The sequence below is a fragment of the Faecalibacterium faecis genome (assembly GCF_040096475.1).
In the GTDB taxonomy this organism is placed as follows: domain Bacteria; phylum Bacillota; class Clostridia; order Oscillospirales; family Ruminococcaceae; genus Faecalibacterium; species Faecalibacterium taiwanense.
In genome coordinates this window covers 57,440-172,782 of sequence record NZ_JBBMEP010000001.1, presented here as the reverse complement: position 1 = coordinate 172,782, position 115,343 = coordinate 57,440, and the positions used below count along the sequence as shown (strand labels likewise).

Annotated in this window: 96 protein-coding genes, 1 other RNA gene and 1 pseudogene (2 of these 98 running past the window's edge); 10 read left to right on the top strand and 88 right to left on the bottom strand. The window is 58.1% G+C overall.

From position 1 onward, the window contains the following. The 14 genes from pknB to WMO17_RS00700 form a co-directional block, all read right to left on the bottom strand. Positions 1-98 carry the beginning of a Stk1 family PASTA domain-containing Ser/Thr kinase gene (gene pknB, locus WMO17_RS00765; protein WP_349137276.1) on the bottom strand. It extends 1,801 nt beyond the left edge of the window, so 98 of the gene's 1,899 nt are visible here — the first part of the coding sequence; it begins with the start codon at positions 96-98; the stop codon falls past the left edge of the window. Next, positions 98-838: a Stp1/IreP family PP2C-type Ser/Thr phosphatase gene (locus WMO17_RS00760; RefSeq protein ID WP_120079537.1), complete on the bottom strand. Its 741-nt coding sequence runs from the start codon at positions 836-838 to the stop codon at positions 98-100. The genes pknB and WMO17_RS00760 overlap by 1 nt, the downstream gene beginning before the upstream one ends. Before the next feature lie 19 nt (positions 839-857). Continuing rightward, positions 858-1,898: a dual-specificity RNA methyltransferase RlmN gene (rlmN, locus tag WMO17_RS00755; RefSeq protein WP_349137275.1), complete on the bottom strand. Its 1,041-nt coding sequence runs from the start codon at positions 1,896-1,898 to the stop codon at positions 858-860. Positions 1,899-1,937: 39 nt separating this feature from the next. After that, complete coding sequence (rsmB, locus tag WMO17_RS00750) at positions 1,938-3,272, bottom strand: 16S rRNA (cytosine(967)-C(5))-methyltransferase RsmB (RefSeq protein WP_207698235.1); 1,335 nt, start codon at positions 3,270-3,272, stop codon at positions 1,938-1,940. Continuing rightward, positions 3,272-4,192: a methionyl-tRNA formyltransferase gene (fmt, locus tag WMO17_RS00745; RefSeq protein WP_005940255.1), complete on the bottom strand. Its 921-nt coding sequence runs from the start codon at positions 4,190-4,192 to the stop codon at positions 3,272-3,274. The genes rsmB and fmt overlap by 1 nt, the downstream gene beginning before the upstream one ends. Then, positions 4,192-4,728 (bottom strand): peptide deformylase, encoded by a 537-nt coding sequence (gene def / locus WMO17_RS00740; protein WP_097774854.1) that lies wholly within the window; start codon positions 4,726-4,728, stop codon positions 4,192-4,194. Before def ends, fmt begins: the two co-directional genes overlap by 1 nt. Before the next feature lie 16 nt (positions 4,729-4,744). Further along, positions 4,745-7,003, bottom strand: coding sequence for a replication restart helicase PriA (priA, locus tag WMO17_RS00735; RefSeq protein WP_097774853.1), 2,259 nt, complete (start codon positions 7,001-7,003; stop codon positions 4,745-4,747). A 21-nt stretch (positions 7,004-7,024) separates the two neighbouring features. Next, entirely contained in the window at positions 7,025-7,597 is a 573-nt protein-coding gene (gene gmk, locus WMO17_RS00730; RefSeq protein WP_005940248.1) for a guanylate kinase, read from the bottom strand. Next, the gene (locus WMO17_RS00725; protein ID WP_097777947.1) at positions 7,584-7,865 is read right to left on the bottom strand and encodes a DUF370 domain-containing protein; all 282 of its coding nucleotides are present in this window, start codon (positions 7,863-7,865) and stop codon (positions 7,584-7,586) included. The genes gmk and WMO17_RS00725 overlap by 14 nt, the downstream gene beginning before the upstream one ends. A gap of 22 nt (positions 7,866-7,887) precedes the next feature. Then, the gene (locus WMO17_RS00720; protein ID WP_349137274.1) at positions 7,888-8,766 is read right to left on the bottom strand and encodes a YicC/YloC family endoribonuclease; all 879 of its coding nucleotides are present in this window, start codon (positions 8,764-8,766) and stop codon (positions 7,888-7,890) included. A gap of 231 nt (positions 8,767-8,997) precedes the next feature. After that, positions 8,998-9,339, bottom strand: a complete 342-nt coding sequence (locus tag WMO17_RS00715) for a transposase family protein (protein WP_118528073.1) — start codon at positions 9,337-9,339, stop codon at positions 8,998-9,000. A gap of 184 nt (positions 9,340-9,523) precedes the next feature. Next, positions 9,524-10,927 (bottom strand): oxaloacetate decarboxylase subunit alpha, encoded by a 1,404-nt coding sequence (locus tag WMO17_RS00710; protein WP_005940236.1) that lies wholly within the window; start codon positions 10,925-10,927, stop codon positions 9,524-9,526. A 16-nt stretch (positions 10,928-10,943) separates the two neighbouring features. Beyond that, positions 10,944-11,324 carry a biotin/lipoyl-containing protein gene (locus WMO17_RS00705; RefSeq protein WP_005940233.1) on the bottom strand — a complete coding sequence of 127 codons (381 nt, stop codon included), beginning with the start codon at positions 11,322-11,324 and terminating at the stop codon, positions 10,944-10,946. 49 nt (positions 11,325-11,373) lie between these two features. After that, the gene (locus WMO17_RS00700; RefSeq protein ID WP_349137273.1) at positions 11,374-12,693 is read right to left on the bottom strand and encodes a carboxyl transferase domain-containing protein; all 1,320 of its coding nucleotides are present in this window, start codon (positions 12,691-12,693) and stop codon (positions 11,374-11,376) included. 366 nt (positions 12,694-13,059) lie between these two features. Here WMO17_RS00700 and WMO17_RS00695 point away from each other — a divergent pair, with 366 nt between their 5' ends. Continuing rightward, positions 13,060-15,015, top strand: a complete 1,956-nt coding sequence (locus WMO17_RS00695) for a glycerophosphodiester phosphodiesterase family protein (protein WP_349137272.1) — start codon at positions 13,060-13,062, stop codon at positions 15,013-15,015. Between the two features lie 185 nt (positions 15,016-15,200). Here the strand turns inward: WMO17_RS00695 and WMO17_RS00690 are convergent, their stop codons facing one another. The 23 genes and pseudogenes from WMO17_RS00690 to coaD all read right to left on the bottom strand — a co-directional run bounded on the left by WMO17_RS00690 (position 15,201) and on the right by coaD (position 45,252). After that, complete coding sequence (locus tag WMO17_RS00690; protein WP_349137271.1) at positions 15,201-15,866, bottom strand: hypothetical protein; 666 nt, start codon at positions 15,864-15,866, stop codon at positions 15,201-15,203. 264 nt (positions 15,867-16,130) lie between these two features. After that, the gene (locus WMO17_RS00685) at positions 16,131-16,688 is read right to left on the bottom strand and encodes a TetR/AcrR family transcriptional regulator (RefSeq protein ID WP_097781913.1); all 558 of its coding nucleotides are present in this window, start codon (positions 16,686-16,688) and stop codon (positions 16,131-16,133) included. Between the two features lie 410 nt (positions 16,689-17,098). Next, on the bottom strand, positions 17,099-18,649 hold the full coding sequence (guaA, locus tag WMO17_RS00680) for a glutamine-hydrolyzing GMP synthase (protein ID WP_044953447.1): 1,551 nt from the start codon (positions 18,647-18,649) through the stop codon (positions 17,099-17,101). 102 nt (positions 18,650-18,751) lie between these two features. Next, positions 18,752-18,874 (bottom strand): annotated as a pseudogene (locus WMO17_RS00675) (GyrI-like domain-containing protein); the annotation flags it as partial. A gap of 110 nt (positions 18,875-18,984) precedes the next feature. Then, a complete protein-coding gene (gene tuf / locus WMO17_RS00670; protein WP_005940209.1) occupies positions 18,985-20,190 on the bottom strand; it encodes an elongation factor Tu in 1,206 nt (401 codons plus the stop codon). Between the two features lie 175 nt (positions 20,191-20,365). After that, the gene (gene fusA / locus WMO17_RS00665) at positions 20,366-22,492 is read right to left on the bottom strand and encodes an elongation factor G (protein ID WP_097774838.1); all 2,127 of its coding nucleotides are present in this window, start codon (positions 22,490-22,492) and stop codon (positions 20,366-20,368) included. A 24-nt stretch (positions 22,493-22,516) separates the two neighbouring features. Continuing rightward, positions 22,517-22,987: a 30S ribosomal protein S7 gene (gene rpsG / locus WMO17_RS00660; RefSeq protein ID WP_005930552.1), complete on the bottom strand. Its 471-nt coding sequence runs from the start codon at positions 22,985-22,987 to the stop codon at positions 22,517-22,519. A gap of 161 nt (positions 22,988-23,148) precedes the next feature. Beyond that, positions 23,149-23,577: a 30S ribosomal protein S12 gene (rpsL, locus tag WMO17_RS00655; protein WP_005940205.1), complete on the bottom strand. Its 429-nt coding sequence runs from the start codon at positions 23,575-23,577 to the stop codon at positions 23,149-23,151. A gap of 288 nt (positions 23,578-23,865) precedes the next feature. After that, positions 23,866-27,438, bottom strand: a complete 3,573-nt coding sequence (gene rpoC, locus WMO17_RS00650) for a DNA-directed RNA polymerase subunit beta' (RefSeq protein ID WP_349137270.1) — start codon at positions 27,436-27,438, stop codon at positions 23,866-23,868. Between the two features lie 128 nt (positions 27,439-27,566). Next, positions 27,567-31,409 (bottom strand): DNA-directed RNA polymerase subunit beta, encoded by a 3,843-nt coding sequence (rpoB, locus tag WMO17_RS00645; RefSeq protein ID WP_349137269.1) that lies wholly within the window; start codon positions 31,407-31,409, stop codon positions 27,567-27,569. Positions 31,410-31,460: 51 nt separating this feature from the next. Next, entirely contained in the window at positions 31,461-31,679 is a 219-nt protein-coding gene (locus WMO17_RS00640; RefSeq protein ID WP_165852548.1) for a hypothetical protein, read from the bottom strand. 275 nt (positions 31,680-31,954) lie between these two features. Next, positions 31,955-33,034 carry an RNA polymerase sigma factor RpoD gene (rpoD, locus tag WMO17_RS00635; RefSeq protein WP_349137268.1) on the bottom strand — a complete coding sequence of 360 codons (1,080 nt, stop codon included), beginning with the start codon at positions 33,032-33,034 and terminating at the stop codon, positions 31,955-31,957. Between the two features lie 50 nt (positions 33,035-33,084). Next, positions 33,085-34,860, bottom strand: a complete 1,776-nt coding sequence (dnaG, locus tag WMO17_RS00630; RefSeq protein WP_005940187.1) for a DNA primase — start codon at positions 34,858-34,860, stop codon at positions 33,085-33,087. Positions 34,861-34,885: 25 nt separating this feature from the next. Beyond that, entirely contained in the window at positions 34,886-35,884 is a 999-nt protein-coding gene (locus WMO17_RS00625) for a deoxyguanosinetriphosphate triphosphohydrolase (RefSeq protein WP_294648420.1), read from the bottom strand. 167 nt (positions 35,885-36,051) lie between these two features. Beyond that, entirely contained in the window at positions 36,052-36,672 is a 621-nt protein-coding gene (locus tag WMO17_RS00620; protein ID WP_120019711.1) for an IMPACT family protein, read from the bottom strand. A gap of 195 nt (positions 36,673-36,867) precedes the next feature. Beyond that, entirely contained in the window at positions 36,868-37,806 is a 939-nt protein-coding gene (locus WMO17_RS00615) for a CAP domain-containing protein (RefSeq protein WP_349137267.1), read from the bottom strand. Between the two features lie 611 nt (positions 37,807-38,417). Beyond that, positions 38,418-39,512, bottom strand: coding sequence for an acryloyl-CoA reductase electron transfer subunit beta (gene acrA / locus WMO17_RS00610; protein ID WP_349137266.1), 1,095 nt, complete (start codon positions 39,510-39,512; stop codon positions 38,418-38,420). A 21-nt stretch (positions 39,513-39,533) separates the two neighbouring features. Then, the gene (gene acrB, locus WMO17_RS00605; protein WP_005940175.1) at positions 39,534-40,328 is read right to left on the bottom strand and encodes an acryloyl-CoA reductase electron transfer subunit gamma; all 795 of its coding nucleotides are present in this window, start codon (positions 40,326-40,328) and stop codon (positions 39,534-39,536) included. 17 nt (positions 40,329-40,345) lie between these two features. Next, positions 40,346-41,521: an acyl-CoA dehydrogenase family protein gene (locus WMO17_RS00600; protein ID WP_005940174.1), complete on the bottom strand. Its 1,176-nt coding sequence runs from the start codon at positions 41,519-41,521 to the stop codon at positions 40,346-40,348. A 104-nt stretch (positions 41,522-41,625) separates the two neighbouring features. After that, a complete protein-coding gene (locus WMO17_RS00595) occupies positions 41,626-42,498 on the bottom strand; it encodes a 3-hydroxyacyl-CoA dehydrogenase family protein (RefSeq protein WP_005940172.1) in 873 nt (290 codons plus the stop codon). A gap of 42 nt (positions 42,499-42,540) precedes the next feature. Next, complete coding sequence (locus WMO17_RS00590) at positions 42,541-43,326, bottom strand: enoyl-CoA hydratase-related protein (protein ID WP_097774828.1); 786 nt, start codon at positions 43,324-43,326, stop codon at positions 42,541-42,543. A gap of 122 nt (positions 43,327-43,448) precedes the next feature. Further along, positions 43,449-44,666: an acetyl-CoA C-acetyltransferase gene (locus WMO17_RS00585; protein ID WP_097774827.1), complete on the bottom strand. Its 1,218-nt coding sequence runs from the start codon at positions 44,664-44,666 to the stop codon at positions 43,449-43,451. Positions 44,667-44,745: 79 nt separating this feature from the next. Next, positions 44,746-45,252: a pantetheine-phosphate adenylyltransferase gene (gene coaD, locus WMO17_RS00580; protein WP_044953444.1), complete on the bottom strand. Its 507-nt coding sequence runs from the start codon at positions 45,250-45,252 to the stop codon at positions 44,746-44,748. A gap of 513 nt (positions 45,253-45,765) precedes the next feature. On the opposite strand from coaD, the gene WMO17_RS00575 reads away from it, so the two are divergent. Next, a complete protein-coding gene (locus WMO17_RS00575) occupies positions 45,766-47,112 on the top strand; it encodes a butyryl-CoA:acetate CoA-transferase (protein ID WP_097774826.1) in 1,347 nt (448 codons plus the stop codon). 48 nt (positions 47,113-47,160) lie between these two features. Beyond that, the gene (locus tag WMO17_RS00570) at positions 47,161-48,426 is read left to right on the top strand and encodes an AI-2E family transporter (protein ID WP_349137265.1); all 1,266 of its coding nucleotides are present in this window, start codon (positions 47,161-47,163) and stop codon (positions 48,424-48,426) included. 368 nt (positions 48,427-48,794) lie between these two features. Here the strand turns inward: WMO17_RS00570 and glmS are convergent, their stop codons facing one another. The 25 genes from glmS to WMO17_RS00445 all read right to left on the bottom strand — a co-directional run bounded on the left by glmS (position 48,795) and on the right by WMO17_RS00445 (position 74,368). Then, complete coding sequence (gene glmS / locus WMO17_RS00565; protein ID WP_349137264.1) at positions 48,795-50,615, bottom strand: glutamine--fructose-6-phosphate transaminase (isomerizing); 1,821 nt, start codon at positions 50,613-50,615, stop codon at positions 48,795-48,797. 301 nt (positions 50,616-50,916) lie between these two features. After that, positions 50,917-51,474: a hypothetical protein gene (locus tag WMO17_RS00560; protein WP_005940152.1), complete on the bottom strand. Its 558-nt coding sequence runs from the start codon at positions 51,472-51,474 to the stop codon at positions 50,917-50,919. After that, positions 51,471-52,340, bottom strand: coding sequence for a DUF5685 family protein (locus WMO17_RS00555; RefSeq protein ID WP_120120106.1), 870 nt, complete (start codon positions 52,338-52,340; stop codon positions 51,471-51,473). The genes WMO17_RS00560 and WMO17_RS00555 overlap by 4 nt, the downstream gene beginning before the upstream one ends. A gap of 269 nt (positions 52,341-52,609) precedes the next feature. Continuing rightward, on the bottom strand, positions 52,610-53,815 hold the full coding sequence (locus tag WMO17_RS00550; protein WP_005940143.1) for a THUMP domain-containing class I SAM-dependent RNA methyltransferase: 1,206 nt from the start codon (positions 53,813-53,815) through the stop codon (positions 52,610-52,612). 105 nt (positions 53,816-53,920) lie between these two features. Next, entirely contained in the window at positions 53,921-54,490 is a 570-nt protein-coding gene (locus tag WMO17_RS00545) for a S1 RNA-binding domain-containing protein (RefSeq protein ID WP_005940140.1), read from the bottom strand. Between the two features lie 39 nt (positions 54,491-54,529). Then, entirely contained in the window at positions 54,530-54,835 is a 306-nt protein-coding gene (locus WMO17_RS00540) for a septum formation initiator family protein (protein WP_005940137.1), read from the bottom strand. Positions 54,836-54,865: 30 nt separating this feature from the next. Then, a complete protein-coding gene (locus WMO17_RS00535; protein WP_349137263.1) occupies positions 54,866-55,306 on the bottom strand; it encodes a hypothetical protein in 441 nt (146 codons plus the stop codon). Next, positions 55,303-55,587, bottom strand: a complete 285-nt coding sequence (locus WMO17_RS00530) for a YabP/YqfC family sporulation protein (protein ID WP_120019701.1) — start codon at positions 55,585-55,587, stop codon at positions 55,303-55,305. Before WMO17_RS00530 ends, WMO17_RS00535 begins: the two co-directional genes overlap by 4 nt. Before the next feature lie 48 nt (positions 55,588-55,635). Next, on the bottom strand, positions 55,636-55,893 hold the full coding sequence (locus tag WMO17_RS00525; protein WP_005940129.1) for an RNA-binding S4 domain-containing protein: 258 nt from the start codon (positions 55,891-55,893) through the stop codon (positions 55,636-55,638). Between the two features lie 70 nt (positions 55,894-55,963). Continuing rightward, complete coding sequence (locus WMO17_RS00520) at positions 55,964-56,233, bottom strand: HU family DNA-binding protein (RefSeq protein WP_005940126.1); 270 nt, start codon at positions 56,231-56,233, stop codon at positions 55,964-55,966. 54 nt (positions 56,234-56,287) lie between these two features. Beyond that, positions 56,288-56,998 carry a MazG family protein gene (locus WMO17_RS00515; RefSeq protein ID WP_044953479.1) on the bottom strand — a complete coding sequence of 237 codons (711 nt, stop codon included), beginning with the start codon at positions 56,996-56,998 and terminating at the stop codon, positions 56,288-56,290. 161 nt (positions 56,999-57,159) lie between these two features. Next, complete coding sequence (locus tag WMO17_RS00510) at positions 57,160-57,567, bottom strand: zinc ribbon domain-containing protein (RefSeq protein ID WP_005940120.1); 408 nt, start codon at positions 57,565-57,567, stop codon at positions 57,160-57,162. 169 nt (positions 57,568-57,736) lie between these two features. Continuing rightward, on the bottom strand, positions 57,737-58,699 hold the full coding sequence (locus WMO17_RS00505) for a uridine kinase family protein (protein ID WP_097774819.1): 963 nt from the start codon (positions 58,697-58,699) through the stop codon (positions 57,737-57,739). Continuing rightward, positions 58,665-60,134, bottom strand: a complete 1,470-nt coding sequence (gene hemZ, locus WMO17_RS00500) for a coproporphyrinogen dehydrogenase HemZ (protein WP_349137262.1) — start codon at positions 60,132-60,134, stop codon at positions 58,665-58,667. Before hemZ ends, WMO17_RS00505 begins: the two co-directional genes overlap by 35 nt. Before the next feature lie 12 nt (positions 60,135-60,146). After that, a complete protein-coding gene (locus WMO17_RS00495) occupies positions 60,147-60,764 on the bottom strand; it encodes an MBL fold metallo-hydrolase (RefSeq protein ID WP_005940114.1) in 618 nt (205 codons plus the stop codon). Positions 60,765-60,769: 5 nt separating this feature from the next. After that, positions 60,770-61,231, bottom strand: coding sequence for a D-aminoacyl-tRNA deacylase (gene dtd / locus WMO17_RS00490; protein WP_005940113.1), 462 nt, complete (start codon positions 61,229-61,231; stop codon positions 60,770-60,772). A 3-nt stretch (positions 61,232-61,234) separates the two neighbouring features. Then, positions 61,235-63,574, bottom strand: coding sequence for a RelA/SpoT family protein (locus tag WMO17_RS00485; protein ID WP_349137261.1), 2,340 nt, complete (start codon positions 63,572-63,574; stop codon positions 61,235-61,237). Position 63,575: 1 nt separating this feature from the next. Continuing rightward, positions 63,576-65,708, bottom strand: a complete 2,133-nt coding sequence (gene recJ / locus WMO17_RS00480; protein ID WP_349137260.1) for a single-stranded-DNA-specific exonuclease RecJ — start codon at positions 65,706-65,708, stop codon at positions 63,576-63,578. Continuing rightward, on the bottom strand, positions 65,705-67,057 hold the full coding sequence (locus WMO17_RS00475) for a 5-bromo-4-chloroindolyl phosphate hydrolysis family protein (protein WP_349137259.1): 1,353 nt from the start codon (positions 67,055-67,057) through the stop codon (positions 65,705-65,707). Before WMO17_RS00475 ends, recJ begins: the two co-directional genes overlap by 4 nt. A 10-nt stretch (positions 67,058-67,067) precedes the next feature. Continuing rightward, a complete protein-coding gene (locus tag WMO17_RS00470; RefSeq protein WP_349137258.1) occupies positions 67,068-68,663 on the bottom strand; it encodes an NAD(P)/FAD-dependent oxidoreductase in 1,596 nt (531 codons plus the stop codon). Positions 68,664-68,686: 23 nt separating this feature from the next. Beyond that, positions 68,687-69,991, bottom strand: coding sequence for a CdaR family protein (locus tag WMO17_RS00465; protein ID WP_097774813.1), 1,305 nt, complete (start codon positions 69,989-69,991; stop codon positions 68,687-68,689). Next, positions 69,988-70,887, bottom strand: coding sequence for a diadenylate cyclase CdaA (cdaA, locus tag WMO17_RS00460; protein WP_005940107.1), 900 nt, complete (start codon positions 70,885-70,887; stop codon positions 69,988-69,990). The genes WMO17_RS00465 and cdaA overlap by 4 nt, the downstream gene beginning before the upstream one ends. Positions 70,888-70,903: 16 nt before the next feature. After that, entirely contained in the window at positions 70,904-72,079 is a 1,176-nt protein-coding gene (ispF, locus tag WMO17_RS00455) for a 2-C-methyl-D-erythritol 2,4-cyclodiphosphate synthase (protein WP_349137257.1), read from the bottom strand. Positions 72,080-72,206: 127 nt separating this feature from the next. Beyond that, on the bottom strand, positions 72,207-73,889 hold the full coding sequence (locus WMO17_RS00450; RefSeq protein WP_005940102.1) for a phospho-sugar mutase: 1,683 nt from the start codon (positions 73,887-73,889) through the stop codon (positions 72,207-72,209). A 122-nt stretch (positions 73,890-74,011) separates the two neighbouring features. Beyond that, a complete protein-coding gene (locus tag WMO17_RS00445) occupies positions 74,012-74,368 on the bottom strand; it encodes a hypothetical protein (protein ID WP_349137256.1) in 357 nt (118 codons plus the stop codon). Positions 74,369-74,528: 160 nt separating this feature from the next. On the opposite strand from WMO17_RS00445, the gene WMO17_RS00440 reads away from it, so the two are divergent. Next, positions 74,529-76,067, top strand: coding sequence for a YifB family Mg chelatase-like AAA ATPase (locus tag WMO17_RS00440; RefSeq protein ID WP_349137255.1), 1,539 nt, complete (start codon positions 74,529-74,531; stop codon positions 76,065-76,067). Positions 76,068-76,215: 148 nt separating this feature from the next. On the opposite strand, the gene WMO17_RS00435 is transcribed toward WMO17_RS00440, so the two are convergent. The 11 genes from WMO17_RS00435 to WMO17_RS00385 all read right to left on the bottom strand — a co-directional run bounded on the left by WMO17_RS00435 (position 76,216) and on the right by WMO17_RS00385 (position 90,368). After that, complete coding sequence (locus WMO17_RS00435) at positions 76,216-77,655, bottom strand: TrkH family potassium uptake protein (protein ID WP_120079498.1); 1,440 nt, start codon at positions 77,653-77,655, stop codon at positions 76,216-76,218. A 12-nt stretch (positions 77,656-77,667) separates the two neighbouring features. Continuing rightward, positions 77,668-79,038, bottom strand: a complete 1,371-nt coding sequence (gene trkA / locus WMO17_RS00430) for a Trk system potassium transporter TrkA (protein ID WP_005940088.1) — start codon at positions 79,036-79,038, stop codon at positions 77,668-77,670. 168 nt (positions 79,039-79,206) lie between these two features. After that, positions 79,207-80,526: a thymidine phosphorylase gene (locus WMO17_RS00425; protein ID WP_349137254.1), complete on the bottom strand. Its 1,320-nt coding sequence runs from the start codon at positions 80,524-80,526 to the stop codon at positions 79,207-79,209. 171 nt (positions 80,527-80,697) lie between these two features. Further along, positions 80,698-81,615 carry an ABC transporter permease gene (locus tag WMO17_RS00420; protein ID WP_223387850.1) on the bottom strand — a complete coding sequence of 306 codons (918 nt, stop codon included), beginning with the start codon at positions 81,613-81,615 and terminating at the stop codon, positions 80,698-80,700. 1 nt (position 81,616) lies between these two features. Continuing rightward, the gene (locus WMO17_RS00415; RefSeq protein ID WP_005940077.1) at positions 81,617-82,786 is read right to left on the bottom strand and encodes an ABC transporter permease; all 1,170 of its coding nucleotides are present in this window, start codon (positions 82,784-82,786) and stop codon (positions 81,617-81,619) included. Between the two features lie 3 nt (positions 82,787-82,789). Beyond that, positions 82,790-84,304 (bottom strand): ABC transporter ATP-binding protein, encoded by a 1,515-nt coding sequence (locus WMO17_RS00410; protein ID WP_044953477.1) that lies wholly within the window; start codon positions 84,302-84,304, stop codon positions 82,790-82,792. Positions 84,305-84,599: 295 nt separating this feature from the next. Next, positions 84,600-85,775, bottom strand: coding sequence for a BMP family lipoprotein (locus WMO17_RS00405; protein WP_005940071.1), 1,176 nt, complete (start codon positions 85,773-85,775; stop codon positions 84,600-84,602). A 273-nt stretch (positions 85,776-86,048) separates the two neighbouring features. Beyond that, on the bottom strand, positions 86,049-86,495 hold the full coding sequence (locus WMO17_RS00400; protein ID WP_005940064.1) for a cytidine deaminase: 447 nt from the start codon (positions 86,493-86,495) through the stop codon (positions 86,049-86,051). Positions 86,496-86,585: 90 nt separating this feature from the next. Beyond that, positions 86,586-87,305, bottom strand: a complete 720-nt coding sequence (deoD, locus tag WMO17_RS00395) for a purine-nucleoside phosphorylase (RefSeq protein ID WP_005940061.1) — start codon at positions 87,303-87,305, stop codon at positions 86,586-86,588. 78 nt (positions 87,306-87,383) lie between these two features. Further along, positions 87,384-89,267, bottom strand: a complete 1,884-nt coding sequence (locus WMO17_RS00390; protein ID WP_243139181.1) for a M23 family metallopeptidase — start codon at positions 89,265-89,267, stop codon at positions 87,384-87,386. A gap of 174 nt (positions 89,268-89,441) precedes the next feature. Further along, positions 89,442-90,368 carry an RluA family pseudouridine synthase gene (locus WMO17_RS00385; protein ID WP_349137253.1) on the bottom strand — a complete coding sequence of 309 codons (927 nt, stop codon included), beginning with the start codon at positions 90,366-90,368 and terminating at the stop codon, positions 89,442-89,444. Between the two features lie 110 nt (positions 90,369-90,478). Between WMO17_RS00385 and rnpB the strand changes: the two genes are divergently transcribed. From rnpB to WMO17_RS00365, 4 genes are all read left to right on the top strand, one after another. Further along, positions 90,479-90,816, top strand: an RNA gene (gene rnpB / locus WMO17_RS00380) — RNase P RNA component class A. A gap of 216 nt (positions 90,817-91,032) precedes the next feature. After that, a complete protein-coding gene (locus WMO17_RS00375) occupies positions 91,033-92,958 on the top strand; it encodes an NAD(+) synthase (RefSeq protein ID WP_349137252.1) in 1,926 nt (641 codons plus the stop codon). A 3-nt stretch (positions 92,959-92,961) separates the two neighbouring features. Beyond that, positions 92,962-93,315, top strand: coding sequence for a NusG domain II-containing protein (locus tag WMO17_RS00370; protein WP_005940047.1), 354 nt, complete (start codon positions 92,962-92,964; stop codon positions 93,313-93,315). A gap of 19 nt (positions 93,316-93,334) precedes the next feature. Continuing rightward, positions 93,335-95,044, top strand: coding sequence for an LCP family protein (locus WMO17_RS00365; RefSeq protein ID WP_349137251.1), 1,710 nt, complete (start codon positions 93,335-93,337; stop codon positions 95,042-95,044). Between the two features lie 186 nt (positions 95,045-95,230). Here WMO17_RS00365 and WMO17_RS00360 read toward each other — a convergent pair whose 3' ends face one another. Continuing rightward, on the bottom strand, positions 95,231-96,409 hold the full coding sequence (locus WMO17_RS00360; RefSeq protein WP_097774800.1) for a phosphopentomutase: 1,179 nt from the start codon (positions 96,407-96,409) through the stop codon (positions 95,231-95,233). 54 nt (positions 96,410-96,463) lie between these two features. Continuing rightward, on the bottom strand, positions 96,464-96,742 hold the full coding sequence (locus WMO17_RS00355) for a hypothetical protein (RefSeq protein ID WP_349137250.1): 279 nt from the start codon (positions 96,740-96,742) through the stop codon (positions 96,464-96,466). A 105-nt stretch (positions 96,743-96,847) separates the two neighbouring features. Here WMO17_RS00355 and pyk point away from each other — a divergent pair, with 105 nt between their 5' ends. Together pyk and WMO17_RS00345 are read left to right on the top strand one after the other, a co-directional pair. Further along, positions 96,848-98,602 (top strand): pyruvate kinase, encoded by a 1,755-nt coding sequence (gene pyk / locus WMO17_RS00350; protein ID WP_349137249.1) that lies wholly within the window; start codon positions 96,848-96,850, stop codon positions 98,600-98,602. 16 nt (positions 98,603-98,618) lie between these two features. Beyond that, the gene (locus tag WMO17_RS00345; RefSeq protein ID WP_005940027.1) at positions 98,619-99,071 is read left to right on the top strand and encodes an S-ribosylhomocysteine lyase; all 453 of its coding nucleotides are present in this window, start codon (positions 98,619-98,621) and stop codon (positions 99,069-99,071) included. A 77-nt stretch (positions 99,072-99,148) separates the two neighbouring features. Here WMO17_RS00345 and WMO17_RS00340 read toward each other — a convergent pair whose 3' ends face one another. From WMO17_RS00340 to WMO17_RS00280, 13 genes are all read right to left on the bottom strand, one after another. Next, positions 99,149-99,925, bottom strand: coding sequence for a copper homeostasis protein CutC (locus tag WMO17_RS00340; protein ID WP_349137248.1), 777 nt, complete (start codon positions 99,923-99,925; stop codon positions 99,149-99,151). Between the two features lie 139 nt (positions 99,926-100,064). Next, positions 100,065-100,931 (bottom strand): HAD family hydrolase, encoded by an 867-nt coding sequence (locus WMO17_RS00335; RefSeq protein ID WP_349137247.1) that lies wholly within the window; start codon positions 100,929-100,931, stop codon positions 100,065-100,067. After that, entirely contained in the window at positions 100,931-101,920 is a 990-nt protein-coding gene (locus tag WMO17_RS00330) for a LacI family DNA-binding transcriptional regulator (RefSeq protein ID WP_097781943.1), read from the bottom strand. The genes WMO17_RS00335 and WMO17_RS00330 overlap by 1 nt, the downstream gene beginning before the upstream one ends. Before the next feature lie 182 nt (positions 101,921-102,102). Next, positions 102,103-102,903, bottom strand: coding sequence for a hypothetical protein (locus WMO17_RS00325; protein ID WP_165852546.1), 801 nt, complete (start codon positions 102,901-102,903; stop codon positions 102,103-102,105). 70 nt (positions 102,904-102,973) lie between these two features. Continuing rightward, positions 102,974-104,008: a hypothetical protein gene (locus WMO17_RS00320; RefSeq protein WP_097774794.1), complete on the bottom strand. Its 1,035-nt coding sequence runs from the start codon at positions 104,006-104,008 to the stop codon at positions 102,974-102,976. 29 nt (positions 104,009-104,037) lie between these two features. After that, positions 104,038-106,209 (bottom strand): ATP-dependent zinc metalloprotease FtsH, encoded by a 2,172-nt coding sequence (gene ftsH, locus WMO17_RS00315; RefSeq protein WP_349137246.1) that lies wholly within the window; start codon positions 106,207-106,209, stop codon positions 104,038-104,040. A 33-nt stretch (positions 106,210-106,242) separates the two neighbouring features. Further along, positions 106,243-106,791, bottom strand: coding sequence for a hypoxanthine phosphoribosyltransferase (gene hpt, locus WMO17_RS00310; RefSeq protein WP_005940003.1), 549 nt, complete (start codon positions 106,789-106,791; stop codon positions 106,243-106,245). Beyond that, entirely contained in the window at positions 106,788-108,245 is a 1,458-nt protein-coding gene (tilS, locus tag WMO17_RS00305; RefSeq protein ID WP_349137245.1) for a tRNA lysidine(34) synthetase TilS, read from the bottom strand. Before tilS ends, hpt begins: the two co-directional genes overlap by 4 nt. After that, the gene (gene dnaB / locus WMO17_RS00300; protein ID WP_005939997.1) at positions 108,245-109,645 is read right to left on the bottom strand and encodes a replicative DNA helicase; all 1,401 of its coding nucleotides are present in this window, start codon (positions 109,643-109,645) and stop codon (positions 108,245-108,247) included. The genes tilS and dnaB overlap by 1 nt, the downstream gene beginning before the upstream one ends. A gap of 80 nt (positions 109,646-109,725) precedes the next feature. Beyond that, complete coding sequence (rplI, locus tag WMO17_RS00295) at positions 109,726-110,181, bottom strand: 50S ribosomal protein L9 (protein WP_349137244.1); 456 nt, start codon at positions 110,179-110,181, stop codon at positions 109,726-109,728. A 503-nt stretch (positions 110,182-110,684) separates the two neighbouring features. Then, positions 110,685-111,788, bottom strand: a complete 1,104-nt coding sequence (glf, locus tag WMO17_RS00290) for a UDP-galactopyranose mutase (RefSeq protein ID WP_349137243.1) — start codon at positions 111,786-111,788, stop codon at positions 110,685-110,687. Between the two features lie 23 nt (positions 111,789-111,811). Beyond that, complete coding sequence (locus WMO17_RS00285) at positions 111,812-113,791, bottom strand: DHH family phosphoesterase (RefSeq protein ID WP_349137242.1); 1,980 nt, start codon at positions 113,789-113,791, stop codon at positions 111,812-111,814. A 46-nt stretch (positions 113,792-113,837) separates the two neighbouring features. Then, on the bottom strand, positions 113,838-115,343 hold the 3' portion of the coding sequence (locus tag WMO17_RS00280) for a ribonuclease J (protein WP_097774789.1). The gene runs 321 nt beyond the window's last position; 1,506 of the gene's 1,827 nt are visible here — the last part of the coding sequence; its start codon lies beyond the right edge, outside the window; the stop codon is at positions 113,838-113,840.

The window sequence follows — 115,343 nt, the reverse complement described above, 5'->3', positions numbered from 1 at the left end:
AGCATGACCGCCTTGTAGACGTTTGCCATGCCGCCGGAACCGATCAGCTCCCGCACCTCATACAGGCCGTCCAGCTTTTTGCCGATCAGGTTGTCCATCAGCGCACCTCCTCCACACACAGCAGCAGCGCGGTGATGTTATCCGGGCCGCCGTTCTCGTTGGCCGTGCGGATCAGAAGGTCCGGCAGGTCGTAGAACCTGCCGGTGCGCAGCAGCTGTTCCAGCTGTTCTCTGGGCACGGCATTGGTCAGGCCGTCCGAGCACAGCAGCAGGATATCCCCTTTCTGCAGCGGTGCGGTAGTGAACTCCGAGTCCAGCCGGTAGTCCACGCCCAGCGCCTTGGTGATGATGTTCTTCTGAGGGTGGTGCTCGGCTTCCTCCACGGTAATGGTGCCGCAGTCCACCAGCTCCTGCACATAGGAGTGGTCGTGGGTGAGCTGGGCAAGCCTGCCGTCCCGGTACAGGTACGCCCGCGAGTCGCCTGCATGACACAGGAACACCTTGCCGCCGCGCACCAGTGCGCACACAGCCGTGGTGCCCATGCCCGCCAGCGATTCCTCACGCAGGGCCTTCTGGAACACAAAGCGGTTGGCGCTGAGCAGGCTCTTTTTCAAAAAGGTCTCCTCTTCGCCGGGCAGGCACTTGGAAGCATACTGCTCCTGAAAGCAGCGCTCGATCACATCGCACGCGCTCTGGCTGGCTTCCCTGCCGCCGCGTGCACCGCCCATGCCGTCGCATACCAGCAGCCATGCGGCATCGCCGGGCAGTTCTCCTGCGCGATAATCGTCCTGATTATCCTGCCGGACCCTGCCGACATCCGTTTTTCCTGCAAGTTTCATAGGCTTCTCCCTTTAATATTTACGCTTTCCCGTTCATTTCGTCACGGCGCAGCTGGCCGCATGCGGCGCTGATCTCGCTGCCAAGGCGGCGGCGCACCGTAGCGTTCACACCAAGGCTCTCCAGCTTCTGCTGGAAGCGGTGCACGTTGGCTGCATCGGTGGCCGAGTACGGGCTGCCGTCCACCGGGTTGATGGGGATCAGGTTCACATGGGCACCCATGCCCCGGATCAGGTTTGCCAGCTGTCTGGCGCAGGCATCGGAATCATTGACACCGCGCACCATGGAATATTCAAAGCTCACGCGGCGGCCGGTGGTATCCTGATAGCGGCGCACGGCCTGCATCAGCACTTCCACGGGATAGGCATCGTTCACCGGCATCATGCCGCTGCGAATTTCATTGTTGGGTGCGTGCAGCGACACCGAGAGGGTCAGCTGCAGCTTTTTCTCGGCCAGCTGGTCGATCTTGGGCACCAGACCGCAGGTAGAAAGGCTGATGTTGCGCATCCCGATGTTCACGCCCTCGGGCGAGGTGATGTTCTCCAGAAACTTCATCACTTCGTCAAAGTTATCCAGCGGTTCGCCAATGCCCATGAGCACGATGTGGGAAATGCGCTCCCCGATATCCTTCTGGGCGGTATAGATCTCAGAGCAGATCTCGCCTGCTTCCAGATTTCGCACGCGGCCTGCCTGCGTAGAGGCACAGAAGCGGCAGCCCATGCGGCAGCCCACCTGCGTGGACACACACACCGTGTTGCCGTAGTGGTAGCGCATCACGACGGTCTCGATGCAGTTGCCGTCTGCCATGCGCAGCAGATATTTTACCGTGCCGTCCTTTGCTTCCTGCCTGCGCTCGATCTTGGGCGCGGCAATGTAGAAGCTTTCTTCCAGCTTTGCCAGCAGGGTCTTGGGCTGGTCGGTCATGGCAGAAAACTCGGTGACCAGCTTCTGGTGCACCCAGTGGAAGATCTGCTTTGCCCGGAAGCCCGGCTGACCCATCGCTTTCAGTTCGGCGGTCAGCTCTGCCAGCGTAAAGGAAGAGATACAGCGTTTTTGTTCCATTGTGTTCTCCTATTGTTTTTTACGAACAAGCCACCTGTTTCATTGCAGCTTTTCCCCGTTTTTCTGCATGGCGCACAGGAAAAAACCGTCCATGCCGGTACGGGTGGGCACCGAAAGCGCGCCGTGCTCCCCTGCCGTCATCCCCGCGGGCAGCGCTGCGGCAGGCTCCACCACCGTAAACTCCGGGTGGCGGGCCAGAAATGCCGCGATCTGCTGCTGGTTTTCTGCCGGGTCGATGGTGCAGGTGGAGTACACCAGCCTGCCGCCCGCTTTCAGCAGCTGTGCCGCCGTATCGAGGATGGCCGACTGCGTGGCCAATAATTCAGCTTCGCGGGCCGGTTCCAGCTTTTTGTAGCGCAGATCCGGCTTTTTTGCCAGAATGCCAAGGCCGCTGCAGGGCACATCCGCTAAAATGCGGTCGGCCTGCGGCAGGGCCGGGTTCAGCTTTGTGGCATCGTTGCACAGGGCTTCCACATTAGTCAAGCCCATGCGCTGCACTGCCGTGCGGATCAGGCCCACGCGGTTCTCGGCGGCATCGCAGCTGTAGAGCCTGCCGGTGCTGTGCATCTGCTCGGCCAGCAGGATGGTCTTGCCGCCGGGCGCGGCGCACAGGTCGATGACTGTTTCTCCGGGCTGTGCGTCCACGCAGAGCGCCGCCAGCTGGCTGGCCTGCCCTTCCACATGGAAGTACCCCTGCCGGAACAGCTCATTTTCCGCCGGGCTGCCCTCGAAGCGGGCCAGCACACTGCCGGGCACAATGCCCCGCTTTGCTTCCTTTGCGCCGGAAGCCAGCAGCTTTGCACAAAGCTCATCGGCGCTGCCTTTCAGCGGGTTCGCCCGCAGGCTGGTCATGCCGCCGTCGGCCTTGTAGGTAAGGATATCCAGTGCCTCGTCCGGGTAGTTTTTGTGCAGAAATTCCGCCACATCCCGCCCGGCAGAGCCAAGCACCATGAGCCGCTCCACTTCGTTTTTGAAGCTTGCGGTGCTCAGGTCGTAGCTGCACGCCTTGCGCAGCACGGCGTTGACCAGACCGGATGCGCTGGATTTTTTGAAGGCACGGGTCAGCTTGACGGCCTCGTTCACCGCAGCGGACACCGGCACCTGCATATAGCGGGCCTGCGCCAGCGCCGCGCGCAATATTTCGCGCACCGGTGCATCCAGCTTGGCAAGGCCCTTGGGCAGGAACTGGCACAGGATGTAGTCCAGTGTGCCCCGGTGTTCCAGCACCGTGTAAAAGATGGCGCTGGCAAAAGCTTTATCGCGGCCTTCCAGCTGCTGGCGCTTGAGTTCGGCATCCAGAACAAGGTTGGAAAAGCCATCCTGCTCCTGCCGCACCAGCGCCGCCACTGCCGCCGCGCGGGGATTCGCCGCCATCAGAGGATATCCCCCGTTTTCAGGCGCTGACCGGCCGCAAAGGCGGTGCCGTCCATGGGCTTTTTGCCTTCCGGCACCACATTCAGCAGCTGGACGGCCCCCTCACCGCAAGCCACCGTGAGCGGCTTTGTGGCCAGCACGGTGCCGGGCGCTTCGCCGTGAGCTTCCACGGCACGGCACTCCATCACCTTGAGCTTTTTGCCGCCGGAGGTGACGAACCATGCACCGGGCCACGGGTTCATGCCGCGCACCCAGTTGTGGATGTGGGCAGCCGATTCGGTCAGGCGGAACTCTGCCATCTCCTTGTTCAGCATAGGCGCAAGGCAGGCGTTCTCATGATCCTGCGGCTGGGGTTTCAGCGTTCCGGCGGCGATGGCGGGCACCACCTCGCACAGCACACGGGCACCCACGGCAGTCACGCGGTCAAACAGCTGGCCGCTGGTCTCCTCCGGGTCAATGGCGATCTTCTCGCAGCAGAGCACATCGCCGGTGTCAAGGCCCTCGTCCATCTGCATGATGGAAACGCCGGTCTCGGCATCGCCGTTCAGCACGGCCCACTGCACCGGGGCGCTGCCGCGGTACTTGGGCAGCAGGGAGACATGCAGGTTGATGCAGCCGTACTTCGGCGCTTCCAGCACAGACTTCGGCAGGATGCAGCCATAAGCCACCACCACGATCAGCTCCGGGGCCAGTGCGCGGATGTTCTCGTCCTCGCTGCCGTCCCGCAGGGTGCGGGGCTGGAACACCGGCGTGCCGTGGGCAAGGGCCACTTCCTTGACCGGGGGTGCGGTAAGCACCTGCTTGCGGCCAACCGGCTTGTCCCGCCGGGTGTACACCGCGCAGATGTCATGCCCGGCGGCATACAGGGCTTTGAGGCACTCTGCGGCAATATCCGGCGTGCCCATGAACAAAATGCGCATTACTTGTTTCCTTTCGCTTCGCGGGCAGCTTTTTTGCCCTCTTCGGTATCCTCATAGAAATACTCGCTGGACTGCATGATGGTAATGCCGTCCAGATGGTCGTTCTCGTGCTGGATGCAGCGGCCCAGCAGATTCTCAGCTTCCAGCTCGAACCACTCACCGTGGCGGTCCTGTGCGCGCACCTTGACCGCGGCGGGGCGGGTCACAGCGCCGTTGTGGCCCGGGAAGGACAGACAGCCCTCGTAGGCGGTCTCCTCTTCCTCAGATACAGCCAGGATCTCCGGGTTCACAAAGTCGATAAACTTGTACTCGTAGTTTTCGGGAATTTCTTCCGGGGCATCGGTGGTGTCCCACACCACGAACAGACGGCGCAGCATGCCCACCTGCGGGCCGGCCAGACCCACGCCGTCGGCGGCGATCATGGTCTCGTGCATGTCGTCCAGCAGGGTAGCCAGACGGTCATCAAAGGTGGTGACGGGGCGGCAGACCTTGTTCAGGATGGGATCGCCCTCTTTTACAATGTTACGGATAGCCATTTATGGTACCTCCAAATCAGATGTCACCGTCCGAGTGCAGGTCCACCGCAACGGTGGCCTTGGACGGAAGTTTTTCCTGTTCGTATCTTTCCAGTGTGCTGCGCACGAGGTCGCGGAAGCGGCGGTCGTTGCGGCACTTGATGGTAAGCTTATAGCGATAAGTGTCGTTGATTTTTTCAATACTGCCGGGCGTGGGGCCAAGCACCCGCAGCGGCAGGTCCGGCTGTTTTGCCGCCTGCTGGCCCAGCAGGGCCGCAAAGCGCGCCGCCGCCCGTGCCACCTCAATCTCCTTTGCGCCTGCAAAGCCAATGACGCACAGCCCGCAGAAGGGCGGGTACAGGCCCAGCTTGCGATATGCAATTTCCTGCTCAAAAAAGGCATCGTAGTCCTGCGCGGCGGCAAGGTTCAGCACCGGGTTATCGGGGTCGGTGGTCTGGATGATGGCAAAGCCGGGGTCTCTGGCCCGGCCGCTGCGGCCCACCACCTGCGTGATGAGGCTGAACACGTTCTCATACGCGCGGAAGCCCTGCGCAAACAGCAGCGAGTCGATGCCCAGCACGCCCACAAGGGTCACATCCTCAAAATCCAGTCCCTTGGCCACCATCTGGGTGCCCACCATGATGTCATATTCGTGGTTTGCAAACCTTGCCAGCAGCTTTTCGTGGGCATCCTTTGCGGCAGTGGAATCCTGATCCATGCGCAGCACCCGCGCATCCGGGAACAGCTTTGCCAGCTCTTCCTCGGCTTTCTGGGTGCCGAAGCCCCGGTACTGCAGCTTGCCGCCGCAGGCGGGGCACACAGTGGGCGGTTCCATCTGGCTGCCGCAGTAGTGGCACAATACCTTGTGCGCCGCTTTGTGGTACACCATCGGCACGCTGCATTTTGTGCACTTGAGCACCTCGCGGCAGTCCTCGCACTGGGCCATGGTCTGGTAGCCCCGGCGGTTCAGCAGCAAAATGGTCTGCTTGCCTGCATCCAGATTGCGGCGGATGGCATCTTCCAGCGACAGACTGATCTCCCGCGGGTTGCCTGCCGCCAGCTCTGCGCGCATATCCACGATCTGCACCGTGGGCAGCGGGTTGCCGCCGTAGCGCTGGGTCAGCCGCACCAGCTGGGTGCGGCCATGCTGGGCCGCGTAAAAGCTCTCGGTGCTGGGGGTGGCGCTTGCCAGCAGAAGCAATGCATCGTTTTCCGCCGCGCGCTGCCGGGCCACCTCGTGGGCAGAATAGCGGGGCGCGGATTCCGAGCGGTAGGTGTGCTCCTGCTCCTCATCGATGATGATGAGCCCGATGTTCTCCAGCGGCGAAAAGATGGCGCTGCGGGTACCCACCACGATGTCTGCGCCGCCGTCCTGGATCATCTGCCACTGCAAAAGGCGTTCGGTGTGGTTGAGGGCAGAGTGCTGCACCGCCACCCGGCGGCCAAACTGACTCTTGAGCCGCAGGATCATCTGCGGGGTCAGGCTGATCTCCGGCACCAGCACCAGCGCACGCCTGCCCTGCTCCAGACAGCGGGCAATGAGCTTTAAAAACACCAGCGTCTTGCCGCTGCCGGTCACGCCGTAGAGCAGCGCCGAGTGGGGTGCATCGTCTTCCAGCTTTGGCAGCAGAGCATCGTAAGCCGCCTGCTGCTCCTGCGTGAGGGTGATCGGCTCGTTTTTCAGCGGAATGGACGAATACAGGTCGATGGATTTATTCACCTTGCTGCATTCCAGCACGCCTTTGGCGCACAGGTTATCCAGCACGGCACGGCTGATGCCCTTGTCTTCCAGTTCGTTCAGGGTGCGCGGCCCGCCGCCCAGCAGCGCCACTGCCGCCAATTGCTTGGCTGTCGGCTTCGGCTTTGGCGGCAGCCCACCCACAAGGCGGTAGGAGTTCTCGGTGTGGCGGGTGAGCTGCTTTTGCAGCACCGGCGTTACACCGTCCGCCGCCACGGCAGGCTTGTACTGTGCACCATAGGGAATGACCGCCTTGACCGCTTCATAATAGGTGCAGAAGGTGCGTTCCTTCAGAAAATGCACCAGCCGCAGCAGTTCCGGGGTCAGGCAGGCGGATGCCGGGGCCACGTCGAAAAGATATTTCAGCTTCGCGCTTTCCGGTTCGGCATCGCAGGCCAGCACCACGCCCATGCGGGCGCGGCTGCCACGGCCAAAGGGCACCAGCACCATGCTGCCAAGTTTTACCGCATTCTGCTGATCCGGCATGACGGCATAGGTATAAAGCTTATCAAAGTGGAAGGTCGCATTGCTGACGGCAACGCCTACCGTTTTGGGCATTCGTCCAGCTCCTTCAAAATGTTATTCTGCGGCACCAATGCGCTGGCAGATGGCCTGATACAGTGCATCGGCGCAGGTATCGACCTGGTCGTTGACCAGCTTCAGGGTGAATTTATCCTGCTGGGCCAGCTCCTGCCGGGCGGTGGCAAGACGTTCCTGAATGCTGTCCTCGGTCTCGGTGCCGCGGCCCCGCAGACGGCGCTCCAGTTCCTCCACCGACGGCGGCAGCAGGAACACGGTGGTTGCGCCGGGGAACATGCGGCGGATGTTCGCTGCGCCGTGCACATCGATGACCAGAACGACCACCTTCCGGGCTGCAAGGCGCTTGTCCACTTCCTCGCGCAGGGTACCGTAGTAGTTGCCGTTGTAGAAGTTGTGCTCCACCACCTGATCGTTCTCGATCAGCTGCTGGAACTGCTCCCGGGTGCGGTAATAATAATCCACGCCCTCCTGCTCACCGGGACGCGGTGCGCGGGTGGTGGCGGAAACAGTCTTTTCGATCTCCGGGTGTGCTTCGCGCAGTGCCTTCACCACGCTGTCCTTGCCGGTACCGGCCGCGCCGGAGACCACAAACAAATATTTATCGTTCGCCATGGGTCTGTTCCTCCTCTGTTGGTGTTTTGCCCTCCTGCCCTGCCGCACGGTTGGCCACCGTTTCCGGCTGAAGCGCCGAGAGCACCACATGATCGGAGTCCATGATAAGCACTGCACGGGTGCTGCGGCCATAGGATGCATCGATCAGCATTCCGCGCTCCCGCGCTTCCTTTACAAGGCGCTTGACCGGGGCGGAATCCGGGCTGACCACTGCCACCACACGGCCTGCACTGACCATATTGCCAAACCCGATGTTGATGAGCTTCATAAACCCCTCCGAATTTTCTGTATCACTCCAGATTCTGGATCTGTTCGCGGATCTTTTCGATCTCCGCCTTCATATCCACCACGATGCGGGTGATATCCAGATCCTGACACTTGGAGCCGATGGTATTGGTCTCGCGGTTCAGCTCCTGCGTCAAAAAGTCCAACTTGCGGCCCACCGGCTCGTCCAGCTTGAGGATATCGCGGTACTGCGCAATGTGGCTGCGCAGGCGCACCGTTTCTTCATCCACAGCGGTCTTATCGCCAAAAATAGCGGCCTCGGTCAGCACGCGGGCATCGTCGATATCGCGGTCCTCCAGAATGACCTTGAGCTTCTCGTACAGGCGGTTGGTGTAGGCTTCCACGCGGCCTGCGCTCAAAGTCTCCACCCTGCCCACGCACTCCTCGAGGAAGTTCAGACGGTTTTCCACGTCTGCCTTCATCTTGGCACCCTCGGCGGCGCGCATCTCCACAAAGCGGTCCAGCGCCTGTGCGGTAACGGCAGAAACATCTTCCCACAGCTGTTCCTCGTCCACATCCGCGTGGCGGGTGGTGAGCACATCCGGGAAGCGGGTCAGCACGCTCGCAGAGATATCGTTCTTGACACCCAGCTGTTCCGAAATATCCCGCATGGCCTGCTGGTAGCTGCGTGCCAGCTCCATGTTGACGGCCACCACCGTATCGGCAGCGTCCACATTCTGCACGGTCATGCTCAGCTCCACCTTGCCGCGGGAAATGCGCTCGTTGAGCTGCTTTTTCAGGCGGCTGTCCAGATAGCTGCAGGTGCGCGGGATGCGCGAAGAATACTCAAAGTAGCGGGAATTCACGCTGCGCAGCTCCACCGTGATCTCACGGCCATTGCGCACAGCAGTCCCCCGGCCAAAGCCGGTCATGCTTAAGATCATAACGCTCTCCTGTTCTTACATTTTCAGTGTTTCAGCTTACAAGTTTCGGTATACGTATCCGCCTTTGGGTACACAAACCCATGTTACGATACATATAGTCTCATTTTACTATTCTTCGGCCCAAAATTCAAGGTGCACTGTTGCGTGCCGCCGCCAAAACCGGCCGCAATACACGGTGCAAAGCAAAAAAGCTCTGATACAAAATCTTCCGATCCTGTATCAGAGCCTGTTTCAGTTGGTTTTATATACGCAGGTCACGCTGTTCTGCAGCAGATTTGCGTTCAGCAGTGCGCGCTCCACCCAGTGGATATTGTCCGCAATGGTATCGCGGGAGACACCGTATTCTGCCGCAATGTTCTCCATGCTGCGGTACTCGCGGCGGTAGAGCAAAGTCAGCACCAGCTTATCCTGCATTGTGATCTTGGTAAAATGCGGCCTGCGCCGGTGCTCCTTGCAATAAGCCGCATTCAGTGCTTCCAGCATCTGGGCAAATTCCTTCCGGGTGATGCCGAAGGTAAATTCATAATCCTGCTCTGTAAATTCCGCAAGGCGCTGTACCGTGATGCTTCTCATGCAGATCACCTCTTCTTTTTCCGGGGATGCCCGGGTGTCGGCTGCATCCATTTTGATTCATTATAAAATGGATGGATTTTCATGTCAATGAGCCGCCGCCCATTTTTGGGGCCAGATCCGATGCAAAACACAAAAGGAGCCTCCCGCCGCAAAAGCGGGAAGCTCCTGAATCCGTTATGAAAGATCAGACGGGATGAGACTGATTGGTGTAGTCCACATGGTCGCCGTCCACGCCCTGCTTCTTGGCATTGCGCTTTTCAAAGAACTTGGGTGCCACCTGCGGGAACATTGCGTAGGTCAGCACATCCTCTTCCTGCGTTGCCCACTTGGCAGCTTCTGCCTTCAGCTTGTCCATCTCAGGAGCCAGAGTATCAGCAAAGCGGCAGGTAATGGGCTGCTCGTCGCCCAGGATCTTCTTGGTGAACTCGGGCTTGATGGGAGCGGGAGTCTTGCCGTAATCACCGTGGACCAGACCCTTGAACTCCTTGGTGACCATCTTGTAGCGCTCGCCCAGGATCACATTGAACACAGCCTGCGTACCAACGATCTGGCTGGTGGGGGTGACCAGCGGCGGATAGCCTGCATCCTCGCGGACGCGGGGGATTTCTGCCAGCACTTCGTCCAGCTTATCTTCCTTGCCGGCATCCTTCAGCTGTTTGAGCATGTTGGAGAACATGCCGCCCGGCACCTGATACAGCAGGGTGTTTGCATCCACGCCGAGGCTCTTCGGGCTGATCTGGCCGTTGGCAATGTACTTCTCGCGCAGCTTTGCAAAGTATGCGCGCACAACGTTCAGCTGCTTCAGATCCAGACCGGTGTCGTAATCGGTGCCCTGCAGGGCAGCGACCAGACTCTCGGTGGGCATGTGGCTGGTGCCCAGGCTCAGGGGGCTCATGGCGGTATCGATGATGTCGGCACCTGCCTCGATGCCCTTCAGGATGGACATGGAAGCCAGACCTGCGGTGTAGTGGCTGTGGATGTCAACAGGGATGCTGACGGTCTCCTTCAGCTTCTTCACCAGATCGTAGCAGGTATAGGGGGTCAGCAGACCGGCCATATCCTTGATGCAGATGGAGTTTGCGCCCATCTCCTCCAGGGTCTTGGCATAGGCTGCAAAGTACTCGTTGTTGTGCACGGGGCTGAGGGTGTAGCTGATGCAGCCCTGCACATGAGCGCCTTCCTTGTTGGCTGCCTTGATGGCGGTCTGCAGGTTGCGCGGATCGTTCAGTGCATCGAAAATACGGATCACGTCGATGCCGTTTGCAACAGACTTCTGCACAAAGTACTCAACGGCATCGTCTGCGTAGGGGCGGTAGCCCAGCATGTTCTGGCCGCGGAACAGCATCTGCAGCTTCTGGTGGGGCAGCTCCTTGCGCAGGATGCGCAGGCGCTCCCACGGGTCTTCGTCCAGAAAGCGGATGCAGCTGTCGAACGTAGCGCCGCCCCAGCATTCCACGGAGAAGTAGTTGATCTTATCCATTTCCGGCAGGATGGGACGCATCTCATCCATGGTCATGCGGGTGGCCAGCAGAGACTGGTGGGCATCGCGCAGGACGACCTCAGTAACCTTGATCGGCTTTTTGGCCATGATTGTCACCTCTCCCTTAGTTCATGGAAACCAGAACGTCACCGGAGTTGACGGTGTCGCCCTTGTTGACGTTGATGGAAGCCACAGTGCCATCCTGCGGAGCAACGATCTCGTTCTCCATCTTCATGGCCTCCAGGATCACCAGCACGTCGCCAGCCTTCACGGATGCACCGGCCTTGACCTTGACATCCAGAATGTTGCCGGGCATGGGAGCCTTGACGGCAACGGCACCAGCAGCGCCTGCAGCAGCCTTGGGAGCAGCAGCGGGAGCCGGAGCAGCCTTAGGAGCAGCGGGTGCGGCAGGAGCTGCAGCAGCAACCGGAGCAGCACCAGCGGCAGTCTCCTCCACGGAGACGCTGTAAGCAACGCCATTGACGGTAATATTGTAGTACTTCATGGAAGGATCCTCCAAATCAAAATCGTATCAAAAAGATTTATACAGACGATTACAGAGCCATGTTGCCGTGCTTCTTGGGCAGGCGGGCAGCACGCTTGGTGCTCAGCAGTTCCAGTGCGGCAACAACGCTTGCACGCACATTGGCTGCATCGCAGGTCAGGTCAGCAGCGCCGCAGGCAACTGCATTTGCTGCGCTGCACACCTCGGCGGTGTAAGCAGCAGCCTTTGCGTTGGTGGCTGCAATGATGTTGTCGGAAGCATCGATCTCTTCCTTGTACAGGACGCTGACCGCTGCGCTGGGTTCCAGTGCGCTGACGGTGCAGCCAGCCACGGCAATGCGCAGATCGGCAGCAGCCAGAGCGGTGTAAACAGGGCCGACGGCCTTGCCAGCCAGCACAGCCACCTTTGCGGTGGTAGCGTCGGCATAGGTAGCAGCCAGACGGGCAGCCTCACGGATGCCGCCTGCAATGTCATCGGTCGCGCTGGGCACAAAGCCCTCGGTATCCACAATGGTGATCACCGGCACGCTGAAGGCATCGCACAGGCGCACAAAGCGGGAAGCCTTGGCCACGCAGTTGTGGCACAGGGTCTTGCCGGTGGCCACAACGCCCACGGCGTTGCCGCCCACGGTGGCAAATGCGGTGTAAACAGACTTGCCAAAGCCTGCATACAGCTCCACAGCGCTGTCCTTATCGACCACGGCAGCAGCAGCCTTTGCAGGCTCTGCACCGGCAGCCAGAGCAGCAGTGGGCTGCTCGAACTCAAAGATCGCAGGGCCGGTCAGGTTGTTGGCCGGCAGCAGGCCCACGATGTGAGCAGCCTTCTCGGCAGCTTCCTCAGCAGTGGGTGCCACAATGGCGGCCACGCCAGCCTTTGCAGCGGCGGCTGCGGTGCCGGCATCGGCCACCTTGTCGCCCTTGGCAGCAGAGGTGAACGGAGCGGTGAAGAACAGCTCTGCGCCCTCAGCCATGATGCAGACATCTGCATTGGTAGCGCTCAGTGCGCTGGTGCCGCCGCAGACACCCAGAACAACAGCCACCTGCGGGATCACGCCGGAAACCTTTGCGATCTGCGCATTCAGCTTTGCGCTGGCGGTCAGCACGTCCAGACCCTCAGCCAGCTTTGCGCCAACGGAGTTGTAGAAGGTGACGACCGGGCAGCCAGTCTGAGCTGCCATCTCCAGAACCTTGATGTTCTTTTCAACATCCTTTACGGTAACAGCTTCGCCGTTCTGGTAAACAGCGTAAGCCTGCTGACCTGCCGCATAGCCGCAGGCAGCGCTCACTGCACCGTCAGCAAACAGTGCAGTGTATTCCCCGTCATCAAAAAACTTGGCGAGGATTTCTCCCTTATTGATCTTTGAAGCCATGGTAAGACCTCCTGGTTGTCTGTGTGAGCTTTCAAAATTAGTTTTATTATACTGAATTTTCCATAAAAATGCAAGAGATTCTATAAAAGTCCATGCGAATCAACATCTGTCGCGCAGAGTTCTACAATTTTTTAACGAGTCATCGTTCCTCCGCTTTCTCGCCTTTTTTCGGGCATTTTGCACCGCACACTCAGCTGCCAAAAAATCTCTTTTAATTTTGTGGATTCTGTCTGCCCCTGCTGCATTTTATTTTATAAGAAGTTATGTTACACTATATTTAATATGTAAATTTTTTTCGCAGAACAGCCCGCCGGGAAGCTTCGGGGCGGGTCATTTTGCAGAATATAAAAGGAAGGCCATGTCAAATTGAAAGATCTGCTCACTTCACTCCGCGCCTCCAACGAAACCTACAACTCCATGAAGCACTCCGCCCGGGCTATCATCCGCCGCGCCGAGATCCCCCTGCTCGCGGTCATCGTCCTGTATAAGGCTGCAACGAACCTGCTGTTCGTCCCCCTGATGCAGCAGCTCTGGTCGCTCACGCTGCGGTTCGCACCCATGCACTACCTGAGCAACAACAACGCTTCCGATATCTTTTCCTCCCCCGCGATCATCCTGTGCATCACGCTCATTGCTATCCTGACCGCGTTCTGGGCGCTGTATGAGTTTTCCGTCCTGCTGCATGGGCTGGATCTTGCCCGCAAGGGCGAAACGATCCGCCTGCCTGCCCTGCTGCGCACCTCTCTTGCAGATATCCGCCACGCATTCCTGCCGCAGAACTGGCTCGTTCTGGTCTACAGTGCCGTGCTGATCCCGTTCACCAATTTTTTCCTCGCCTATAACTATATCACGCAGCTTGCCGTGCCGGAATACATCATGGGTGTCATCCAGGCAAACAGCCAGTATTACCTGCTCTATCTGGCTGCCGGTGCTGCCCTGCTGTTCCTCTGTGTCAGCTGGGTGCTGGTGCTGCCGCTGTTCGTGCTGGAGCGCAAAAGCCTGTGGCAGTCGGTAAAGGAAAGCTTTTGCTGCATCCGCAGGCGCGTCTTCCGTGCTTTTCTTTTGCTGCTGCGCTGGAACCTCTCGGTCGTCCTGCGTTCCCTGCTGCTGACGGCAGCGGTTGCCGTGCCGCTGTACGGCATCATCATCGCGGTCGGGCTGCAGAGCACACAGGCCATGTTTGCACTGTCCCGCGCGGCGCTGGCCATTGAGATGCCTTTCTTCCAGTTCCTGATCGACTGCGCCATCACCATGGCGCAGTGCACGATCCTCGCCATGCTGCACTGCCGCCTGCGGGAGTCTCTCCCCTCTGAGCCGGAGCCGGTCCAGAGCGGAAAGTATCACCGTTCCACCGGCAGGCTGCTTCTGGGTGCATCGGTTGCGGGTGCTACTCTGCTCACCTTTGCGCTGGCATTCTGTTACCTTGCCCTGCCCAGAGACGACGAGTTGCTCTCCATGCTGGGCGGCGTTGCGCCGGTAGTCACCGCGCACCGCGGCTACTCCGCTGCCGCACCGGAAAACACCCTGCCCGCTTTCCAGCTGGCCATCGATCAGGGTTGCGAGTGGGCCGAGCTGGATGTGCAGATGACCAGGGACGGCGTGGTCATGGTGACCCACGATACCAGCCTGCGCCGCTGCACCGGCCGCAACGAGAACATCTACGACCTGACCTATCACGAGGTTCGCAAGCTGGATGCCGGGCGCTGGTTCGGCCAGAAGTACACTGGTGCCAAAGTTCCCACACTGGAAGAAGTGCTGGACCTGTGCAAAGGTAAGATCCAGCTGAACATTGAGATCAAGCCCAATGCCGCCACCCCGGAGCTGGAAGCGGAAACCATCCGCATCATCCGCGAAAAAGGCTTTGCGCAGGACTGCACCATCACCTCGCAGAGTTATGAAACCCTCTGCAAGGTCAAGGAGCTGGCACCGGAGATCCGGACCGGCTATATCCTTGCACTGGGCGTGGGCAGTTATTACGATCTGCCTGCCGCAGATTTCTTCAGCGTACAGTCCACCTTTATCACCTCCGGTATGGTGCAGCAGATCCATAAGCGCAGCAAGACGATCTCCGCATGGACCGTCAACCGCGAAGAGGATGCCAGCGAACTGCTGAGCATCGGCGTGGACGACCTGATCACCGATAAGCCGGATATGATCCAGCAGCTGCTGAGCGAGGATGCCGACCTTGACAACAGCCTCGTCCTCCTGCGCGACTTCATCCGCGACCTGTTCGCTCCGTCCGATGTCGATGAACCCACTCCTGAGGAAGAAACCATCGAAGAAGCCATCGAGGACCCGGACGAATTGCTGGATGCATCGTAATCGCGGCAACCATCAAGTATTCTGTTAAACTAGCCGTACACACATAAAAAGCCCCCTGCCAGTTCATCACCGGCAGGGGACTTACAAGTTTACCTGATCCAGTTTTATCAAGTAAGATCATTCCAATTCGGTAAGCTTGGATCTTTACGAAGCAATTTATTTCATAAATCGGTACTGTGAACAAATCACTTACATTCCTTCTTCATAGCAGAATAACCGATGAGAACGGTCCACACATAGGCGCAGGTCTTGGGGATCATCAGCATACCAATCATGGGGACGGTATTGGCCCAAAGAACAACGGGAATGTAGAACCCGAAGCTCAGCACGATGGTCATCCACATCCAGCGAAAAGCCGAGTCGTCATGCTCCTTGGCACTGCGGTAGAACAACACGATGATCAGCAGGCCCATCAGTGCAAAAGGAATGTTACGGTAAATGCCCCAGGACAGCGGGGATTCGGCGCTCAGCCACTGGTTCTGCGGCATCATGCACAGGATGACACGCACGGCAGCCAGACCGTAGACGGCGGCAGTCAGGCCATTGTTGCCCTTGACCCGGTAGCGCTCACGCCAGACATAGTACAGCAGCACATAAAAGACAGTCATTGTCACAGAGGTGATCCACTTACCCAGACCCAGAGGAACGGTAAAGTTTTCAAAGCCCGTGGTGCATAGAGCCAGAGCACGGGGAATCAGATGGAACGAGTCGCCGGCACCCAGAACGACAGCCATCAGACCGAACAGCTTGAACTGGTGGTTGCCCTTGCAGCCACAAATCATCAGGATACCGATGGTGATGACGGATACCAGATACACAGCATCAAAAACAGTTTCTACGATTGCTTGCATAGTTGATTGCTCCTTGTTGATAGATTAAATTGATTGTAACACTGCATTTTTTGCAGGGCCGACTTAGTTTTTACGGTCATCAAGGGCTTGCTCGGCAAAGTTGCATCCAAAGCGCAGGATGTTGAAGCTTGCATTCCTCCACACAAGACAGGCGAGCAGCAACAGGATATTGCGATGAACTTTCCTATGAGTGTCTCCCTTGAGTGAACAGTGTTCATTTTGGACATTATAAAATTCCCACAGCAGTGTGGGAAGAAAATGCGGTCAATATAAGGTTCTGCGCACGATTTCCAGCACAGCGGCAGGGTCGTAGTCCTGCCGCAGCAAGGCAGACAGCATCAGCGAAAATAGAACATCGGCAAATTTTTCAACGGTGAATTGCGCGTTAAAAGCGTCCGGACGGATTTTGGTATCCTGTTGCAGCACCGTACACAGACCATTTAAGATATGGTGCCAGATTTGCTGCATGTGCCGTTTGCCATCGGCCTTGTCCTCCTGCATAAAGCCGAGAGAGTGCAGTGTGAAGAATCCAGGATACTGCTCACAGCCGTAGGCCATGCGCTCGTACATCCATTTGACACAGGTCTGCACATCCTGAAATACAGCCTCGTCCTGCGGGCGGTGGAAAATTTCGCACCAGACGCTCTCGACCGTGGCGCTGATAAGCTCAGCCTTGGAGTCATAATAGTTGTAGATCGAGCCGACCGAGACCCCGCATGCCGAGGCGACAGAACGGATACTGACCGCCGCCCAGCCCTTTTCCCGGATAAGCTCACGGCTGTTTTTTAAGATATCTTCCTTGGAGGTTACGATTGTATTCATATGGTCACCCTCAATATGAACAATGTTCATTTTTATTATACTGCCCGTTCCCACTTTGTCAAGAGGATTTCATAAAAGGTTTATATTTTGCGGATTAAGACATTGAATGCAAACTTACAAAAATCATAAAAGGAGTATATGTATGATGCCACCTTACTGTCGATTCAGTATCATCTATTTTCGATAATGTCAGGGCATTTTCTTAATGTCAATAATGTCAAAAAGCCCCGGAAAGAAACGTAAACTCGTAACTTTCCGGGGCTTTCAAATTATTCTCAAATGTTAAACCGAACCAGTAATCCGGGTGGCTCCACAATGAAGTTTTCCGCGGCTTAGTGTCAAACTAATGTCACAGAGCAAATTTTTAGCAAATTTTATTTGATGCTACGTTAAAATTTTGCTTCATTCCATTATTCGAGCTCAATGGTTGCCGGCGGCTTACCGGTGCAATCATAGAACACGCGGTTCACATGCTTGACCTCATTGACGATGCGGCTGGTGACAGTGCCCAGAACATCCCAGGGCATATTATAGCTCTCTGCAGTCATGAAGTCGGTGGTGGTCACAGCACGCAGGGCCACAGCGTAATCATAGGTGCGCTCGTCGCCCATGACGCCCACACTGTGCATGTTGGTCAAGGCTGCATAGTACTGGCTGATTTCCTTATCCAGACCCGCCTTTGCGATCTCCTCACGCCAGATCGCATCGGCATCCTGCACGATTGCCACCTTCTCCGGGGTCACTTCGCCGATGATGCGGATGCCAAGGCCCGGGCCGGGGAACGGCTGACGGCTGACCAGATATTCGGGCAGACCCAGCTCACGGCCGGCCTGACGCACCTCGTCTTTGAACAGGTTGCGCAGCGGCTCCACCAACTCCTTGAAGTCCACGGTGTCGGGCAGACCGCCGACGTTGTGGTGGCTCTTGATAACAGTGGACTCACCGCCCAGACCGCTCTCAACGACATCCGGGTAAATGGTACCCTGTGCCAGGAAATCCACCTTGCCGATCTTCTTGGCCTGCTCTTCAAACACACGGATGAACTCTTCGCCGATGATCTTGCGCTTGCGCTCCGGCTCGGTGACACCAGCCAGCTTTGCAAAGTAGCGTTCGCGGGCATCCACACAGATAAAGTTGATATCAAAGCCGTTGGCATTGCCCGGGCCGAATACAGAGCAGACCTCTTCCTTCTCGTTCTTACGCAGCAGACCGTGATCCACAAACACGCAGGTCAGCTGCTTGCCGATAGCCTTAGCCAGCATAGCTGCCAGAACGGAGGAATCCACGCCGCCGGACAAGGCGCACAGCACCTTGCCATCGCCGATGCGCTCACGCAGGGCCTTGACGTTGTTCTCCACAAAGGAGTCCATCTTCCAGTCGCCGGTGCAGCCGCAGACGTTGTACACGAAGTTGCGCAGCATCTTCTTGCCTTCCGCAGTGTGCAGCACTTCCGGATGGAACTGGACCGCGTACAGGCCCTTCTCAGCGTTCTCTGCCGCAGCTACCGGGCAGTTGACCGTGTGAGCAGTGATTTTAAAGCCGGGCGCTGCCTGCTCAATATAGTCGTTGTGGCTCATCCAGCAAATGGTGGAGGGCTGCACATCGGTGAACATCTTGCTGTTCGTGTCCACGAACACCTCAGTCTTGCCGTACTCGCGCTCCGGTGCGCGGCAAACATGGCCGCCCAGCAGATGCATCATCAGCTGGCTGCCGTAGCAGATGCCCAGCACAGGCACACCCCAGTTGAAGATCTCAGGGTCGATCGTGGGGGAATCCTCCAGATAAACGCTGTTGGGGCCACCGGTAAAGATGATACCCTTGGGGTTCTTTGCCTTGATAACCGACAGATCGGTTTTATAGGAATAGATTTCACAGTAGACATTGTTCTCGCGGACGCGGCGCGCGATCAGCTGATTGTACTGGCCGCCAAAGTCCAGCACGATGACAGTTTCATGCTGCATGAAGTTCTCTCCTCCCTTATCCATTCAATGTGTTTCTACAGATAAAATCAGTATAGCACATCTGCCAAATAAAAGCGACATCATTTGTGAATTTTCCTGTTTTTATTTTTCACGTATGGGATGCCGCAACACCGTTTTCAGTGTTCCCGGTGCAGCGCGGCGAGGATCACTCAGATAAATTTCGTGGTGGAAGCGTGTCTCTGAAAAATCCGGCATACACCCCTGCCCTTACAGACAGAGGATCTAAAACAAAAAGAGACCTTCCCACTCTCCGGAATGGGAAGGTCTCTCGTAAGTTTAACCTTTAGCCTTAGGAAAGGCGCGAAGGGTCAAAATCACTCAATGATCTTGCCAACAACGCCAGAACCAACGGTACGGCCACCCTCACGGATAGCGAAACGCAGGCCCTCTTCCATAGCAACAGGGGTCAGCAGCTCAACGTGCATCATGACGTTATCGCCGGGCATGCACATCTCAGTGCCTTCGGGCAGAGTGATGATACCGGTCACGTCGGTGGTGCGGAAGTAGAACTGAGGACGATAGTTGGAGAAGAACGGGGTGTGACGGCCGCCTTCGTCCTTGGTCAGAACGTACACCTGAGACTCGAAAGTCTTGTGGGGGTGCACAGAACCGGGCTTAGCCAGAACCTGACCACGCTCGATCTGGGTACGATCAACACCACGCAGCAGAGCGCCGATGTTATCGCCAGCCTCAGCGAAGTCCAGAGACTTACGGAACATCTCCAGACCGGTGATGGTGGTGCTCAGACGATCGGGCTTGATGCCGACGATCTCCATAGCATCGCCAACCTTAGCAATACCACGCTCAACACGACCGGTTGCAACAGTACCACGGCCAGAAATGGTCATGACATCCTCGATGGGCATCAGGAAGGGCTTGTCTTCCTCACGATCGGGGTTGGGGATATAGGTGTCAACAGCGTCCATCAGCTCCTTGATGCAAGCATACTCGGGAGCATTGGGATCAGTGGAGGTAGACTCCAGAGCCTTCAGAGCGGAACCACGAATGATCGGGGTGTCGTCGCCGGGGAAGTCGTACTCGGTCAGCAGCTCACGGATCTCCATCTCGACCAGATCCAGCAGCTCTTCGTCGTCGACCATATCGCACTTGTTCATGAACACGACGATATAGGGCACGCCGACCTGACGAGCCAGCAGGATGTGCTCACGGGTCTGGGGCATGGGACCATCGGTAGCAGCAACGACCAGAATAGCGCCGTCCATCTGAGCAGCACCAGTGATCATGTTCTTAACGTAGTCAGCATGGCCCGGGCAGTCAACGTGAGCGTAGTGACGAGCGTCGGTCTGATACTCAACGTGAGCGGAGTTGATCGTGATACCACGAGCACGCTCCTCAGGAGCCTTATCGATGTTGGCATAATCCATGAAGTCTGCGTCGCCCTTCAGAGCCAGGTACTTGGTGATAGCGGCGGTCAGAGTGGTCTTGCCGTGGTCAACGTGACCGATGGTGCCGATGTTCACATGCGGCTTAGAACGGTCGAACTTTGCCTTTTCAGCCATTGGAATATCCTCCCTTAATTTAGGTTTTGATATTTGGTTACAACAACCCTGCAAGATGCAGACATTGCATTGCAAGGCTATTCTACTAAATTTGCCCTGTAAAATCAAGTGCTTTTACAGGAAATTTTGCCGAGGTTACACTACCCCGGCAAAATTCACTTTAAATTTAAGGCGATCAGCCCTTGGTGCGGCCAGCAATGATCTGGTCAGCAATGTTCTTGGGCACCGGCTCGTAGTGAGACGGCTCCATGACATACTGGCCACGGCCCTGAGTCTTGGAACGCAGGTCGGTAGCATAGCCGAACATCTGAGCCAGAGGCACAAATGCATTGACGCGCTGAGTACCAGCCATAGCTTCCATGCCCTGGATCTGACCACGGCGTGCATTCAGGTCGCCGATAACATCGCCCAGATACTCATCGGGAACGATAACTGCAACCTTCATGATAGGCTCAGTGATGATAGGATCAGCCTTGCGCATAGCATCCTTGAACGCCATAGAACCAGCAATGGAGAAGGCCATTTCAGAGGAGTCGACCTCATGATAAGAACCATCCCACAGGGTAACCTTGACATCAACGACAGGATAGCCAGCCAGAACACCGGACTTCATAGCACCCTGGATACCGTTGTCGATAGCCGGGATGTATTCCTTCGGGATGGCACCGCCAACGATGGCGTTGACGAACTCGTAACCCTTGCCGGGCTCGTTGGGCTCGATCTTGATCTTAACATGACCGTACTGGCCCTTACCACCGGACTGACGTGCGTACTTGGTCTCCTGGTTGGCCTCTTTGCGGATGGTCTCACGGTAAGCAACCTGAGGTGCACCCACGTTTGCTTCAACCTTGAACTCACGCAGCAGACGGTCAACGATGATCTCCAGGTGCAGCTCGCCCATACCGGCGATGATGGTCTGACCGGTCTCTTCGTCAGTGTAGGTCTTGAAGGTCGGATCCTCTTCGGCCAGCTTTGCCAGCGCGATGCCCATCTTCTCGTTGCCGGCCTTGGTCTTAGGCTCGATGGCAACGCGGATAACAGGCTCGGGGAACTTCATGGACTCCAGAATGATGGGATGATTCTCATCACACAGAGTGTCACCGGTAGTGGTGTTCTTCAGACCGACAACAGCAGCGATATCACCTGCGTAGCAGCAGTCGATATCCTTGCGGTGGTTAGAATGCATCTGCAGGATGCGGCCCATACGCTCCTTGCTGTCCTTCACGGAGTTGTAGACAGTGGTACCTGCCTCAACCTTACCGGAGTAAACACGGAAGTATGCCAGCTTACCAACGAACGGGTCGGTAGCGATCTTGAAGGCCAGAGCTGCGAAGGGAGCGTCGTCAGAAGACGGACGGGTCTCCTCTTCCTCAGTCTCGGGATTCACGCCCTTGATGTCAGGGACATCGGTAGGAGCGGGCATATAGTCAACGATAGCGTCCAGCAGCTTCTGGACACCACGGTTCTTGTAGGAAGAACCGCAGACAACGGGAACCAGCGTGTTGGCGATGGTCTCCTTGCGGATCGCAGCCTTCAGCTCGGCACGGGTGATCTCCTCGCCCTCGAGGTACTTCTCCATCAACTCTTCGTCGTTCTCAGCAACAGCCTCGATCAGAATGTTGTGGTACTCCTCGGCCTGCTCACGCATATCCTCGGGGATGGGCTCAGTGCGCATGTCGTTGCCCATGTCGTCGTAGTAGACCTCAGCGTTCATATCGACCAGGTCAACGATACCGCGGAAGGTATCCTCCTGACCGATAGGCAGCTGGATTGCCACGCCGTTTGCGTGCAGACGATCGTGCAGCATCTTGATGCAGCGGAAGAAGTCGGCACCCATGGTGTCCATCTTGTTAACGTACACCATACGGGGAACCTTGTACTCGTCAGCCTGACGCCAAACGGTCTCAGACTGCGGCTCAACACCGCCCTTTGCAGCCAGAACGGTCACAGAACCGTCCAGCACGCGCAGGGAACGCTGGACCTCAACAGTGAAGTCCACGTGGCCCGGGGTGTCGATGATGTTGATGCGGTGACGGTTCTTCTTGAATGCAACCGGATCCTTCTGGGTCTCAGAGTGGCTCCAGTAGCAGGTGGTAGCAGCGGAAGTGATGGTGATACCACGCTCCTGCTCCTGAACCATCCAGTCCATGGTAGCGCCGCCATCATGAACTTCGCCGATCTTGTGGTTGATACCGGTGTAGTACAGAATACGCTCGGTAGTAGTAGTTTTACCAGCATCAATGTGGGCCATAATGCCGATATTTCTCGTCATCTGAAGAGAAACTTCTCTGGGTGTAGCCATGAAATTAACCTCCTACAGAACAGATCAATAACGGAAATGAGCGAAAGCCTTGTTGGCCTCTGCCATCTTGTGAGTATCCTCACGCTTCTTCACGGCGTTACCAGTGTTGTTGGCAGCATCCATGATTTCAGCAGCCAGACGCTGAGCCATGGTCTTCTCACCACGGCTGCGGCTGTAGGCAGTCAGCCAGCGCAGACCCAGGGTCTCGCGGCGAGCCGGGCTGACTTCCAGAGGAACCTGGTAGTTAGCACCGCCAACGCGGCGGGTCTTGCACTCGAGGCTGGGCATGATGTTCTCCATCGCCTTCTCGAAAGTCTCCAGAGGATCGTTGCCGGTCTTCTCCTGAATCATGGAGAAAGCTTCGTAAACGATCTTCTGAGCGACGCCCTTCTTGCCATCCAGCATAACGCTGTTGACCAGACGAGTGACCATCTTGGAATTGTAAATAGGATCAGCTAAGACATCGCGCTTAGCAATGTTACCTCTTCTAGGCATCTTTCTTCCCTCCTTCACAGAATGATATCATCGGTACTCGAAAGTAATAAAACTCCCGTTGTGTCACAAAGAGCTGACCTTTACATAAACTGTTGCCCTCCGCTTTGCAAGCGGACTTGTTATTTATATAATGGAAAGCCGTTTATGGCGGTTGTCCTCAATTACTTCTTTGCAGCACCGGCCTTAGGACGCTTTGCGCCGTACTTGGAGCGGGCCTGATTACGGCCTGCCACACCCTGAGTATCCAGGGTACCACGGATGATGTGGTAACGCACACCGGGCAGGTCCTTAACACGACCGCCACGGATCAGCACGACGGAGTGCTCCTGCAGGTTATGGCCGATACCGGGAATGTAAGAGGTGACCTCGATACCATTCGTGAGGCGGACACGAGCAACCTTACGCAGAGCAGAGTTGGGCTTCTTGGGGGTCATGGTACGAACAGCAGTGCAGACACCACGCTTCTGGGGGCTGTTCAGATCAGAATACTGTTTCTTCTGAGAATTGTAGCTCTTCAGCAGTGCGGGAGCGGTGCTCTTGGTAGCCAGAACCTGACGGCCCTTGCGTACAAGCTGGTTAAAAGTAGGCATTTTGTTTCTCCTTTCTTAATAATGCACATCGGACTTTTTCCGACTTTTTTGCCGCACTATCCCCATGAGGGATGCGCAACAGTTATATAATACTCGCTTTACAGGCGGATGTCAACAGTTTTTGCAAAGTTTTTTGCATTTATTCCAGATTTTTTCTTTCAGCATTTTTTCGACGCAAAACGCACGGTTTTCTCCCCTGTTTCCGCTTTTCCGGGCATATAAAAACCGCCCTGCAGGCGGATGCCCACAGAGCGGTCCATTGTTTTATTTCAGAAGAAGGAGCTTTGCTTACTGTACAGCAGCTGCCTGTTCGGCAGCGATCTCAGCATCGCGCTCAGCCTCACGGTTCTTCAGATCCTCACGGACTTCCGGCAGACCAGTACCTGCGGGGATCAGCTTACCAATGATGACGTTCTCCTTCAGGCCGGCCAGCGGGTCGACCTTGCCCTTGATGGCAGCTTCGGTCAGCACGCGGGTGGTCTCCTGGAAGGATGCAGCGGACAGGAAGGAGTCGTTTGCCAGAGCAGCCTTGGTGATGCCCAGCAGCACCTGCTGGTACTCAACCAGCTTCAGGCCCTCTTCACCAGCGTCGATGCGCTGCTGCAGATCGGCGTTGATGCTCTCCACTTCCAGACGGCTTGCCAGTGCACCGCCGATCAGGTTGGAAGAACCGGAATCCGTCACGCGCACCTTGCGGCACATCTGACGGACGATGACTTCGATATGCTTATCGTTGATCTCAACGCCCTGCAGACGGTAGACCTTCTGAACTTCGTTGATTAGGTAGTTCTGGACATCCTCCAGACCCTTGATTGCCAGAATATCCTGCGGATACAGAACACCTTCACGGGTGATGATGTCGCCCTTCTCCACACGGTCACCCGGCATCACGCGGGAATGCTGGGTGAACGGGATGGAGTAGCTCTTTACGACCTCGGCACCGTTCTCGTCCTTGCCGGTCACCTTGATAACGACATTCTTCTTGGTATCGTCCTGAGAAACGACACCAGAGATCTCGCTCATGATGGCCATGCTCTTGGGACGGCGGCTCTCGAACAGCTCTTCAACACGGGGAAGACCCTGCGTGATATCTTCAGCAGATGCGATACCGCCGGTATGGAAGGTACGCATGGTCAGCTGAGTACCAGGCTCGCCGATGGACTCTGCGGCGATAACGCCGACAGACTCGCCCAGACGGACCGGCTCGCCGTTTGCCATATCGGAACCGTAGCAGCGTGCGCAGACACCGGTCTTTGCACGGCAGGTCAGCAGGCTGCGGATCTTCAGCTTGGTAATGCCAGCAGCCTCGATCTCGTTTGCATCGTACAGGTCGATCATCTTGCCTTCCGGCACGATCACCTTGCCGGTGACGGGGTTGACCACATCGCCCACAGCGAAGCGGCCGATCAAGCGCTCGCGGAAGCTCTCGATCTTCTCCTTGCCCTCGTGGATCTCAGACACCCACAGGCCGTCGGTGGTGCCGCAGTCGATCTCGCGCACAATGACATCCTGAGAGACATCGACCATGCGGCGGGTCAGGTAACCGGAGTCAGCGGTACGCAGAGCGGTATCGGCCAGACCCTTACGGGCACCACGGGCAGAAACGAAATATTCCAGAATATTCAGACCTTCACGGTAGTTGGCACGAATGGGCATCTCGATGGTGTGGCCAGCGGTGTTTGCCAGCAGGCCGCGCATACCGGCCAGCTGCTTGATCTGGTTCATAGAACCACGAGCACCGGAGTCAGCCATCATATAGATCTCGTTGTCCTTGGGCAGGTTGTCTGCCAGAGCCTTGGAGACCTTATCGGTGGTAGCCTGCCAGATGGCGATGGTCTGGTTGTAACGCTCGTTGTCGGAGATCAGGCCGCGGTTGAACAGCTTGCCGACCTTTGCGATCTGCTGGTCAGCCTCAGCGATCAGTTCCTGCTTCTGCGGCGGGATCACAGCGTCGCACACAGCGACGGAGATTGCAGACAGAGTGGAGTACTTGTAGCCCTGCGCCTTGATGGCATCCAGCATCTTTGCACACTTGCGGGTGCCGTTGCGGGTCATGCAGCGGGAAATGATGTCGGGCAGAGTCTTCTTGGTCACGCGGAAGCTGACCTCGTACTCCAGCCAGTGCTCGGGATCAGTACGGTCGATATAACCCAGATTCTGAGGAACAGGGTTATTGAAGATGATGCGGCCGACGGTGGCTTCCACCAGACCGGTGCGCTCCACGCCGTCAATGGTCATGGTGCGGCGCACCTTGATGGGTGCGTGCAGGGTAACGATGTGCTCTGCATAAGCCATCAGGGCTTCGTTCTCATCGCGGAACACCTTGCCTGCGCCCTCGTCATTTTCACGAACGGTGGTCAGGTAGTAGCTGCCCAGGATCATATCCTGCGTAGGCACGGTAACAGGTGCGCCGTCAGAGGGCTTCAGCAGGTTGCCGGAAGCCAGCATCAGCATCTTGGCCTCACGGCAGGCATCCTCGCCCAGAGGCAGATGCACTGCCATCTGGTCACCGTCGAAGTCGGCGTTGAATGCGGTACATGCCAACGGGTGCAGCTTGATTGCACGGCCCTCCACCAGCACCGGGTTGAAAGCCTGAATGCCCAGACGGTGCAGGGTAGGTGCACGGTTCAGCAGAACGGGGTGGCCCTTGATCACGGTCTCCAGGCTGTCCCACACTTCGGGCTTAGCGCGCTCCACCATCTTGCGGGCGGACTTGATGTTGTTGGCAATACCCTTCTCCACCAGATCCTTCATGACAAAGGGCTTGAACAGCTCCAGAGCCATTTCCTTGGGCAGACCGCACTGATCCATCTTCAGCTCAGGGCCGACGACGATAACAGAACGACCGGAGTAGTCAACACGCTTGCCCAGCAGGTTCTGACGGAAGCGGCCCTGCTTGCCCTTCAGCATATCGGAAAGGCTCTTCAGTGCGCGGTTGTTGGGGCCGGTGACCGGACGGCCGCGGCGGCCGTTGTCGATCAGGCTGTCCACTGCTTCCTGCAGCATACGCTTCTCGTTGCGCACGATGATATCGGGAGCGCCCAGCTCCAGCAGACGGCGCAGACGGTTGTTGCGGTTGATCACGCGGCGGTACAGGTCGTTCAGGTCGGAGGTGGCAAAACGGCCGCCGTCCAGCTGGACCATGGGGCGCAGGTCAGGCGGCAGAACAGGCAGCACATCCATGACCATCCATTCAGGACGGTTGCCGGAAATGCGGAATGCCTCAACTACTTCCAGACGCTTGAGGATGCGCACGCGCTTCTGGCCGGAGGACTTTTCCACCTCGGCAGTCAGCTCTTCACTCAGCTGATCCAGATCGATCTCCTTCAGCAGATCCTGAATGGCCTCAGCGCCCATAGCAGCCTCGAACTCATCACCGTAGTGGTCGCGCATCTCACGATACTCGCTCTCGGTGAGCAGCTGCTTCTTTTCCAGACGGGTAGCGCCCGGATCAGTGACGATATAGCTTGCAAAGTACAGCACCTTCTCCAGCAGGCGGGGGCTGATGTCCAGCATCAGGCCGATGCGGCTGGGGATGCCCTTGAAGTACCAGATGTGGCTGACGGGAGCGGCCAGCTCAATGTGGCCCATGCGCTCACGGCGGACCTTGGCCTTGGTCACTTCAACGCCGCAGCGGTCGCAGATCTTGCCCTTGTAGCGGATGCGCTTATACTTACCGCAGTGGCACTCCCAGTCCTTGGTAGGTCCAAAAATGCGCTCACAGTACAAGCCGTCGCGCTCCGGCTTCAGGGTACGGTAGTTGATGGTCTCAGGCTTTTTGACCTCGCCGTAGCTCCAGTTGCGGATCTGCTCCGGGGAGGCAAGGCCGATCTTGATGGAATCGAAAACGTTGTTTTCCATGAAACGAACCCTTTCTTAATCTCTAGTTGTCTCGATGATACAGGCGGCTTTCTTGTTCAGACCACAGGCCCCTCTCCCCTGCCGCAGCACGCGGAACAGGGGGCTTGAGGCTTGTGTTCTTTGTCTGATCAGAAATCTACTTCGTCAGAAGAAGCGGGAGCTTCGGCACCGGAGTTATTGTCCTCCAGCACAGAAGGATCATCGAAACCGGCATCGGCATCCTTAATATTATAATCGTTGAGCAGTTCGCTCTCCTGCACGACGTTCTCAGTGCCGGCAACATCGCGCATATCAAAGCCGGTCTCTTCGTCGTCGAAGTTCTGACGCATGTCGATCTCGTTGCCGTCCTTGTCCTGAACAACAACGTCCAGACCCAGAGACTGCAGTTCCTTCAGCATAACGCGGAAGGACTCGGGAATGCCGGGCTGCGGGATCGGCTCACCCTTAACGATAGCCTCGTAGGTCTTCACACGGCCCTCCACGTCGTCGGACTTGACGGTCAGGATCTCCTGCAGAGTGTAAGCAGCGCCGTAAGCTTCCAGTGCCCAGACTTCCATTTCGCCAAAGCGCTGGCCGCCGAACTGGGCCTTGCCGCCCAGAGGCTGCTGAGTGACCAGAGAGTAGGGGCCGGTAGAACGTGCATGGATCTTATCATCGACCAGGTGATGCAGCTTCAGGTAGTACATATAACCGACGGTAACGCGGTTATCGAACTTTTCGCCGGTGCGGCCATCGTAAACGGTGGTCTTGCCATCGCGGTCCAGCTCGATCTTGGAGAAGTCGATGATGTGTCCCTTCTCGCCCATGATCTTGGGGAGCTTCGTGGGATATGCAGGAGCATTCTCGCCATGCCACATCTCGCGGGCGGTATCAAAGGTATCGCCGATGTCGTTTTCACGAGCAGAGTCGAAGACGGGAGTCATGACCTTGATGCCGCATGCCTTGGCAGCGTAGCCCAGGTTGACTTCCAGCACCTGACCGATGTTCATACGGGAAGGCACGCCCAGGGGGTTCAGCACGATGTCCAGCGGGGTGCCGTCGGGCAGGTAGGGCATGTCCTCCTGCGGCAGAATGCGGGAAACGACACCCTTGTTGCCGTGACGGCCTGCCATCTTATCGCCAACGCTGATCTTGCGCTTCTGGGCGATATAGCAGCGGACGACCTCGCGCACGCCGGGCTGCAGCTCGTCGCTGTTCTCCGGGGTGAACACCTTGACATCCACGATGATGCCGTATGCACCATGGGGCACGCGCAGAGAAGTATCACGCACTTCGCGTGCCTTCTCGCCGAAGATGGCGCGCAGCAGGCGCTCTTCAGCGGTCAGCTCGGTCTCGCCCTTCGGGGTGACCTTGCCGACCAGAATGTCGCCGCTCTTGACCTCGGCACCGATGCGGATGATGCCGCGCTCGTCCAGATCCTTCAGTGCATCCTCAGAAACGTTGGGGATATCACGGGTGATCTCTTCGGGTCCCAGCTTGGTATCGCGGCTCTCGGTCTCGTACTCTTCAATATGAATGGAGGTGTACACGTCCTCGCGCACGATCTTCTCGTTCAGCAGAACGGCATCCTCGTAGTTGTAGCCTTCCCAGGTCATGAAGCCGATCAGAGCGTTCTTACCCAGAGAAATTTCGCCGTTGCGCATTGCAGGGCCGTCGGCCAGCACCTGACCGGCCTTGACGCTCTCGCCGACCTCCACGATGGGACGCTGGTTGATGCAGGTGCCTGCGTTGGAGCGTGCGAACTTGACCAGAGGATAATCCTCCAGCTCGCCCTTGTTGTTGCGCACAACAACATGGTTGGCATCCATCTTCTCAACGATACCGTCATTCTTTGCCAGAACAGCGGTGCCGGAGTCGGTAGCAGCCTTGTACTCCATACCGGTAGCAACGATGGGCTGCTGGGTGACCATCAGAGGCACTGCCTGACGCTGCATGTTGGAACCCATCAGAGCACGGTTACAGTCATCGTTCTCCAGGAAGGGGATGCAGGCGGTAGCAACAGAGACCATCATTCGCGGAGAAACGTCCATGTAATCGACTTTCTCTGCATCAATTTCAAGGATCTCGTCGCGGCGGCGGGCAGACACACGGGGACGGATGAAGTGCTTGCCCTCATCCAGCGGCTCGTTGGCCTGTGCCACAACGTACTCGTCCTCGACGTCAGCGGTCATATACTCGACCTCGTCGGTGACGACCTGTTCCTTCAGGTTGCCGTTCTCGTCATAGATCTTCTTGACCTTGCGGTACGGAGCTTCCACGAAGCCGTACTCGTTGATCTTGGCGTAAGATGCCAGATAGGAGATCAGACCGATGTTGGGGCCTTCAGGAGTCTCGATGGGGCACATACGGCCGTAGTGGCTGTAGTGAACGTCGCGGACCTCGAAACCTGCGCGGTCACGGCTCAGACCGCCGGGGCCCAGAGCAGACAGGCGGCGCTTGTGGGTCAGCTCAGCCAGCGGGTTGTTCTGATCCATGAACTGGGACAGCGGAGAAGAACCGAAGAACTCCTTGATGGCTGCCACCACCGGACGGATGTTGATGAGGGCCTGCGGGGTGATGACGCTCTGATCCTGGCTCTGCAGGGTCATGCGCTCACGGATGACGCGCTCCATGCGGGAGAAGCCGATGCGGAACTGGTTCTGCAGCAGCTCGCCCACGCTGCGGATGCGGCGGTTGCCCAGATGGTCGATATCATCGGTGGTGCCAATATTGTGGCCCAGACCGTTCAGGTAGTTGATGGAAGCCAGAATATCGGCGACCGTAACGGTGCGGCCGATCAGCTGGTCGTGGTTGCGGCGCAGCATCTCCTTCTGCTCTTCCACATCAGAGGTGGTGTCGAGGATCTTCTTGATCTCATCGAAGGAGCAGCGCTCGTTGATGCCGCACTCCTTCACGTCGAAGGAGAAGAAGCCCTGTGCATCCACACAGCCGTTGGTGATGACCTTGACTTTCCGGCTCTCTTCCTTCATGGGATCGTCGAGCTTCAGCACGACCAGATTCACACCGGCATTGTCAGCCTTCTCAGCCAGCTCGCGGGTGATCTTGGCACCAGCCTCGATCAGGATCTCGCCGGTCAGCGGAGCGACCACATTCTCAGCAGCCACCTGACCGGTGATGCGGCGGGCCAGAGACAGCTTCTTGTTCATCTTATAGCGGCCGAAACGAGACAGATCATAACGGCGCGGGTCGAAGAACAGCATGTTGATCTGGCTGGTAGCAGACTCCACCGTGGGAGGCTCGCCGGGGCGCAGCTTGCGGTAGACTTCCAGCAGGCCCTCTTCCTGATTCTTGGTGGTATCCTTTTCCAGAGTAGCGAGGATGCGCTCATCGTCGCCAAAGAAGTTCAGGATGTCCTCGTTGGTGGACAGGCCCAGTGCACGGCACAGCACGGTGACAGGCAGCTTGCGGTTCTTATCGATACGGACATAGAACACATCGGAAGCATCGGTCTCGTACTCCAGCCATGCACCGCGGTTGGGGTTCATGGTGGCGCTGTACAGGTCGTTGCCCACCTTGTCCTTGGCATCGCCGTAGAACACGCCAGGAGAACGCACCAGCTGGCTGACGATCGCACGCTCTGCACCGTTGATCACAAAGGTGCCGGCATCGGTCATCAGCGGGAAATCGCCCATGAAGATCTCCTGATCCTTCACTTCGCCGGTCTCCTTGTTCAGCAGACGGGCGGTGACGCGCAGGGGTGCTGCATAGGTCACGTCGCGCTCCTTGCACTCCTTGATGCTGTACTTCGGCTCCTTATCCAGGCGGAAGTCCACAAAGCTCAGTGCCAGATTGCCGGTGTAGTCCTCAATGGTGCCGATATCGTGGAAGACCTCTTTCAGGCCCTCGTCCAGGAACCACTGATAAGAGTTCTTCTGGACCTCGATCAGGTTCGGCATACTGATGACTTCGTCGATGTGGGAGAAGCTCATGCGCTCGGTTTTGCCGAGCTTTACGGGCTTGACTTTCATCATAAAATCAACCACTCCTTACTTTTATACTCTACGGGATGTCGTATACACGGGTCAAATTTGAGCAGACACACATAATTCGACCCGCGTCGAAGGGAACCTTTCGGCGTTTTTCACAAACTTTTCGGTTTGACCCGTCCAGCCGCCGCCTGCGTATTCCCCTTTTTGGCGCACTAGTCCATTATGTGATACTAATGCAGTATACACCCTAAAAGCCTTGCTGTCAAGCCATTTTTCAGATTTTTGCCAAAACAAATTTATTTTTTCTTTCATTTTCGCACGCCCGGCAGCGTGTTGTGTTTTGCTGTTTTAGGGCTTGATTTTTTTATTTTGCACGTTCCTGTTCATAATCCCCTTGTGCAATTTGTCTATCTTTGCCCTTGTGTTTTGGCGTATTACTTTTACAGTCGGATATGTCCGCTTTCCCTTGCGGCCCTTTTTTGTGAAAAAGCAGCTCAGAAAAGCTCGCAGGCTTTTCTGAGCTGCAAATATAAAAATAATGTTTTCTCTAATATTGCCAGAGCGCAAGCGGCGGCAATTATAATCGTTCACTCATCCAGATAATCCCGCAGGCGTTTTGCACGGCTGGGATGCCGCAGCTTGCGCAGGGCCTTGGCTTCGATCTGCCGCACCCGCTCCCGGGTCACATTGAACTCCTTACCCAGCTCTTCCAGCGTGTGCGCCCGGCCATCCTCCAGCCCGAAGCGCAGTGCGATCACCCGCTCTTCCCTCGGTGTCAGGCTTTTGAGCACGCTGAACAGTTCCCGCCGCAGCAGCTGCCGCCCGGCTTCATCCACCGGGACGCCTGCATCCTCGTCCTGAATAAAATCTTCAAGGTGGGCATCCTCTTCCTCGCCCACCGGCGTTTCCAAGCTGATGGGGTCCTGCGCCAGCTGCAGCAATTCCCGCACACGGTCCGGCTCCAAGTCCAGCTGAACAGCGATCTCTTCCGCGGTAGGCTCCCGGCCATTTTTCCGCAGCAGGTCACCCGTCGTCTTTTTGACCCTGTTGATGCTCTCCACAAGGTGCACCGGGATGCGGATGGTCCTCCCCTGATCCGCAATGGCGCGGGTGATGGACTGACGGATCCACCACGTGGCATAGGTGGAAAATTTGAAGCCGCGCTCCGGCTCAAACTTTTCCGCCGCCTTCATCAGACCGAGATTGCCTTCCTGAATGAGATCCAGAAACGGCAGGCCCCGCCCTGCATAGCGCTTTGCCACCGACACCACCAGCCGCAGGTTCGCTTCGCTGAGCTTCCGCCGGGCATCCTCGTCCCCGGCCTGCGCGGCACGGGCAAGCTCCGTTTCCTGCTCTGCCGTCAGAAGCGGCACCCGGCCGATCTCCTTCAAATAGGCCTTTACCGGGTCGTCCAGCGCCACCCCCTCTGCCGAAAGCTCATGTTCCAGCCTGCCGATCTGCGTTTCATCCAACGCAGGCAGGTCCGCTTCCTCTTCGGTCAGGTGCACGCCGCGGTCCTCCAGTGCCGTATACAGCTCGTCCAGCTGCGCCACATCGTAATCCTGTTCGTCCATGGCACGGCTGATCTGCTCCGGTGTCAGGGCATGGTGGCGTGCCCGCGCGGCCAGTGTTCTGGCCAATTCCTCCGTTTGCGACAATTTCTGCATGGTTCCTGCTCCTTTCCTCTCCTGCTCCAGCCGGAGGGGAAAGCGGGGGATCATTCTTCTACAGGCACATTTCCCTGCTTCTTTTCGCGCATCGACTGGAGGTAATCACTCAGTTCCTCATTGGACATATGCGCCGCCTTGCCTGCCATGGGCATCCCCCGGGCAATGCGGTCCAGATACAGCCGGATATCATCCGGCGTACAATTCACATCGCTGTATTGTGCCGCAAGATGGCTCAGTTCATTCAGCGCTTCTTCGCTTACAAAAGCGCGCAGCGTGGTCAGGCTGATCTCAATGCCCTCCTGTCGGCAGCGCAGCATGGCTTCAAACAGCTCCTTCTGCTGCGGCAGCACGAACTGTTCTGCGGTCAGCTGCCCCTGCACCAGATCGATATAGTGCGGCTCCCGCAGCATGGCCGCCAACAGCCGCTGCTGTGCGCTGGCAATGCCCAACGCCTGACTGCCACCCGCACTGTACGGCACGTTGATCTGATTCATCTCACCGGACTTGAGCGCCTGCTGCTTTTTCTCCCAGCGGTGCTTGCTGCCCGCCCTCTTCACGGCGGTCTCCAGCTGGGTCATGATAGCTGTTTTGGAGATGTTGGTCTCCTCAGCCAGACGCCCCGCATACACTTCCTGCTCGGTAGGGTTGGAGCGCTCTGCCAGCATATTCACAGCTTCCTTCACGTATTCCAGCCGCTGGGCATCCTGTGCCAGATCATACTGGCTGCGCAGACGGCCCAGCCGGAAGTCCAGTGCATTGCCCACACCGTCCAGCAGGGCTTTGAATCGCTCTGCGCCATACTTTTTGATGTACTCGTCCGGGTCCTTTGCACCGGGGATCTGCAGCACACCCACCTTTACCGGACTGTTGCGGAACAGTTCCAGCGAGCGCAGCGTGGCCTTCTGGCCTGCTTCGTCCGAATCGTAGCTCAGGATCACCTCGTCAGCATACTCGCTGATGAGCCGCACCTGCTCCGGGGTCAGGGCCGTGCCGCAGGCGCACACTGCTGTGTCGATGCCTGCCTGATGCATACTGATCACGTCCATGTAGCCCTCGCACAGCACGAACCGGCGCACCGCGCTGCGCTTTGCGATCTGCAGCGCAAACACCGTCTCTGATTTGTGGTACACCAGCGTTTCCGGGCTGTTGACATATTTCGGTTTGGAATCGTCCAGCACGCGCCCACCAAACGCAATGATGTTGCCGCGCAGGTCAAAGATGGGGGTCATCACCCGCTTCCAGAACAGGCAGTAGATGCGGCCGGACGCACTGCGCTTGAACAGGCCGCTGGCATCCAGCTCCTGCTGATTGTAGCCCTTATCGCGCAGGAACTGATACAGCGCCTGTCCGTCGTTGGGCGCATAGCCCAGCCCGAACCGGACGATCGTCTTGTCGTCCAGACCGCGCCGCCGCCAGTAGGCACGGGCCTGCCGGGCTTCCTCCACGGTGGAGTTCAGGCAGGCGTGGAAAAACCGTGCCGCCTCCTTGTTCATGGAGAGGATGCGGCTGCGCATCCGGCCTGTTTTGTCGTCCTCCTGCGGCTCCGGCATACCGGCCCGCGCTGCCAGCAACTTAACGGCCTCCGGGTAATCGATGCTGTTGATCTTTTTCGTAAAGGTAATGGCATCGCCGCCTGCGCCGCAGCCAAAGCAGTAAAAGCTCTGGGTGTCCGGGTAGACGTAGAATGAGGGCGTTTTTTCGCTGTGAAAGGGGCACAGGCCGCCATACAAACGTCCCTTGCGCTTGAGCTGCACATAGCTGCCCACCAGCTCCACAATGTCGGTGCGGCGGGTCAGTTCTTCAATGTATTCGTGTGGGATCATGGATCTTTCAAACGACCTTTCGGATTTATAGGACATGCCACTTCCGGGGCACAAACAATTCCTCAAAAGTGCGGATGGCAAATTCATCGCTCATGCCACTGATGTAATCAGTCACTGCGCGTTCTCTGCCCTCCTGATAAGCCAGCTGGATGTAAAAATTGGACATCCGGTCCACATGGTTCAGGTAGTAATCGTACAGTTCCCCGATCACCTTGTCCACCTTCTGCTCTTCCCGCTTGGCGGTCTTGTCCACGTACACGGTGGCGTACATGAAATCCCGCAGCGCAAGGAAGGCTTCGTTTTCCTCTGCGCCCACCTTCACATCCCCATCGCTGTTGGCAAGGATACTGTTGATCATGGTGGTGATGCGGGCAGATTTTGTCTGGCCCAGCACGGCGGTGCAGTCCTTCGGCAGGGTGGCTGGGTCCAGCACACCGGCGCGCACCGCGTCCTCAATGTCATGGTTCACATAGGCGATCTGATCCGCCATGCGCACGATGCGCCCTTCCGGCGTTGCCGCCCAGGTGCCCTTTGTGTGGGTCACGATGCCGTTGCGCACCTCCCACGTCAGGTTCAGGCCCCGGCCGTCCTTTTCCAGCTTGTCCACCACACGCAGGCTCTGCATGTAGTGCTTGAAGCCGTCCGGGCACAGCTCATTCAGCGCGCGCTCCCCGGCATGGCCAAACGGCGTGTGGCCCAGATCATGGGCAAGGCTGATCGCTTCGGTCAGATCTTCGTTCAGCCGCAGGGCGCGGGCAATGGTCCGCGCGATCTGCGAGACCTCCAGCGTATGGGTCAGTCGGGTGCGGTACAGGTCTCCCTCCGGCGAGAGGAACACCTGCGTCTTTTGTTTGAGCCGTCGGAACGCCTTGCAGTGCAGCACCCGGTCACGGTCACGCTGGAACACCGGCCGGATCGGGTCCTGCTCTTCCGGCAGCATGCGGCCGCGGCTCTGGTCGCTGAAGGTAGCCCACGGCGCGAAGGTCATATGTTCGATCTCTTCTGTGCGCTGACGTACATCCATACAAAGTCGCCCTCCCTTTTTGTCGCCATTCCCCCTCTCTGTTTCGGCACAGCCGATCCCAATTGCTGCGTCTGCGGCAATTGTAGCACACCCGCTTTGTCGAAGGGGGAAAAAGCCTGTCGGTTCGCAAAATAATGCTTGCTTTTTTATTTTTGCCGCTGCCGGGTTCAGAACGGTGCGTAGAACGGGTCGGATACCGTCACCTGCGCGCTGCCGCGCGTCAGCTCCCGCAGCTGTTCCAGCAGCGGGCCTTCGGTGTGTTCCGGCATCTGCCAGCACAGGGTCACGCGATCCGTGAACTGCGGCGCGGCCTGTTTTGCTCCCGCCGCATCAATCAGCAGCGATGCACGCTCATAAAGGGAGTAATCCACCGTCACGCTCAGCTCCACCACGCTGCGCACCGTGACCACCTCGGCATTTTCCAGTGCACGGGCCGTAGCCGTTGTGTATGCACGCACCAAGCCGCCGGTGCCCAGCAGCACACCGCCAAAGTAACGGGTCACCACCACGATCAGATCCGTCAGGCCGCTGTGCTGCAGCACCTCCAGCGCTGGTGTGCCCGCCGTCTTGGCCGGTTCACCATCATCTGAATAGCGTTCCCGGTTGCCTTCCCGCAGGCGGTACGCATACACATTGTGGCGGGCGGTGCGGTTGGCCGCACGCACCTGTTCCAGAAATGCAACGGCAGCTTCCTCGCTGTCCGCAAATGACAGCGCCGCAATGAAGCGGCTCTTCTTTTCTTCGTATTCTCCTGTGGCCGTGCCATGGATGGTGCGGTAATCCTCCACTGTGGTTCCTCCTGCATGTTATTCAAAACAAGTATAACATAAATCGTCCGTTGTGCAACCACTGCCGCATACGTTTTTGTGTCAAGGCCAGCTCCCGGTACTGCTGCCCGCATGTCCTCTGCCAGAAAAAAGCGCAACAAAAAATCGGCCAAGCCTTGCAGCTCAGCCGATCTTTTGTTAGAAGAAAGCAGATGATCACTTCGTAAAGAGCTGGATCCACTGATGGCCCCAAGTGCTGGAGCTGTTGTAGTAGTAGCCAACGCCCATTGCACGAGCTTCGGGATTCAGAATGTTTGCGCGATGGCCTTCGGAGTTCATCCATGCATTCACGACTTCTTCAGGAGAAACGCTGCCCCATGCGGCATTCTCGCCAGCAGCGGCATCCGTCACGCCGTACTCGCTGAGAACAGTGTACCACTTGGTACCATTGGGACGAACGTGAGAATTGACGGTTGCGATCTCTTCGGCGCGCTGCTGAGCAGCTGCGGTGAGCTTTGCATCGCCCATGACCAGGGGCTGCAGGCCGTACTTTGCACGCTCGGCATTGACCAGATTCAGAACTTCCTGACGGTAGTTGCTGGCGTAAGAGTTTTCGGGGCAAGAGAAGATCAGCACCCAGTAGTTGTTGTAAACGCCGCCTTCGTAGTGGCCCACGCTCATGGTGGTCGCGTCTGCGTTCAGGATGCGCTCACGGGTAAAATCAATGTTCATCCACTGATCTACCGCTGCATCGGGGGTGGAAACGCCCGCCATGTAGTCCTCACCAATCGACACATCTTCGATGCCATTCTCTGCGAAGATGGTAAAATCGCGCTGGCCATTGGGACGAACGTAGGAATAAGAAGAGGCCAGTTCCTTAGCGCGCTCCTGAGCCGCATTGTTATGGCTGCTGTCGCCCAGCTGGACCGGCTTCAGGCCAGCCTTTGCGCGCTCGTTGTTTACGCGGCGCAGGAACTCGTTCTGATAAGCTTCGTCCTGAAAGCTGATGTAGGAATTTTCTTCTTCGATGGAGGCAGAAACCGAAGCCTCAGCTGCGTTTGCAGTAACGGGCTTGAGAGATGCAGCACCAAAAACCACAGCCAAAGTCATAGCTGCTGCTGCGATATTTTTCAGGGTTCGCATCTCGAGTTTCATAAGACATCCTCCGTAAGCTTTTGTATATAAAAGCTTTTTTGCATTCATGTGAATGCGTACTGCAACGCATTTGCAACTCTTCCGTTTCAAATGTGTTACTCTTGTGCAACAAAAGTATCACAAGAGCATCTCTTCGTCAAGGGGTTTCTGTCGATTTTTTGAGAGAAAATGCAAAAAAATCAAAATTTCCCGTTCCGAAATCGTTTCACAAGCGCAACAAGTTCATCCAAGATACCGTAAATTTGTTACGTCCGTGTTGCGCTTCACCGTTTTCAGGATTGTTTCGTCACACTTAACGTGTTGCATTTTATTTTTCTACACCTTTTCTGCAATGTTTTTCATGCATTTTTCTGTATGTTTACTCGCTTATATGCATATTTCAAAGCGCACCAGACTTTTGTGTGCGCTTTTCCGTCCCACTTCCCTCCCGCAGCCCTTTTCTGGGCTGGAGCCGGCCTTTGGCTGTACTTTCTGCAACAAAAAACAGCACAGGCAGCCTTTTCAGGGCCATCTGTGCTGTGCCGTATTCCTTATATAAAAAGAAGAGCGGCTCCGAAGAGCCGCCCTCCCACAATTCAGGCTATGCTATAAAAAGATCTCGCGTCAGTCGATCACTGAGCAGCCTTTGCTGCCTCGATCTGCTTGATCAGTTCGGGAACTACCTTGAACAGGTCGCCCACGATGCCGTAGTCGGCAACACCGAAGATGGGTGCGCCCTCATTCTTGTTGACAGCGATGATGCACTCGGAGTCCTGCATACCAGCGGTGTGCTGGATAGCGCCGGAGATGCCCAGAGCAACATAGATCTTGGGGTGCACGGTCTTGCCGGTCTGACCAACCTGATGGTCAGCGGTCATCCAGCCTGCATCGGTGACGGCACGGGAAGCACCCACAACGCCGCCGCCCAGAGCAGCTGCCAGCTGCTCAGCCAGCTCAATGCCCTTGTTGACATCCTTGCTGATGCCGCGGCCGACAGAGACGATCACGTCTGCGCCGATCAGATCGACCAGCTTCTCAGCGGCCTTCTCAACGCTCAGGACCTCGGTCTTGATGTCCTCAGCAGCCAGAGCGAATGCGGGCTTCACGATCTGGCAGGCATCAGCCTTGGCCTGATCGAAGGGAGCCTTCTTCATAACACCGGGACGCACGGTGGACATCTGCGGACGGAAGCGGGGGCAGATGATGGTAGCCATCAGATGGCCGCCGAATGCGGGACGGGTCATCTTCAGGTTGCGGTCTTCCATATCGAACTTCTGCTTGGACAGGTCGATGGTGGAGCTCTCCTTCAGGAAATCAATGTACTTTGCAGTGTCGATGTCCAGATGGGTAGCATCAGCGGTCAGGCCGGTGTGCAGACGAGCTGCGCAGCGGGGGCCCAGATCGCGGCCGATGTTGGTTGCACCGATCAGCAGGACTTCGGGCTTGTACTCGTTGACCATGTCGCACACGACCTTAGCGTATGCATCGGTGGTGTAGTCCTTCAGCAGGGGGCTGTCGCAGACCATGACCTTATCGGCACCATAGCCGCCCAGTTCCTTGGCAATGCCTTCCACGTTGTCGCCCAGCAGCAGGCCGGTGACCTCGCAGCCCAGCTCATCAGCCAGCTTGCGAGCCTCGCTCACCAGCTCGAAATCAGTGGACATCAGTGCGCCCTGGCGCTGCTCGCAGAAGACCCATACGCCCTTGTATTCGTTAAAATCAGCCATTGTAATCCTATGCTCCTTTCATCAGATCAGGTGCTTCTTGGCCAGGATACCAGCCAGCTGTGCGGCAGTATCGTCGCCCTTGAGCATGGTGCCTGCGCCCTTCTGCGGAGGAGTGAAGGACTTAAAGACGTTCGTCGGAGAACCCTTCAGACCGATGGTATCGACCTCGATCAGCGGATCGTCCTTCAGTGCGTTGTAATCGAACACTTCCATCGGCTTGTCGTAGCAGGTGAAGATGCCGTTCACGCTCATGTAACGGGGCTGGTTCAGCTCCTTGATGCAGGTCAGCAGGCAGGGAGTCTGCACCTTGACCATCATGTAGCCGTCCTCCAGCATACGCTTCACGGTCAGGGTGTTGCCATCCTTCTGGATGTCAGCCACATAGGTGACCTGAGGCAGGTGCAGCTTCTCAGCGATCTGAGGACCGACCTGAGCGGTATCACCATCGATTGCCTGACGGCCGCAGAACACAACGTCCTCGGGGCCGACACCGATCTTGTTGACGGCAGCAGCCAGGATCTGGCTGGTTGCGAAGGTATCGGAACCGCCGAACTCACGGCCGGAGACCAGAACAGCCTTATCTGCACCGCGGGCCAGCAGCTCACGCAGCATGCCTTCTGCCGGCGGGGGACCCATGGTAACAACAACGACTTCGCAGCCGGTAGCGTCCTTGAGCTTCAGAGCAGCCTCCAGAGCGTTCAGGTCATCAGGGTTGGTGATGGTAGCCATCGAAGCACGGTCCAGAGTGCCATCGGGCTTGACGGACACCTTGCCGGAGGTATCAGGAACCTGCTTTACACAAACAATTGCTTTCATTGTAACTCTTGCCTCCCTTACTTCAGCAGCGCGCCGGAAATGACCATCATCTGCACTTCGCTGGTGCCCTCGTAGATCTCAGTGATCTTGGCATCACGCATCATGCGCTCGATGGGATAGTCACGGGTGTAGCCGTAACCGCCGAACAGCTGCAGGCAGCGGCGGGTCACATCGCTTGCGGTGCGGGCTGCGATCAGCTTTGCCTGAGCAGCCTCAACGCTGTAACGGACCTTCTTGCCATCCATTGCTTCCTGCTTCTTCAGAGCAGCAGCGTAGACCAGATACTTTGCAGCCTCAACGCGTGCCTTCATCTCAGCCAGCTCGAACTGGGTGTTCTGGAATGCGGAAATGCTGCGGCCGAACTGCTTGCGCTCCTTGACGTAAGCAACGGTCTCTTCCAGAGCGCCCTCGGCAATGCCCAGAGCCTGAGATGCGATACCGATACGGCCACCGTCCAGAGTAGCCATAGCCAGCTGGAAGCCGCGGCCACGCACACCCAGCATACGGTCAGCAGGGATGCGGCAGTCCTCAAAGATCAGCTCGCAGGTGGAAGAACCGCGGATGCCCATCTTGTCCTCAGCCTTACCGACGGAGAAGCCCGGGTCGGTGCGCTCCACGATAAAGGCGGAGCACTGCTTGGTAGGACGGCCCTTCTTGTCGGGCACGATATCGGTGACAGCAATAACGATAAAGACGTTTGCGTAGCCGGCGTTGGTGATGAAGATCTTGGAACCGTTCAGGATCCAATCACCGGTCTCGGGGTCCTGCTTTGCAAAGGTCTGCTGACCCTGTGCATCAGTGCCGGCACCCGGCTCAGTCAGGCCGAAAGCACCCAGCCACTCACCGCTGCACAGCTTGGGCAGATACTTTGCCTTCTGCTCGGGAGTACCATTTTCATAAATAGGAGCAGCACACAGGCTGGTGTGAGCAGAGACGATGACACCGGTGGTGCCGCAGACCTTGCTCAGCTCTTCCACTGCCATGACGTAGGACAGCACATCGCCGCCTGCACCGCCGACCTCAGTCGGGAAATAAATGCCCATCATGCCGAGCTTGCCCATCTTTTCGACGGTCTCTTTGGGGAAGTACTCTTCCGCATCAACCTTCTTTGCCAGGGGCTTGACTTCGTTCTCAGCAAACTCGCGGTACATTTTCTGTACCATCTGCTGCTGCTTGGACAGAGTAAAATCCATCGCTATATCCTCCTAACGGGTCTTTTTCATTTACCGGAATTGCCCGGTGCAAACAAATTCCTCCCGGCCGCGTTTCCACGGTCGGGAGAAACGTTTATCAGAATTTACAGCTGGTCAACAGGGGTCTTGGTGCGGTCTGCGTTGTAAACGTAGAAGCCCTTGCCGCTCTTGCAGCCCAGGTTGCCGCCGCGGACCATCTTACGGATCAGCGGGCATGCACGGTACTTGCTGTCGCCGGTTTCCTTGTACAGCACGTCCATGATAGCCAGGCAGATATCCAGGCCGATGAAGTCGCCCAGCTCCAGGGGACCCATGGGGTGGTTGGCACCCAGCTTCATGGCAGTGTCAATGCCAGCGATATCGGAAACGCCTTCCATCTTGATGAAGGCTGCTTCGTTGATCATGGGGATCAGGATGCGGTTGACAACGAAACCTGCAGCCTCGTTGACCTGAACCGGCTGCTTGCCGATGGCAACAGAGATCTCCTTGATCTTCTCAACGGTCTCAGCGGGAGTGTTGCAGCCTGCGATGACCTCGATCAGCTTCATGCGGTCTGCGGGGTTAAAGAAGTGCATGCCGACCAGCGGACGGCTAACACCCTTGCCGATCTCGGTGATGGACAGAGAAGAAGTGTTGGAAGCGAAGATGCACTCGGGCTTGCAGATCTTATCCAGCTCGCCGAAGGTGGTCTGCTTGACCTTCATATCCTCAAAAGCAGCCTCAACGACCAGATCGCAGTCAGCGCACAGGTCTTCCTTCAGGCCCGGGGTGATGGCAGCAACGATAGCGTCTGCCTTTTCCTGCGTCATCTTTCCCTTGGCAACCAGCTTCTCGTAGCCCTTCTTGATCTTTGCCAGACCATTCTCGGCCCACTCCTGCTTGATGTCGCACAGAGCAACGGTGTTGCCCTCAACCTGTGCAAATGCCTTTGCGATGCCCTGGCCCATGGTGCCAGCGCCGATAACACCGATCTTCATAGGAAACCTCTCCTTTAATATCAAAAATTATGTAGTAATGGATTAGTTGTTGGTGAACACTGCCTTGGGCTTCGGCTTCTCACGGCTCAGGAAGCAGGCCATGCCTTCCTTCTGGTCGTGGGTCTCGAAGCAGCTGCCGAACAGCTTTTCCTCGACCTCAACAGCCTTCTCGATGGGCAGGCTGATGCCGCCGTTGATTGCCTTCTTGCAGTTGCGTACAGCGATGGGTGCATTCTTTGCGATCTTGCCGGCCAGCTTCAGCACGTTCTCCATCAGTTCAGCCTGAGGATACACAGCGTTCACCAGACCAATGCGCAGAGCCTCGTCCGCCTTGATGTTCAGTGCAGAGTAGACCAGCTGCTTTGCCATACCCATGCCGACCAGACGTGCCAGACGCTGGGTGCCGCCGAAGCCCGGGGTGATGCCCAGACCCACTTCCGGCTGGCCGAACACAGCGTTGTCAGAGCAGATGCGGATGTCGCAGCTCATAGCCAGCTCGTTGCCGCCGCCCAGTGCAAAGCCGTTCACGGCTGCAATAACGGGGATGGGGAAGCTCTCGATCATCAGGAACACATCATTGCCCAGCTTGCCGAAGGCCTCGCCCTCTGCCTTGGTCATGGTGCTCATGGAACCGATATCTGCACCTGCCACGAAGCTCTTGTCGCCTTCGCCGGTCAGAACGATGCAGCGGACAGTCTCCTGATCCACAGCCTCAAAAGCTGCCTTCAGGTCTGCCAGAACTTCGGGATTCAGGGCATTCAGTGCCTTGGGGCGGTCGATGGTAATGATCTCAACTGCACCCTGCACCTCGGTTTTTACAAATGCCATTGTGAAAACCTCCTATTCAAATCTTATCAATTATCACAAACAGCCCCCGGACGGAGGAAAGGCTCTCCGGTTCCCTTCCCCGTCCGGGTCTGTCATTCAGTCAGGATTCCAAGAGGTGGAACTTAGTCCATCTCAACGATGGTAGCGCAGCCCATGCCGCCGCCGATGCACAGGGTAGCCAGACCCTTGTGAGCACCGCGATGCTTCATAGCATACAGCAGGGTGACCAGGATACGAGCGCCGGAAGCGCCGACCGGGTGGCCCAGAGCAATTGCGCCGCCGTTGACGTTCACCTTGCTCATATCAAAGTTCAGAGCCTGGCTGACAGCCACAGACTGAGCAGCAAATGCCTCGTTGGCCTCGATCAGATCCATGTCAGCAACGCTCATGCCGGTCTTAGCCATGACCTTCTTGGTAGCAGCGATGGGGCCCAGACCCATGACTTCCGGCTCAACGCCAGCCAAAGCACCTGCGACCCAGGTAGCCAGAGGCTTCACGCCCAGCTCCTTAGCCTTCTCCTCGCTCATGATGACCAGAGCAGCAGCGCCGTCATTGATGGCGGAAGAGTTGCCGGCGGTCACGATGCCGTCCTTGGTGAAAGCGGGCTTCAGCTTTGCCAGCACTTCAGGAGCGCTCAGACGGGGGCCTTCATCAGTATCGAACACGGTGTCGCCCTTCTTGCCCTTGATCACAACGGGAACGATCTCGTCCTTGAAAGCGCCGTCCTTGATGGCCTTGTCAGCCTTCAGCTGGCTGTTGTATGAGAACTCGTCCAGCATCTCACGGGTGATGGGGCTGTAGCCGTACTTCTTCTGATAGGTCTCGTTGGTGCAGACGTTCTCAGCGGTCATGCCCATGTGCTTGTTGAAGCCGCAGGCATCCCACAGAGCATCGTTGACCATGGTATCCACGATCTCGCTCTTGCCCATAGGAGCGCCCATGCGGTAGCCGTAACGAGCCTTCTGCAGTGCGAAGGGAGCCATGTCCATGTTCTCCATGCCGCCTGCGACCACGATATCAGCATCGCCAGCCTCGATCATCTGAGCAGCCATATTGACGCAGTTCAGACCGGAGCCGCACACCACGTTGACAGTGACAGCCGGGGTCTCGATGGGCAGGCCAGCCTTCAGAGCAGCCTGACGAGCGACGTTCTGGCCCAGACCGGCCTGAATGACGCAGCCCATGTAGACATGATCGACCTGCTCGGGAGCGACGTTTGCACGGTTCAGAGCTTCCTTGATGACGATGGAGCCCAGCTCAACTGCGGGAACGTTTGCCAGAGTGCCGCCGAACTTGCCAATAGCGGTACGGCATGCAGATGCGATAACGATCTTTTTCATGTGAATAGCCTCCTGAATTGTGTATGTGTTACTTTTCGTAAGCCATTTTTATCAAAACGCCCGTAAGCGCTTTTACAAATTAGGTCTCGGGGTCTTTTTTCTGCCGGATCAGCGCATACTTTTCGTTGACCGCCTTTTCCACATTGGGTGTGACGAACTTACCGATGTCGCTGCCGTAGTAAGCTGCCTCTTTTACAATGGTGGAAGAAAGGTAGCTCCACTTGATGCTCGTTGCCAGAAACATGGTCTCGATGCCGGGCATCAGTGCGTGATTGGTCTGCGCAAGCTGGATCTCGTTTTCAAAATCCGTCACCGCCCGCAGGCCCCGCACCATCACCGAAGCGTGCCGTTTCTTGGCGAACTCCACGGTCAGGCCGTCGAAGCTCTCCACCGAAACATTCTGGATGCCTTTGCAGCACTCCTTGAGCAGCTCTACGCGCTCCTCCACGGTGAAGAGCGGATTCTTTGCGCTGTTGTTGAGCACCGCCACGATCAGATGATCGTTGATCTTTGCTGCGCGCTTGATGATATCGAGATGCCCTTTTGTGACCGGATCGAACGAACCGGGATAAACTGCTGTTGCCATCGTCTGGTGTCCTCCTTGAGCGCTGTGAAAAGCGCGTTTTGGTTCTGCCATGATAGCACTTTCCAGTCTTGGGTGCAAGATTTTTGTGCAAGCTGTACGTTTTATCGTTAAAATTTAAACAATCAATGTCGTGCTGCATCGCAGCTGCCTGCTACGCTATAAGTAAACCATATCGTCAAAATTTTATCAAGTCCTTTTGCAAAGATTTTGGTTTTCCAGTACCAAACAATCGTCCAAAAACTCCTCGAATTTTGTCCATATTGCCAGTCGGTCAAAATTTTCTCGATAAACTATTGATTCTACACATTGTTAATGTTATAACTAAGTTGTGCAGATCTGCTGCCCTGTCCGACAGCTGCCTTCTGCTGGTTATCAGGATATCATCCGCCTGTGTCAGAGCTGTGTTCAAATTGCCAACAGGTGGTAAACATCCTGCAAAGATTTGTCCGTGCAGGAAGAGTAAATGATAAATTTACAATTCCTTTATGTTATTATAGGAGAGGATGGTTTATAATGGATTTTACGGAACTGTATGCTCAGAAGAAAATGACCGCCGCTCAGGCTGCCGCACTGGTCAAAAGCGGTGACTGGGTGGATTACGGCTGGGCTGTGAACACCCCTGTGGCGGTGGATGCCGAGATCGCAAAGCGTCTGCCTGAGCTGGAAGGTGTCAACTTCCGCGGCGGCATCCTGATGTGGGTGCCCGCGATCTTCCAGATCGACGATCCCGCTGCACACATGACATGGAACAGCTGGCATATGGGCGGCATTGAGCGCAAGGCCATTGCACAGGGCTTCTCCTTCTACTCCCCCATCCGTTATTCCGAGCTGCCCCGCTACTACCGCGAAAGCCCGGATCCGCTGGATGTGGCGGTGTTCCAGGTGACCCCCATGGACGAGCATGGCTACTTCAACTTCGGCCCCAGTGCATCTCATCTGGGTGCTGTGTGCGAAAAAGCCAAGAAGATCATCGTTGAGGTCAACAAGAACATGCCCCGCTGCCTTGGCGGCATGGAGAACTGCATCCACATTTCTCAGGTCACCGGCATCGTGGAAGGCGAGAACCCGCCCATCGGCCAGATGGCCGCTCCCGGTGCTGCTACCGAAGTGGATCTGAAGGTTGCCAACCTGATCGTTCCGCAGATCCCCAACGGTGCCTGCCTGCAGCTGGGCATCGGCGGTATGCCCAATGCCATCGGCAGCCTGATCGCACAGAGCGATTTGAAGGATCTGGGCGTGCACACCGAAATGTATGTGGATGCCTTTGTGGATATCGCCAAGGCCGGCAAGATCACCGGTGCATGCAAGCAGCTGGACAAGGGCCGTCAGGTCTACGCCTTCGGTGCCGGCACCCAGAAAATGTACGATTACCTGAACGATAATCCGGAGTGCATGTCTGCACCCGTGGACTACACCAACGATATCCGCAGCATCTCCGCACTGGATAACTTTATTTCCATCAACAACGCTGTGGACATCGACCTGTTCGGTCAGGTGAACGCCGAGACTGCAGGCCTCAAGCACATCTCCGGTGCCGGCGGTCAGCTGGACTTCGTTCTGGGCGCATACCTTTCCAAGGGCGGCAAGAGCTTTATCTGCCTGTCCTCTACCTTCTTTAATAAGAAGACCGGCCAGCTGGAGAGCCGCATCCGTCCCACTCTGGAAAACGGCAGCATCGTCACCGATACCCGTGCCAACATCCACTACCTGTGCACCGAGTACGGCTGCGTGAACCTGAAGGGCCTGACCACCTGGGAAAAGGCTGAAGCTCTGATCAGCGTAGCACATCCCGACTTCCGTGAAGACCTGATCAAGGAAGCCGAAAAAATGCACATCTGGCGCAGGAGCAACAAAATCTGATAAGTGCCGCGGGGATTCCTGCTGTCCGCGGCTGAAATGGAGTCTATCATGATGGACAAAAAGCCGCACATCAAGCCCTATCTCTACGGGATGTTGGCAGGATTTGGAGCGATCTCCCTGAGCATCATCTTCTTTTTCCTGATCTACCGCTTCGATGGTTTTGGCGATGCCATCTCCACGCTGACCGGCATTCTGATGCCATTCATCTACGGTGCCGTCATCGCCTACCTGCTCAAACCTGTGTGCAACACCATCGAGAGCTTTCTGCGCCGGTTCATCCCGGAAAAGATGCATGGTCTGGTCAATGTGCTGTCCGTTACGCTGACCATCCTGTTCGGCCTGCTCCTCATCTACGCTTTGTGCATGATGATCATTCCGCAGCTCATTACCAGCGTGACCACCCTGTACTACACTGCGCAGCGCAACCTCGCAAAGTTCGTGCAGTGGGCGAATCATGTGGAGTTCATTGAGAACAACCAGCAGATCATGGACATGCTCAACTCTGCTTATGCCACCATCAGCACCAATATCGATGATCTGATCAAGACCCGGCTCCTGCCCTCCATGCAGAACATCGTCAGCGGTGCCGCAGTGGGTGTGCTGAACGTAGTGACCATGGCCAAGAACCTGATCATCGGCATCATCGTGGCCGTGTATATGCTGGCCAGCCGCAAGCGCTTTGTTCAGCAGGCCAAGCTGGTGCTCTACAGCATCTTCAAGCCCCGCTGGGCAGAGCTGATCAAGGAAGAAGTGAAGTACGCCGATAAGATGTTCGGCGGTTTCATCAACGGCAAGATCATGGATTCCGCCATCATCGGCGTGCTGTGCTATATCGGCTGCCTGATCTTCAAGTTCCCCAGTGCCCTTCTGGTTTCCGTGATCATCGGCGTGACCAATGTGATTCCCTTCTTCGGCCCGTTCATCGGTGCCGTGCCCGCCACCCTGCTGATCCTCATTCAGAGCCCCATCAAGGCGCTGTGGTTCGTCCTGTTCGTTCTGGTGCTGCAGCAGCTGGACGGAAACGTGATCGGCCCCAAGATCCTGGGCAACACCACCGGTCTTTCCAGTTTCTGGGTACTGTTCGCCATCCTGCTGTTCGGCGGTCTGTGGGGCTTTGTGGGCATGATCGTAGGTGTGCCGCTGTTTGCAGTCATCTATGATGTGATCAAAAAGCTGGTCATCTACGGCCTGAAGCGCAACAAGGAGATCGACCTGCTGCAGACTTACCACGACAACTTCGGTGACCCGGAGGACGATGTTCCGGTAGAAGCGTCTGCATCGGAAGCACCTCCTGCCGAAACAAATAATCTATAAATCACAATGCCCCGGCATTCCATGTGATACGCTACCCCTAGAGTAGACAGAGACAAAAACTCTGAGTACTCTGGGGGTATTTTCATGTCAAGAAAGAACAATCACTCTTCACGATTGACTGCTGCAACAGCCGCCGTTACCAGCACCGTCTGTTCATCCAGATGTCGATGCAGGCTCATGTCGGTGCCATGAACCGAGCTGCCTGATACCGATTTTGCACAAAAAATTCGCCGTCTCCTTGTGGAAACGGCGAACAAAAACCTTATATTATTTTTTTCTACTTGACAGAATGCACTTCAGTGATTCAGAGCAGGTCCTGTTTTTTTATTTCTGTTTCGTGCAGGGCTTTCTGGCTGCGTTTTATGCCGTCACTCCACGGTCACGCTCTTGGCCAGATTGCGCGGCTTATCCACGTCACAGCCGCGCAGAACAGCCATATAATAGGCAAACAGCTGCAGCGGCACAATGAGCTGCAGCGGCATCAGGATATCCTCATACTCATCCAGCCGGATCACGGCATCTGCCACGCCTTCCGGCACCACAGCATCCTTTGTGGTAAACAGCAGCACCCTTGCGCCGCGGCTGCGGGTCTCCTTGGCATTGGAAATGGTCTTTTCGTACACCTGTTTCTGGGTGGCCAGTGCGATCACCGGCACGCCATCGGTGATCAGGCTGATGGTACCATGTTTCAGTTCACCGGCTGCATAGGCATCCGAGTGCACATAGCTGATCTCCTTGAGTTTCAGGCTGCCCTCCAGCGAGAGCGCATAGTCGAACCCGCGCCCAATGAAGAAGCAGCTCTGGGTGTTCACATAGCGGCTGGCAAGGTACTTGATCTGCTCACAATCTGCAAGGCGCGGCTTGATGACCTCCGGTGCGCGCAGCAGCTGGGCCGTAAAGCGGCGGGTCTCTGCCTCGCTCAGCCGTCCGCGCGCGTAGGCCAGCCGCAGTGCAAACAGATACAGCACGCACATCTGCACCATATACGCCTTGGTGGATGCTACCGCGATCTCCGGCCCGGCATAGGTGTACATTACATAATCTGCGGCACGTGCAATGGAGCTGCCAACCACATTCACGATGGCCAGCACCGGCACGCCGCGGCTCTTGGCCAGCTTGAGCGCTGCCAACGTGTCGCTGGTCTCGCCGGACTGGCTGATGATGATGACCAGATCGTTCTTTTCCAGAATGGGATCCCGGTAACGGAACTCGCTGGCAATGTCCACCTCGGCGGGCACACGGGCCAACGTTTCGATGGCAGATTTACCCACCATGCCGGCATGCATAGCCGTACCGCAGCCCACCAGATGCACCCGGCCAATACCGCGCAGCACTTCATCGGTCAGCTCCGGGATGCGCAGCACCGGCAGTCCGTCCTCTACACGGGGGCTGACCGTGGCCATAATGGCCGCAGGCTGCTCGTTGATCTCCTTGAGCATAAAGTGGGGATAGCCGCCCTTTTCGGCAGCTTCCATATCCCAGTCCGCCGTCAGTTGCTGGCGCTCCACCGGCTCACCAAATTCGTTGTAGAAGCGGATGCCCTCTGTGGTGCAGACGGCCATATCCCCTTCTTCCAGCACGCTGTATTTCCGGGTATACTTGAGCAGTGCCGGAATATCCGAAGCCACAAAGTTTTCGCCCTCGCCCCAGCCGACGATCAGCGGGCTTTCCCGCTTGACTGCAAAAATGGTGTCCGGGTAATCCCGGAACAGCACGGCCAGCGCATAGCTACCGCGCACCTTGGCAAGCGCCTGCTGCAATGCACGCAGCGGGTCACCGGTATAGCAGCTGTCGATCAACTTTACCAGCACTTCGGTGTCCGTCTCACTCTGGAAGGTATAGCCTTTTGCGGCCAAGCGCTCCTTGAGCAGGCCGTAATTTTCAATGATGCCATTGTGCACAATGCTCACACGCGGGGTCGAATGCGGGTGGCTGTTCACATCGCTGGGCTCGCCATGGGTAGCCCAGCGGGTGTGGCCGATGCCGCAGAAGCTTTGTGCCAGCTGCTGCGCCGCCAGCTTTTCCCGCAGGGCGGTGAGCCGTCCTTTGCTTTTTACCACGCGGATGCCGCCGTCCAGCGCAAGCGCCACACCGGCGGAGTCGTACCCGCGATACTCCAGCTTTTCCAGACCATCCAGCAGCACGTCCTGCGCACTGCGCTTACCGACATAACCAACAATGCCGCACATACAAAACACCTCCATACCGACCGTTCCCGCGCAAAAAGGCGCAGTGATATCCGGTCAGCTTCCTAGTACAGTTTATGTTCTTGTATGGCTTTCTTTGAAGGGATCTGTTGCGGTATTGCTGCCGTTTTTTGCCCTTCTCTGCGGCTGGTCTAGCCCTCAGCCGGAGAAACATCCGCCGAATCTTTCGATGATTCCTCTCCTCGTCACCCTCGCGGCTGTCACCCGCGTGGCCCGGCGCTTTGCGTTACCTGTGTGCTGCGCTCTCCCCTTTCTGATGCCCCATTATAGCACAAAGGCTGGCTCAGCGCCAGCCCAAAGTTTTATGAAGTTTCGGCCGCCAGACCAGCCGGTACATCATGAGCATGTTATGCAATGCCCGGTCGTACAGCACAAAGGCAACATTGCCCATGACCAGCGTTGCCAGCGAGACAGCCAGCGCGGTGGTGCGCAGCTCCTGCGAAATGCTGCCCGCCGGCACCAGCAGAAATACCAGCCCGTACATGGCCAGCACTGTGCCGTTGCACAGCAGCAGCTTGCAGACAATGCGCAGAACCGCAGGGCGGATGCGCTCAAACTTCGGCTTTGCCAGCGGGTAATACCCCAGCAGGAACACAAAGATCAGCGCTACTTCCTTATCCGGCACGAACAGCAGTGCCAGCAGGCTGACTGCCGCATAGGCCGTCAAAGCCAGCTGCATCCCGCACTCCACGCACACCGTGGCAACAAGGAAGCCTGCCACTGCAGGCGCAATGAACATGGCAATGGGGATCACAGCTCCCAGCAGCATCAGTGCGACGCACAGCGCCGCCACAATGCCGCAGTAAGCCATGGCCCAGCTTTTTTGATGGTTTTGCTTCATGGGATCTCCCAGTTTTCGTGCTCAGCACCGGCTTCCAGCGGGTCCACCGCATGGTGCAGACCAAGCAGCATGATGTTATCCAGCAGGCCGCGGTTCAATTTGATGTCCAGCATACTGTACACGCGGATCAGATCGTTGGCGGCAGCCAGTGCCTGACGGCGGGCATTCTCCACCGCCGCAGCCTGTCCCCGCAGGTCGTTGACTACGAACACGTTGTAGCGGCCGCTGCTCTTGTCCATCTCAAAGCGCTCAGCCTTATCCAGCAGGTAAAAAATGCGGCCGATGCTGCTGCCGATGTAGCGCATGCTCTTGCGCTGGCTGGGGTCGTCGGTGGCAAGGGTGGAATACAGTGCACCGTAAATGTTGCTCATGGGTTCAGCGGCAAGAGAGTAGTTCTTGGCGCTCAGGTTCATCTGCACCACGGCCTGATCCCGCTCCTGCACGAACAGCCGTTCCAGCGCCGGGTTCTCCTGCACAGCACGCTCATAGGCGCGGCGCAGCAGCAGACGGTCCACCGCACGGCGCAGGCGCTTGAGCGGCCGCAGCTCGCTGTATTTGCGGTCCTGCAGGTTGTGCCAGCCCAGCAGCACCTCCACCTGTGCGGCCAGCCGGATGCCCTGGGTCTGGCACATGAGCCTGCGCCAGGCCAGTGTGCCCGGGACCCGCTTGCGCTGGCAAGTGGCCTGCCGCCCGGCCAGACTGTCCGAAAGGATGGCAAACAGCACGCCGTTGCTCCGCAGCAGATGGCAGGAATATAATCCGTACGCCTCGTACAGCTGACGTCGCACCCCGCGCAGATAGCGCAGGTAGATATTGTAATCCCGGATGGTGAGCTCCGGCAGATATGGCCGCATCCTACCCTTCATACGCACCTTTTCCTCCTCGGAAGAACCGCAGAATAATAAGGTAAGTATAATCCATTTTCAGCCCAGGTTCAACCATCCTTTGTAAAAAGAGCATGAATTTGTCTCATCTTTGCCGCACGTGGCGCGGAACACAGCGTAAAACTTCCTGTGTTTGCGTCCATTTCCATCTCCTGCCAATTCAGGCCCTGCTTTGTTTTTTTCCGGTAATTACCGGCTGCAATGTAAAAGCCGCACTGGACAGCTCCGGTGCGGCAGGTAACATTTTTCAATTACTTCTTGTTAAAGCGGTTCGGTGCAGTGCGCTTGCCGTCAAAGCCGGACTTCGGCATCGGCTTTGCAGTGTGCTCAAACTTGGGCGCGCTGTAGTACATATACAGCTGGCAGGGGATCATGCCGTTGTACATCTTGCGGCGCTTGTTGGCACGCTTGCCGTAGTGGGTCTCAAAATCCATATCGGCAGTGATCGCATACACGCCTGCACAGGGGTGTGCTTCCATCTGCCGGCCCAGCGTGCGGGCCAGCTTTGCAGCACCTTCAATGGTGCTCATACGCTCGCCATACGGGGGATTCGTCAGCACGATGGCCTCCTGCTTTGCGGCAAAGTCGGCCACATCAGCCACTTCAAAGTGGCAGCGCTTTTCCACACCGGCCAGCTTTGCATTGGCGTTGGCCAGAGCCACAGCGGCAGGGTCGATATCATAGCCAAAGGCTTCAAAGCCCACATCCAGCTTGGCCTCGGCCAGTGCCTTCTGACGCTGCTCGGCCCAGATGGCTGCCGGCACAAAGCCATAGCGCTCGGCGGCAAAGCGGCGCTTCAGACCGGGGGCAATGTTCATGGCTTTCTGAGCAGCTTCGATCAGCAGCGTGCCGCTGCCGCAGAAGGGGTCCTCCACCAGACTGTCGCGGCGCACACGGCCAAGGTCTGCAATGGTAGCCGCCAAAGTCTCGCGGATGGGTGCCTCCATGGCGTTGCGGCGGTAGCCGCGCTTGTGCAGGCCGTCGCCGGTGGTGTCCAGCATGATCTCACACTGATCCTTGCGCAGCATGAAGCGGATCTTGTACTCCGCGCCGGTCTCCGGCAGCACAGAGGTGTGGTGCTTTGCCATCAGGCGCTTGACCACAGCTTTTTTGATGATGCTTTGGCAGGCAGGCACACTGGACAGCTGGCTGTTCAGCGAAGAGCCGGTGACCGGAAAGGCTGCGTCTGCGGGCAGCAGCTCCTCCCACGGGATATCGTACACGCCGTCGAACAGGTCATCAAAGGTGGCGGCCCTGTAGCGGGCCAGCAGCAGCATCACGCGCTCCACCGTGCGCAGATTGAGGTTTGCAGCAGCGATCATCTCTGCGCCGCCGGCAAAGCTCAGACGGCCATCGTCCACGCGGATATTCTCTGCGCCGATGCGGGTCAGCTCAAATTTTGCAGTGGATTCACACCCAAAAAAGCAGGGCGCGATCAGTTCAAATTTTGCAGGCATTGTGTTTCCTTTCTTTTATTACGGAAAAAACAGACCTGCCCGATCAAATGAGACAGGTCTGTTTCCGTTATTTTGATCCGGCTTGAAAAGCGCAGGCCTTTCCGCTCAGCGGCGGCCACCGCGGCCGCGAGGCGCATAACCACCTCCGCGGCGGTTATTGGTCTCGTGATCAAGATCGGCCATCTTCTCTTCGCTCTGGCTCTTGAAGCGGCTCATCATGTCCTCAAAACTCATGTTATCGGAACGGACGGGAGCCTTGGGCTGCCATACACGGGGTGCGCTGTCGCGGGCAGGGCCTCTGCCGCCCTCACGCGGGGGGCGGCCAGCGCCGCCGCGGCCTGCACCAAAATGACCACCCTCGCGGGGGCCGCCCGGACGGGGACCACCAGAGCGCGGACCTCCTGCAGGGCCTCTACCCTCACGCGCCGGGCGCGGAGGCGGCGGCAGCAGGCGCTTGATGGACAGCGCGATCTTGCCATCCGGTGCAATGTTGATCACCTGCACCTTGACGATATCACCATCGTGCAGAACAGCTGCAATGTCCTGCACGAACTCGTTGGACACCTCGGAAATATGGACCATGCCTACACGGCCCTCCGGCAGTGCGACAAAAGCGCCAAACGGCTTTACACCGGTGACGCGGCCCTCGAATACGTTCCCTACCTCAATTGCCAAAACTCAATACTCCTTGTTTTCCATAGAATGGGCAGCAATTCAGCTGCCGGTCACATCCACAAAGATGCGCTCGTTGGGTGCAGCGTAATTGTAAGAATCCCGCGCGACCCACTCGGTGATCTGGTCTGCATCGCCGCTGAGAATGCGCTGCATCTCCTCGTTTTCAGTCTTTTGCTGAGCGATCTGCTCGTTCAGCGTGTCCAGCTCCGCACGTTTGGAGCTGATGGTGACCTGATTGGAAATGTATGCTGCCAGCATACTCAGCAGCAGCAGGACAAAAAACACCCGTACAAGCGTTTTAACGACCACTTTCTTCTTGCGTTTTCTGCGGTCCGGTGCTGCCATGATCTCTTCTGCCCCCGTTGCATTTGACTCTTACTTTAACACATATGAATTATACATCATGCGGCGCTGGTTTGGCAAGTTCTTTTTGCGCTTTTTTGCAGTTCTTTTTGCGCTGCGGCGTAGTTTGCGCGCCTTTCTCCGCCAGGCGCGCCGCCGCTCTGCCGGCCGGAGCACCCGGCGCTGTAAAACGCCTCCTGCTGCACGCAGCGGTGCACCCAGCACAAAGGCTGCTGCACCGGCACCGGCAAAGGCTGCCGCAGCCATGTACCAGCGCAGAACACCGGCACTGCTCTGCCCTGCTGCGTAGCTCTGCACAGCAGCCAGCACAGCACCCATCCACACCAGATCCGGCACAAAAGCTGCACGCCCTCTGGCCGGGAATACAGCCCGCAGTGCGCCGACACTGGCTCCCAGCACCGTGCAGGCAGCGATCTCCTGCCCAAGGGCTGCAGGCGGCAGTACCGGGATCATCGCAGCAGGCGGCGCAGAAAACCGCCCGCCGGTGCGCTGACCGTATATTCCAGCGTGTCGATGCGGCCGGTAAACTTCGCCTCCCCGGTCTCCAGATCCAGCGCCGCCATGTTCAGCTGCGCCCCGGTCAGGTGCAGCGTGCCCTTGCCCGTTTCCATGGCAGCGCTGTCGGCATTGCAGTGCAGTACCTTCTGCACACCGGTCACCGTCAGGCGGGCGCGGCTTTCCAAGATCAGATCGTGCGGAGCGGGCTGCGGGTCTCTGGGTGTTTTTTCCGGCATGGTTCGTCTCCCCTTTTCTGGTGCATCCTATGCACCGGACCGGGGCTTTTATGCCTGCTCGCCCTCTGCAATGATCTCGTACATCTCGCGGGCCACATCCTTGGTGCGCGGCTCCACATCCGAGAGCACCTTTACCTTGATGGGCCGGTTGCCGAAGGTCACCTCGATGATGTCGCCCGCCTTGACGGCCTGACTGGCCTTGGCGATCTTGCCGTTGATGAGGATGCGGCCTGCATCGGCCACCTCGTTTGCCACGGTGCGGCGCTTGATCAGACGCGAAACTTTCAAATATTTATCCAGACGCATGGTTCTTCCTCCTGTCACAAAAAAAGCCGCCGCACCCTCTTGCAGGCAGCGGCGGCAAAGCAGATACAGCTTACAGGGTGTCCTTCAGGGACTTGCCGGGCTTGAACACGATGCTGCGGGAAGCGGCAATGGTGATCGGCTCACGGGTGCGGGGGTTGATGCCCTGACGCTCGGCGCGCTCACGCATCTCAAAGGTGCCAAAACCGGAAATGGTGATCTTTTCGCCCTCAGACATGGCCTTGCTCAGTGCTTCAAACACAGCATTGACAGCCTGCTCAGCGCTCTTCTTGCTCATCTCAGTGTTCGCAGCAACCTGTGCGATCAGATCGGTCTTCGTCATAAAAATACCCTCCAGATTTGTTACTTGGTGTTCTTTTTTCTCTATCGGAGCAGGTCACTCGACCTGAGTACCGCTTTGTTCTTTCTGCGCCAGCAGTTCTGCACAATAGCGCTTGGATGCAAAGGTCAGCGCTTCCTCCGCGTCCACACCAGCCAGCCGCATGGCATTGGCCGCAGCAAACAGCAGTTCTCCCGCCGCCTGTGCGTCCTGTTCCCGGTTCCAGCCGTCCAGCGCTGCCTGCAAAGCCTGCCGTGCCGTTTCCGGCGCAGACTGCTCTGCCCCGCAGCGGTCGGCACGCTTCTGCAGCTTCTGGGCACGCATCAAAGCAGGCAGCGTAACCGGCACTGTGCCCAGCTCATCAGCCAGAGTGGTGCGGCCCTTTTCCTTATTTTTGAGCGCATCCCAGCCGTTTATACCCGCATTTTGTGCCGCCGAGGACGCAAAGATGTTCGGATGCCGGAACACCAGCTTCTCGCACACCTCACGGCAGACATCCTCAAAAGTAAAGCGCCCGCGCTCTTCTTCGATCACCGCGTGGAACGCCACCTGCATCAGCACATCGCCCAGCTCTTCCTGCATCAACTGCGGATCGTCAGCATCAATGGCCTCCAGCGCTTCGCAGGTCTCTTCCAGAAAGTTCTTCCGGATGGAAGCATGGGTCTGTACCTTATCCCACGGACAGCCGTTCTCCGGGTCCCGCAGGATACGCAGAATTTCCAGCAGCTGCTCTGCCGTATAGGGTGCCTTTGGCTGCCAGTCCAGCACAGCGCTCACCTGCCTTGTAAAAGATACTGTATATTGTATCGCATCTCATGCAGTTTTGCAAGACAAAGTGCGCAAATTTCCCGCATTTCGCCTGCATTTTCCGCTCGCAAAAACAGGACGGTGCCCTGTGGGGAGCGCCGCCCTGTTGCTGAACCGTTTTATTACAGCTGTGCACCGCACTTGTTGCAGAACAGTGCATCGTCCGAGACGGGAGCACCGCACTGCGGGCAGGCTTTGTGCTCTTCCGGTTGGTCAGCAGGAACTTCCTCGTGCACCACATATTCCACCTCGGCAGCTTCCGCCGGGGTCAGGGATGCTTTCAGACGGGCGATCTCCTGCTCGATGTTATCGATCATCTCGATATACTTATCCACCAGCGGCTGGTTTTCTTCCTTGCCCTTGGCCAGACTGTACACCAGTGCGCCCAACTGGCGCTGTGCCTTGAGCAGCTTGCCCTGCTCATTTACGATCAAAGCCTGAGTCTTGCCCTTTTCGGCCAGGTCCAGCGCAGCGTTCTTGCCTTTTTCGGCATATTCCAGACCCATTTCCTTGATCTTGTTGAAATCCATAAAAGACACCTCTCTTACTATCGGCCTGTTTATCGTTGGCCATGTGCGGATGTTATCTCCATTATAGCGCACAGGCCGCTCGTTTGCAATGAACGGACCGCATTTTTTACAGTTTGGTGCCGGTTTGGAAACAATTTTTTCGCATTCGGCCTAAATTCACACGATAATTTCACACATCGGCATTCTGTGCCCTGCGGTCGGCTGCGCCGCCATAGAATTCCCGCAGCATGCTGTCCTCCGGCAGCAGCTCCAGCTCCAGCGGTGCCACATGCTCAAAGCGGCGGGCTGTCTCGTCCCACAGCTCGGCATTGTGGCCTTCCAGCGTGAACTGACGGCGCACCACGCCCAGCAGCTTGGAGATCAGGCCCAGCTCGTAGGTAAAGGAGGTATCCAGCAAAAAGTCTGCCGTGGTTTTGAAGCCCTTGATATACCGCGTCTCACCGTCCAGCACGCGGTCCCACATGGCAAGGGTCTTTTCCGGGCTGCGGCCGCGCGCTGCAGCGTCCCGCAGGGTGCGGCGGCACAGGCGGATATCCTGCGTGTTGATGACGCGGCGGCCATCGATGCAGTATTCCTCCCGCAGGCCTGCATAGATGCGGTAGATGTCGTCGCCCTTTACAAGGCCGGTCAGCTCCGGGTTCAGCGCATGGATGCCCTCCACGATGCATACACCGCCCTGCAGGTCGATGGGCTCCACCTCTGCCGAGCGCTTTTCGGCAGAGAAATCGTAGATGGGCAGCACGGTCTTGCCCGTCTCGCTCAGCTCCCGCAGGCACTGCTTGATGAGCGGCAGATCCAGCGTATCGGGGTTCTCGTAGTCCAGCGTGCCGTCCGGCAGGCGCGGATAGAACTCTGCGCCTTTGAAGAAATTATCCAGACTGACCACCTGCGCCGGGGTCCCGCGCTTTTGCAGAGCCTTTGCAACGCAGTGGGCGCTGGTGGTCTTGCCGCTGGCCGACGGGCCGGTGAGCATGACGATCTTTGCACCGGAAAGCTGCACTTTCTGGGCGGCGTAATCTATCCTTTGGGCATAGCTCTGCTCACTCAGGTCGGCAAGTGCCTGTGGGCTGCGGGCTGCCACATTGTACAGATCGATCTCAACCAGACGTTTGGGTACCCAAATCGTGATCATAAAAATCAGCCACTCCTTTTTTGCGTTCCAGCACCTCCGCAAAACGCTGGATATATTCGTTCGGATACTTAAAATTGAAAATGCGCTGCATCCGTTTTCCGCCGTCGGCCACCAGCTTGGTGCTGCCGCCTGCACCGGCGGAGAGGATGGTCTGGACTTCCTCCATGATATAGATGTTGTAATATCCCTCGTGGCCCGGCTTGCACCAGCCCACGTTTTCCAGGTTCTGCAGAGTATTCTTCTGGCGGTAGAGGTAGTAGGGCCGGTAACCCGCCTCGGCCAGCAGGTTGCACTTTTCCAGCATGGCGGCGACATCGGCGTAGTCGTTCTCCTTCTGGTCCTCAATGACGATGCGAGAAGCGCGCTTGAGGGTGAGGGTGTGCACGGTAATGTTCTCCGGGTCCAGCGCGATGGCCTGCCGCAGGCTGCGCTCAAAACTTTCCACCGTGTCGCCGGGCAGGCCGGCGATCAGGTCCATGTTGATATCATCATGACCGGCCTTGCGCGCTTCGGCATAGCAGTCCAGAATGTCCTGCGCCGAGTGCTTGCGCCCAATGCCCGCCAGCACCTCGTCCGAGAAGGTCTGCGGATTGATAGAGATACGGGTAGCGCCGTATTCCTTAATGACCGCCAGCTTTTCGGCATCCGTGCAGTCCGGACGGCCTGCCTCCACCGTATATTCCACGACTTTCGAGAGGTCAAAATTCGCCCGGACCGTGCCCATCAGCTGCCGCAGCTGGTCGGCAGACAGGCTGGTGGGCGTGCCGCCGCCGATGTAGATGCTGCACAGTTTCAGGCCTGCCTTGTCAGCCTGAATGCGGATCTCTTCCACCTCTCGGCACAAACAGTCCACATAAGGCTGCACCATCTTGCGGTCGCGGTCCAGATTGCAGCTGACAAAGCTGCAGTAGCTGCACCGGGACGGGCAGAACGGGATGCCGATGTACAGGCTGTAGGTCCCGGGTTCATTGCCCACTTTCAAAATCGGCTCCTGCAGGTCGGCAATGGCCTTGGCCATCTGGTATTTCTGCTGGGAGCAGTCGAACCGGTCAAGGAAAAAGTGGTCGATCTCCGCTTCCGTCCAGCCTGCGGCGCGCTTGTCGTGGATGAGCCGCACCGGGCGCACACCGGTCATTTTGCCCCATGGCGGGCGGATGCCGGTCCAATCCCGCAGCAGATCATAGGTCAGGCTGGCAAGGCTGAACTCCGGCGTTTCGCCGCCCTGTTCCACAGGCGCGGGCAGCGGTGCGTGTCGTTCAGCACTTCTGCCGTCCTGACGCACCAGTGTATGCAGGCCGTCCGGCGTTTTTTCTGCCCAGACGCAGTCCTCGGCGTTCTCCGGCGGGGTGAGGGTGAGCGGTGCCATGGGGTAAAACAAACGCACCAGATGCTCCACTTCGTAGCCGGAAGGCAGGCCGGTAATATAAATCTTCATGTTGTTCACTCTTTAAAATAAATCATTGTTGCCGCGCACAGCGCTGCGGATGAAGTAATTGTTGTCCAGTTCATCGCCAAAGGTGGAGAACTCGCCATGGCCGGGCAGCACCTGCGTGCCGCGCGGGATGGGCAGCTTTGCCAGTTTACGCAGACTCTCGGCCATCTGTGCACTGCTGCCGCCCTCCAGATCGGTACGGCCGATGCTGCCTGCAAACAGGGTATCGCCGCAGAAGAGATACTCGCCGCACAGCAGCACCACGCCGCCGGGCGTATGGCCGGGCGTGTGCCAGACCGTGAACTGCAGCTCGTCTACCGAGACAGTCTCCCCTTCTGCGTAGCCGCAGTCCGCTGCGCTCAGCGGATACATGCGGTCGCCTGCAAGGTCGGCAGCCTCACAGTAGAGCTTTGCGTTCCACTCGGTGCGCAAGGCTTCGGCGCTGCCCACATGGTCATAGTGGCCGTGGGTGCACAGGATGGTGGTGAGCTGCGCATTGTTTTCCTTTAAAATTTTATCGTAGGTCTGCGCATCTGCCGACGGATCAATGACCACGGCATGGCCTGCGTCGGAAATGAGCAGGAAGGTATTGGTATACAGCGGCGCAGCGCCCGGAATATGAAAAGCCTGCATGGCGGTCACTCCTTTTTCTTCCACTCGTCGGTATCGATGATAATGGTGCAGGGTCCTTCGTTCACAAGAGCCACCTGCATGTCCGCGCCAAACTCGCCGTGCTGAACATCCTTCAGGCCCTGTTTGTTCATCTCTGCAAGGAACAGCTCGTAAGCATCCACGGAGAGCGGCGGCTTTGCGGCCTTGATAAAGCTGGGCCGGTAGCCTTTTTTCGTGTCGCCGTAAAGGGTGAACTGGCTCACCACCAGAGCCGAATAGCCAAGATCCTTTGCGCTGAGATTCAGCTTGCCCTCTGCGTCCGGGAAGATGCGCAGGCCTGCGCATTTATCGGCAAGCTTGGGCACGATGTCCAGACTGTCGGTATCCCTGACACCCAGCAGGATCATAAGGCCCGGCCCGATGGCCCGCGGCTCACCGCCGTTTACCCGCACACTGGCGGAAGACACCGCCTGAATGACTGCACGCATGTTTTAGCTCCTTGTCACCTTGAGCACGTCCTTCACCTTGGAAAGTCTTGCGACCACACGGTTGAGGTGCTCGGTATTGTTGATGCCGATGGTCAGGCTGACCATGGCGCAGTTGTTTTCCACCTGACGGGCGTTCACCGCATAGATGGGCACCCGGATATCCGCCAGCGCAGCCAGCACATCCTGCAGCAGCTCGTTGCGGTTCAGCGCAATGATCTCAATGCCGGCCTTATAGCTGTCCCTGACGCTGTCGGCCCAGTACGCCTTGACCCAGCGGGGGGCGTTGGTGGGATCCTTCATGCTGGAAATGGCGTTCACGCAGCTCTGCTTGTGGATGGAAACGCCAAAGCCGCGGGTGATAAAGCCCACGATGGGGTCGCCCGGCAGCGGGCTGCAGCACTTGGCAAACTTGATGGGGGTGTTATCGAAGCCTTCCACCACCACGCCGTCGGTAGCGTGCACACGGCTCAGGTCCACCTTGGGCAGGTCTTCCCCGGCCTTTTCCTCCGAAGCTTTCAGCTTCTGCCACTCCTCCTTGAGCTTGGGCAGGCAGTTGGCAATGGTCATGCCGCCGTAGCCGATGGCGGCATAAAGCTCCTCGGCATTGTTCTGGCGCAGGCGGCGGGAACAGCTGTTGATAAAATCGTCCAGCTGGTCGTCCGGAAGGATGATCATTTCCCTGCGCAGCTCACGGGCCAATGCATCACGTCCCTGCGTGATATTTTCCTCGCGGCGCATCTTTTTGAACCAGTTTCGGATCTTACTCTTCGCTTCGCTGGTGCGCACGATCTTGAGCCAGTCGCGGCTGGGGCCTTTGTCCGCCGGGCCAAGGATCACTTCGATGATCTCGCCGGTGGAAACGATGTGGTCGATGGGCACCATGCGGTTGTTCACCTTGCAGCCCACCATGCGGTTGCCCACCGCCGAATGGATCGCATAGGCAAAATCGATGCAGGTAGCGCCGGTGGGCAGGTTGATGACATCGCCCTTGGGGGTAAAGGCAAACACTTCCTCCGGCAGCAGGTCGCTCTTGAGGTCGTGCAGCAGATTGCCGGAATCCTCGCTGACGCGCTGGTTTTCCAACAGCTGGCTCACCCATGCCAGACGTTCGTCCAGCTTGTCGTGGCCATCCAGACCTTCTTTATACTTCCAGTGGGCCGCAACGCCGTACTCGGCCTGCTCGTCCATCTTGCGGGTGCGGATCTGCACCTCAAAGGGGATGCCCTCGTGGCCGATGACGGTGGTGTGCAGGCTCTGGTAGCCATTGGGCTTGGGAGTGGAGATATAGTCCTTGAAGCGGTTGGGCAGCGGATGGTACATATCGTGGATGAGGCCCAGAGTGCTGTAGCACTCGGCCAGCGTATCCAGAATGACACGCACCGCATAGATATCGTAGATCTCATCAAAGGACTTGTTCTGCATGATGGTCTTGCGATAGATGCCGTAAATGCTCTTGACGCGGCGCTTGATGGTAGCGCCCTCAATGCCGCTTTCAGCCAGCCGCCGCTCGATCACACCGGACACCTTTGCAAGGAACTCCTCGCCTGCACGCTCACTGAGCATCCGGCTGATCTCCTCGTAGCCCACAGGGTCAAGGTAATGCAGGCTGCGGTCTTCCAGCTCTTCCTTCACGTTCAGGATTCCCAGACGGTTGGCGATGGGGGCATACACCTCCATAGTCTCGCGGGCTTTATCGCGGCGCTTCTGTTCCGGCCATGCATCACCGGTGCGCATGTTGTGCAGCCGGTCGCACAGCTTAATGATCATCACGCGCACATCGCGGCTCATGGCCAGCAGCATCTTGCGCAGGTTTTCAGCCTGCAGTTCCTCAATGTTAGAGAACTGGATCTTGGTCAGCTTGGTCACGCCGTCCACCAGCAGGGCAACTTCCTCGCCAAAGGCGGCTTTTAGGTCGTCCAGTGTAGTGGGAGTGTCCTCCACCACATCGTGCAGCAGGGCCGCAGCAATGCTCTCGGAGTCCATGCCAAGATCCAGCACCAGCCGTGCCACAGCCAGCGGATGGCAGATATACGGCTCGCCGCTGCGGCGGCACACCCCCTTGTGGGCAGTGTTGGCAAGGTCATATGCCTTTTCGATCATCTCCATATTGTAGGAGCGGCCACTGGCCTTGATGGCCTCACACAGCTTTTCCCAGGTAACGATCTCCGGCCGCACCTCCGAAGGCAGCGCGCCTTCCGGGGCATCGGCCAGCTGTGCTGTTGCAGAAACGGTAGCCGTTTCCTGCACCTGTACCGGCTGATGCAGGTGGGTCTTTGCGGAGTAGAGATCTTCTTCCCGCACCGGCTTGGGTGCCGGGACCGCAGCTTTCTTTCCCTCTGGCATTTTACATTCCCTCCAAACATTTCAGGATCGGGGCATCCGCAAGGTTCTTTTTGCCCTGCGCAGGCACAAGCTCCAGATATTTTGCCCCACCCTTTTCCACCGTGGCGATCAGTCCCACCTGTTCCAAGGCCGTCACTGCCACCAGTGTTTTGCCTGTATTTTCCTCGCCCAGTTTTGCGCACAGCGGCTGCAGATCTTCTGCGTGCCAGCGGCGCGCCTGCAGCTCACGGTACACTGTGACGATATCACTGCGCTCAGGCGTAATAAGCTTTTTCTGTTCCTCAGTCAGGGGTGTGCCGCGGCGCAGCGCCACCACAAAAGCAGCCTGCTCCGCAAGCTTTGTGCCCAGCCCTGCCGGATGCAGGTCCAGAATGCGGCCCGAAAGCTGTGCGCCCCGGGGCGAATCGTAGACCGAAAGGTTCAGCGCAGCATCCACCACATCGCCCATGGCATAGGGCAGCTGTTCCGGCGGCATACCGAACCACACGGCATACACGCTGGCATTGCCCTGCCGCAAGCGCAGGCGGCTGTGCCTGCCCTCCGATACCGGGTATACCCCATCCAGCACGGCGTTCTGCAAAAGGAACACCGGGGTCGGGTTCTCGGCCCCATAGGGAGCCAGCTGGTCGAGCTTCCGCACACTTTCCACGGTCACACGGTCCAGATGGATGGGCAGATCGCACTCCAGCGGGGTGGTATGCAGCACCGGGCATTTCCGTGCTGCCCAGTCGTTCAGGCGGCGGCGCAGAGCGGGCAGATTTTCTTCCCGCACCGAAAGGCCCGCAGCCATGGCATGGCCGCCGTAGCGGATGAGCAGATCTGCACAGGCACCAATGCAGGCATGCAAATTGAAGCCCTGCACGCTGCGTCCGCTGCCCTTGCATTCGCCGTGCTCGTCGATCGTCACCACGATCACAGGCCGGCCGGTGCGTTCCACCAGCCGGGATGCCACGATGCCAATGACACCGGGGTGCCAATCGCGGCCCCACAGCAGCATCACGCGGTCTTCCAGCCGCTCCGGTTCCTGTTCCAGCAGTTCCTGCGCGGCCTTGAAGATCTGCAGCTCTGTCTCCTGACGCTTTGTATTGATCTCGTTCAGTTTATGGGCCAGCTCTGCGGCGCGGTCCGGGTCCTCACACATCACCAGCTGCAAAGCCGTAACAGCGTTGTCCATGCGGCCAGCCGCATTGATGCGGGGTGCAATGGCATAGCTGACATTTTCTGCGGTGACCGGTTTGCCCGCAAGGCCCACCTCTTCCAGCAACGCTTCCAGACCCGGACGGTCCGTGTTCTGCAGCTGGCGCAGGCCCGCCTTGACAAGGGTGCGGTTTTCGCCGGTAAGCGGCATCACGTCCGCCACAGTACCCACAGCGGCAAGGTCGCCGCAGTAGTCCAGCATTTCTTCCGGCGGGCAGCCATCCAGTGCGGCACACAGCTTGAACGCCACGCCCGCACCGCACAGGCCCTTGAAGGGACTGGTGTCGTCCTCACGACGGGGGTCTACCACGGCAATGGCCTTGGGCAGAGTTTCCGGCGGCAGATGATGGTCGGTAATGATCAGGTCAATGCCCAGTTCAGCGGCATAATCGGCTTCTTCCACAGCAGAAATGCCGTTATCCACCGTCACGATCAGCTTGCAGCCCTTATCGTGGATGGAACGGATGGCATTGCGCGAAAGGCCGTAGCCGTCGCCCTCGCGGCTGGGCAGCATACATTTTACGGTAGCCCCCATGCCCTTGAGATGCTGGTACAGCAGGGCCGTGGCCGTCACGCCGTCCACGTCATAATCGCCGAACACCACAATGGTCTCGCCCTCGTCAATGGCCCGCCAGATGCGCTCGCAGGCCTTGTCCATATCGGTGAGCAGCGAAGGGTCGCTCAATTCTTCCTCACCGGCAAGCAGGGTCAGTGCTTCGGTAGGGTCGGTGATGCCGCGTGCCGTCAGCACGCCCGCCAACAGGGCATTTTCCTTCTGCTGGGCGGCAAGGGCGGCCGCATATTTTTGCTCGCTCCACGGCTCGTCGTTCTGTGCGTTATATTCCAGTTCTTCGGTGGCCTGCTCCGCAATCGCCTGCGTCAGCTCCCGCAGCGCGGCACGGTCCAGCGGCTTCAGATTCCATGCACGGTAGGTCATTCAAAATTTCCTCCCGTCAGGCCGTCGTTGGCCAGCATTCCCTGCAGGGCGGCGATCTCAGAAGAGACATCCATCGCTACATCCGAGAGCAGCGTATCATACAGGGTGTCGTAGGCCTGATTCAGCGTGTGAAGGATGCCCGCGATATCGCGGCGGATGGTCTCGGCGTTTTCGCCCTGCTGGCCCTGCACATCGTTGTAGGTGTGCAGCAGCTTGAGGGTGGTGGGAATATAGTATTCCGCAAAGCGGCGGGCCTTGGGCAGGCTTTCCGGGTGTGCTTCCAGCCAGTCACAGATGGCAGTGGTGGTGGTCTGCATATGGTCCAGCTCTTCGCGGCCCTGCGCATCCTGCATCAGCTGTTTTTCCTGCTGCAGCACGGCGGCAAAGCGGCGCGCTGTCTCAAGATTGAGCGGCACATCGTCTGTTTTTTCTGTCGCCGGTTCCGGCTGCGGCGGTGCCTTGGAGGCTGCGGCAGCTTCCTGCGCGGCACGGTAATCCTCAGCAGTCAGGTAAAGCTTTTCCGCTTTTTCGTCCACCCATGCACTCAGCCAGCCATTGCGGATGAATCTGCGCACCCGCTTGAGGGCACGGGCCTTTTTCTCGTCCACGGCTTCCAGCGGCAGGCCCTTTTTGCAGTCAAAGCCTTCTGCTGCCTCGGCCAGACGGAGCAGCGTCTTGCTGGCCTTCAGGCGGGACGCACCGGCAGTGATCATCCACACGAACACGGCGGTGACAGCCGCAAAGCACCAGCCGGTGATCCGCACCGCCCCCAGCGCAAAGCTGCCCATGGCTGCAGCATTTTCAGCCATAAAGCTGTCCTGCAGAAGGGCCTGCAGAACCGCCGCATTGGGCGTAAACAGGCCCGCCGCACCCAGACAGGAAACCGCCGTGATGCCAAAGATCACCGTAAACGTGATGCCGACTGCCAGCAATGCACAGCCTGCGCTGTAGCGCTTTTTGGCACTGGCGCGGATCTCGTCTGCCGGGGTCGTCTCTGCCTTGCCGAACATCTGCCGGAACCAGCCGGAAACACCTGCGGCCTGCGCGTTGATACAGTCCTCATTCAAGCCCTGTTTTTTCGTATTCTGCGCATTCTGGCGGCTGCGGTAGTATTCCTCCCGGCTGCTGCGGAACGCCTTTGCCGCTTCGCCAAGGCCAAAGTTTGCAGCATTCACCGCCGCACGGCCCACACCATAGGCGCGGTCGCCAATGTCCTCCCCTTTGCCCTCAAAGCCATGGGCAAAGGCATCCGACACGGTATCGCCAAAGGCGCGCAGCTGGTTTTCCAGCTCCTGCTGCACCTGACGGCCCTCATTTTCTCTCATTGTATCGTTTTCACGATCATTCATCAAATTCTTCTCACCCTTCTGCCGGTGCATACCGGCTGATGATGGCGCGGGCCACCCGCAGGCCATCCACGGCGGCGCTCATGATGCCGCCCGCATATCCGGCGCCCTCGCCGCAGGGATACAGACCTGCCAGCTGGGTGCATTCAAAATTTTCTTCCCGCTTCAGCCGCACCGGGCTGCTGGTGCGGGTCTCAAGACCCGTAAGGATCGCTTCCGGCGCGGTATAACCCGCAATTTTGCGCTCGTAGGCGCGCAGGCCCGCCCGCAGCGTTTCGGCCAGCTCCTGCGGCAGCAGTGCGCCGAGGTCTGCCGCAGCAACGCCGCGGTCATAGGTAGGCTGCACGCGTCCAATGTTCAGCTGGCCGCGCCCTTCCAGAAAGCTCTGGATGTTCTCTGCCGGAGCGGCATACTCCCCTGCACTGCGCCCAGCGGCGTAGGCTTTGGCTTCCAGCTCCCGCTGGAACGCGATGGCCCGGCGCGGATCGTCTGCAAAATCCTTGCCTCCCACGCTCACCACCACGGCCGCGTTGGCATTTTTGCCATTGCGGGCGTGGAAGCTCATGCCGTTGGTCACTACACGGCCTTCCTCGCTGGCCGATGCCACCACCTGCCCGCCGGGGCACATGCAGAAGGTGTAAACGCACCGCTCCCCCACATGCTGGGAGAGCTGATACTCGCCCCGCGGCAGAGCCGGATGCCCGGCAGCCTCGTGATATAAGCTCTTTTCGATCTCACTCTGCAGATGCTCGGCGCGGAAGCCCACACTGAACGGCTTGCATTCCAGCTGCAGGCCGCCGTTCATCAGCATCCCGAAGGTATCGCGGGCCGAGTGGCCCACCGCGAACACCAAAGCTTCGCAGGCAAAGGTACCATTTGTGGTAAAAATGCCGGTGAGCTGACCATTTTTCTGTTCAAAGCCAGTCAGGGCCGTGTTGAAATGCACCTCACCACCCAGAGCTTCGATCTCCTTGCGGATAGAGGTGATCACACCGCGCAGCAGGTCGGTGCCCACATGGGGCTTCTGCTTCCAGGCGATCTCCTCCGGCGCACCGTGCTGCAGGAACACCTCGGTAACAAAGCCGCACAGCTCATCGCCGATGCGGGTGGTCAGCTTGCCGTCCGAAAAGGTACCGGCACCGCCCTCGCCAAATTGAATGTTCGCATTCACATCCAGTTCGCCGGTAGCAGAAAAATGTTCCACCGCCTTTACGCGCTCGTCCAGCGCCGGGCCGCGCTCCAGCACAATGGGCTGATAGCCCTGCCGGGCCAGCAGCAGCGCTGCAAACAGGCCCGCCGGGCCAAGGCCGCACACCACAGGCCGATGTGCCAGTGGCTGGATGCCATTCTGCACCGAAAAATCCACCTTCTGCTGCAGAGAAGCATCACCACAGCGGGCTGCAAAAGCCGCTTCCTCGGCAGGTTCTTTCAGGGTGACAGCCACGGTATACACCAGCTTGGGCTGGCCGTGGCGGGCATCCACCGAGAGCTTTGCCACGCCCAGATGCTGCACCTTTCCGCGCGGGATGCGGGCGGCGTGCAGGGCTTTTTCAAATGCCTGCGGCTCTCCGGCAGAGAGCGGCAGACGGATGTTGCGAACCAGAATCATGTTATCGTGTGTTCCTTTTTGTTTCAGTTGCTTTCGATGCGGCACTGCAGCACATAGCTGCCCAGTGCAAAGATCTTGCCGTTGGAGGGCACATACAGGCGGCAGGCGATGTTCTGCTCGCCCGTTGCCACCGAGAAATCCTCGGCATCGATCTCAATGACCACCTGCTCCGGGGTCAACGTTTCGATCGCGCCCTTGGGGCCGCAGAGCGTTACATTCATCAGGCGTTCGGTCTGCACCGTCAGCTGGTAGGTAGAGGGCAGGTTGACCACCTGCACGCAGGTATTGGGCAGGTTCATGGTCTTGGTTCCCAGATTGGAGCAGTCAAAGCTGACCGTAATGGTGGAAATGTTATCCAGCAGATAGATGTCTGCGGGCAGGTCGATGGGCAGCTCATAGCTCTTGTTCAGTGTAAAGGTGGAAAGGTCGATATTGCCGATGGGCAGCGTGGACAGCATATCGATCTTATCTGCCGGACCTGCCACCTTGAGCTGCTTGCGGCTGAGTGCATATACCAGCATCGAATCATCAAAATCACGCGGTGCATTGATGAAATTCACGTCCACCGGCAGCGTTGCCATCTTGTACACCTGCAAGGTCACATCCACGCTGTTCTCTTCCAGCTCCGTGTACTCAAACTTGACTTCCTTGCCGCCGGAGGTATAGAAGCGCAGCGGCGTGTTCAGCGTGATGGACTCGGTCAGTTCGCCGCTGTAGGTCACCTCTGCAGTGCAGGTAGCAACTTTATTCAGCTCACTGCTGGGGCCGGAAAGGGTGATATTCTCCTTGGAAACATCCGTACTATAAAGGATATAGCCGTCCGCGATGGTCAGGTAGTTGGTGGTAATGGTAACGGGCAGGGTCTTTTCCTCCACCACGTCAAACACCACATCCACCGTGTTGTCATTGCCTTCCATGGTCACGGTCACACCGTTCAGCAGGCCGTTGGCACCGCGTACCAGCAGGCGCAGGGTCTTTTCGCCGCTGTCACGTACGCTGGAGAAATCCGGGTAGACCACAAAATCGGAAGCCGTCAGCCCGCCGATGGTGTAGCCGTCGCCGGAGATTTTCAGGTTCACGGTCTTATCCTCGGCGCTGACGATGCTCAGGCCCCGGGAGGTGTAAGCAGCGGAATCGTAGGTATAATCCACCGGCACATTGTAGATGGTGTTGCTGGTGCCGGGCTGGACGATGATGGTGACCACCATCCATGCAACGATGGCACCCAGCACCGAAAGTGCCAGCCGGATGCGGCGGTCGTCCAGAATGTTTTTCTTATGGGCGACCGCAGGCTTTGCGCCATTTTTCTTGTTGGGTTCGTTGTTCATTGCGCATCGTCCTCCTTCTGGCTGACCCATTTCCACAGACGGTCCAGCTGACCGCGCCAGCCGCTGACCGTCGTCTTTTCGGTGGTGGTCTCCTTAGGGATCATCTCATCCACCAGACGGGTATACAGGGTCTGGCGGTCAAAATGGCGGATCAGCACGCCGTTCTTTGCCATGGAGATGATGCCGGTCTCCTCGCTGACCACGATGGCGATGGCATCGGAATTTTCGGCAATGCCAAGGCAGGCGCGGTGACGGGTGCCCATATCCTTGCCAAGATCCAGATTGTTGGAAAGCGGCAGCACACAGCCCGCGGCTTTGATGCGGCCATTCTCAATGATGGCCGCACCATCGTGCAGGGGCGTGCCCTCGTAGAAAATGGTGCCCAGCACTTCCAGATTGACCGCACTGTTCACCGGCGTGCCGGTGCGCACGATCTCCGAAAGGTTCGTGTGGCGTTCCAGCACAATCAGTGCACCGGTCTTGGTCTCAGAAAAGCGCTCTGCCGCATCGCAGATGGCAATGATGGCGCTGCGCCATGCACCTTTCAGGCTGGGATCGTTGTAGCGACCTTTGACATTGAACAGCTTGGCGGCCCACTGGTCGGTCTGGCCCATGCGCTCCAGCGCACGGCGGATCTCCGGCTGGAACAGCACCACCAGCGTCAGCAGGCCCACCTGCAGCAGTGAGTTCAGCAGCCATGTGACGGTACGCATGTTCAGCGTTTCTGCCACCAGATAGACGGCCATCACCAGCAGCGCACCCTTGAACAGCTGGCCGGCGCGGGTGCGGTTGACAATGCCCAGCAGCTGGTAAATCAGGAAGGAAATGATGATGATATCCAGCAAATCGACCAGTTTGAAGGTCTGGAAATTTGCAATGATCGCGTTCAGAGTCATTGGTACACGCTCCCGTTTACAGTGTTTCGATCAGGGCAACAGCGTGGGCGGCAATGCCCAGCCCCTCACCGGTAAAGCCCAGATGTTCCTCGGTAGTGGCCTTTACACTCACGGCATCCACCGGCAGGCCGAAGGCATCGGCCAGATTCTGGCGCATGGCCGGAATGTACGGCGCAAGCTTGGGCCGCTGACACAACAGCGTCGCGTCGATATTTTCAATGCGGAAGCCGTGCTCCTTTAAAATTTCGGCCACACGGCGGGCCAGCTTCAGGCTGTCGGCACCAGAGTAGGCCGGGTCATTGTCCGGGAAATGCTGGCCGATATCCCCCAGCGCAGCGGCACCCAGCACAGCATCCATCACCGCATGGGCCAGCACATCTGCATCCGAGTGGCCCAGCAGGCCTTTTTCAAAGGGCACTTCCACGCCGCCCAGGATCAACTTGCGGCCTTCCACCAGACGGTGCACGTCATAACCATGTCCAATGCGCATTTTGTGTTCCTCTTTCTGTTCCGGGCGGGGCAAGTCCTCGCGGGTCGTGATCTTATAATTGGCGTAATCGCCCTGCGTCAGCTGCACGGCGCGGCCGGTCAGCTCGAACAGGCTGCAGTCGTCTGTGACAAGGCGGGCTTTTTCGGCATCCAGCTCTTCCAGCGCAGCAAGGTACTCTGCGCGGTCAAAGCACTGAGGGGTCTGCACCGCATACAGGGTGCTGCGGTCGGGCGTTGTGTACACAAGGCAGGCATCCGGCACGGTCTTTCCGTTGCCGCGCACTGCAGCCTTGATGGTATCCTTTACCGGTACGGCAGGTGCAGCTGCGCCGCACCGGGCCGCTGCTTCCAGCGCTGCTGTGATGACGGCCTGACTGACAAAGGGTCTTGCCGCGTCGTGCACTGCCACAAGCTCCCCTGCTGCCGCCAGCACGCCGTTTTTTGCGCTCTCGGCGCGGGTGGTGCCGCCCGTTACGATCTGCACAGGCTTTGTGCAGTCTGCTGCCTGCTGCTCCACAAAGGCGCGGTTCTTACCGGCCACCAGCACGATCTCCGTGACAAGCGGGTCCTGTTCAAACGCGCGGATGCTGCGGTGCAGCACGGTCTCGCCGCCCAGATCAAAGCTGAGCTTGTCAAAGCCCATGCGTGTGGAAGACCCCGCCGCCACCAGTACTGCGGATACTCTCTTTTCCAATTTCTTCACCTACCCGATTCCTATAGTAAGCCATATTTTATTATAGCGTATAACTTCCCAAACTGCAACCAATATTCTACAGCAAAAATGCCCCTCTGCACACAGCAGAGGGGCACAAACTTGTTCTTGATGGAGTTTACTTCAGGATCGGCTCAATGGCAGCAGCCAGAGCATCCTTCTGTGCCTGTGCTTCAGCCAGATCCTTGCCCAGAGTGGTGAAGTAGGTCTTGATCTTCGGCTCAGTGCCGGAGGGACGCACCACAACAGTCGCACCGTTTTCCAGACTGTAGATCAGCACATTTGCAGCGGGCAGACCGGTCTCCTCGGGCTTCTTGTAGTCGGTCACCTTGACCACCTTGTGGCCAGCCAGCTCGGCGGGCGGGTTATCACGCAGCTTCTGCATGATGGAAGCCATCTTCTCCATGCCGGTCAGGCCGGGGAACTCGAAGCTGTCCACCTTGTTCAGGTAGCGGCCATACTGTTTATAGATCTCTTCCAGACGCTGCTTGATGGAGGAACCGATGCTGCGGTAGTAAGCGGCCATTTCGCAGATCAGCATGGAACCGATGACGGCATCCTTATCGCGCACATAGGGGCCGGCCAGATAGCCGTAGCTCTCCTCGAAGCCAAAGATGAAGCGGTCCACCTCACCGGCAGCTTCCAGATTTGCGATCTGGTCGCCGATCCACTTGAAGCCGGTCAGCACGCTGCGCATCTCCACGCCGTAGTGTGCGGCAATGGCATCGGCCAGAGGAGTGGATACGATGGACTTGACGGCCACCGGGTTTTTGGGCATGGTGCCCTTCTCGATGCGGCCTGCGCAGATGTAATCCAGCAGCAGAGCGCCCATCTCGTTGCCGGATACCAGCTCATAGCTGCCATCCGGGCACTTCATGGCAATACCCACGCGGTCGGCATCGGGGTCGGTGGCCAGCATCAGATCGGCACCAGTCTTGGTTGCCAGCTCCAGACCCAGCTTCAGAGCCTCGAAAATTTCGGGGTTCGGGTAGGAGCAGGTGGTAAAGTAGCCGTTGGGGTACTCCTGCTCGGGCACGATGGTGATATCGGTGATGCCCATATCGTTCAGCACATGAGTGACAGGCACCAGACCGGAACCATTCAGCGGGCTGTACACCAGCTTCAGGCCGGCAGTCTTGCACAGGCCCGGGCGCACCTGACGGGCCTCGATGGCATCATACAGTGCCTTCTTGCAGTCGTCGCCCACAAAGCGGATCAGGCCCTGCTCCACGCCCTCGGCAAAGGAGATGTACTTTGCACCGGTCAGCACATCCGTCTTCTGGATCTCATCGTACACGATGGCAGCAGCATCATCGGTCATCTGGCAGCCATCCGGGCCGTAGGCCTTGTAGCCGTTGTACTTGGCCGGGTTGTGAGAAGCCGTGACCATGATACCAGCATTGCACTGGTAGTAACGGGTAGCAAAGCTCAGTGCAGGCACAGGCATCAGAGCATCGTAAATGCGCACCTTGATACCGTTTGCCGCCAGAACGCCTGCGGCGGTCTTGGCAAAGATATCGCTCTTCAGGCGGCTGTCGTAGCTGATCGCCACAGTCTGGCTGCCGCCCTGAGTCTTGACCCAGTTTGCCAGACCCTGCGTGGCCTGACGCACAACATAGATATTCATACGGTTGGTGCCAGCGCCCAGAACGCCGCGCAGACCAGCGGTGCCAAACTTCAAAGCCACAGCAAAGCGGTCCTTGATCTCGTCATCATTTCCCTCGATCTTGGCCAGCTCCGGCTTCAGATCAGCGTCTTCCAGCTCTGCAGCCATCCAGCGCTTATATTCATCCAAATACATCTTGCACACCTTACCTTTTGTAAATTTTTCCGCAAAAAAGAACAGGTTTGGTTAAACCTACTTATAATATAAACTCTCCGCGTTCATGTGTCAATTGCGTAATCTGCAACAAGATTTGCAGTTCAAAACCAGCATATGGCACAAAAATCCAAGTTTTTCCCGGTAAAGTCGGGAACCGTCCCGGCCTCGCATGCATTTTCCAGCAGTTCATAACTCTGGCCTGCATCGTCCAGAACGTCCAGCCACTGCTCCAAACCGATGCTGTTTTCACACAGGTAGCGCAGCAGCTGCATTGCCCGGGCAAAACTGTCCTGCAGCAGCACCGCGCTGCGGCGCACCCGGCCATCCTGCTCCTGCCGCAGCTCCATTACAACGCCCTGCGCAGCGGCGGCGCCGCAATATACAAGGGTGTGGGCATGCTGCAGCCCTTCCAGTTCTGAATATGTACGGATATAGCGGCAGTATTCTTTGCTCATCATGGAAAACTCTCTCCTCTCTATCGCATTGACATCTTTCCTGCCCTTTACTATAATGAATTCAGAAGTATTTTTGTGTCGAAGTATGACATAATCATCCAATATTTTCCACTTTTGCCAATTCTTTTCCGTCATATCATCCGCTGGGATAAGGGAGAACAACATGTATTCTGTTACCAGAAGCTTTGGTCTGAACGGCCTGAGCGGCTTTGCCGTGGCAGTGGAGGCCGACATTTCCGGCGGTCTGCCCGCCTTTTCCATCGTGGGCCTGCCGGATTCCGCTGTGCGTGAAAGCGCCGACCGTGTGCGCGCCGCCATCAAAAATCTGGGCTTCAAGTTCCCGGACCGGCGCATTACCATCAATCTTGCCCCGGCGGATGTGCGCAAGACCGGCCCGGTGTACGACCTGCCGCTTCTGCTGGCAGTGCTCACTGCCAGCGGCCAGCTGGAGGATGTGCCTGCCGACGCGGCATTTCTGGGCGAACTGGCACTGGACGGCACCCTGCGGCCGGTTTCCGGCGTGCTGCCCATGGCGCTGGCTGCAGCAGAAAATGGCATCCACGCCCTGTATGTACCTGCCGAGAATGCCGCCGAAGCAGCCGAGGCCTGTGCCGACAGCATGGCCGTCTACCCCGCCCACACGGCACGCGAAGTTGTAGATGCCCTGCGCGGCATCTCCCCGCTTGCCCCGGCGGCTGTTGTTCCCTTTGACCCTGCAGACGCATGGGCACAGGTGCCGGATTTTTCGGACGTGATGGGCCAGTCGCTGGCGCGGCGGGCTATGGTCATTGCTGCCGCAGGCGGACACAATGTTTTGCTCATTGGCGCACCCGGCACCGGCAAATCCATGCTGGCAAAGCGTCTGCCCGGCATCCTGCCGCCGCTCACCCGTGAGGAAGCCGTGGAGACCACTAAAATTTATTCCATTGCAGGGCAGCTGCCGCAGGGCCGTGGCCTGATCTCTGCACGGCCTTTCCGCAGCCCGCACCACTCGGCCAGTGCCGCAGCTCTGGCTGGCGGCGGCGCACAGTTCCGGCCCGGCGAGTGCAGCCTTGCCAACTGCGGTGTGCTGTTTTTAGACGAATTGCCGGAGTTCTCCCGCGAGAGTCTGGAAGTGCTGCGCCAGCCGCTGGAGGACGGCCAGATCACCGTGAGCCGCGCGGCAGGCAGCGCCACCTATCCCAGCCATTTCCAGCTGGTGGCAGCCATGAACCCCTGCAAATGCGGCTACTATGGTCATCCCACCCGGCAGTGCACCTGCTCACCCAGTGCCGTGCGGCAGTACCGCAGCCGGGTGTCCGGTCCGCTGCTGGATCGTATCGACCTGTGCGTGGAGATGGATCCCATCGCCTTTGACGAGCTGCACGCCGTCGTCCCTTCCGAGAGCAGCGCCGATCTGCGCAAACAGGTGCTTGCCGCCCGGGCCATTCAGGCAAAGCGCTATGCCGCCCCGGGTTTTGAGGGTGTGCTCTGCAACGCCCAGCTCACCGCTGGGCAGGTGCGGCGCGTCTGCCGCATGACCCCCGCCGCCGAGCGGCTGCTGCGCGCCTCCTACGACGCTTTGGGCCTTTCCGCCCGCGCCCATGACCGCATCCTGCGGGTGGCCCGCACGGTGGCCGATCTGGCAGGCAAACAGCTGCTGGATGAGGATTGTGTGCTGGAAGCCCTGCAGTACCGGGCACAGGAAAAAGTGGAAGTATAAAAACTTCTCCGTCTTTGCTTCACAGATCCGCCTTCCCCGAAAAGAGAAGGGTTTGTGCAGCTTACCGTTACGCGCAAAAAAGCCATCTGTATCTCTCCAAATGCTCAATACGAGCGGAAGATCACAGATGGCTTTTTATAATTGCTTTTTAGAATCTGCGCCATGTATCCGGCAGGAACAGCACCAGCATCGGGAAGATCTCCAGACGGCCGGCCAGCATGTCGAAGATCATCACCAGCTTTGCAGGGTTCGTAAAACTGCCAAAGTTCATCATGGGGCCCACCTGCGCAAGGCCCGGGCCGATGTTGTTCAAAGTAGCTGCAATGGCTGTGAAGTTCGTCACCATATCAAAGCCATCCAGACTGATGAGCAGGAAGGATACCACGAAGATGAAGAAATATGCGCCCATAAACACATTGGTGGTGCGGATGGTCTCGTGGTTGAGCAGCTTGCCGTCCATGCGGACGGGGGCCACCACCTGTGGGTGCAGCGCCTGCTTGAGCTCCTTGCCAAGGGTCTTGCCCAGAATGAGGAGGCGGCTCACCTTGATGCCGCCGCCGGTGCTGCCTGCGCAGGCACCAATGAACATGAGCACCACCAGAATTTCTTTGGAGAGGGTGGGCCACAGGTCAAAGTCACAGCTGGAAAAACCGGTAGTGGTGATGATGGAACCCACCTGAAAGGCTGCTTGACGCACCGCTTCGCCAAAGCTGTTATAAAGGCTGTAGATATTGGCCGTGATAATGCCAATTGCCACCAGAATAATGGCGAAGTAGCCGCGCACTTCCTCGCTGATGGCGCGGTTGAATTTGCGCAGCAGCAGCAGGAAGTAGGCATTGAAGTTGACACCAAACAGGATCATGAAGATGGTCACGACCCACTGGATGTAGGGAGAAAAGCTGGTAAAGCTGTCGTTCTTGAAGCCGAAGCCGCCGGTGCCCGCCGTGCCGAAGGCCGTGAGCATGGACTCAAACAGCGGCATGCCGCCCAGCAGCAGGAATACCACCTCCAGCACGGTGAGTGCAAAATAGATGCCGTACAGGATCTTTGCGGTAGACTGCACCTTGGGCACCAGCTTATCCACCTGAGGGCCGGGGCTTTCTGCCTTCATCAGGTTGACGTGGGAGCCGCCGGTCAGGGGCAGCAGCGAGAGCAGGAACACCAGAACGCCCATGCCGCCGATCCAGTGGGTGAAGCTGCGCCAGAACAGGATGCCCTTGGGCAGATCCTCCACCCCGGGCAGGATGCTGGCACCGGTGGTGGTAAAGCCGGACACCGTCTCAAACAGGGCATCCACCGGGTTCGGGATGCAGCCCGCCACCACAAACGGAACGGCGCCCACGATGGAAATGACGATCCAGCTCAGCGAGGTAGCAGCAAAGCCCTCCCGCATATAGAACATCTTGCTTTTAGGCTTGATGCCGCGCAGGGCGTAACCGATGGCGGCGCTGACTGCCGCCGTGATCAGAAACACGCCCAGCACGAACCATTCGCCGTAGATCCAGCTGGCCGCTGCGGGCAGCAGCAGCAGCGCACCCTCGATCAGCATGACATAGCCCAGCAGACGGAAAACGATCGCATAATTCATAGTCTGCCTCCGTCAACCCTCTGCGCCCTTGTCCAGAATATCGCGCAGGTCATGCAGACCATGCTCCAGCGTGACCACGATCACGTTGTCGCCCACCTGGATCTGGTCGCCGCCGCGCGGGATCAGGATCTGATGGCCGCGGGTGATGCAGCACAGCAGCAGATTCTTTTTCAGGTGCAGCTGGCTCAGGGGGACACCGGTGGCAGCGCTCTTCTCGTGGACGGTAAATTCCAGCGCTTCCACGCGGTCGTCCAGAATGCGGTACAGCGTCTTGATGTTGCTGCCCGCTTCGTTCTGCAGTGCACGCACATACTGCACGATGTAATCGCAGGTCATGTACTTGGGGTAGACCACGCTGCCCAGATCCAGACCGGCCAGAATATCATCAAATTCCAGACGGTTGACTTTGGTGACCAGCTTGCCCTTGGAGTGCTTTTTGGCAAACAGGGTCAGCAGCACATTCTCCTCGTCGATGTTGGTCAGGGCCACAAAAGCCTCGGTGGACTCCATACCCTCCGAGAGTAGGAATTCGCGGTTGGAGCCGTCCTCGTTCAGGATCTGTGCGCCGGGCAGCTGCTCGGCCAGCTCCATGCAGCGGGCAGGGTCGCGCTCCACGATGCGCACACGCACGTGGTTTTCCAGCAGCTCCTGGCTCAGATAGAAGGCGATGGCACCGCCGCCCACGATGAAGGCATTGCGCACCGGGCGCACCGGCAGGTGGATGCGCTGGAAGAACTCGTGGGCCTTATCCTGTGTTGCAAGGAAGGTGACCTGATCGCCGTTCTGCAGTACAAAGTTACCGTTCGGGATGATCACGCCGCCGCTGCGCTCCACTGCACACACCAGAATGTCGCTCTTCAGGCGGGTGGGGATCTCGCGGATGGCCACGCCATCCAGCCCCTGCTCTGCAGTGAGTGCAAACTTGATCAGCCGCACACGGCCGTCTGCAAAGGTGTCGATCTTGCTTGCACCCGGGAAGCGCAGCAGATGGGAGATCTCCTTTGCTGCAGCCATTTCCGGATTGATGATGGCCGAAATGCCGATCTGCTTTTTGATAAAGTCCAGCTCATGACTGTAGGACGGGTTGCGCACGCGGGCAATTGCATGGCAGTGGCCCGCCTTTTTGGCAAACATGCAGCACAGCAGGTTCAGCTCATCCGAACCGGTCACGGCAATGAACACATCCGCGTCTTCAATGCCGGCCTCTGCCAGCGTGGTGATCGAGGAACCGTTGCCCACGATGCCCAGCACATCGTAGCTTTCAGTCAGGTGCTCTACACGCGCTTTGTTGGTATCCACAATGGTCACATTATGGTCTTCCTCACTGAGCTGCCGCGCCAGCGCAGTACCAACCTTGCCGCCGCCCACCAGAATGATCTTCATAACAAGTCCTTTCTCTTTCCGCGTCCCTTCTGCCGGGACAGCACAAATCCATCATAGTATACCATATCTCCTGCCAAAGTTCCACTGTTTTCCACATTATGCAACAAAAATCTGCCAAATGACGCAAAAAAGCCCCGGGAGAAACCGTCCCGGAAGCTTTTATTTCATTTAATAGCGCTCCACGCCGTCCTTCGTTACAAGGGCATACACCAGCGGGGCTTCCTCCGGCTTCTCAGGGCCGTATCCAAGGCCGCTGCGGTACTCGGCGGCGGCAGCTTCAAACTTATCGGCTGCGCCGTAGAAGGTAGCCAGACTCTCGCCCTTCTTTACGTAGTCGCCGCGCTTTTTATGCAGGGTGATGCCGGCGGCAAAATCCAGCGGGTCGCCCTTTTTCTGTCGGCCCGCACCCAGCAGCACGCTGGCAGAGCCGATCTTCTCGGCATCGTTCGCCACAATGTAACCGTCTTGCTCTGCCAGCAGCTCAAAGCTTGCCGCGGGCTGCTCAAACAGGCTGTAATCGTCCAGCACGCGGGTATCGCCGCCCTGCGCCGCAAACATCTCCTTGCACTTAGCAAAGGCAGAGCCATCGGCGATCGCCGTCTCGGCCATGGCGCGGCACTCGGCAGGAGTGCCCTTATCGGCCAGCACCAGCATGTTCGCCGCCAGCTGCAGGCAGACCTCGGTCAGGTCGGCGGGGCCATGGCCCTTGAGCACATCCATGCTTTCCATGACTTCCAGACTGTTGCCAATGTTATGGCCCAGCGGGGTATCCATATCGGTGATCATGGCAGCCACCCGGCGGCCGTGATGGGTGCCAATGGATACCATCAGCTTGGCCAGCTCAATGCTCTGGTCTACCGTTTTCATAAAAGCTCCGGTGCCGGTGGTCACATCCAGCAGGATGGCATCCGAGCCGGAAGCCAGTTTCTTGGACATGATGCTGGATGCGATGAGTGGGATGCAGCTGACGGTTGCGGTCACATCCCGCAGGGCATACATTTTTTTATCTGCAATGGCAATGCCCTCGCTCTGGCCAATGACCGACAGGCCGATCCTGTTCACCTGCGCAAAGAACTCCTCCTGTGAGAGGGCGGTTCTGGTGCCGGGCACGCTCTCCATCTTATCGATGGTGCCGCCGGTATGGCCAAGGCCCCGGCCGCTCATCTTGGCGATCTTCACGCCGCAGGCCGCCACGATGGGGGCAATGACCAGCGTGGTCTTGTCGCCCACGCCGCCGGTGGAGTGCTTGTCCACCTTGATGCCCGGAATGGGCGAAAGATCCACCATCACGCCGCTGTGAGCCATCACATCGGTCAGCTCTGCGGTCTCCTCATCGGTCATGCCGCGCAGATAGACAGCCATCATCCATGCAGCCATCTGGTAATCAGTCACTTCTCCGCTGACATAGCCATTGACGATCTGCTCCAGCTCCTCACGGCTGTGCGTACCGCCATCACGCTTTTTTGCGATCAGATCATAAACGCGCATCGTATCACGCTCCTCGTTTTTTCAATAGTACGACATTGTAAGATATAGTATAGCAAAATTCCAAACAAAAGCAAGTATCATTCTGTAAACTTTGCCCAATTTTAAGCCAAAAAGGGCGCAGCCGCCCGAAAAAGCAGCTGCGCCCTTGTTTTGGGAACACAAATCGTCGTTTTAGCGGGATCCCTTGTCGTAGGGGATGCCCTCTGCCTTGGGTGCCATGCTGTTCTTGGAGGTAAACGCCAGAATGATCATGGACGCCACGAACGGCATCATGTTGTAGATGTTGCTGGACCAGTGCAGCTGTGCCAGGAAGGTGGAGTCTGCAATGTTTGCCAGACTCTTGAACACAGCAAAGAACATGGCTGCGCCAAAGATGTTGAAGGGCTTCCACTGGCCAAAGATCATAACAGCCATGGCAAGGAAGCCTGCGCCGGCCACGCCCACCTCAAAGTTCCAGGTCTGCACCGGGGGCACAATGTAGGCCATACCGCCGATCGCACCCAGTGCACCGGAAATGACAACACCGGCATAGCGCATCTTGTAGACATTGATGCCCACAGAGTCCGCTGCCTGCGGATGCTCGCCGCAGGCACGCAGGCGCAGGCCAAAGCGGGTCTTGTACAGCACCACATAGCTGATGATCAGCAGAATGATGCCCAGCGGCACAAAAATGCTCAGTTCCAGCCCGCCGATGCTGAACAGGAAGGGCTTGTTGGCGTAGTTCAGCTTTGCACTGCCGCTCTCGCTGAAATACTTGGCAATGACCACCGCGATGGCCGTGGCCAGCAGGTTCAGGGCCGTGCCGCCGATGGTCTGATCTGCCTTCAGGTTGATGGAGGCAAAGGCCAGCAGCAGGCTATACACCATACCGGCCAGTGCCGCCACCAGAACAGAGATCAGCACCACGAGGAAGACCGGCATTTCGGCAGGCAGCATGGTCAGGGTGAGAACACCCGCCACACCGCCAATGACCATGATGCCTTCCAGTGCGATGTTGATGATGCCGGAGTGCTCACTGAACATACCGCCCAGTGCCACCAGCATCAGAACGATGCCATACAGCAGTGTATATTTGATCAGAAGCAGCATATCACTTGCCCTCCTTTTCGGTTGCAGATTTTGCAGGAGCAGCAGGCTCTGCGTTCACATTGGTTTTATCGGCATTCTTGAACAGCAGTGCGTGGATCTTGCCGCGGAACAGCATGGAGAATGCACACAGGTAGATGATGATACCGCTGATCAGGTCCGAGATCTCAGTGGGGTAATACTTGGTGGAAAGGAAGGAGCCGCCCACCGAGATATGGGAAATGAAGATTGCCGAGAAAATGGTGCCAATGGGGTTGGAGCTCGCCAGCAGTGCAACGGAAATGCCGTTGAAGCCCATTGTCGGCAGGCTGGTGGAGTTCAGCGGGTTCCACTGGGACACATTGGACAGATAGTACAGGCCCGCACCAAAACCGGCCAGCGCACCGGCAATGGCCATGGAGAGGATGATGTTCTTCTTCTCGTTGATGCCGGCGTAGCGGGCAGCGCTCTTGTTCAGGCCCACAGCCTTGAGCTCATAGCCGAAGGTGGTCTTGTTCAGCACCACCCAGATCAGAACTGCCACTGCTGCCGCCAAGAAGATGGCGATGGTGGTGCTGTTGGTCTGGAACAGCTTGTTCAGGCCGAAATCCGGGATGATGGACTGAGCGTAATCGGCGTTCTTGCTGATGTTGATGGTACGGGTGTTGCGCACATCGTACATGGGGCCGGTGCCGTTCTGGTAAATGAGCTCATTGACCAGATACAGGCCGATCCAGTTGAACATGATGGAGGTAATGACCTCGTTGATGTTGAAGTAGGCCTTGAAGAAGCCGGGGATCGCACCCCAGATGCCGCCCAGAATGGTGGCTGCGATCAGACAGACGAACCACGGCAGCTTGAGCATGATGGCGCAGTACAGAGCGCCGTAAGCGCCCAGCGTGTACTGACCCGCCGCACCGATGTTGAACAGGCCGGTCTTGAAGGCAAACGCCACGGACAGACCGGTCATAATAAGGGGAGCCGCATTTGCCAGCTCCTTGCCGACGCCATAGGGTGCGTCATGGAAGCCGCCCTTCAGGATGCGCACAAAGCCGTCGCCCCATGCGTGGGCCGGGTTGATGGCCAGCAGCACCAGAAAACCGACCACAAGGCCGATCAGGATGCACAGCAGAGCAGCCAGCACACTGGTGATGGAGCTGTTCAGACTGCTGTGGGAAAGTTTTTTCTTGTTCATGTGTTATTTGCTCTCCTTTCCCTGCTTGCGTGCGCCTGCCATATACAGGCCCAGCTCCTGCACGGTGGTGGTCTTGGGGTCAAATTCGCCCACGACCTCGCCCTCGTACATCACAAGGATGCGGTCGGACAGGTTCATCACCTCGTCCAGCTCCAGACTGACCAGCAGCACGGCCGTACCCTTATCGCGCTCGGCCACGATCTGACGGTGGATGTATTCAATTGCACCAACGTCCAGACCGCGGGTTGGCTGGACTGCCACCAAGAGCTTCGGGTCCTTATCGATCTCACGGGCAATGATGGCCTTCTGCTGGTTGCCGCCGGACATGCTGCGCACGGTGGTCAGGCTGCCCTGACCGCTGCGCACATCGTACTGGGCAATGAGCTTATCGGAGTATTCGCGCACCTTATCGCTGCGGATAAAGCCGCCCTTCTGGAACTCGGGCTGCCAGTAGCGCTGCAGCACCATGTTGTTTTCCAGGCTATAGTCCAGCACAAGGCCGTGCTTGTGGCGGTCCTCCGGGATATGGCTCATGCCGTCCTTGGAGCGCTGACGGATGGACTCGTTGGTGATGTCCTTGCCGTCCAGTGTGATCTTGCCGCTGCTGATCTTTTCCAGACCGGTCAGGCCGTAGACGAACTCGGTCTGACCGTTGCCCTCGATACCGGCAAGACAGACGATCTCACCGGCGTGCACCTGAAAAGAGACATTCCGGACTGCATCCTTCTTGTGCTGGGCGCTGTGCATGGTAACGTTTTCCACATCCAGCACCACTTCGCCGGGGTTGGCAGGCTTTTTGTCCACCTGCAGCTGCACATCACGGCCAACCATCATGCGGGAAAGCTCTTCCTTGGTGGTGTCCTTGATGTCCACGGTGCCCATATACTTGCCCTTGCGCAGAACAGTGCAGCGGTCTGCCACCGCCATGATCTCGTTGAGCTTGTGGGTAATGAACAGGATGGACTTGCCTTCCTTCTTGAACCCGCGCATGATCTCCATCAGTTCGTCGATCTCCTGCGGGGTCAGCACTGCGGTAGGCTCGTCGAAGATCAGGATCTCGTTGTCGCGGTACAGCATCTTCAGGATCTCAACGCGCTGCTGCATACCAACAGAGATATCGCTGATCAGTGCATCCGGGTCCACGCGCAGGCCGTACTTTTCGCTCAGGGCCATCACCTTTTTGCGTGCCTCGGCCTTCTGCAAAAAGCCCATCTTGTTGGGTTCCACCCCCAGAATGATGTTGTCCAGCACGCTGAAGCATTCCACCAGCTTGAAGTGCTGGTGCACCATGCCGATGCCCAGTGCGTTTGCATCATTGGGGTTGCGGATGACAACCTCCTTGCCGTTTTTGCGGATCTGACCAGCTTCCGGCTGGTACAGGCCAAACAGCACGCTCATCAGTGTACTTTTGCCGGCACCGTTCTCGCCCAGCAGGGCATGTACCTCGCCTTTGCGCAGCTGCAGGGTGATATCGTCGTTTGCCTTGATTCCAGGGAACTCCTTGGTAATGTGGAGCATTTCGATCACAAAATCCTCTGCCAATCTGCTCACTCTCCTTTCGTGTCGTTTCGACACCGATACTTCTTTAAGTTCCATTATACCTGATTTGCGGCAATTTGCACATGTCTTTTTTGCTTTTTGGCAGAAAGCACAGATAATAGTATTACTTTTGTACTCTTTTCACGAAGAGTACGCTGCATTTTTCCCGCATTACGCCAATAGAAGACAGAAAAAAGCGGGACACCCCGTTACAGGATGCCCCGCTTTGAAAAGAACTATCGATCGTCCGCAGGCAGGCCTGCCGGACAACAGCTTACTGGATGTAGTTGACGGTGGTGAACTCGCTGACGGTGGGCTTGGTAGCGTCGTCGGAGCTGTTATCAACAGTGATCTCGCCGCTCTTGATCTTGCCCTTGACTTCCTCGTACTCGTCGGTGGTGAAGGACTCGAAGTTCCAGCTGTCTGCATCGGTGGGCAGGCCGATATAATCGCCGTCCTCCAGACCGAAGTTGCCATTGGAACCTGCGATGTCGTCCCAGCTGCCGGCATCGATATCAGCCAGAGCAGTGTTGACAGCCTCGGACAGGCCCTTCATAGCAGAGGTGATGAACGGGTTATAAGCGTAGGTGCCATCTGCAACGCCGTTTGCACCGATGTAGTTCTGGTCAACGTCAACGCCGATGACGTAGCCATTGTTCTTCAGAGCAGCCTCAACAGCGGAGGTGTAGATGCCGCCGCCGCAGGCAAAGACGACCTGAGTGCCGTTGGAGTACCAGCCCTCCATACGGGAGGTGATGTTTGCATCGCCGTAGAACTGGCCGCCGTAGAAGTAGTTGATCTCGATGTTCTGGCCCAGCTCAGCAGCAGCGGCATCAGCGCCCTGCACGAAGCCGTAGCCGTAACGGATAACAGCGGGAACAGCCATGCCGCCCAGGAAGCCCAGCTTGGTCTTGCCGTCCTTTGCGATGGCGTAGCCTGCCAGATAGCCTGCCTGCTCCTCCTTGAAGGTGATGCAGTAGCAGTTAGCAGGGATAGCGTCGGTGCCGATATCGCCCTGCGTCACATCGATGGCGATGAACTTGACATCGGGATACTGGTCAGCAGCCCATGCCAGAGAAGCGCCGTACAGGTAGCCGACGCAGACGATCACATCAGCGCCGTCGTTGACAGCCTGACGGATCATGGTCTCGCGGTCCTCATCGGAAGCGTCAGCCTCGGGAATGTAGTACTGGCAGTCATCGCCCATGTAGCCGGAAACAGCAGTCCAGCATGCCTGGTTGAAGCTCTCATCATCGATCGTGCCGGTATCGCAGGTCAGAGCGACCTTGACGATCTTCTCACCGCCCTCAGCAGCAGAGGAAGCAGTAGAAGCAGCAGCGGAAGAAGCGGTGCTGGTAGAAGAAGCGGAAGAACCACCGCAAGCGGTCAGAGCAGCGGCAGCGGCAGCGGCACCAGCCACAGCCAGGAAATTACGACGAGAAATCATCATAATCAAACTCTCCTTTTATTTTTAATAAAATTGCGTCAAACAAATAAAATGCGCAGAACTGCACATTTACTGGCTCAAGTATAACGGCAAGCCGTGTCAGATGCAAGCGAATTCCGATTACAAAATCTTTACAATAATTTTGTAAGTTTTTATCAAAAGTAGTATTTATGCACAAATTTGCCGTAGTTCCGTGCGTTCTCTGTGCTTTGGCACACAATGCACGTATTGCCGTCACTTTATTGTCCTGCAGTGCACCTCTGCGCTTTTATCCCGTCACTTCACGGCACGGTTGCCCGCCACATTGGAGGGGCCAAAACCGAAGGGCAGCAGTTCGTCCATGCTGCGCTCGATAAAGTCTTCCGGTGTCTTTGCCATGATAACGTTCAGTTCCGGCCCGCCGAATTCAAACAGAGCCTGGCGGCACACCCCGCAGGGAGAAGTGATCTGCTCGTTCACCTCGCCGCGGCGGCTGCCCACCACAGCAATGTCGGTGAACTCGGTCACACCCTCGGCCACCGCCTTGAACAGAGCCGTGCGCTCTGCACAGCTGGTGGGGGTAAAGGCAGCGTTCTCCACGTTGCAGCCGGTAAAAATGCGGCCATCCTTGGCGCGCAGGGCAGCGCCCACCATAAAATCGCTGTAGGGCACATAGGCTTTTTCCCGTGCAGCCAGTGCCATGCGGATGAGCTCCTTCTTTTCTTCCAGGGTCAGGTTTGTCATATCCGTCACTCCTTTTTTGGTTTTCAGGGGTCGAAAACAGCGCGGCAAGCCCTTTTGCAGGCAAACCGCGCTGAAATGCGTTTTTAACGCTTAGTATTCTGCACCCAGTGCTACCTTCATCATATCGGTAAAGCTCTTCTGGCGCTGTTCTGCCGTGGTGATTTCCGGCGAAACAAAGCTGTCGGAAATGGTCAGCAGGCAGGCAGCGTTCTTGCCCAGCACCTGTGCATTGGCAAACAGGGCAAAGCTCTCCATCTCCACGCACAGGCAGCCGCGCTCGTCGCGCAGCTTTTCCCAGTAGGTGGGCTTTGCATCGGAGGGCTGACGGTAGAACACATCCGAAGAGTGGATGTTTCCCTCGATGAGGGGGATGCCCTGCTTTGCGGCAGAAGCGCGCAGCTTGTCGTTCAGGCTCTGGCTGGGCAGCGTGATGTCCCCTTCAAAGCCGCTCTGCACGCGGGCATAGTTGCTTTCACTCACAGCACCGGCGGCCAGCACCACGTCAAACAGCTTGGCCTTGTCGGTATAGCTGCCGGCAGAGCCGATGCGGATGATGTTCTCTACATCGTAGAACTTGAACAGCTCATAGGAATAAATGCCAATGGACGGCATGCCCATGCCGCTGCCCATCACGCTGATGGGACGGCCCTCGTAAGTGCCGGTAAAGCCCAGCATGCCGCGCACGCCGGTCACCTGACGGACATCCTTGAGGAAGGTGTCCGCAATGAATTTTGCACGCAGAGGATCGCCCGGCATCAGGACGGTCTTTGCAAAGTCGCCTTTTTCAGCACTGATGTGAGGGGTAGACATAAGATCATCTCTCCTTTTCTGTTACATAATACAGCAGATGGGCCTTCTCCGGAGAAAAAGCCCTCTGCAAACTTACCTTTACCTATACTTTCTGCGGTTGAACACATTCTGCGGCGCGATGTAGCTGCCGTTGCGGCGGATCTCAAAGTGGCAGTGGTTGCCGCTGGAGCGTCCGGTGCTGCCCACATAGCCGATCAGCTGGCCCTGCTTGACCGTCTGACCAGAGTGCACCGCCAGCGACAGACAGTGCGCATACACCGTGGTGTAGCCGCTGCCGTGGCTGATGATGATGGAGTAGCCATAACCCGTACCGGCACCGGCCTTGTTGTAGCCGGCCTTGGTCACGGTGCCGCCCGCCGATGCGTAGATGGGCGTACCGGCAGCCGCACAGATATCCACACCCTTGTGGCTGCCGCCGTACCAGCGCGAGCAGTTCCGGTAGCCGGGCACCGGCCAGATGAACTGACCGCTGCCGGTGATGTAGCTGGTGCTGCTGGTCACCTTTTTGGTGCCCTTCACGATCTTTTCCGTGACAGGCTCCTGCACCACTTCCGTGCTCAGGATCTTCTGAGAAAGCTGGATGCCATCGGTGTTATAAACACGCTGCGCCGTGATCTGACGCAGGCCGTTCACACCGTTCTGCACCGTTTTCTTGGTACCCACCGTGTACTCGTTGGAGGTGGTGGTCTCGGTGGTATAGGGAATCTCCTCCTGCCAGGTTTCCACCTTGGTGATGCGCACTTCCAGCGTAGCTTCCTGCTTGGTCACGATCAGCTCATCACCGGCCTGAATGTTAGATTTCTCGTTCAGGGGCGCGCCCTTGAAATTGGTATTCAGTTCGCACAGCTCACGGAAGGTGAGGTCGTTTTTCTGGGCGATGCTCCATAGCGTGTCGCCTGCGCCCACTGTGTAGATCTTTTCCTGCTGCTGCACACCGGAAAGTTCCTTTTCCACATCCGCTTCGTCCTGAAAGCTGTCGTTGAAGTAGATGCCGTTTTCCAGCGTGACTTCCTTGTTGAAGCCCACGGTCACGTTGGAGTTCTCAGGGTCCTCATAGGGTTCCAGCAGGCTGCTCAGGTAGCTCTGCAGGCTGACACCATCGCTGCACACTGCGGTCAGCTCGCCATCCAGATACAGGGCCGTGCCCTCGCTGATCTCGTCGCTGGCGCTCTTCAGGATCGCGTCCGCCATCTCGTTTTCATCCATGGTCTTGTGGGCCACGGTAACGGTGTAGGTAGGCTCCACGGTCCACTTTGCATGGTCGGTGTCTGCGTAGTTGATACGCTCCTGCACCGCCTCACGGGCCGAGTTGAACACATCCTCATTGGCTACATAGCCGACGGTCTGGCCGTTCACCTGCACCTCCAGCGCATAAGGCTGGCGGACGGTATGGTTGAACACGGTCACCATAACGGCCAGTGCGCACACCGGCAGCACATACATGGCCATGCGCGGCAGTGTTTTCAGGTTGCGGCGCACGCCGCTGGCCAGATAATGTACGCTGGCTTTGCAGGCTGCGGCAAAGCCTTTTTCTTTCCGCACCCGTTGGGCGTGCACCAGCAGCGAACCGCAGCCCCGGAAGAACAGCCAGATCGGGCCGAACAGGTCCCGGAACATCTGCGCTGCCCCCGGGAACGCCATTGCCGCAGCATTTGCCAGCAGTGTCGTAAATGCCTGCCACAGCCACAGCCAGCCGCTGCGCAGGCCGCGCCCAACGCGGACGAATCCATACTCTGTAGAATAGCCCAGTGCATACAGCGTCTCCCCGATGACTGGCACGGCAGAATTCTGGGCAAGCTTTCTGCCAAAATCATTCACATGATTCTGGGTTTTACGGCGCAGCCGGTGCCGGTGCAAAAGCCCCATGCATTGCAGCTGTGCCCAAAGGGAGCGCAGCCTCTGGCCGCGTTTCGGTTTTACCGGTGAAGCGGGCTGCTGCTCCTTTGTCTTGTCTTCGATCAAAAGGTTTTTCTCCTTCCTTGCCGCCAATGCACACACGGTGCCGGGATAAGACGGCGGCGGTCTTGGGCGCACATGCCCTTTCCAGCAGGCTCATGCACACAACATTCTTATTTTATTATACACCCTGCCGTCTTTGAAACAAGCATTGTCACAAAATTTGGGCGGTTCTTTCACTTACTTTTCACCAAAAAGCTGTTTCATATCCTGCGGCAGCGGGCTTTCCGCCGCAGCAGTCTTCCAGTTATTTCCATTCGCCGGGCATTCCACCCGGATTCCGCCCTCCACCGGGGTGTACACCGGCACCCAGAAGCTCTGCCTTGCACAGTGCAGCGCCTGCCGCCCAATGCGCTCCCGGCTCCCGCCGTAAAGGTCATCCCCAGCCAGCGGGTGGCCGATGGACGCAAAATGCACCCGGATCTGATGGGTGCGGCCCGTTACCGGCACACAGGCTGCAAGGCTCAGGCCGTTTTCTGCCTTTAATATGGTATACTCGGTACGGCTGGGCTTGCCGTCCGGGGTCACGCAGCGGCCAATGATGCTCTCCGCCTGGCGGCCAATGGGCGCGTCGATCACGCCCGGACCCAGCGGCAGCTCTCCCTCCACAACGGCATAGTAGAGTTTTTCCACATTCCGGGCCAGCAGCGGCGCAGCATAGGCGTGCTTTGCAGCCAGAACAAGGCCGCTGGTGTCCTTATCGATGCGGTTCACCGGGCGGAACACCGGGCTGATGCCCTGCTGCGCAGCCCATGCCGCATACCCGTTGGCAAGGGTATCGTAGGGGTAGTTCAGGGTGGGGTGCACGGCCAGATGCGGCGGCTTTTCCAGCACCACTGCAAAGGCATCCTCATAGACCACGTTTACCGGGATCTCCGGCTGCGGGGCCACGCCTTCCCCTTCCGGCGGCAGCTCAAAGCTGACCGTCTGCCCCGGGTACACCCTGCGGTTGGCAAGGACAGGCTCTCCATCCGCAAAAAAGCCGCTGCCCCGGAACTTGACTGCACGGGCAAGGTCGGTAGAAACGGCACACTGGCGCAGAAAATTGCGCAGAAGCACTCCGTTTTGGGTCTGCGGCGTATCGGGCACCGTAAAAAACAGCCGCATATGCACCCCCACCTCCTGCGCAAAAAACATAAAAATATATAAGATATTATATCAAAAAAGGCTTCTACTTGCAAATCCTGCTTTTTTATGGTATCATGAGGAGCGGAAAACGAGTGGAACATACGGCGGCGGGGCGGCTTTGACCGCTCTGAGGAAAGTCCGGGCCTCACAGAGCACGGTAACTGCTAACGGCAGCCGAGGGTGACCTTAGGGAAAGTGCAACAGAAAACAAACCGCCGCAGCAATGCGGTAAGGATGAAACGGCGAGGTAAGAGCTCACCAGCGCATGGGTGACCATGCGGCTTTGTAAACCCTACCGGAAGCAACGCCTATATGGGACGTACAGCGCTGCTCGCGTGTCCCGAAGGCGGCACGAACCTGTCAGCAATGGCAGGTCTAGACAGATCGTCGTTTAATACAGAACCCGGCTTACGGTCTATCTCGTTTTCCATTTTTCAGTCTTTGATTCCCGCACATTTTTGTGTGGGATTTTTTATTTTTTGTCTTGCCCGCTTTCTCCGTCGGGCAGTGCGAGATGGAGAGAGCGCGGCTGTTTTGTTTTTGTCATTGTTCTTTTACTTCCCGTTTGGGTCTGTTTGTGGTATACTATGTGCACTGCAGGAAATTGCAGTCAACTAAGAAAGACAGGATGTGAAATCCTCCGATGAAAGATGGTTTTTTGAAAGCAGCCGCCCTTTCTCCCGCACTGCGGGTGGCCGACTGCGCCTATAATGTCCGGCAGATCACGGATGCTTTGCGCAAAGCTGCAGCCCGCGGCGTAAAGCTGGCCGTGTTCCCCGAGTTCTGCCTGACCGGCTATACCTGCGGCGACCTGTTTCTGCAGCGCACGCTGCAGACCGGTGCACTGGATGCCCTGAGCACCCTGCTTGATGAAACAAAAGCACTGGACGTTGTCACGCTGGTGGGCCTGCCGCTGCTGGTGCACGGCAAGCTGTACAACTGCGCCGCCGTGCTATGCCATGGCCGCATTCTGGGTCTTGTGCCCAAGACCTATCTGCCCAACTACGGCGAGTTCTACGAGAAGCGCCAGTTCACCCCGGGCAGCACCGAGGTGGAGCTGGTGGAGGTGTGTGGTCAGCGGGTGCCCTTTGGCACCTCCCTGCTGTTCCGCTGCCGCCAGATGCCCAGCTTTGTGCTGGGCGTGGAGATCTGCGAGGATCTGTGGAGTGCCCTGCCGCCCTCCACCTTCCACGCGCTGGCCGGTGCGACCGTGATCGCAAATCTTTCCGCCAGCGATGAGACCGTCGGCAAGGCCGAGTACCGCCGGGCGCTGGTGTCCAACCAGTCTGCCCGCCTGCTGTGCGGCTACCTGTATGCTTCCGCCGGGCACGGTGAGAGCACGCAGGACATGGTGTTCGCCGGCCACGACCTCATTGCCGAGAACGGCACCATCCTCTCTGAGAACGCTCCCTTTGACGGCGGCTGTGCCGAGACCGAGATCGACTGCCAGCGCATGGAAGCCGAGCGTGCCCGCAACACCAGTTTTGAGCTGAGCGGCGAGGGCTACCAGACCGTGGAGTTCGATCTGGAACCGGCAGAGACCACGCTGACCCGCTGGATCGATCCCGCACCCTTTGTACCCAGCGACCCCAAGCGCCGCGCCGAGCGCTGTGAGCTTATTTTGAAGATGCAGGCCGACGGCCTTGCAAAGCGGCTGGAACACGCCCACGCAAAAACCGCCGTTATCGGCATTTCCGGCGGCTTGGACAGCTGTCTTGCGCTGCTGGTGGCCGTGCGTGCCATGAAACAGCTGGGCCGCCCCGCCCGGGATGTGCTGGCTGTGACCATGCCCTGCTTTGGCACCACGAAGCGCACCCGCAGCAACGCAGAGATCCTGTGCGATGAGCTGCAGGTCTCCTTTAAAGAGATCGATATCGCCAACACCGTGCACAGCCATTTTGCGGACATCGGTCAGGACGAGAGCGTGCTGGATGTCACCTTTGAAAACGGTCAGGCCCGCGTGCGCACGCTGGAGCTGATGGACACCGCCAACCGCACCGGAGGCCTTGTAGTGGGCACCGGCGACCTTTCGGAGCTGGCGCTGGGCTGGGCCACCTACAACGGCGACCACATGAGCATGTACGGTGTGAACGCCGGTGTGCCCAAAACGCTGGTGCGCCACCTTGTGCGCTACGAAGCCGACATTGCCGCCACCGATGCTCTGCGCACGGTGCTGCTGGATATTCTGGATACGCCCGTCTCCCCGGAGCTGCTGCCTGCCAAGGACGGCGAGATCGCGCAGAAGACCGAGGACCTTGTGGGACCCTACGAGCTGCACGATTTCTACCTGTATCAGGTGCTGCGCTTCGGCTTTGGCCCGGCCAAGATCTTCCGGCTGGCAAAGACTGCATTCGCAGGCCGGCCGGAGTACCCGGACAGTGTGCTGTACAAGTGGCTGCGCAACTTCTACTGGCGATTCTTTGCCCAGCAGTTCAAGCGCAGCTGCCTGCCCGACGGCCCCAAGGTGGGCAGCGTGACCCTTTCGCCCCGCGGCGACTGGCGGATGCCCAGCGATGCCTGTGCCGCACTGTGGCTGGCCGAGCTGGAACAATTACAGATCAAGGATTAACGCATGAAAAACAAAAAGCTGCTTACCAATCTTCTCTTTGCCGTGGTCATTCTGGCCATTGCCGCTGTGCTGCTGGTGGTGCGCCGCGTGCACGCTTCCGGCTCCGGGCTGCGGGCCGAGCTGATCTACGGCGACAACAACACCACCATGAACCTGCCGCTGGACGTGGATGAGACCTATGATGTGGACACCGGTTACTATACCGTCCACATTCAGATCAAGGACGGTGCAGCCCGGTTCGTGGATTCGCCCTGCCCGGATCACATCTGTGAAGGCTTTGGCTGGCTTTCCAACGAAGATCAGACCGCCACCTGCCTTCCGGCCCGTGCAGTGCTGACCATTGTACCTGTTTCCTGACAAAAAGGAGTGGTTTTGAATGATGGATGAAAACGATCGTTCCCACGAAGATTACCGTTCTCTGCGGCACATCAGCCGCAAGGAAGGCACTGAGGATACTGCGCCCATCGAGGTAGACAGCTCGGCGTTTTTTTCCGAGCTGCCGCCGGAACAGCCCAGCACACCGCCTCCGGCCCAGCCTCCCCAGAAGCCGCCGCGCAGCGGCCACAACACACCCGTACCGCCCAAGGCCCATCCGCCCGTGGATGGAGCCGTGGCAGTACCTTCCAAGTGGGGGAAAATTTTGCTGATCTTACAAGGTATTTTAAGCATTCTGGCACTGGTGCAGCTGTGGCGCACCCAGATGCTGCCGGTGCTGTATCTGGTCATTCTGGCCGCGCTGCTGGCGCTTTTGTGGCTGCTGGTAAAGCGCTGTCAGGAGTACAATGTTCCCGGCAAGGTGGCCCGGGTATTTTCGGTGTTCCTGTGCGCTGCCATGGCGCTGGGCTGCTTCTGGGCCCAGCAGGGCCTTTCTGCCCTGGGCAGCATGACCTCTGGCCTGCTCACCGGTGCCGAGGCCAACAAGATCACCAAGGAGCCCTTTGTGATCTACCTCAGCGGCGTGGACACCCGCGGCGAGCTGACCGAAAATGCCCGCAGCGACGTGAATATCCTTGCTGCCGTGAACCCTGTCACCAAGAGGGTGGCCCTGATCAACACCCCGCGCGACTACTACGTAGACCTTGCCGGCACTGACAGCAAGGATAAGCTGACTCACGCCGGTCTGTACGGCGTGGAAACCAGCATGGCCACACTGGGCAATCTGTACGGCGTCAATGTGGACCATTACATCCGCATCAACTTTGCGGGCTTCATCAGCATCATCGATGCGCTGGGCGGCGTGGATGTCTACTCCGATCAGGCGTTCACTTCTGTGGGCAGCCCCGGCTACTATGACCCCACCACCTTTGTGGAGGGCTGGAACCATCTGGACGGCAAGGCCGCTCTGGCCTTTGCCCGTGAGCGTCACGCCTTTGCATCCGGCGATATCCAGCGCGGCATCAACCAGATGAAGGTGATCGATGCCATGCTGAACAAGATCAAGTCCCCTGCCCTGCTGATGGGCTTTTCCAAGATCATGGATGCCGCAGCCGACTGCTTTGTGACCAGCTTTTCACAGGATCAGATCAGTGCGCTGGTGCGGATGCAGCTGAGCGACTTTGCCGAGTGGGATATTGAAAGCTATACCGTCACCGGCACAAGCTCCAGCAGCACCAAGTGCTACTCTGCCAAGGGACAGAAGCTCTACGTCATGAAACCGGATGATGCTTCTGTGAGCAAGGCCAGGGAAATGATCGCGTCCGTGCTGGGCGGTGAGGGCACCGTTGCCGACACCACCCAGAAGCCGGAAAAGACCGATGTGTTCACCCCCACCACCGACCCGAACGCCGCTGTTTCGGAGGTGCCTGCCGAGAGCGTTCCCGAGGAAGTGCCCGCCGACAGCCTGCCGGAAGAGACCGTCCCGGCTGACCAGCCTGCAGATGCAGAGCAGCCTGCCGACACCCAGACGCCGGAGCCGGAAGCTCCCGCCGAGGGCGAGACCGGCGGGGACACACCTGCCGAAGCCCCGTCTATCTCCCTGCCCACGCAGGAAGAGGTGGAACAGGCTGCATCGTCCATCTACAATGCGGCTTCCTCCATCTGGGGTGCCATTCAGGATGCTGCTTCGCAGCAGAACGACGCGGCCTGACGATTTGAAATGTCCTCCGCGCAAGCTCCGGACTCTATCGCGGAAATATTATTTTATTTGCAAAACAGGAAACGACTGCGGTCGTTTCCTGTTTTGCTTTTTCACCAGAAAGTCCGTGCCGATAAACTGCATAAAAATGCCGCCTGCATCTTGAACCAATGCAGGCGGCTTTCTCATTCAAAATAATTATGCCTTGATCTCGTTCCAGACGCTCTTGCCGTCCAGAGAGGAAGCATCCACATCAAGATACTCGCAGATGGTCTGGGCGATGGTGCCAAAGCACAGACGGGTGCCAAGGTCAACGCCAGGCTTCACGCCCTTGCCGCAGATCAGGTACGGCACATACTCGCGGGTGTGGTCGGTGGTCTTGGTATAGGACGGGTCGCAGCCATGATCAGCGGTGACCATGAGGAGATCGCCCTCCCGCATTCCGGGGATGAAGTCGGCCACGAACTTGTCAAACTCGGTGGCAGCGGCGGCATAGCCTGCTACATCGCGGCGGTGGCCGTAGAGCATATCGAAGTCCACCAGATTCACAAAGGCAAGGCCCTCAAAGTCGCGGGTCTGCAGGGCCTTGGTAAAGGCGATGCCATTGGTGTTGCCAGTGGTCTTGATCTTCTCGGTCACACCCTCACCGTCGAAGATGTCAAAGATCTTACCAACAGCGATCACATCCCTGCCAGCATCTTTCAGAAGATCCAGCATGGTAGCGCGGGGCGGCTTGAGGCTCAGGTCGTGGCGATTGGTGGTGCGGTAGAAGGTATCCGCAGTGTGGCCCAGGAAGGGGCGTGCGATCACGCGGCCCACGCCGTACTCGCCCTTGAGCATCTCGCGGGCGATCTCGCAGTAGCGGTACAGCTCATGCACCGGCACCAGCTCTTCGTTGGCGGCCACCTGAAATACGCTGTCGGCACTGGTGTAAACGATAAGGGCGTTTTCTTTCATGGCCTGCTCGCCGTAATCCTTCAGCACCTGCGTGCCGGAGTAAGGCTTGTTGCACAGCACCTTGTGGCCGGTCTTTTCCTCAAACTCGTGGATCAGCTCATCCGGGAAGCCGTTCGGGAAGGTGGGCAGCGGCTTGGGGCTTACCACACCGGCGATCTCCCAGTGACCAATGGTGGTATCCTTGCCCATGCTCTGCTCCTGCAGGCGGGCAAAGGAGCCGATGGGCGCTGCGGTCTTTTCGCCTGCGGTCACGCCATCAATGTTGAACATGCCCATCTTTTGCAGGTTGGGGCAGTTGAAGTTGGGGTGTTTTGCAATGGCACCCAGGGTGTTGGTGCCCTCGTCGCCAAAGGCGGCGGCATCCGGCTCTGCGCCAATGCCAAAGCTGTCGAGGACGATCAGAAAAACACGCTTTTCCATATCGTTTTTTCTCCATTTCTTCCGGGGACCTGCCCCGGATAAGTGATACTATCTTTACTTATCATTATAAGCAAATCCTGTGCCGGATGCAAGCGTTTTTGCTGTGCTGCAAATATCCGTCATTTTCACCAAAATGTTCGTCATTTCGTTCACAATCCGGCGAAGCGTTTTTGCGTTTTTATTCGTTGCTGCGTTATTTCGTGACAAAGGCATCTTGGCTGCCAAAAAAATTGCAGCGCAGCTTGAATTTTTTCTTGCCCTATTGTATCCAAGCGGATATAATAGTAAATGGAAAAAGTTTTGAACAGCAGAACTTTTCTGCTTTTGTACCACAGCATGGGATTTTTCCCGTTGGCCGCGTGCAGCTGCCTGTATGACAGCGGACAGCCTGCCGCAAAATAGAGAATGTGAAGTTGTAGTTGGAGGTAGTAAAAGTATATGAGAAAAACAAAGATCATCTGCACTCTGGGCCCGTCCACCGATCAGGAAGGCGTTCTGCGCGAGCTGGTCGCCAACGGCATGAATGTTGCCCGTTTTAATTTTTCCCACGGCTCTCACGAGGAGCATCTGGGCCGCTTTGAAAAGCTGAAGGCCATCCGTGAAGAGCTGGGCAAGCCGGTCGCTGCCCTGCTGGACACCAAGGGCCCCGAGATCCGCCTGAAGGACTTCAAGAACGGCACTGAAATGCTGGAAACCGGCCAGACCTTCACCCTGACCACCCGCGAGGTGGAAGGCACCAAGGAGATCTGCTCCATCACCTATAAGGACCTGCCGCAGGATGTGCAGCCCGGCGGCACCATCATGCTGGACGACGGCCTGATCAAGCTGCAGATCGTCACCGTGAACGACACCGACATCGTGTGCAAGGTGCTGAACAACGGCAAGATCAAGAACAAGAAGGGTGTCAATGTGCCCGGCGTGCATCTGTCCATGCCGTATATGAGCCAGCGCGACCGCGACGATATCATCTTCGGCGCACAGCAGGGCTTTGACTTCATCGCTGCTTCCTTCGTGCGCACCGCACAGGATGTGTACGATATCCGCAACCTGCTCAACGAGTATGATTCCGATATCCGCATCATCGCCAAGATCGAGAACCGTGAGGGCGTGAACAACATCGACAGCATTCTGGCTGCAGCCGATGCTGTCATGGTGGCCCGCGGCGATCTGGGCGTTGAGATTGACTTTACCGAGCTGCCCGGCATTCAGAAGAATATCATCGAGCGCTCCTTCTCCTTTGGCAAGCCCATCGTCACCGCTACCCAGATGCTGGACAGCATGATCGTGAACCCCCGCCCCACCCGCGCCGAGATCTCCGACGTGGCAAATGCCATCTACGACGGCACCTCTGCCATCATGCTTTCCGGCGAGACTGCTGCCGGTGCTTATCCGGTGGAGGCCCTCAAGACCATGTCTGCCATTGCTGAGCGCACCGAGCAGGAGAATCACTCCCGCTTTGCGCCCCTCGCCGAGAACACCGGCAAGATCAGCGTGAGCGATGCAACTGCACATGCTGCCTGCCTGACCGCCAAGGACGTGAATGCTGCCGCCATCGTTACGGTGTCCGAGTCCGGCAACACCGCCCGTCTGCTGAGCAAGTACCGCCCGGAGCAGCCCATCATCGCCTGCGTGATGAAGGAGCAGGTGCAGCGTCAGCTGGCCCTGAGCTGGGGCATCACCCCGCTGATGATGCCTCTGGCACACAGCACTGATGAGCTGATCGAGATGTCCACCTCTCTGGCCAAGGAGAACGGCTACCTGCACAACGGTGAGCTGGCCGTTGTGACCGCAGGCGTGCCTGTGGGCGTGTCCGGCACCACCAACATGATCAAGATCCACATGGTAGGCAACTGTCTGGCTACCGGTGTGGGCGTTGGCCGCGAGAATGCCGACGTGACCAGCGCCACCGGCAAGGCCTGCGTCTGCCGCACGCTGGAAGAGGTGCGTGCAAAGTTCAAGCCCGGCATGGTGCTGGTGGTGCCCTCCACCAGCAACGAAATGCTGAGCTATGTGCGCGACGCCGCCGCTCTGGTGGTGGAAGAGCCGGGCCTGAACAGCCATGCCGCCATTGCCGGCAAGGCCCTGCTCAAGCCCACCGTTGTGGGTGCTGCCGGTGCCACCAGCCACATCCGTGACGGCCTGATGGTCGCTGTGGACTGCGCGCACGGCAGCGTGCAGCGCCTGCAGGCATAAGCCAAAGGAGAAGATCATGGAACGCATTGCAAGCTTCTGTGTTGACCATACCAAACTGGACCGCGGCATGTATCTGAGCCGTCAGGACGGCGATGTTCTCACCTGGGACATCCGCATGAAAAGGCCCAATCACGGCGATTACCTGTCCACCGGTGCCGCCCACACGCTGGAGCATCTGTTTGCCACCTATGCACGCAACAGCGCCTTTCAGGACAGCGTGATCTACGTTGGCCCCATGGGCTGCCGCACCGGCTTCTATCTGCTCACCCGCGGCCTGACCCCCGCCGAGGCACTGGAGCTGACGGTGGAATCCTTCCGCTTCATGGCTGGCTTTGAGGGCGCTGTGCCCGGGGCCAGCGAAGTGGAGTGCGGCAACTACCGCGATATGGATCTGCCCGCCGCCAAGGCCGAGGCCGCTGCCATGCTGCCGGTGCTGGAAGCACTGACCGGCGACGAGCTACATTACTAAGCTATCTTCACCCTTCAAATTCATCATCATAAAAAAGCGCTCTCCCACCGGGTTTCCGTTGGGAGAGCGCTTTCGTTTTAGTTGTTCTTCATCGCATCCAGTGCCTGCCGTGCAGCACGGATGTTTTCTTCACCCGTCTGCCATACCTCAAACTCTGAAAAGCCCGGCAGCCCCATGGGCACACCCTCGCGGCGGAAGGTCATGCGGCTTTGCAGCACCTGCTTGCCAGAAAGGTGGAACGCATGTGCCCCGGTCTGTGCGGCCAGTGCCGGGATGTTTTGTGCCGTGACACCGGCACCTACCAGAATTTCCACGCTGTCCCCTGCCCGCTCCACCAGTCGGCCGAGAAGCTCCGCTCCCTCTGGGGCACTCGCCGCCTGCCCGCTGGTGAGGATGGTACAAAGGCCCATGCTCCGGACCGTTTCCAGTGCCGCAAAGGGGTCGGCGCTGACATCAAAGGCACGGTGCAGGGTACACGCCACCGGACGGCCTGCCTTTTCCGCTGCCCTACGCGCCGCCGCATAAATGGGCCGCATGGCATCCGCATTCAGCTGCCCTTCCGGGGTCAGCACACCGGTCACGATACCATCCGCCCCGGCCTCCACCAGCTCTGCGGCCAGCTGTTCCATCTGGGCAAGCTCGTAGCTATCGTAACAGAAATCTCCGAACCGGGGCCGCAGCAGAGCACGCACCGGCAGGCCGGTCTCCGCCTTGACCTGACGCACCAGCGCAAGGCTGGGCGTTGTACCGCCCACGATCAGGTCGGCACACAGTTCCAGCCTGCTGGCACCGCCGCGCTTTGCTGCCAGTGCACTGGCAGTGCTGTCCACACATACTTCCAGAACGGAACGCATTTCAATTCCTCCCTTTTTGCCGGGCTTTGAACCCGGCATTCTGGTTTATTCTACCACGTTTTTCCGTTTTATAAAACCCTGTGGCAGCAAAAAAGCTGCGGCCCGGGTCTTATCCCTGCCGCAGCCTTTGTTGTTTTTTTCAGATCAGACCCAGCGCCTTGAACTCCTTTGCAATGCCGTCCTCGTATACCGAGGGAGCAATGCGGTCGCACCGCTTTTTCAGGTTTTCGGAGCCATTGGCCATGCACACACTGATGCCGACAACATCGGTCATCTGCAGGTCATTATCGCTGTCACCAAAGCCGATGGTATCCGCCAGCGTGCAGCCCAGATGATCACAGATGGCCTTGATTCCGGTGCCCTTATCAAATTTGCGGTTGATGAGCTCACCATTCACAAAGCCATCGGTCAGGCGGTCCAGCTTGCTTTCGCAGAACACGAACTGGTCGGCATAGAGCTGCTTTGCCTCGGCAAGGTCGCTCTCGTGGTCGGCAATGAACACGATCTTATACAGCGGTTCCCCTTTGTAATCGGAAAGCGGCAGGATGGACATGCCCTCTTCCATGGCTTTGCGCCAGCGTTCTGCTTCGCTGTTCAGCGGTGCATCGTTCTTTTTGTGGATAAATTTCCACCTCTCAGCCATCTTGCTTCCGCCAAAGGTGGCATCCCGGGCTTCCAGCGTGCACTCCACGCCATTGCGTTCCAGCGCCGCGCGCACGCCTTCAGCCTGCTGCGGCTCCATGGGGATATCCACCAGAGTCTTTCCATCGCACAGCACATAGCCGCCGGCGCTGCACACTGCGCCCGCAAAGCAGTCGTGCCGCAGCAGCGGTTCGGTCATGCGGTGGTTGCGGCCGGTGCACAAAAACAGCTTGTGTCCGTTTGCTCTGGCGCGATCCAGTGCAGCCAGAGTGCTTTCCGGGATGAGCATATCACCCGGCGGCAGCAGCGTGCCGTCAATATCCAGAAAAATCAGCTTACGACCCATACTTTTATCCTTTATCATCAAAGGGAGCCTCGCTCCACGATCTGATAGCCCAGCGTCACCTGACGCACAGGCCCGCTGCTCCCATTTTCTTCCAGCATCTGCAGCAGGATCCGGGCAGCCTCCTGCCCCACCTGCTTCTGGTAAAAGCGCACCGTGGCCAGCCCCGGTTCCATCATGCTGCCAGCCCAGCTGTCGCCAACGCCTGCAAGACCCACATCCTGCCCCACATGCCGTCCTGCTTCCCGCAGGGCACGCATGGCACCAAAGGCCACCGTGTCAGTCACGCAGACCACACCGTCCAGATCCGGGCAGCGCACCAGCAGTTCCTGCATGCAGCGCTGGCCCTCCTCCATGGTAAAGGCGTTACAGCAGATGCGGGGCATCTGTTCGCCGTTCAGTCCGGCAGCGTTCAGCGCATCCTGCACGCCCTCACGGCGCTGCACGCCGGTGGCATCGTCCCGCTCTGTACCGCCAATATAAACGATCCTTTTGCGGCCATGGTCCAGCATCCGCTGGGCAAGTTCCCGGGCTGCAGTGCGGTCGTCGTTGTACACGCAGGCCACATCCTGAAAACGCTGGCCTGTTACCACCACCGGCACACGGCAGTTTTTCAGCGCCTGCGCCAGCTGAGGAGTATAATAGCTGCCCAGTAGGATGATGCCCGCCACGTGGTTGCGCTGCATGGCAGTCAGATAGCCCAATTCCCGCTGAGCGTCCAGCTCGGTGTTTCCCAGCAGCATCAGATAGCTCTTTGCATCCAGCTCACTGGCAATGCCTGCCGTGATCTGCCCCACCGACTGGGAGCCGATGCTGGGAGCAATCACCCCAACCTGATTCACTTTTCCGGTGCGCAGAGTCTGGGCGGCGGTATCCGGGCGGTAGCCGGTCTTTTCCACTACCTCGTGGATGACAGCCCTCTTCTGTTCGCTCAGGGGGCCTCCGTTCAGGTAGCGGCTGACCGCCGCACTGGATACACCCGCCATTTTTGCAATATCACTGATGGTCATTTGCAGTACTTCTCTCTTTTGGGATGCATTGTTATGTGTAAACGTTTTCATGCTTATTATAAACCGCTTTCATCCATCCCGCAAGATGCGCTTTTCCCGGTTTATTCCGAACGCATTTTTGTTTTTCTGGCAACTGTGTACAAAAGACGGCTTTTTTCTGAGAAGCAGGGCATTACAGGCGGTCAGGCTGCGCCCATGCTCCATGCACGCACGGCAAGCCCCAGCAGCAGGACCACCAGCAGAACGATAAACACGGTTTTATTGCCAGTTCTTCTCTGTTTCTTTTTGCGGCCTGCCGTGCTGCGGCTTTTGGCCGAGCTGCTGCGCGCTGTGGTGCTTCTGCTGCCGGAGGAACGGCTGCCGGCCGTTTTGCGGCTCTGGGCGCTGCGGTTCTGGCCCTGCTTTGTGCTCTGGCGGGCTGGCTCGTGCGCAGCCGTTTTTTCTTCCGGCGCACGGCTGGATGCGATCGGCTCCTTTGCGCCGCAGCGTGCCAGATAATTTTCTGCATCGCGGTAATAGCGGGCAAGTTCATTCTCGCGGAAAGCCGTGCCCACATAGCCGTCTTCCAAGCTCTCCACCGCCTCGTTGAACAGGATCGCCGCCTGAGCGGCATCGGTGTGATCGGTGGCGTGGGCGGCTTCGTTGCGGGCGGTGCGCACAGCATTGCAGGCGCGGCGGGCCGCACCCGGATTGCTGGTATTGCCCAGCAGGTCCAGCGGTTTGGCGGCATCCTTTTCCGGGTCCAGCAGAACCCGCATACAAATGGTGGTATCCAGCTGCTGCCAGCTGTTTTTGCCGGAAAGATCCGGCATACGGTCGTAGTAGTCCGGGCTTTCCTGCTGGCGCTGTGCAACGTGATCCAGCAATGCACCCAAGCTGTGCGCACCGGGTTTGTGCTCCCAGTGCCAGCGCAGCAGGCGGCGGCTGATCTCATCGCAGGCAGTCTTGATCTCAAAGGCAGCCTGTAAGGCTTCTTCCGGCATAATGGTTCTCCCTTCTTCTGGCATACAAAAAAGCGGAGAAGGCATACCGCCCTCTCCGCTGCTGTTTGTGTTACAGCACGAACTGGTAATACACGAAGCCGCACAGTGCCACTGCTGCACAGACAATGGCAGTGATGGGCGGCACCCAGCGGATCAGCGCTTCGGCCACGCTGTCGCGCTCGTCCTCGTATTCTTCCTCGTCGTCATAGGCAGGCTCCGGCTGCTGAGATATCGGCTGTGCACGGCGGGCTGCAGCAGGCATCACACGGGTGCCTTCGTCCGCAGCTGCATGGGATGCCCTGCCCGGGAACTGTGCCCGCATTCCGGCATCCATCACACGGGTCTGCTCTGCAGCAGGTTCTTCCGGCTGTGGTTCTGCTTCACGGCACGGTGCACCCATGATCCGGGTCGGCTCCTCCTGCACGGGCGCTGCGCCCATAATGCGGGTAGGCTCTTCAGCCTGCGGGGCAAGAGGCGTTTCCAGTTCCGGCTCGGTCTGGGCAGGCTGTTCCGGCTGTAGCAGGGTGTTCAGCGCGTTCTGCAGCAGGATGCGGTCGCAGCCGCACTCCGAGCAGTACACGGTATCCTCCTCCTTCGGGTGGAAGGCACCGCAGGCGCAGTACCAGCCATTTTCAAACACCTGCGGCTGATACTTCAGCTCCGGGCGGTTCATGCGGGTCTCCAGCGCCTTTTCCAGCTCAGCAGATAGGCGCTTGGGGGCAGGCAGGCGCACGCGCTTGATGCCGTCCAGATGCACCACCCGCTTGCCGTTGTACACGTTGCACAGCGAAACATCCACGCTGGTGATGGCCTTTGCGGTAACGAACACCGCATCGTCCATGCCAAACAGTTCGCCGGGCTTTACTTCCAAGTCACGGTACTCGAACCGGTCCTCGCACAGGATCACGCCGTCCACGCCCTTGCACTTGAAGTGGATCTCCAGCGCGGTCAGGGTCACCTTGGAAATATTCTTGAAGGTCAGGCAGACCGCGTGCTCCCCGCTGACATCACCCTTGAGCAGCTCCACGCAGACGAACTGCACCGGGCTGCCGGGGGTGTAATAGTTTGCGCGGGTCCGTGCGACCGGGTTAAAATTTTCCTCCACGACACTCGCTCCTTTCCGTTTGGATCAAATCAGTTCTGCGGGTCCTGTGCATCCGGCGTTTCCGGTGCAGCGGTCTCCGGCAGCGGCTGGACCGTTTCGGCCTGCTCCGCAGGCTCAGCGGTCTCTGCAGGTTCAGCAGTTTCGGCCTGCTGAGCGGTCTCTGCAGGGGCAGCCTGCACGGTCTGAGCAGGCTGTTCCGGCTTCGGCTCATCGCCTTCACGCGGGGGCAGTGTGCCGCCCGCCATAATGGTGTTGAACTCCTGCTCGTTGAGCTTCTCGCGTTCCATCAGGGCCTGTGCCAGCGCGTGCAGCTGATCGATGTGCTCGGTCAGGGTGCGGCGGCAGGTCTCGTAGGCTTCATCGATGATATCCCGCATCTCGCCGTCGATCTCGGCAGCGGTGGTCTCGCTGTAGCCCTTGCCCTGACCCAGATCGCGGCCCAGGAAGGTCTCCTCCTGCGAGGTACCGTACACCACAGGGCCAAGCCGCTCCGAGAAGCCGTACTTGGTGATCATCTGGCGGGCAATGTTGGTGGCCTGCTGCAGATCATTGGAAGCACCGGTGGAGATATCCTCCAGGATCAGCTGTTCGGCCACGCGGCCGCCCAGACTGGAAACGATATCCTCGAACATTTCGCCCTTTGTCACGTAGCTGCGGTCTTTCTCGGGCAGGTACATGGTGTAGCCGCCAGCCTGACCACGCGGGATAATGGTGATCTCGTGCACACGGGGATGATGCTTGCAGTAGAAGCCCGCCACAGCGTGGCCTGCCTCGTGGTAAGCAGTCAGCTTCTTTTCCTCCGGGGTCACAACGCGGCTCTTCTTCTCCGGGCCGGCCATCACCTTCATGGAAGCTTCCTCGATATCCTCCATGGTAATGGCCTTGCGGTTGCGGCGTGCAGCCAGCAGAGCCGCTTCGTTGACAAGGTTCTCAAGGTCTGCGCCCGCAAAGCCTGCGGTGCGCTGTGCAATGACCCTGAGAGAGACATCCGGGGCCAGCGGCTTCTTTTTGGTGTGGACCTTGAGGATCTCCTCACGGCCCTTGACATCCGGCAGGCCCACATAGACCTGACGGTCAAAGCGGCCCGGACGCAGCAGAGCCTTATCCAGAATGTCGGCACGGTTGGTGGCCGCCATGACGATGATGCCGTCGTTGGCCTCAAAGCCGTCCATTTCCACCAGCAGCTGGTTCAGGGTCTGCTCGCGTTCATCGTGGCCGCCGCCCAGACCGGCACCGCGCTGACGGCCCACAGCATCGATCTCATCAATGAAGATAATGCAAGGCATGGACTTCTTGGCCTTATCGAACAGGTCACGCACGCGGGATGCACCCACGCCGACGTACATTTCCACAAAGTCAGAGCCGGAAATGGAATAGAAGGGCACACCGGCCTCGCCTGCGCAGGCGCGGGCCAGCAGGGTCTTGCCGGTGCCCGGAGGGCCTACCAGCAGCACGCCGTGGGGAATGCGTGCACCCAGAGTGTTGAACTTCTCCGGGCTTTTCAGGAACTCTACGACCTCTTTCAGCTCTTCCTTTTCCTCGTCCTCACCGGCAACATCGGCAAAGGTGGCTGTCTTTTGGTTCTCGTGCTCGTCCTTCACCTTGGCTTTGCCAACGTTCATGATCCCGCCGCCGCCAGCACCGCCGCGCATCATGGAGAACAGCAGGAAGCCGGTGCAGCCCAGCATTGCCAGATAGAACAGGATCTCCATCCATGGGATGTTTTCCTTGACAGGGGTATAATCGTACACCATGGGAGCATCCGGGTTTGCGGCATCGTAGGCGGCAATGTAGTCGCCCACATACTTGACGAACATAGATGCATAGGGCAGCTTGTAGCGCACAGTCACAGTGCCGTCGCTGTTCTTCTGCGCAGCAGTATCCTCATCCGAGGAGGACAGCATACCGCTCAGCAGTCCGCCGGTGGCCTGCGTGGTGCTCTGGGACGTGGTATCGGGCAGGGGCAGGTTATTTTTGCCGCCTTCCTTGAGGTTCATGGTGATGACACCGGTGTTCAGGTCCAGCGAGAATTGCGTGACCTGCAGGCTTTCAAAATAATGCACCACCGTGGAATATTCCATGGAAGAGCTGCTGGCAGAGCCGGTGCCGCCCAGCACCGACCAGACCATCAGCACCGCCGCCAGCGCCAGAGCAAGGATCAGCGGATTGAAACGGGGTCTTTTGGATTGCAAAAAAATCAACTCCAGTTCTTGGATGAATTATAGTGTGAGAAATCACTTCTCGTAGACTTCAGGCTTGAGCACACCCACATAAGGCAGGTTGCGGTATTTTTCATCGTAGTCCAGACCGTAGCCCACCACGAACTCGTCCGGCACCTGGAAGCCCTCGTAGTCAGGCTGGATATCGGCCTTGCGGCGGCTGGGCTTGTCCAGAATGGTGCAGATCTTTACCGAGTTGGGGTTGCGCATCTTGAGCATGGGCACCAGATTCGAGAGGGTGACGCCGGTATCCAGAATATCCTCCACGATCAGCACATCCTTGCCGGACAGATCACCGTCCAGATCCTTGATGATCTTTACAAGGCCGCTGGTAACAGTGTTGCTGCCACCGTAGCTGGACACCACCATAAAATCGATGCTGCAGGGAATGCTCACCGCACGCATCAGGTCGGCCATAAACACCACCGAGCCCTTGAGGATGGACACCAGAACAAGGTTCTTGCCCTCGTAATCCTTGCTGATCTGGGCACCCAGCTCAGCAACCTTTGCCTTTAACTCTTCTTCACTGACCAGAACAGTCTTGATATCATCATGCATACTCATGTTATTTCCTCCCTATGTTCCATTTCCATCTGCAGCACCTGCGCAGTGTCTGCATCCGGGGCAAGGCCCTCGGCAAAGCCCGCACCGCAGACCCACAGTACTTCGCTGCCCGCCGCCAGCAGCGGCAGCTGATCGCGCTGGCTGGCCGGGATGCCCGTTTCGTTCATCCACTTGCGCAGCCGGTTGTGTACACTTCGCCCCGCCGGGCGGTAGACATCTCCCGGCTGGCGGGTGCGCAGGACAAGACCAGCATACAACGTAGTTATTCTAGCATAATCCGCCTGATTTTTTAAGTCTTTTTTATGAACGACTTGTATTTTTTCTTCAAAATCAGCCGTAAAAAGCCCTGCAGTCACCTTCCAGCCGCCCGCAAGGCAGTATTCTGCCTGTTTTTCCGGCTGAAAGGGCTGGCTTTCCGGCCGTTTGTCTTCCTGCTGCCGGGGCCGTTCCGGCACAATCTCCTGCCAGAAGCATCCGTCTCCGGCACAAAAGCGCACCCGGTCAGTCAGCTGTACCGCACCGCTGCCGCGCCGCACAAGGCCGCACAGCAGCTGCACATATTTTTCCTCTGCGCCACGCACGGGAGCCGTCAGCGAATGCATGGCTGCTTCCAAAATAAGCGCATCCGCAGCGGAAAGCGGGCCCAGCCGCCACACCGTGCAGGCTTCCGGGCTTTTGATGGCAGCCTGTGCCGCATCCAGACGTGCAGCAGAAAGCAGCTCTTCGGCCTTCCGGGCAAAATAGGCATCCGCGCGGGCTGCCTTCTCGCAGAAGCGGGCAAGGTTTTCCACCGCTGCGCCGTTGGTGCTCTGCAGTGCAGGCAGTGCCGCACGGCGCACCCGGTTGCGGGCATAGGCATCGGTCGCGTTCGTCTCATCTGTGACCCATGCCTGCCCGGCTGCACGGCAGAAGCTTTCGGTATCCTGTCGGGTAAGGGCCAGCAATGGCCGCAGGTAGCACCCGCGCTTTGGCCGGATGCCTGCCGCACCGTGCAGCCCCGTGCCCCGGGCCAGCCGCAGCAGCAGGGTCTCAGCCTGATCATTTGCAGTATGGGCCGTTGCAACGACATCTATCCCCTCCCCGCACAAACGCGCAAAGCAGGCATAGCGCAGGCGGCGCGCCCAGTCCTCCCCGGCATGTTCCGACGGCAGGCCCACTTCATCGGCCATCTCTGCAGCATGGAACACCCGCAGCGGCACACCCAGCCGGGCGCATTCGGCCCGCACAAAGGCTTCGTCCCGGTCGGCGGTCTCGCCGCGCAGGCCGTGGTTCACATGGCAGGCCGAAAGCACAAACCCGAATTCCGGCTGCAGGGCCAGCAGGATGCGCAGCAGTGCCATGCTGTCCGCCCCGCCGGACACTGCCGCGGCCAAGTGCAGCGGCTCGCCCGGACAAAGCAGCTTTTCTCGCAGAACAAACATGCGCACATGCGCCAGAATTTTTTCATTGTTCATCAGCGTTTAAAGTCCACATCCATAAAGCGGGTGTGGGCACCATCCCAGCCCAGCGGCACCGTGCTGGTCTCGCCGTGACGGTTCTTCGCCACGATGCACTCTGCCGTATCGGCATCCACCTCAGCGCCGTCCGGGTTCTGGCTGGCATAGTAGGAATCGCGGTACAGGAACAGAACGCAGTCGGCATCCTGCTCGATAGAACCAGAATCGCGCAGGTCGGAAAGCTGGGGCCGGTGGCTGGAATTGTTGCCCTGCTTTTCCACCGCACGGGACAGCTGAGAAAGTGCGATGATGGGCACATTCATTTCCTTTGCCATGATCTTGAGGTTTCGGGTGATGGAGCTGATCTCCTGCACGCGGTTTTCGCTGCGCTGGCCGGTGGTCATCAGCTGCAGATAGTCGATGACGATGAGACCCACATTCGGGCGGGTGGGGTCCTGATTCACCCGGCGGATCTTCGCCTTCATCTCGGTGATGGTGATGCCGGAGGTATCGTCCATATAGATGGGTGCATCGTGCAGCTTTTCGGTGGCAAGGGCCAGATATTCCCAGTCCTCGGCGCGCAGGGCACCGGTGCGGAATGCCTGACTGTCGATGCCGGCCTCGGCAGAAAGGATGCGGTTCGTGAGTTGTTCCTTGGTCATTTCCAAGCTGAAAATGGCCACCGGCACCTTCTGCTGCATGGCCACGCGGGTGGCGATGTTCAGCGCAAAGCTGGTCTTGCCCATACCGGGGCGGGCCGCAAGGATGATGAGGTCGCCGCGGCCAAGGCCGGTGAGCACCGTATCCAGCAGGCGGAAGCCTGTGGGGATGCCCTTGTATTTGTCCGCATCCGGGCCGCTGATCTTCTGCAGGTTGGTCAGGGTCTCCACCATGCTGGAGGAAAGCGGTGTCAGTGCGCTGGAATCGCGGCCGGAGCGGATCTCATAAATGCGCTGCTCCGCGTTTTCCAGCAGCAGGTCGGCATCCGGCTCATCTCCGGCATCCTGCAGGATGTCCTTTGCAACGCCCATCAGCTGGCGCACCAGATACTTTTCCTGCACGATCTGGGCATAGGCCTTCACATTGGAGATGCTGGGCACCGTCTCGGCAAGGCCGGTCAGGTACACCTTTGCTTCGTCGGCACTGGGGAACACGCCGTCCGAGATAACAGCGTCCAGCAACGTCACAAAGTCGATGGTCTGGTCGGCGGTGAACAGGCGCAGCATTTCGGAGTAGATCTGCGCATTCTGCCGGGTGTAGAACATCTCCGGCCGGATGATCTCCACCAAGTCGGTGAGCGTTTCCGGTTTGAGCAGCACCGCACCCAGCACGCTCTGCTCTGCCTGCATGTTGTAGGGCAGGTTGATGCCCACGCTTTCCAGATTCAGTTCATTGGAATAATGTCGTTCGTTCGGCATGGTAGTTTATCCTTTTGCATCATTTCGCTGAAAAGCCAAAAAGCGCCCCCTGCTGTGAGGGGGCGCAGATGGCAGAAAAATCAGGCCTGTTCCACTTCCACCATGATCTTGAAAGAAGCGACCACACCAACGTGCAGACGGACCTTGCCGTTGAACACACCGACATCCTTGATGTCCTTGGTCTCCAGCTCGATCTTCTTCTTATCGATGGGTGCGCCTGCCAGCTGAGCCAAAGCATCGGCAACTTCCTTGCCGGTGACTTTGCCGTGCAGACGGCCGGATGCACCGCCCTTGGCCTTGATGGTCACGGTCTTGCCCTCGATTTTTGCGGCCAGATCCTTGGCAGCAGCTACGGTCTCAGCCTCGTGGAAATCGGCAGCAGCTTCCTTGCTGCGGGCAACGTTCACAGCGCTGGCATCTGCCACAGCGGCCAGCTTGCGCGGGAACAGATAGTTGCGGGCGTAGCCGTCGGAGACCTCGTGGATCTCGTCCTTCTTGCCAATGCCCTTGATATCCTGCTTGAGAATCACTTTCATGATGTTATCCCTCACTTCTCACCGGAAAACCGGTGCAGTTGTTGTGTTTATAGTATAGCGCATTTGTCGCTTTTGGGCAAGAGGAAGCGCCTGACCATTTAAAATGGCCGCCGCTCCGCTCTGGCCATATTCAGCGGGAATTTTATTTTTAATTTGTAAATCAGAAAAATCTGCGGATTTTTCTGATTTACTTTTTCACGGGAGGGGTCGTAACGGCAAACGGCATATGCTGCTGTCGGCCTGCGGCCGTCGCGCAGCGACTTTAAATCGGCGTAACACAAAAAATCCTTTAGCGCGGCGACTTGGATTTTTTGTATGGAGCCCAACCGCTTTGGGATTATTAAGGGCGTGCAGCCCTTAATTCGTGCCTCCCGCGCCTCGAAAGTAGCGGGTGCTTTTCTGGTTCTCTTTTGGCACACAAAAGAGAACGTACCCGGCGGCGATGTTTCTTGCAAAAAGGCAAAAAGCCTGCCCCACACGACCACATTCTGCCCAAGAAGCGGTTACGCCAGTTCCTTTGCAGCCACGTCCAAAGCTACCTCAATGACCTTGTCCATGTCGTAATATTTGTACTCGCCCAGACGGCCGCCAAAGATCACGTCCGGCTCCACATCGGCCAGCTTCTTGTACTCGGCATACAGGGCACCGTTCTTCTCGTCATTGACGGGGTAGTACGGCTCGTCGCCCTTCTTCCACTCAGCGCTGTACTCGCGGCTGATGACCGTTTTGGGCTGGGTGCCGAACTCAAAGTGCTTGTGCTCGATGATGCGGGTGTAGGGAGTTTCCGCATCGGTATAGTTGACCACCGCGTTGCCCTGATAGTTGTCGGTGTCCAGCACCTCGGTCTCAAAGCGGACGCTGCGGTACTGCAGAGCACCCAGCTTGTAGCCAAAGTAGGCATCCACCGGGCCGGTGTAGACCACCTTCTCGGCCAGAGCGTTCAGATTTTCGCGGTCGGCCAGATAGTCCACATTCAGCCGCACCTCGGTGCCGTCCAGCATCTTTTCCACCATGGCGGTGTAGCCGCCATTGGGAATGCCCTGATACAGTGCGTTGAAATAGTTGTCGTCGTAGGTGAAGCGCACCGGCAGACGCTTGATGATGAAGGCCGGCAGTTCGGTGCAGGGGCGGCCCCACTGCTTGCCAGTGTAGCCCTTGATGAGCTTTTCGTAGATATCGGTGCCCACAAGGCTGATGGCCTGCTCTTCCAGATTCTGCGGGTCGGTGATGCCTGCTTCCTTCTTCTGCTCCTCGATCTTGGCCTTGGCTTCGGCAGGGGTAACAACGCCCCACATCTTATTAAAGGTGTTCATATTGAAGGGCAGGTTGTAGATCTCGCCGTGGTAGTTTGCCACCGGGCTGTTGGTGTAGCGGTTGAACTCTGCAAACTGGTTCACATACTGCCACACAGCCTTGTTGTTGGTATGGAAGATATGTGCACCGTAGCGGTGGACGTTGATGCCCTCCACCGGCTCCGTGTAGATATTGCCTGCAATGTGGCTGCGCTTATCGATCACAAGACACTTCTTGCCTGCCTTTTTTGCTTCCTGTGCAAAGACCGCGCCGTAAAGGCCGGCACCAACGATCAGGTAATCGTACTGTTTCATGGGTGTGATCCTCTCTGTTCCGTTTATTTTCCTTCTACATCGCCCTTTTTCTGCGATGCATAGTATTTGTCGATGGCATCTTCGATGCGGGCACGGGCTGCTTCCGGCGTGATATGCTTGAGCTGTGCTGCTGCCATGGTCTGGTGGCCGCCGCCGCCCAAAGATTCCATGATCACCTGCACGTTCACGGCACCCAGGCTGCGGGCCGAGATGTTCACGCCTGTGCCCACCTGCACTGCCACAAAGCTGGCATCCACGCCCTGAATGGTCAGCAGATCGTTTGCCGCCTGTGCAATGGCCACGCGGGCTTCCGGTGCCACCTCGCCGCTGACGGAGATCGCGCAATTTTTGTACATGCGTGCTTTTTCCACCAGATCTGCCTTGGCATTGTACTCCACCATGGTCACATCGAACAGCTGGCGCACCCGCTCCGTCTCCGCGCCATAGCGGCGCAGCGCAGCGGCAGCTTCAAAGGTACGCACACCGGTGTGCAGGGTAAAATCGCGGGTATCCAGCATGATGCCGGACAAAAGGCCCTCGGCCTCCACACGGTTGGGCTTGTCGTCGCGCTCGCCCACGTACTGCAAAAGCTCCGTGACCAGCTCACTGGCCGAGGAAGAATACGGCTCATGGCAGACCAGCGCCGGGTTCTCGATGTAGCCCACGCCCTTGCGGTGGTGGTCGATCACGGCTACCTTGCCGCATTTTTCCAGAATATCCTTGCTTTCCACAAGGCCCACCTGATATGTATCCACCACGATGCACAAGGTGCGCTTGGAGATGATGGGCAGTGCGTCCTTCGGGTCGATAAAGTCGTCCTTCTGGCCTGCACGGCACAATGCATCGATCAGGCTTCCCGCAAGGGTAGCGTCACGCCGCACCGCGATCACCGCCGGGACATCGCATATTTTGCAGATGCGCAGCACGCCCTCGGCGGAGCCGATGGCATCCAGATCGCTCATGCGGTGGCCCATAATGACTACATGGTCGGCTTCCTTGATCAGCTTCACCAGCTGATCGGCCACGATGCGGCTGCGCACCTTGCTGCGCTTTTCCACGCCGTGGCTCACACCGCCGTAGAACGTAAAACCGTCCGGTGTCATTTCAGCGGCCTGATCGCCGCCGCGGCCCTGCGCCATATCCAGCGCCTGCACGGCCATATCCTGGGCTTCCCGCAGGGTCTTGGCCCCGCGGCCAATGCCGATGGACAGCGAAAGGTTCACGCTGGGATCCAGCGCACGGATCTTGTCCAGCACATCGTAGCCGCGGTTGGCGAACTGCTCCATCTGGCGCTCTTCCACCACAGCGATATAGCGGCCGCTGGCCACACGGCGCAAAAAGCCGCTGCCCCGGCCGATCATATCCTCCAGCGTGCGGTTGATGCCTTCCAGCAGGCGGGCACGCTCGCTGTCCAGCATGTCACCGAACACATCGTCGTAGCCGTCCACCAGAAACACCAGATAGCCCGGACGGCTGGCTTTGTATTCCGCCTCCACCTTGCGCAGGGCGGTCTCCTCGTTCAGCACCAGCAGGGTCATGCTCTCCGCATCGCCGGGCACCGTGGAGCTGTGTACGCTCCACATGCCGTCCGCGAGGGTCAGCAGCTGGCCCTCCTGCTTGCGGCACTGCTGCAGATCAAGGCCGGGCAGCACCTTCTGCACGCGGTTCACCAGCGCATCCTGCCCGTTCAACAGGCGGGTGCGGAACTGTGCATTGTACCACAGCACCGTCTCACCGGAAAGCAGCGCGGCCGGCTGAGAGAGCGGTTCCAGACTGAACTGCGGCTTGGAGCCTTCAAAGCTGCCGCCGCACATCCACCGGGCCACCCACTTGCGCAGCTGGCAGCGGAACAGCACCACCACAACGCCCCACAGCACCACCAGTGCCAGCAGCACCGGCCATGCCGTGGGCCGCTGGATCAGCAGCACCAGCACCAGCAGGCTGCACAGCACGGCCAGACTGGCGGTGAGCATCTCCAATGTCCATCTTGGTTTTTGTTTCATCAAATCTCCTGCCTTCCGCCGCATTGTTTGCGGCAGCGTGCCCGGATCAGACCTCCATCAGGATGGGAAGGATCATCGGGCTGCGCTTGGTGCGCCGATAGATATAGCTGCTCAGTGCCTCGCGCACGCGGGTCTTGACGCTGTTCCAGTCGCGCACATGTTCATCCACGCAGCGGTCCAGCGCATTTTCTACGATGCTCTGTGCACCGTCCATCAGGCTCTCGTTCTCGCGCACATACACAAAGCCACGGCTCACAAGGTCCGGGCCGGCCAGCACCTTGCCGGTCTTGCTGTCCACGGTGGCCACAATGATGACCAGACCGTCCTCGGACAGGTGCTTGCGGTCGCGCAGGACCACATTGCCCACGTCGCCCACGCCAAGGCCGTCCACCATCACTGCACCGGCGGTGACAGGCTCGCCCAGCTTTATCTCGTCCTGGCTGAGAATGACATTGGAACCGTTCTCCGCGATCAGAATGTTGCTGGTGGGGATGCCAAGGCTGGCAGCGGTGAGGGCATGCTTTTTGAGCTGCTTGTACTCGCCGTGCACCGGCAGGAAATACTTGGGCTTCGTCAGGGTGAGCATGAGTTTCTGCTCTTCCTGACAGGCGTGGCCGGAAACATGCACATCGTACATGCTCTCGTAAATGACCTCTGCACCCAGCAGCAGCAGACCGTTGACGATCTTGGTCACGCTCTTCTCGTTGCCGGGAATGGGATTTGCCGAAATGATAATGAAGTCGCCGGGGCCCACGCGCACCTGACGGTGGCTGCAGGATGCCATACGGGAAAGGGCACTCAAGGGTTCGCCCTGGCTGCCGGTGGTAATGAGCACTACCTGCTCCGGGGGATACTGGTTCAGCTCATCCACGCTGATGAGGGTGCCCTCCGGGATGTGCATATAGCCCAGCTCCTGCGCCATGGCGGTGTTGTTCACCATGCTGCGGCCGCTGAATGCCACCTTGCGGCCATCCTCCACGGCCAGATCGATGATCTGCTGCACGCGGTAGATGTTGGAAGCAAAGGTGGCAATGATGATCCGCTTGTTGCGGGCACGGGCGAACAGATTGCGCACGCCTGCAGCCACCTTCTGCTCGGTGGCGGTAAAGCCCGGGCGCTCGGAGTTGGTGGAATCGCTCAGCAGGGCCAGCACGCCGCGCTGACCGTACTCGGCCAGCGTGGACAGGTCGGTGACGCCGCAGGCCAGCGGAGTGTAGTCGATCTTGAAGTCGCCGGTCTGGATGATGGTGCCCGCCGGACTGTCGATGGCAAAGGCCACCGCATCCGGGATGGAGTGGTTCACATGGATGGGCTCAATGGTAAAGCAGCCCAGCTTGATCTTCTGTCTGGGGGTGATCTCCACGAACTTGGTCCTGCCTGCCAGACCGAACTCCTCCAGCTTGTTGCGGATCAGGCCGCAGGTCAGGCGGGTGCCATAGATGGGCAGGTCAAGTTTCTGCAGCAGATACGGGATGCTGCCGATGTGGTCTTCGTGGCCGTGGGTGATGAGCAGGCCCTTGATCTTATCCTTGTTCTGCACCACAAAGGTGAA

What these genes read in the sequence shown, in the direction of transcription:
- WMO17_RS00550 (WP_005940143.1), bottom strand. Translation starts at nt 53,815, where the DNA reads ATGCCTGCAAAATTTGAACTGATCGCGCCCTGCTTTTTTGGGTGTGAA.
- trkA (WP_005940088.1), bottom strand. Translation starts at nt 79,038, where the DNA reads ATGAAGATCATTCTGGTGGGCGGCGGCAAGGTTGGTACTGCGCTGGCG.
- WMO17_RS00725 (WP_097777947.1), bottom strand. Translation starts at nt 7,865, where the DNA reads ATGAAGCTCATCAACATCGGGTTTGGCAATATGGTCAGTGCAGGCCGT.
- WMO17_RS00710 (WP_005940236.1), bottom strand. Translation starts at nt 10,927, where the DNA reads ATGGCCAAAAAGCCGATCAAGGTTACTGAGGTCGTCCTGCGCGATGCC.
- hemZ (WP_349137262.1), bottom strand. Translation starts at nt 60,134, where the DNA reads ATGAAGATTTATATTACCGGCCTGCCTTCCGGCTACGAAGTGGAGCAT.
- rpoC (WP_349137270.1), bottom strand. Translation starts at nt 27,438, where the DNA reads ATGGAAAACAACGTTTTCGATTCCATCAAGATCGGCCTTGCCTCCCCG.
- fusA (WP_097774838.1), bottom strand. Translation starts at nt 22,492, where the DNA reads ATGGCTACACCCAGAGAAGTTTCTCTTCAGATGACGAGAAATATCGGC.
- WMO17_RS00520 (WP_005940126.1), bottom strand. Translation starts at nt 56,233, where the DNA reads ATGACGAAGACCGATCTGATCGCACAGGTTGCTGCGAACACTGAGATG.
- WMO17_RS00410 (WP_044953477.1), bottom strand. Translation starts at nt 84,304, where the DNA reads ATGCTCCACATTACCAAGGAGTTCCCTGGAATCAAGGCAAACGACGAT.
- WMO17_RS00600 (WP_005940174.1), bottom strand. Translation starts at nt 41,521, where the DNA reads ATGGATTTTACTCTGTCCAAGCAGCAGCAGATGGTACAGAAAATGTAC.
- WMO17_RS00335 (WP_349137247.1), bottom strand. Translation starts at nt 100,931, where the DNA reads ATGATAAAGGATAAAAGTATGGGTCGTAAGCTGATTTTTCTGGATATT.
- dtd (WP_005940113.1), bottom strand. Translation starts at nt 61,231, where the DNA reads ATGCGTGCAGTCATTCAGGCGGTGTCTTCCGCCAGTGTGCGGGTAAAC.
- WMO17_RS00685 (WP_097781913.1), bottom strand. Translation starts at nt 16,688, where the DNA reads ATGAATACAATCGTAACCTCCAAGGAAGATATCTTAAAAAACAGCCGT.
- cdaA (WP_005940107.1), bottom strand. Translation starts at nt 70,887, where the DNA reads ATGACTCTGAACGCGATCATTGCAAATTTCCAGACCTTCAAACTGGTC.
- dnaB (WP_005939997.1), bottom strand. Translation starts at nt 109,645, where the DNA reads ATGCCGAACGAACGACATTATTCCAATGAACTGAATCTGGAAAGCGTG.
- WMO17_RS00560 (WP_005940152.1), bottom strand. Translation starts at nt 51,474, where the DNA reads ATGAAGCAAAACCATCAAAAAAGCTGGGCCATGGCTTACTGCGGCATT.
- WMO17_RS00595 (WP_005940172.1), bottom strand. Translation starts at nt 42,498, where the DNA reads ATGAAGATCGGTGTTATCGGCGCTGGCACCATGGGCCAGGGCATCGCA.
- WMO17_RS00760 (WP_120079537.1), bottom strand. Translation starts at nt 838, where the DNA reads ATGAAACTTGCAGGAAAAACGGATGTCGGCAGGGTCCGGCAGGATAAT.
- glf (WP_349137243.1), bottom strand. Translation starts at nt 111,788, where the DNA reads ATGAAACAGTACGATTACCTGATCGTTGGTGCCGGCCTTTACGGCGCG.
- def (WP_097774854.1), bottom strand. Translation starts at nt 4,728, where the DNA reads ATGGCTATCCGTAACATTGTAAAAGAGGGCGATCCCATCCTGAACAAG.
- WMO17_RS00375 (WP_349137252.1), top strand. Translation starts at nt 91,033, where the DNA reads ATGAAAGATGGTTTTTTGAAAGCAGCCGCCCTTTCTCCCGCACTGCGG.
- WMO17_RS00505 (WP_097774819.1), bottom strand. Translation starts at nt 58,699, where the DNA reads ATGATCACGATTTGGGTACCCAAACGTCTGGTTGAGATCGATCTGTAC.
- WMO17_RS00585 (WP_097774827.1), bottom strand. Translation starts at nt 44,666, where the DNA reads ATGAAAAAGATCGTTATCGCATCTGCATGCCGTACCGCTATTGGCAAG.
- priA (WP_097774853.1), bottom strand. Translation starts at nt 7,003, where the DNA reads ATGCCCAAAACGGTAGGCGTTGCCGTCAGCAATGCGACCTTCCACTTT.
- WMO17_RS00385 (WP_349137253.1), bottom strand. Translation starts at nt 90,368, where the DNA reads ATGCGGCTGTTTTTTACGGTGCCCGATACGCCGCAGACCCAAAACGGA.
- dnaG (WP_005940187.1), bottom strand. Translation starts at nt 34,860, where the DNA reads ATGATCCCACACGAATACATTGAAGAACTGACCCGCCGCACCGACATT.
- WMO17_RS00345 (WP_005940027.1), top strand. Translation starts at nt 98,619, where the DNA reads ATGGAACGCATTGCAAGCTTCTGTGTTGACCATACCAAACTGGACCGC.
- WMO17_RS00360 (WP_097774800.1), bottom strand. Translation starts at nt 96,409, where the DNA reads ATGGAAAAGCGTGTTTTTCTGATCGTCCTCGACAGCTTTGGCATTGGC.
- WMO17_RS00330 (WP_097781943.1), bottom strand. Translation starts at nt 101,920, where the DNA reads ATGACCATCAGTGATATTGCAAAAATGGCGGGTGTATCCAGTGCGGCG.
- hpt (WP_005940003.1), bottom strand. Translation starts at nt 106,791, where the DNA reads ATGAGTATGCATGATGATATCAAGACTGTTCTGGTCAGTGAAGAAGAG.
- rsmB (WP_207698235.1), bottom strand. Translation starts at nt 3,272, where the DNA reads ATGGCGGCGAATCCCCGCGCGGCGGCAGTGGCGGCGCTGGTGCGGCAG.
- WMO17_RS00415 (WP_005940077.1), bottom strand. Translation starts at nt 82,786, where the DNA reads ATGAACAAGAAAAAACTTTCCCACAGCAGTCTGAACAGCTCCATCACC.
- rpsG (WP_005930552.1), bottom strand. Translation starts at nt 22,987, where the DNA reads ATGCCTAGAAGAGGTAACATTGCTAAGCGCGATGTCTTAGCTGATCCT.
- rlmN (WP_349137275.1), bottom strand. Translation starts at nt 1,898, where the DNA reads ATGGAACAAAAACGCTGTATCTCTTCCTTTACGCTGGCAGAGCTGACC.
- rpoD (WP_349137268.1), bottom strand. Translation starts at nt 33,034, where the DNA reads ATGCAGAAATTGTCGCAAACGGAGGAATTGGCCAGAACACTGGCCGCG.
- acrA (WP_349137266.1), bottom strand. Translation starts at nt 39,512, where the DNA reads ATGGCTGATTTTAACGAATACAAGGGCGTATGGGTCTTCTGCGAGCAG.
- deoD (WP_005940061.1), bottom strand. Translation starts at nt 87,305, where the DNA reads ATGTCTACCCCTCACATCAGTGCTGAAAAAGGCGACTTTGCAAAGACC.
- WMO17_RS00470 (WP_349137258.1), bottom strand. Translation starts at nt 68,663, where the DNA reads ATGATTCTGGTTCGCAACATCCGTCTGCCGCTCTCTGCCGGAGAGCCG.
- WMO17_RS00365 (WP_349137251.1), top strand. Translation starts at nt 93,335, where the DNA reads ATGATGGATGAAAACGATCGTTCCCACGAAGATTACCGTTCTCTGCGG.
- WMO17_RS00625 (WP_294648420.1), bottom strand. Translation starts at nt 35,884, where the DNA reads ATGGATGTACGTCAGCGCACAGAAGAGATCGAACATATGACCTTCGCG.
- WMO17_RS00570 (WP_349137265.1), top strand. Translation starts at nt 47,161, where the DNA reads ATGATGGACAAAAAGCCGCACATCAAGCCCTATCTCTACGGGATGTTG.
- WMO17_RS00440 (WP_349137255.1), top strand. Translation starts at nt 74,529, where the DNA reads ATGTATTCTGTTACCAGAAGCTTTGGTCTGAACGGCCTGAGCGGCTTT.
- WMO17_RS00540 (WP_005940137.1), bottom strand. Translation starts at nt 54,835, where the DNA reads ATGGCAGCACCGGACCGCAGAAAACGCAAGAAGAAAGTGGTCGTTAAA.
- WMO17_RS00370 (WP_005940047.1), top strand. Translation starts at nt 92,962, where the DNA reads ATGAAAAACAAAAAGCTGCTTACCAATCTTCTCTTTGCCGTGGTCATT.
- WMO17_RS00485 (WP_349137261.1), bottom strand. Translation starts at nt 63,574, where the DNA reads ATGCCAGAGGGAAAGAAAGCTGCGGTCCCGGCACCCAAGCCGGTGCGG.
- WMO17_RS00530 (WP_120019701.1), bottom strand. Translation starts at nt 55,587, where the DNA reads ATGCCGGAAAAAACACCCAGAGACCCGCAGCCCGCTCCGCACGATCTG.
- WMO17_RS00715 (WP_118528073.1), bottom strand. Translation starts at nt 9,339, where the DNA reads ATGAGAAGCATCACGGTACAGCGCCTTGCGGAATTTACAGAGCAGGAT.
- coaD (WP_044953444.1), bottom strand. Translation starts at nt 45,252, where the DNA reads ATGGCAACAGCAGTTTATCCCGGTTCGTTCGATCCGGTCACAAAAGGG.
- WMO17_RS00400 (WP_005940064.1), bottom strand. Translation starts at nt 86,495, where the DNA reads ATGACAAACCTGACCCTGGAAGAAAAGAAGGAGCTCATCCGCATGGCA.
- rplI (WP_349137244.1), bottom strand. Translation starts at nt 110,181, where the DNA reads ATGAAAGTGATTCTCAAGCAGGATATCAAGGGCATTGGCAAGAAGGAC.
- tuf (WP_005940209.1), bottom strand. Translation starts at nt 20,190, where the DNA reads ATGGCTGAAAAGGCAAAGTTCGACCGTTCTAAGCCGCATGTGAACATC.
- WMO17_RS00340 (WP_349137248.1), bottom strand. Translation starts at nt 99,925, where the DNA reads ATGCGTTCCGTTCTGGAAGTATGTGTGGACAGCACTGCCAGTGCACTG.
- WMO17_RS00590 (WP_097774828.1), bottom strand. Translation starts at nt 43,326, where the DNA reads ATGGCATTTGTAAAAACCGAGGTGCAGGGTGCAGTTGAGATCATTACC.
- acrB (WP_005940175.1), bottom strand. Translation starts at nt 40,328, where the DNA reads ATGAAAGCAATTGTTTGTGTAAAGCAGGTTCCTGATACCTCCGGCAAG.
- glmS (WP_349137264.1), bottom strand. Translation starts at nt 50,615, where the DNA reads ATGTGCGGCATTGTTGGTTATGTCGGTAAGCGCAGTGCGCAGGACGTG.
- pyk (WP_349137249.1), top strand. Translation starts at nt 96,848, where the DNA reads ATGAGAAAAACAAAGATCATCTGCACTCTGGGCCCGTCCACCGATCAG.
- WMO17_RS00535 (WP_349137263.1), bottom strand. Translation starts at nt 55,306, where the DNA reads ATGATCCCGGTACTGCCGCCTGCAGCCCTTGGGCAGGAGATCGCTGCC.
- WMO17_RS00615 (WP_349137267.1), bottom strand. Translation starts at nt 37,806, where the DNA reads ATGAAACTCGAGATGCGAACCCTGAAAAATATCGCAGCAGCAGCTATG.
- recJ (WP_349137260.1), bottom strand. Translation starts at nt 65,708, where the DNA reads ATGACCTACCGTGCATGGAATCTGAAGCCGCTGGACCGTGCCGCGCTG.
- WMO17_RS00555 (WP_120120106.1), bottom strand. Translation starts at nt 52,340, where the DNA reads ATGAAGGGTAGGATGCGGCCATATCTGCCGGAGCTCACCATCCGGGAT.
- WMO17_RS00435 (WP_120079498.1), bottom strand. Translation starts at nt 77,655, where the DNA reads ATGAATTATGCGATCGTTTTCCGTCTGCTGGGCTATGTCATGCTGATC.
- WMO17_RS00575 (WP_097774826.1), top strand. Translation starts at nt 45,766, where the DNA reads ATGGATTTTACGGAACTGTATGCTCAGAAGAAAATGACCGCCGCTCAG.
- WMO17_RS00420 (WP_223387850.1), bottom strand. Translation starts at nt 81,615, where the DNA reads ATGCTGCTTCTGATCAAATATACACTGCTGTATGGCATCGTTCTGATG.
- WMO17_RS00325 (WP_165852546.1), bottom strand. Translation starts at nt 102,903, where the DNA reads ATGCCGGAAGAAGCCTTACAGGCTGCCTTTGAGATCAAGACTGCCTGC.
- WMO17_RS00510 (WP_005940120.1), bottom strand. Translation starts at nt 57,567, where the DNA reads ATGGATTTCAACAAGATCAAGGAAATGGGTCTGGAATATGCCGAAAAA.
- WMO17_RS00475 (WP_349137259.1), bottom strand. Translation starts at nt 67,057, where the DNA reads ATGAATGATCGTGAAAACGATACAATGAGAGAAAATGAGGGCCGTCAG.
- WMO17_RS00450 (WP_005940102.1), bottom strand. Translation starts at nt 73,889, where the DNA reads ATGTATTTGGATGAATATAAGCGCTGGATGGCTGCAGAGCTGGAAGAC.
- guaA (WP_044953447.1), bottom strand. Translation starts at nt 18,649, where the DNA reads ATGCAGCATGAAACTGTCATCGTGCTGGACTTTGGCGGCCAGTACAAT.
- WMO17_RS00525 (WP_005940129.1), bottom strand. Translation starts at nt 55,893, where the DNA reads ATGCGTCTGGATAAATATTTGAAAGTTTCGCGTCTGATCAAGCGCCGC.
- WMO17_RS00705 (WP_005940233.1), bottom strand. Translation starts at nt 11,324, where the DNA reads ATGAAGTACTACAATATTACCGTCAATGGCGTTGCTTACAGCGTCTCC.
- fmt (WP_005940255.1), bottom strand. Translation starts at nt 4,192, where the DNA reads ATGCGCATTTTGTTCATGGGCACGCCGGATATTGCCGCAGAGTGCCTC.
- rpsL (WP_005940205.1), bottom strand. Translation starts at nt 23,577, where the DNA reads ATGCCTACTTTTAACCAGCTTGTACGCAAGGGCCGTCAGGTTCTGGCT.
- tilS (WP_349137245.1), bottom strand. Translation starts at nt 108,245, where the DNA reads ATGAACAATGAAAAAATTCTGGCGCATGTGCGCATGTTTGTTCTGCGA.
- gmk (WP_005940248.1), bottom strand. Translation starts at nt 7,597, where the DNA reads ATGGCGAACGATAAATATTTGTTTGTGGTCTCCGGCGCGGCCGGTACC.
- WMO17_RS00405 (WP_005940071.1), bottom strand. Translation starts at nt 85,775, where the DNA reads ATGATGATTTCTCGTCGTAATTTCCTGGCTGTGGCTGGTGCCGCTGCC.
- WMO17_RS00700 (WP_349137273.1), bottom strand. Translation starts at nt 12,693, where the DNA reads ATGGCTTCAAAGATCAATAAGGGAGAAATCCTCGCCAAGTTTTTTGAT.
- WMO17_RS00690 (WP_349137271.1), bottom strand. Translation starts at nt 15,866, where the DNA reads ATGCAAGCAATCGTAGAAACTGTTTTTGATGCTGTGTATCTGGTATCC.
- WMO17_RS00285 (WP_349137242.1), bottom strand. Translation starts at nt 113,791, where the DNA reads ATGAAACAAAAACCAAGATGGACATTGGAGATGCTCACCGCCAGTCTG.
- WMO17_RS00640 (WP_165852548.1), bottom strand. Translation starts at nt 31,679, where the DNA reads ATGAAAGAAAAAATAAATTTGTTTTGGCAAAAATCTGAAAAATGGCTT.
- WMO17_RS00495 (WP_005940114.1), bottom strand. Translation starts at nt 60,764, where the DNA reads ATGCAGGCTTTTCATATTCCGGGCGCTGCGCCGCTGTATACCAATACC.
- WMO17_RS00445 (WP_349137256.1), bottom strand. Translation starts at nt 74,368, where the DNA reads ATGATGAGCAAAGAATACTGCCGCTATATCCGTACATATTCAGAACTG.
- WMO17_RS00425 (WP_349137254.1), bottom strand. Translation starts at nt 80,526, where the DNA reads ATGCGCGTTTATGATCTGATCGCAAAAAAGCGTGATGGCGGTACGCAC.
- rpoB (WP_349137269.1), bottom strand. Translation starts at nt 31,409, where the DNA reads ATGATGAAAGTCAAGCCCGTAAAGCTCGGCAAAACCGAGCGCATGAGC.
- WMO17_RS00720 (WP_349137274.1), bottom strand. Translation starts at nt 8,766, where the DNA reads ATGATCTTAAGCATGACCGGCTTTGGCCGGGGGACTGCTGTGCGCAAT.
- WMO17_RS00465 (WP_097774813.1), bottom strand. Translation starts at nt 69,991, where the DNA reads ATGAACAACGAACCCAACAAGAAAAATGGCGCAAAGCCTGCGGTCGCC.